Origin of the sequence: Pseudonocardia xishanensis (assembly GCF_039541715.1) — a bacterium.
Lineage (GTDB): Bacteria > Actinomycetota > Actinomycetes > Mycobacteriales > Pseudonocardiaceae > Pseudonocardia > Pseudonocardia xishanensis.
Map to the genome: position 1 here is coordinate 89,522 of NZ_BAABGT010000029.1, position 112,500 is coordinate 202,021.

Below are 112,500 nucleotides of genomic sequence, written 5' to 3' on the forward strand. Positions count from 1 at the left end.
ATAGACACCATGCAGCCTTGGCGACTGCGTCATCCGCGAATCTCCCCCTGCCAGATTCTGTCGTTGGCGCCACCTTGACATCTCCGCCTTATCTAACCCGCATTGATTACGGTGTAGCTTACTCGCGCGAGCTTGCCGCCCTTGGAATTGATATCTGGGCTGACAGTATCCGAAAAGACCTTATGGGGACGACGCTTACCCGCGCGGGAAGAGGTAGCGCCCGTAAGCTTGGCACCTTAGCCAAGCTGTTGGTCACCAGCATCTCGGAGCACGAAAGCAAAGCCTCTAGCAACTACTACAGCAATCAAGCGCAGCAGTATCTCAGTGATCTCAGTCTTGGACTAGACGAAATCACGCGGGTATCTCGCGAATCGGCTGATCTAACGCTCGTAGTTCAGGATTCGTACTACAAGGACGTGCATGTTCGCCTTGCCGACATATGCGCTGACGAGCTGATGGCCCGAGGCTGGGAAGTCGTTGAGATCAAGCCATTTGAGGTTAGGCGGTCACTTGTTGACCTCAACACCAATGCTCGCGCGTACGTCAAAGGTACTGTTTCCGAAAGTGTCCTTCAGCTTCGGCTTGCACAGCGACGGGCGCGGGCGGACGGGGACCGGCCGGAGGCCGCATGCCCCGGCCGCCCGGCGCCGGAGGCGCCCCTTGAACAGGTAGAGAAACTCTGAACCCACGCGGCCCGACAGCGGCCCGAGGAAGCGGCTCGAGGTCACGCCATCTTGCGCGCTCACGGTAGGTCCTGGGTCCGAGCACCGTGCGCGTCCCTGTGGATCACGATGCATAGGTGTGAGTGCGTTGATCTTGCTTCTCGTGGTTACTCAGCGTGGACGATCTCGTCCATGGACTTGATCAGGGCGTCGGGCTCGAAGGAGCGTAGGGCGCGGTCCTTGCCGGGCTTGTTGGCGTAGGCAATGGCGGCGGTTCCGGCGGCTCGGGCAGCCTGGATGTCGGTCACGGAGTCGCCGATCAGGACCGCTTCGGTAGGCGCGGCGTCGCGTTCGTCGAGCGCTCGACGGAGCAGGTAGGGCTCCGGCTTGAGGTCCTCCGTCCGCGGCCGGGTCCGGCCGACGACTCCGTCGATCTCGCCGTCGAGCCCGTGCAACTCGACGAAACCCCGGATCGCCGACTCAGAGTTGTTGCTGACGATGGTGATCGTGTGACCGCTCCCCCGCAGCGCCTTGATCGCGTCCAGCGCGCCAGAAGTCGGGGCGGCCCTCAGGACCGTCTTGCGCTCCTCGGCGGCGAAGGCCTGCTCGGCCTTCTCGGCCAGCTCGCGCTCGTGGCGGTCGAAGTGGCGCAGGACGACGAAGGCGTCGTCGGCGTCGTGGACCTCTTGCGGGAGCTGAGCCCAGCGCTTGCCCAACAGTCGACGCATCGCGTCGCCGGACTCCCGTCCCCTGTTGCCGGGGAACACCGCGCAGACGGGACCGTCGAAGTCGAGCAAGATGTGCCTCCGCTCCTCGAGGAGCTGGGCGAGGGTCATCGGGAGAAGGGGCGTGCGACGCTGCCCCACACGCTGTCGAACCACATCTTGGACTGGGCCACGTACTGGGAGGCGAGGGTGTCGGGGTCGCTGTCGGCGCTGTGGTGGAACAGCGTGGCGTCCTTGCCCATGAGGTCCCACATCGGAACCTGGTCGCCGTCGAGCTTCACCGTGTGTTCCTGGACCGGGTAGTAGCCGAAGAACACCTCGGCATCGTTGATCACGTAGAGCTTGAACAGCGGTACCGCGGGCGCGACACGCACCTCCGCGGCGGCGTCGGCCACGAGCCCGAGTTCGCCGAGCTCGTTGACCGCCTCGACGACGGCCTCGGTGTGGCGCCGCATGATCCCGGTCGCCCGCGCCCGGAACGCCGGGCTGTCCGCGAGCCCGTCGACCGTCGCCGGCAGGGTCCACGGCTGCGCCGGGTCCGGGACGAGGATCCGGACCCGGATCGACTCGGGGCGCACCTGCCCGGCGCGGATCTTGTCGAGTGGCTCGGACATCGCACCGTGCAGGGTCTCGCCGGAGAACCCGGCGAAGTCGACCGTGACCTTCTCGGCCTCGAACGCCCGCTCGATGTGCGGTCGGAGCCCGACGGGACGCTCGGTGCGCTCACGCACGAACACGCCACTCCCCTGCCGGGAGACGACCAGACCCTCCTCGCGCAACACGCGGATAGCTTGCTGAGCGGTCATGCGGGCCACGCCGTAGCGCTTGGCCAGCTCGGGGCCGGACGGAAGCTTCTCCCCCGGCTTGAGCGAACGCGTCAGGATCGCTGCACGCAGAGCGCTCGCCACCTGCCGATACGGCGGGCGCGGGTCATCGGGGTCCAAGTCCTGCATGCCGTTCACCCTACGTGCTCCCCAATAGGCTGGCTAGGCCACCTGGGTGGACTATGTCGATACCTGTCCAACATGACTAAGTGGCACAGGCGGCACATGCTACGGTCGAAGCACCCCGAAAGAAGCCGGGAGCCAACTACCAAGGAGCACCAGTGCGAGACATCCCCGTCAATCTCAACGGCTACAAGCTCGTCATCGTGGAGCCCCCGGCCCCGAAGATGCGCGACGACGGCAAGGGCGGCCTCATGCCGGTCACCGACCAGCAGGGCGTCACACAGTTCGTGGTGGCGCTGTTCGCGAAACTGCGCGTCGGACCCGGCGAGCGGGCCCCGAAGGGCGAGGAGATCAAGGTGACCCTCGCGACCGACCCCGGCGACGGGTTCGGAGAGGACGTCCGCGTCGAGCTGCTCGACGCCAAGCTGAACCCGTACCAGATCGACAACGGCCAGGGCAGGGTCAGCTCCGGGATCGCGTTCAAGGCGATGGGTCTCAAGCCGGTCGGCGGACCGGTCCAGCGCGGCGGCGGTGGCGACAAGTGAGCCGTCCCGACTACCTGCCCTCGACCCGCGTCGAGACCCACGCCCACGTCTACGAGACCACCCGCTACAGCCACCGCCTCTACCCCGCCGACGACCGCGCCACGGTCCGCATCGACGGCGACGGTGGCGAGATCACCGTCTACGGACACCTCGCCGACCTGACCCGCCTGCGGGATGCGATCGTCGACGTCGTCGCCGAACTGGCCGCCGCCCGCCAGAACATCGCTCAGCAGGGCACCGCCGCCGAATCCGCGGCCTGATCCATCCCCTTTCCAGAATCGCCGGGAATTCCGGCCTGGCTACCCCTGTGCCCGAAACCGGGCAGGAAGGCACCCCCATGAGCTGCACGGAATGCTCCGGATCAGGCGCTTGCGACGCCTGCGACGGATACGGAACCGAGGCCGTCAACCACTGCACCGCCACCGAGGCCCCGGAATGCGTCGTCTGCTCCGGCGACGGGATCTGCGTCGCCTGCCGCGATGCCCGGGTGCAGGTGGGTGCGTGATGAGCCGAGTCGTCAACGGTCGGGTCCGCCAGACCTCCGGCGTGGGTCGGCTGGTCCGGCGCCTCGATCGCGAGCGTCGGAAGTGGACCCGGGTCGAGGCCGTCGAGATCCCCACCGAGCAGGCGTGGCGGGCCGGGGTCGCCGAGGGCCTCCGTCTCGCACAGGCCGCGATCCGCAAGGGCGTCTGACGTGGCCGCCACGCTCAAACCGGTCAACCGCCGCGCGCTGCGTCGATACGGCGAGTTCTGGCGGGCCCTGCAGATGGTCGGCAACGCCCTCATCGAGGCCGAACGCCTCGCCGCGAAGGCCGCCGACGCCACACCCGCCAAGGCCGGTCAGGGCGCCGTCGCCCACTGGTCCACCCCGACTCCGGAGGAGCTGCGGGCCGCTGCCAAGAAGGCCGGCCAGTCGATGCAGGTCATGGCCTCCGGAGCCAAGAAGTGGGAGGCCGAACTGATCTCCCGCGAATGGAGACGCTGACAAGGAGAACCCGTTGAGCCTCAACGTCGACCGCACCATCGAAGACCTCGACCAGTCCATGCGGGAACTGCGCAGCGCCCTGCGCGGCATCCCCTTCCGAGCAGGTGGGTTCAAGAACACCCACGACAAGCTCACCCGCGCCGTGGCCCATCTCGTCGTCCTCCTCGACGCCTCCCGCGCCACGTTCCGCGAGTAGACGCACCGTCCCGTCACGCCCCGCAGGCCGACAGTCCGATCCGCGCGACCCGGCCTGCGGGGCACCCATCCCCCACACCGTGAGGCCCCATCCCATGCGCTCCGTCACCTTTCACAACCTGACCCCCGTGCACCCTGTCGGCGCCCGTCCCGGCCGCGGCTCGCACCGCTCCACCGGCCGCGAATGGCGCGTGCTGGCGTGGCTGTGCCGCCACCCCCGGTTCCTGCTCGTCCCCGCCACGATCGTCACGGGCCTGGTCCTGCTCGGGCCGATCGTCACCGGCTCGATCGTCGGCGGCCTGGTCCTCGCCGTCGTGAGCTGGCGGCGTGGTCACCCGCCCTCGTTCGACCGGTTCCTCGCCCCACGGCTGCGCTCGACCCGGCGCCGCTGGACCGCCTACGCCGGTGGGCGCTGGGCAGGCGTGCTCGCCGAGTGCGACCTCGTCCGAGAGAACCGCCGCACCGGACAGGTCACCGTCCCCCGCGTGCTGCGGGTCCGCTCGTCCACGCCCTCGATCGACACGGTGTACGTCCGCATGGCCCGCGGACAGGACCTGCGCACCTGGACCGAACGCGCCGAGGCCCTTGCCGACGCGCTGCTCGCGCATCGGGTCGCCATCACGCGGATCAGGCCCGCCGTTCTCGCGGTAGTCGTCGAGCGGGTCATGCCGTTCGACCGCGTCATCCCGGCCCCGGAGATCCCCGCCGAGACGGCCGACGTCGACCTCGACGCCCTCGATGTCGGGGAGAATGAGTACGGCGACCCATTCACGATCAGGCTGCCAGGCAAGCACTTCCTGACCGCGGGCGCGTCCGGCTCAGGCAAGGGCTCGCTGATCTGGAGCCCGCTGTGTGCGCTCGGGCCCGCCATCCGCGACGGCCTCGTGCGCGTCCACATGATCGACCTCAAGGGCGGCGTCGAGACCCGGCGGGGGGCGCGGCTGTTCCACCGCTACGCCACCACAGCCCGCGAGGCCATCGACCTCCTCACCGACGCTCGCGACGAGATGAAGGCTCGCCAGGCCGCCATGGACGGCGATCGGGCCCTCACGGTCAGCCAGGAGACGCCGCTGAACGTGATCATGATCGACGAGATGGCGATGCTCACCGCCCACGGCGAACGCGGTGACGTCCGCGAGGCCCTGCGCCTGCTCGCCGAGATCCTCACCCAGGCACGGGCCACCCTGACCACCGTCATGGGCTACGTCCAGGAACCCACCAAGGACGTCGTCGACGTCCGCGAGCTGTTCACCACCCGCATCTGCCTCGGCGTCACCTCCGCCGCCCACGTCGACATGGTCCTCGGCGACGGAGCCCGCGAACGAGGAGCACTCGCCGACCAGATCCCCGGCGACCCCGCGCACGCGGGAATCGGGTTCGTCATCGACACCGGCTCGCGACTGCCCGTCCGCTTCCGCGCCGCGTACGTCGACGACCACGAGATCGACGAGCTCGTCGAGCGCTGCGCCATCCACCCGCCCGTCCGCGCCCTGCCCGAGAACGGGGCGGCGTGATGTGGGCCGTCACAGGGTGGGCAGTCGCTACCTGGCTCAAGCTCACCGCGCTCCTCGCCATCGCCGTCGGCGTCGTCTGGCTCGTCTACGGCACCGGCTCCGGCTGGTTCTGGACCGCCTGCGCAGCCGCCGTCCTCGCCGAGGTCTGGATCGTGCGGGGCCTGAGCGGTGAATGGGCTTACGAAGCCCGCGCGAGCTGGTGGTGGGCCAAGTGAACGCCACCGTCAGTCAGCGACTCCGCTCCTTCGACTACTCCACCTGGCGCGCTCGGGTCGAGGCCACCGGTGGCTGCGCGCACCCGGTCCGGCTGCGCGGTTCGTCCACCATCGCCACTCCCGACGGGACCGTCCTCGCGCAGCGCACCGGGGAGGTCTGGGCGCCATGCGGGAACCGCCGCGACACCGTCTGCCCCGCCTGCTCAGACCGCTACGCCGCCGACGCCTTCCACCTCATCCGCGCCGGACTCGCTGGCAACGAACACCACGTCCCGGCCACCGTCACCGATCGACCCCGGCTGTTCCTCACCCTGACTGCGCCCTCGTTCGGGCACGTCCACACACGACGGCTCACCGCTCGCGGCCGCGTCATCCCGTGCCGGTGCGGAGACCACCACCAAGCGAACGACCCGAACATCGGCGGCGCGATCGACCACGACACCTACGACTACCAAGCCGCCGTGCTCTGGCAGGCCCACGCCGGGAAGCTCTGGCACCGCTTCGCCATCGCGCTCCGGCGCGCCCTGGCTGCCCGCCTCGGCGTCTCCGGTCGCCGCTTCGGCACCGTCGCCCGGCTGTCCTACGCCAAGGTCGCCGAGTACCAACGCCGCGGCCTCGTGCACTTCCACGCCGCCATCCGCCTCGACGGACCCGAGGGACCCGCCGACCCACCACCAGCCGGGATCACTGCCGAGGGTCTGCGCGACGCCATCCACGAAGCCGCCACCGCGACCGCCCTCAACGTCGAGCGGCCCGACGGCACGACGCTGAACCTGCGCTGGGGTGCGCAGCTCGACCTCCGCGAGATCACCCCCACCGCCCACAACGCCGTCACCGACGAAACTGGCGAGATCACCGACACTCGGTTGGCCGGCTACATCGCCAAGTACGCCACGAAGGGCACGGGCAAGAGCGACGGTCATCCCGACCGTCCGATCCGCTCGCTCGCCCACCTCGAGCACATGGCCCTGGCGGACCACCACCGACGGCTGATCGAGACCGCCTGGCACCTCGGCGGCCTGTCCCAGTACGCGGAGCTAAACCTGCGCAAGTGGGCGCACATGCTCGGGTTCCGCGGGCACTTCCTCACCAAGAGCCGCGCCTACTCGACGACGTTCCGGGTCATCCGCGGTGACCGTCGCGCTTGGCGCCTCGCCGAGCAACTCGACCAACTCGGCCACCCCGCCGACGAGCCGGTGATCGTCGTCAACGACTGGCACCTCGTCGGCATCGGCCACCGCGACGAAGCCGACCGCGAACTCGCCATCGCGCACGCCGAACGCATCCGAGAGCAGCGCAGGACCACGAGGGGGACGTCATGAGTCAGCAAAGCGGCCCGGCCATCGCGCGCGTCTTTCTCACCGCCGAGGAGGTCGCCGAGGCCCTGCAGATCGGCCGGACCCGCGTGTTCACGCTGCTCGCGGCACGGGAGATCACCTCCGTGAAGATCGGCAACCTACGCCGCATCCCAGTCGACGCCGTGCACGAGTACGCCATGCGCCTCGTCCAGCTCGAACGAGAGGCGAGCTGATGCCCGCCGGGAAGAAGCGCGCGAATGGCGAAGGCTCGATCTACAAGCGCGCTGACGGTCGCTTCGTCGGGTCGGCGGTCGTGCCGGTCGCGGGTGGTGGTCGGCGCCGCCGCTACGTCTACCGCGATACCCGCGCTGACGCCCGAGAAGCGCTCGACGACCTGCTCCGCGACGCGAAGGCAGGCGTCCGACGTCCGCTCAAGCGGCAGACGCTCGGCGAGTACCTCGACTACTGGCTCGAAGAGGTCGTGAAGCCCGAGCGACGGCCCACCACCTACGCGGGCTACGAGACTATGGTCCGCGTCCACATCAAGCCCGTGCTCGGCAAGAAGAAGCTCGACGAGGTGGGGCCGGCGGAGGTCCGGAAGCTGCTGGCCGTGCTGCGCGACAAGGAGACCACCGGGCGGGGCGGCGGCCCCCGGAAGCTCTCCCACCGCATGGTCCAGTTCGCCCACGCGGTTCTGCGCAACGCGCTCTCCAACGCCGTCCGCGAGGAGCTGGTCAGCCGCAACGCCGCGAAGCTGGTCAAGATGTCGAACCCCGAGTACGACGTCGGCGCCGGGCTCGATCCGATCGCCGCCCGTGCGCTGCTCAAGCACATCGCCGACGACCGCCTGTTCGCGCTCTACCTCTGCGCGATCGTGCTCGGGATGCGGCGGGGCGAGCTGCTTGGGTTGACCTGGGACGCGGTCGACCTCGATGGCCACCGGCTCGTGGTTCGGCAGTCGCTCAGCTGGGTCCAGGGTCGTGCGGTTCTGCTGCCGCCGAAGACCCGCGCCTCGCGCCGGGTTATCCCGCTGCCCGAGGTGGTCGTAACCGCGCTACGCGATCACGCGAAGAAGCAGGAGGACGAGAAGCTCGCGGCTGGGGAGACGTGGGAGGAGACCGGCTCTGTCTTCACCACCCGTCGTGGCGCCGCCATGTCGCCCTACACTCTCGGGAAGAACTGGCGGGATCTCCGGGACGCCGCGGGCCTGGGGACGCTGCGCTTCCACGACCTCAGACACACCGCCGTCTCGCTGCTGCTCGCGCTCGGCGTGCCCCCGCACGTCGTCCGGGAGATCGCGGGACACAGCGACATCAAGGTCACGATGACGGTCTACGCTCACGGCAACCTGACCGAGAAGGCGGCCGCCCTGACACAACTCGGAGCAGCCCTATCGACCAAGGCCGTCCCATCCACGGACCGCGATGAGTAGTCATGCCCGGTCGCGGTCGGAGAGTCGACCCCCGTGCTGGGCTCACACAGTCCGGCGAGCCTTTACGAGGTGACCGGGCCCTCCCTCCTCCGCGCCGGTATCCCACCACTCCTCGATGTTGGCCCGAACCGTCAGACCCGCTGACTCGAGCGGAAGCCCACGGACGTCCGCCCACATCGACCGAAAGCTCAGCCGCCATCGCTGAACGCTTGTGCCCGCGCCGGGGACGACCTCAACGTCGATAATGAGGCTGTCATCGGGACCCGGCGCCATGCCAGTGACATCGATCCTTCGGTCGTCGGCCGTTGGAGCCGGGCTCTCAAGCGGCTTCCGCACCTCTCGGTGTAGCTCCTCGCTAGTCCATTGCATCGGACGGGCCGTCCTTCCAGCTAACAGGTTCTAGGGCTCGGCGACAGGCTCATATATCAAGCAGTCAGTTCGCTGAGCAGGCACAACTCCCTCGGGGCGCACACTCGCGGTGTTGGGATACGTCACTTCGTAGGCAGTGATGACCCCCTGCGGACGAAACCCCGAGCCGCCGATGGCGCCCTGATTCACCACCACACGGAACGTGTTGACACAGCGGTCTGTCATCTCGCCGTAGATCGTACCGGCGGCGTTGACCGTTCCCCTCGCGATTGTGTTGGCGATTCGAGAATCGAAGGCGTCGTTCCAACGGCCCTTCTGGACGACGTGACGGAAACCGTAGGTGTTCGTTCCACACCGAAGCGGGATGGCGAGGCTGCCCCGGGAGTAGGTGCGGACAACGGTCTCTTCAGACTTCCCGTCGCAGAAGTTCGCCGGGACGGCAGCCGAGGCGGCGGGACTGAACGTCGCCGATAGACATAGTGCCACCGCGCCGACCACCGACACTCGCAGCAAGCGCCTGACCATCGCATTCCCCCCGGATTCTCGAGATGATCTTGCGTGAGCCTGCCCTCAGCGGAGCAGCAGTGGCAAGCACCCTGGCGAGGTACCACCTGAACTACCAGCCGATCACTACAGCTGGTTACCGATCAGACCCCACCGACACCGCCTTGTACCTCACCAGGGTGATCAAGCTCTTCGCGATGGACAGCGCCGCTGGCGCCCAACTGGCACGGCAAACGCGGTCCTCGGTCCGCGCACCGGACGGATAGCTGTTAGTCGCGTTGCTGTCAGCGGTTGCTGTCAACGCCTCGGTGCGGGCGACGTGATGATCAGTGATCATGCTGCTGACCTGGCGGAAGCGGAGGGATTCGAACCCCCGGACCCTTTCGGGACTCTCGCTTTCAAGGCGAGTGCATTCGGCCGCTCTGCCACGCTTCCGGGTGGGAGCCTAGTCGGTGGGGGCGATGGCGCGGAGGCCCTGGACGACGCGCTCGAGGAAGACCGTGGCCTGGGCGCGCTCGGACTCGGTGAGCAGGTCGACGACGTAGCGGCGGACGCCCTCGACGTGGGTCGGGGCGGCCTTCTCGAGCAGGGTCCGCCCCGCGGGGGTGAGGCAGGCGAAGATGCCGCGGCCGTCCGACCGGTCCCCGTCCCGTTGCACGAGGCCCGTCTTCTCCATGCGGGAGACCTGGTGGGAGAGCCGGGACTTCGACATCGCGAGGGTCTCGGCGAGCGCGCTCATCCGCATGCGGTACCCCTCCTGCTCGGACAGCATCACCAGCACGCCGTAGTCGGTGTGCGAGATCCCGTGATGGTCCTGCAGGTCCCGGTTCAGCCGGCCGTCCAGCAGCGTCGAGGCGATGATCCAGGCACGCCAGAACCGCATCTCGCCCGCGTCGAGCCAAAGGGTTTGCGCTGACGTTCCGTCCGACACGGTGCGCAGCGTAATGAAGCGTTGTCGACCTGATCGCGCCGGTGTGGTGGGATCTCGTCGTCGACCCACCGGGGTCCGGTCGGGTGACGGAGGAGGAGCACGATGCGGTTCGACGAGAACGCGGACCTGGACACGTCGAACATCGACGATCTGCGTCGCGGCGGTGGAGGTGGCGGCGTCGGGGGGCGCGTGGCCCTCGGCGGCGGCGGCGTCGGCATCGTGGGGCTCCTGCTGTTCTTCCTGATCTCCGCGCTCGGCGGCGGCAACAGCGGCACCGGCGGGGGCGGGTTCGCCCTCCCGAGTGGACTGTCCGGTCTGGAGCAGGGGCAGTCGGCGGACAACACCACCATCGCCCAGGCCTGCCGCACCGGCGCGGACGCGAACAGCAACCTCGACTGCGAGGTGACCGCGGTGGTCAACTCGCTCGACGGCTACTGGTCGGACGCGTTCGCCCGCGCGGGCCAGACCTACCAGCCGCCGCGCACCAACTTCTTCAGTGGCTCGGTGAACACCGGCGGATGTGGCAGCGCGACCTCGGACGTCGGCCCGTTCTACTGCCCGGCGGACAACGAGGTCTACATCGATCTCACCTTCTTCCAGGAGCTCGAGACGCGGTTCGGCGCCGAGGGCGGGCCCTTCGCCCGTGCGTACGTCATCGCCCACGAGTACGGCCACCACATCCAGAACCTGCTGGGCACCAACCGGCAGGTCCGGGCGGGCGACAGCGGCCCCACCTCCGGCTCGGTCCGACTGGAGCTGCAGGCGGACTGCTACGCAGGCGTGTGGGGCAACCACGCCACGACCACGCCGACCGCCTCCGGCCGCCCGCTGGTCCAGGACGTGAACCAGGCGGACGTCGCGGCTGCGCTGGACACCGCCTCGCGCATCGGCGACGACTACATCCAGAGCAACCTCGGCGGCGGCCGGGTGGACCAGAGCCAGTTCACCCACGGCAGCTCCCAGCAGCGCGAGCGCTGGTTCACCACCGGGTTCCGGAGCGGCGACCCGGCCCGCTGCGACACGTTCACCACGAACAACCTCGGCTGAGCACCTCCCAGGCCTCGCAGTCGCAGTCCGCCCCGAGGGCGCGCAACCCGCGGGCGAGCGGGTCCCACGGAACCTGCCGGGCAGCGGCCCACCGGGCGGCCTCGCGGAGCCGCCCGCTGCACGCCCGGGCGGCCAGGGCGCCCGCGAGATGGAGCCGCAGCTCGCGCCGCTGCGCGGAGTCGACGGTCAGCGCGACGGTGAGCAGGTCCGGCCAGCCGGTGACGGGCGGACGGTCGGGGGTATCGGTCACGCCCCGAGGCTCGGTCGACGGACCGACGTTTCCGGGGCGCGTCGAGCGCAGACGGCCTAGTTGTCCACAGCTCCGGTCGACGGCCTCGGTTCACATGATCGGCGTTTCCGTGCGCTCAGGGCTGTCCGCACCGCGCTCCGAGCACGTGATCAGCGATCATGCAGCGCTGGGAGCACGAAACGTGCCGGCAGCGCTGGGAGCAGCGCTGGGAGCACGAAACGTGCCGGCAGCGCTGAGAGCACGAAACGTGCTCAGGCGCCGAGCAGGCCCGCGAGATCGGCGGTGTGGCCCTCGACGTGCAGCTCCCAGTCCGGGCGGCGGAAGGTCTCCGGGGTGAGGCGCAGGCGGATGTTGTGCACCGGGGCCCCGCGCGGGGAGAGGATCTCGAAGCCGTCCTCGACGTACCCCAGCTTGGCCGACACCCGGTGCGAGGCGACGTTGTCCGAGAAGGCCTCCGACCGCGCGTGCGCCGCGCCGAGCACGTCGAACGCGTAGGCCAGGATCGCCGCGCGCATCTCGGTCCCGAGGCCCCGCCCCTGCGCGGACATGCCCAGCCACGACCCGGACCCGACCTCGCGCCGCACGGCGAACTCCTCCGCCCGCAGGGTCTGGACCCCGATCACGCGGCCCTCGTGGCGCACCAGGAAGTGCAGCGCCCACGAACCGGGGGCGAACCGGGCCCGCTCGCCCCAGAAGTGCTGCAGCGCGCCGCGCCCCAGGTAGCGCGGGTCGGCGTCCGTCCACGGGATCATGAACGGCATCCGGTCCGGCGGATGGACCCCCCGGTAGGCGACGTCGACGAGCTCGGCGAGACCCTCGTCGTCGTCCGGGCGGAGCTCCAGACGCGGGGTGCGCAGGACGAGCGCCGACTGTGGCCAGTGCATGGCGACGACCCTGCCCCACTGCGCCGGACCGCACGAGCGAATAGCGTCCGTGCCATGCACGCGATCACGGTGAGTGAGCCCGGTGGGCCCGAGAACATGCGGTGGACCGAGGTCGAGGACCCGAAGGCGGGCCCGGGCGAGGTCCTCCTGGACGTCGTGGCCTCGGCGGTCAACCGGGCGGACCTGCTGCAGCGGCAGGGGAACTACCCGCCGCCGCCCGGGGCGTCGGAGATCATCGGCCTGGAGTGCTCCGGCCGGATCGCCGAGGTGGGTCCCGGGGTCGAGGGCTGGGCGAGAGGCGACGAGGTCTGCGCCCTGCTCGCGGGCGGCGGCTACGCGACCAGGGTCGCCGTGCCCGCGGCCCAGTTGCTGCCGGTCCCCGAAGGAGTGGATCTCACCGTCGCCGGGTCGCTGCCCGAGGTGGCGTGCACCGTCTACTCGAACGTCGTGATGAAGGGCGCGCTGGCCGAGGGCGAGACCTTCCTCGTGCACGGCGGCAGCAGCGGTATCGGCACGCACGCCATCCAGGTCGCCAAGGCCCTCGGCGCCCGGGTCGTCGCGACCGCCAACCCCGCCCGGTTCGACGTCTGTCGCGCGTTCGGCGCCGACATCGTCATCGACTACGACGCCGACGTCCCCGCCGAGCTGAAGGAGGCCACCGACGGGCACGGGGCGGACGTCATCCTGGACAGCATGGGGGCCAAGGGGCTCAAGGCGAACATCGCGTCGCTGGCGAGCGACGGCAGGCTGTTGATCATCGGCATGCAGGGCGGGGTGAAGGCCGACCTGAACATCGGCGCCCTGCTCGCCAAGCGCGGGAGCCTCACGGCGATGAGCCTGCGCAGCCGACCGGTGGACGGCCCGCACGGCAAGGGCGCCGTGGTCGCGGGGGTGCGCGCGAAGACCTGGCCGCTGGTCGCCGCCGGCCGCGTGAAGCCCGTCGTGCACGCCGAGTTCCCGATGGCGGAGGCCGCCGAGGCGCACCGGACGCTGGAGGCGGGGGGCGTCGTCGGCAAGTTGCTGCTCGTGGCGCCATGATGGGGGCATGACCTCACCACAGGACAGCGCCGACAACGACGGGCAGCATCAGGTCATGGTCGTCGGACCGGACGGGCGCCCGGTCGGCATGGCCGCCGTGCCGCAGAGTGACGACGAGCAGGGGGACGGCATCGGCGGGATGGTCGAGCAGCCCGCGAAGGTCATGCGGATCGGCACGATGATCAAGCAGCTGCTCGAGGAGGTCCGCGCCGCGCCGCTCGACGAGGCCTCCCGCGCCCGGCTCCGCGAGATCCACCAGAACTCCATCAAGGAGCTGGAGGACGGACTGGCCCCCGAGCTGCGCGACGAGCTGGAGCGCCTCTCCCTGCCCTTCACCGACGACTCCGTCCCCAGCGAAGGTGAGCTGCGCATCGCGCAGGCCCAGCTCGTGGGCTGGTTGGAGGGCCTGTTCCATGGCATCCAGACCGCGCTGTTCGCCCAGCAGATGGCCGCTCGCGCGCAGTTGGAGCAGATGCGGCGCGGCCTGCCGCCCGGCATCGGCGGCGCGCAGGTGCCCGGACAGATGCCGGAGGGCGGCGGACGGGGCACCGGGCAGTACCTCTGACGGTGCCGTCGGTACCCTCCTCGGGTGGCCGTGACCGTGGACGACAGCACCGCCGGGCGTGAGCGCCCGGTGATCGCCGACGCGCCCGGCTCGCGGAGCTGGGCGCGCGCGTTCGGCGACCTCTCGGCGGGCTGGAAGCAGCGTGCGCTGTGGGGCCACCTCGGTTGGCAGGACATCAAGCAGCGGTACCGGCGGTCCGTCCTCGGTCCACTGTGGATCAGCATCAGCATGGGCGTCATCGCCCTGGGCCTCGGCATCCTCTACTCGCTGCTGTTCCAGACGCCGATCGAGACGTTCCTGCCGCACGTGGCCGTCGGCCTGCTGATCTGGAACTTCATCTCCGGCTGTGTGCTCGAGGGCAGCGAGGTCTTCATCGCCAACGAGGGCCTGATCAAGTTCCTCCCGGCCCCGCTGTCGCTGCACGTCTACCGCCTGGTGTGGCGGCAGTCGCTGTTCTTCCTGCACAACCTGGTGATCTGGGCGGTCTTGATGATCGTCTTCCCACACCCGCTGGGCTGGTCGCTGCTGCTGGCGATCCCCGCGTTCGCGCTGCTGGCGATCAACGGCGGCTGGATCGCGATCCTGTCCGGCATCCTCGCCACCCGCTTCCGGGACATCCCGCCGATCATCGCCAGCGTCGTCCAGCTGGTCTTCTACATGACGCCGATCGTCTGGTCCGTCGACATCCTGGGCGACAACCCGGCGGTGCAGGAGCGGGCCCGGCTCGTCGAGCTCAACCCGGTCTTCCACTTCCTCGAGATCCTGCGTCGGCCGCTGCTCGGCCAGGAGACCGTGTGGCGGTACTGGTACGTCGTCCTGGCGATCACGGTCGTCGGGTGGGGTGCCGGCCTGGTCTGCATGCGCAACTACCGCGCCCGCGTGGCGTACTGGGTGTGACACCGATGAACGAGCCGAGCATCGACCTCGCCGACGCCTGCGTCGACTTCCCGATCTTCGACGCGAAGACGCGCTCGCTCAAGAAGTCCGTGCTGGGCAAGGCGGGCGGACGGATCGGCACCGAGTCCAAGGTGCCGATCATCGAGGCGCTGCGCGACATCAACCTGGCCCTGCGCAAGGGGGACCGGGTCGCACTCGTCGGCCACAACGGCGCGGGCAAGACCACGATCCTGCGGCTCATGGCAGGCATCTACGAGCCCACCCGGGGGCGCGCCGCCGTGCGCGGCAAGGTCGCGCCGATCTTCGACCTCGCCGTCGGGATGGACCCGGAGATCTCGGGCCTGGAGAACATCATCATCCGCGGGCTGTTCCTCGGCATGACCCGCAAGGAGATGGAGTCCCGGGTGGACGACATCGCCGCGTTCACCGAGCTCGGCGACTACCTCGAGATGCCGCTGCGCACCTACTCCACCGGGATGCGGGTGCGGCTCGCGCTCGGGGTCGTGACCAGCATCGATCCCGAGATCCTGCTGCTGGACGAGGGCATCGGCGCGGTGGACGCCGAGTTCCTCGCCAAGGCCCGCGGCCGGCTGAACGAGCTGGTCGAGCGCTCCGGGATCCTGGTCTTCGCCTCGCACAGCGACGAGTTCCTCGCCGACCTGTGCGACAGCGCGATCTGGATGGAGCACGGCACCATCAAGGAGTTCGGCCCGCTGCGCGAGGTCCTGCACCACTACAAGGGCCGGGACGTGCTGGCGGATCGTTCGTGAGGCTGCCGGCAGGTTCCGTCGTCGCGGTCGTCGTCACGCGGCACCGGACCGAGCTGCTCGTCGACTCGCTCGCCGCGATCGCGAAGCAGACGCACCCGGTCGCGCACCTGATCGTCGTCGACAACGGGCCGGACCAGCCCGCGCGCGAGGTCGTCGAGGCCTGCGGGGTGCAGGCGACCTGGCTGCCGTCCTGGCACAACCTGGGTGGCGCGGGCGGGTTCGCCCTCGGGATCCTGCAGGCACTGGCGATGGGCGCGGACTGGATCTGGCTCGGGGACGACGACGGGCACGCCGGTTCCGACAGCGCGCTGGCCTCCCTGCTGGAGATCGCCGAGCGGCGGGAGCTGGCCGCCGTCTCGCCGGTCGTGGCGGACAAGGCGGACCCGGACCGCCTGGCGTTCCCCCTGCGCCGGGGCCTGGTGTGGCACCGCACGCGGACCGCGCTGCTCGAGGCGGACGGCGAGGGGGACGCGGAGCTGCTGCCCGGCATCGCGTCGTTCTTCAACGGAGCCCTGCTGCGGGCCTCGACGCTGGACGTCATCGGGGTGCCGGACCTGCGGCTGTTCGTCCGCGGGGACGAGGTGGAGTTCCACCGGCGGCTCGTGCGCTCCGGGCTGCCGTTCGGCACCGCCCTGCAGGCCACGTACCTGCACCCGCAGGGCGGCGAGGAGTTCAAGCCGATGCTCGGCGGGCGGCTGCACGCGCAGGACCCCGAGGACCCCACCAAGCGGTACTACACCTACCGCAACCGCGGGTACCTGATGAGCCAGCCGGGCATGCGCCGGATCGGTCTGCTGGAGGTGCCGCGGTTCGCCTGGTACTTCCTGGTCACCAAGCGGAGCCCGCGGGAGTTCCTGGGGTGGCTCGCGCTGCTCAACCGGGGGCGCGCCGAGCAGTTCCACCGCGCCCCGTGAGCCGGCCGCTCCGGGCCCTCGCTACCCTCGCTCCGTGACCGCGACCCCGGCCTCGACCCAGCCCTCGCAGGGGCTGGTCGGCCAGCTGCTGCGGTTCGCGGCGGTCGGCGGGGTCTCCGCGCTCGTCGACTTCGGGATCTACCACCTGATCCTCGCCCTCGACGCGCCGACCTGGCTGGCCCGCGCGATCTCCTTCATCTGCGGCACCACCACGGCCTACTTCCTCAACAAGCGCTTCACCTTCGGTGAGGCCGCGGGTGGGCGGGGCAGGCTCGCCGGGTTCGTACTGCTCTACGCCACGACCTTCGGCATCGCCGTCGGCGTGAACGCGCTGGCGCTGTACCTGTTGCCGGACATCGCCTTCAAGGCCTCGATCGCCTGGGTGATCTCGCAGGGCACCGCCACCGCGATCAACTTCGTCATGCTCCGCACGGTGGTCTTCCGCTCCCGCTGACCCCCCGGGTGGGACTCGGCCCTTCCCTCGGGCCTCAACTTTGCGGTACAAAGTAGCCGTCATCGCAGACTACCTGGGGGAACCGTGAACGAGGTCGACGATCGGGAGCCCGCGGACGCCGCCGCCGCGCTGCGCATCATCCAGGCGCAGCAGGCCGACACCGCGGCGCGGATCGGGCCGCGGGTCGGTTGGTTCTTCCTCATCTGGGGCGCGGTGTGGCTGGTCAACGGCCTGCTGTACTTCCTCGCCCCCGGTCCCGTCGCGACGTGGGGGGCCGTTGCGGCGGTGGTCGCGGGCGTGGCGAGCAGCGCGACGCTGGGTGCGCGCAGCGGGCGCGGGATCGCGGGCGGATCGCAGAGGCAGGGTCTGCTCTACGGACTGACCTGGCCCGCCGTGATGCTCGGGCTCGGGGTGCTGGTCGGCGGGATGGCGGGCCCGCTAGGGCTCACCGGCGCCCAGCTCGGGGTGCTGATCCCGGCCCTGTTCGCGTTCGTCGCGGGGGCGCTGTACGCCGTCAGCGGGGCGGTCTGGACCTACGTCGCCAACTTCGTGACCGGCCTCTGGATCATGGCCGTCGGGATCGCGTCGGTGTTCGTGGGGCTCCCCGGGAACGCGCTGGTCCTGGGCGTCGGGGTCGGGGGCGCGCTGCTGGCCGTCGGGGTATGGGAGCTGCGGAGGTGACCGGGGTCCCCCAGCTGGACCCGGTCATCCACGCCCAGGCCCGCCTGCGGGTGACCGCCACCCTCGCGACCCTCGCCGAGGGCGACCGGATCACCTTCCCCCGCCTGCAGGAGCTGCTCGACATGACCGCCGGGAACCTGTCCACCCATCTGCGCAAGCTCGAGGAGGCCGAGTACGTGCTGATCACGAAGGCGCACGAACGGCGCACGCCGGTCACCTACGTGGAGCTCACGCGCCGCGGGCGGCGGGCGTTCGAGGAGTACACCGACGCGCTCCGCTCGCTGCTCGGGGGGCAGGCGTGATCGCCACCGCGCACGGCGTCGTCAAGACCTAGGGAGACACCCCCGCGCTCGACGGGGTGGACCTCGCGGTCGGCCCGGGCGAGCTGGTGGGCATGCTCGGGCCGAACGGCGCGGGCAAATCCACGCTGATCAGCCTGCTGGTCGGCCTGCGCAAACCGGACGCGGGCCGGGTCACCCTGTTCGGCGGCGACCCGCGGGTCGCCGCGAACCGCCGACTGCTGGGCACGCCGCCAGACCGGCGGGCTGTCGGGCGGGCAGAAGCGCAGGCTCGCGGTGGCGCCGGCGTTCGTCGGCAGGCCGCGGTTCGTGGCCCGGCGCGGGGTGCGCGGGAGCTGGTGGTGTGGGCGGTGCTGGGCACCCCGCCGGACGTCGTCGCGCTGGTCGTGCTCGCAGGCTGGACGGTGCTGACGGCGGGCCTCGCCGTCTGGGCCCAGCGCCGCGACGAGGGCCGCCGGTTCCGCTGACGGAGACTGACGGAGCCCGGCACTCCCGCTCGAGAGCCCTGAGCGGGAGTGCCGGGTGGTCACTGGTGGACGTGCTGGTCGACGGGCGTCGGCGCCTGCGGGGGTGGCGTCGCCCGGGCGGCCCGGCGCGCGGCGATCTGGCGGAACACCACGTCGACCAGCAGGAACGCGACGAGGGAGACGCCCAGGACCGGTGCCGCCAGCCCCAGCAGGATCGTGACGGCCGCGACCAGCGCGAGCCGCGGGGCTCCGAGCCCACGCCAGACCGTGGGCGGAGCGCTGCTCAGCGGGTTGCTGTACGGGCTGCGCCGCCACCATATCCGGTACCCGGTCAGCACCAGCGCCAACAGGCCGACGACTAATACCCCCAGCACGATCTGGTTGGCCAGGCCGAACAGCTGGCCCGTGTGGAACTGCCGCGCCGCCCAGGCGAACTTGGCCCCCGGCGAGTAGTCGTCCCACCCGACCCTGGCGAGCGTCTGCCCCGTGTACGGGTCGACGGCGACCGACCCCTGGTGCACGGGCACGCCCTCGGATCGCTCCGCGACCAGGATCGGCGCCGACGGCCGCTCCGCGGGCCGCACCTCCAGGGTGCCCTGCAGCCCGGCGATCCGGGCGGCGTCGAGGGCCCGGCTCAGTCCGATCGGGAGCGCGCCCGGCGGGGCCTGCACCGGGGCCACGACGAGCTGGGGCGGGCTCGTGTCGAACAGCGGGGCCGCCCATCGGCTGATCACCGTGCCGGACACCCCGACCGCCAGCAGACCGACGACCAGCCACAGTCCCAGGCTGCCGTGCATCGCCCGCCACCGTGCCGCAGGCGGCATCCTGCGTACCGACGGGGCCAACAGCGTCCGGGCCGTGCGCGGGCGTCTGCCCTGCTTGGCGACCCAGAGGGCGAGCCCGCCGATGAGGATCACCGGCAGCCAGGCCGCGGCGGTCGCGGTGTAGAGCGCCCCGACCGGACCGAGGAACAGATCGGCGTGGAACTCGCGGAGCCAGACGTTGGCGGGCAGCCTGCCGCCGTTCGTCGTCAGCTCGCCGCAGATGTAGTTGGTGTACGGGTCCACGAACACGGTCCGGACCTCGCCGTCCCCCAGGCCGGGGGTCACCAGGTTCACCCAGGTCGTGCGGTCGCCCTGGGCGGGGCGGACCACCGAGTCCAGGTGCGCCTCGGGGTGCCCGACCAGCGCGGCGGTGACCTGCTCGTCGAGCGGCCGGATCGGCCAGTTCTCGCGGTCCGCACCCAGCTGGTGGGCGTAGAGGCCCTGGTGGATCTGCGGGCTGATGACGTAGATCAGCCCGGTCAGGCAGGCCAGCACCAGGAAGGGCGCGACGAGGACACCCGCCAGGAAGTGCACCCGCCGTGCGAGGGGGCGCAGGACCGGCTTGCGGCGGGCTCGCTGGGTCGTCGACACACTTGCCTCCCGTCAGCCGACCACGAGCAGTGCGGGCCCGGCGGGGAGCAGACCGACGGCGACGACCGCGGCGACCGTGGCGGTCGCGACCACCAGCCGCAGGACCATGGACGCCGGTGCGCGGGCCGCGAGCAGCCCGCCGAGTGCGACGACCACGCCCGCGACCGCGAGGACGGCCGCCTGGGTCAGGCCGCCGGTGAGCCCGCTCGCCACCAGCACCAGCGCGGCGGGCAGCAGCAGCCCGGTCCGCGGCTCGGTGGCGAACAGCGTCCCGACGACCACGCCGGCCGCGAGCAGCATCGCGGCGCCCGCGACCAGCGCGAGCGGCGCCGGGCCGCCGGGCTCGTGCGGGGACGCCACGACGAACGTCACCGCCAGGGCGGCACCGGCGAGGAGCACGGCCACCGCGCGTGGCGCACTCCCGGAACCCGCCCGCGCCAGGAACCGGAGCCCGATCGCGGCGATCACCAGGCCGCCGAGCCGAGCCAGCAGCGCGGTCCCGACCTCCGAGGCCGCCGTCGCCGGGACCAGCGCGGGATCGAGCGCGCCCCACAGGCCGGTCCGGGCGGCGTACCCGCCGAACAGGAGGAAGGTCGCCGCGGTGGCCGCGGCCGTCGTCCACCAGGTGCGGGCGAAGGACCGGTGCAGGTCACCCACCCCGTGCGCGGCGGCGCGGAACGCCGTGGCCAGCAGCAGCACGAAGCCGACCAGCCCGATCCCGCGGGCGATCCCGAGCGCGACGGCGAGCACCGGGTGCGGATCCGTGCGCAGCTCGGGCAGGGCGATGTCCGCGGTCGGCGCGTAGATGCTGAACTCGAAGCGGCCCTGGGCCGTCTCCCAGTTCGCGGTGGGGACCGACCAGCTCACCCAGTAGGTGCCCTCGTAGCGGGTCTCGGGCATGGCGACGGCGATCGTGTCGTCGCCCGCGTCGGCAGGTCGGTAGGGCCGTCCGGAGACGACCTGGTCTCCGGTGGCGGAGGTGATGCCGATCGTCGCCAGTGCGGCGGGGACCGGCCGGTCGAAGGTCAGCCGCACCTCGTCCGGGGACTGCACGAGCTCGTGCATCTCGGGCGTGCTCGACACGAGCAGCGGGTCGGCGGACGGGGTGGGCAGTGCGGCGAGGACCACGCCCCACACGGCCGCGACCAGCAGCACCAGCGCGAGCAGGGGACGCAGGACCCGGCGGCGCGGCGGGTCGACGACCGGCCGCTCGGCGACGGCGGTCACCGGGTCACCCGCACGAGGGGCCGGGTCTCGTCGGGCAGGGGTGCGACCGGGCGACGGCGGGCGCCGACCAGCGGCAGCACCTCCGTCACGTCGTGGTCCGACAACGGGGTCGGCAGGAGAGTCATGGTCTCGCTCTCGGAGGTCTGGTGGTGTCGGCCGGGGGCGGGCCGGGCGTGCCGGGCGACGTGCGCGGCGGACAGGGCGTGCCTGCCGGAGGGTCGGGCCTCGGTGGGCCGGGCCTCGGTGGGCGGAACCCGGGTGAGCCGGGGTTCGGCGGACCGGGGCTCGGCGGACCGGGGCTCGGCGGGACGGGGTGCGGACGCGACCTCGGCGAAGGCCCGCTCGAACAGAGCCATGTCGGAGTGCAGGACGCCGGCCGCGTCGTCGGAGGCGGTGTCGGTGTCGGTGTCGCTGGCGGCCTGCGCTGCGGAGACGGTCGACGGGGCGGCCTCGGCGGGGTCGACGTCCCGCGCCGCGCCGGACCGGCGGCGGCGCAGGCCCGCGACCAGCGCGGCCCCGCCCACCAGCGGGATCAGGCCCAGCAGCGCGGGCGGCCAGCCCGCCGACTCGTCGTCGCCCGCCGGGGCCGAGGGGTCGGTACGGGTCACGACCACACCCGGGCCGGGGGTCGGGACGGGTTGCGCCGGGGCGGCGACCGGGGCCGGGGTGCCGATCGTGACGGCGGGGCCGTCGACGGCGGCCTCCCAGCGATCGACCGATCCGTCGGCGTAGGTCTGTACGGCGGTGAACGCCAGCCTGCCGCGCTCCGGGAGCGGGCTCAGCGTGAGCAGGAACTGCTCGAAGGTGCCGGGCGCGATCCGCCCGCCGGACCAGGTCACGGAGCGGACCATGCGGTCGGCGTCGACGTCCGCGGTCCAGCCCTGCACCGCTGCCGCGCGGGCCGCGTCCAGCGGGATGTCGCTCGGGAACTCGAGTTCCAGCGAGGTCGTCGGCACGCCCGGCTTCTGCGAGGCGACGCGGACGGCGAGGGTCTCCGCGCCGCCGCCCGCCACCTTGCCGGGCACGATCGTGACCTGGGCCGAGGCGGACGGCGCGAGAGCGGTGAGCGCGACGGTCGGGAACAGCACGGACGCGGCGAGGATCCTGCGGTGCAGGGACATGGCAGCTCCTTGGGTGCGGCCGGGGCGCGGGCGGTGCCCACGCCCCGGCCGGGTCCTTCGGGGGGCGGACCCGGGGCCGGCCGTCCTGTGGGGCCGGCCGGCCCCGGGTCACGGGGTTCCGATCAGTTCTTGCCGATCGGGTCGAGCTGCTTCGGGGTCAGCTTCTCCCGGTAGGCCTCCGGGTTCTGCTGGACCCAGCCGTTGTAGACCAGCGGGATCGCGAGGACACCCTGGCCACCCACACCGGGGTGCGCCACGATCTGGTCGTCGACCTTGGTGGTCGGGACCGCGCCCAGGACGATCTGGCCCGCGACGGCGGCGTCGGAGAGGTCACCGTCGTTGTTCGGGTCGGGGTCGATGACCTGCATGGCGTTCGAGAACTTGTTCGAGACGTAGGCGTAGTAGCCGCCGCCCTTCTTGGCCCCGAAGTTGGCGCCGTGGCACCCGGGGTTGCACGGCAGGTCCTTGATGTACTTGTTGGTCTTCGGGTCGATGACCGAGACCGTCTGGGACAGCGTGTTCTCGGCCAGCATGGCCTTGCCGTCCGGGCTCACCGGGGTCTGGATGGTGAGGCCGCCCCAGGGCTTGCCCGCCTCGGGACCGGTCTGCGGGTTGTAGTTCTGCCACAGGTCGATCGTCGAGAGCTTCGCCGTGCCGCCGTTCGGGGTGGCACAGGCGTCCTCCTTCAGGGAGACACAGGTGATGCTGCCGCCCAGGAAGTTGGACAGGTAGGCCTTCTTGTCGTCCGGCGTCATCGACGTGGCGATCGGGAAGGCACCCACCGGCTCGTGGCGAACGGTGCCCGAGTCGAGGTCGGCGATGACGGCCGAGTTGGTCATCGTCTCCGGGGCGACGACGGTCGAGCCGTCGGCGCTGGTCCAGTGAGCGTGCGGGTGCGGCGTGACCCCGCTCTGCGGGTTCACCGGGATGCGCTTGGTGATCTTCTCGCCGCCCGGCGAGGCCAGGACGATGTCCTTGCCTGCGTTGATGCCGATCGTGAGCTCATCGTTGCCCGGACGGGTCATGACGTGCGCCGGGTTCGGGCCGACCTCGAGGCTACGGATCCACTTGCCGGTGGCCCGGTCGAACACGTCGGTCTTGTTCGAGAACCACTCGTTGCCGTAGATGTACTTGTAGTCCTTGTCGGTCCACATGTTGTGGACGTTGTTCATCTCGATCCCGGGCGCCGCGATCTTCTGCGCGACGGTCCAGTTCTCGACGTCGACCTTGGTCAGGGAGCCCTCCTTGACCTTGCCGGCGTAGTCCTCCATCTGGGTCGCCATCCAGACCTCGCCGACGCCCGGGGTCTTCGGGGCGGTCAGCTTGGGCAGGGTTCGCGGGAACTGGAACTTCTTGTCGAAGTACGCGTCCAGGTTCGGGATGAGGACCGGGTTGCCCGCAGGGTCGTACTGCAGGATCGGGGCCGGCGGCTGGATGGGGTTCCAGGAGACGTCCTCGGTCGCGCTGTACTGCTGCCAGTTGTTCGGGTTGGTGGCGGTGAAGAAGGTGTTGACCAGGCGCTGGATCAGGTCGGAGTTCGACGCGACCGGCTTCTCCTGGCCGTTGACCATCAGCTTCTCGCCGAAGTCGAGGCCGAGGGTCAGCGGGTCGTCGACCACGACGGCGCCGAGCATGTACGGCGCGATCGAGTCGGTGAACGCGTACAGGCCGGGCTTGTCGAGCTGGATGGTCTTCTTGCCGTAGAAGGCCCCCTTCGCCTCCTCGTACGGGAAGGCCTGGGCCCCCTCGGGCGCGATCAGACCGATCGGGTTGCGGATGCTCCCGGACTTGGCGGGGTCGACGTTGAACGTCACCGTCACCGGGGGCCCGGCGACGGCGAACTCGGCGAGCGAGTTCAGCACGCCCTGCAGGTCGACACCGACCGGCAGGTCGAGCAGGTTGACCGGCTCGTTCGCGGGGAGCTTGCCGACGGCGTCGGCCAGCTGTCCGAGCAGGTCCTCGGCGCGCAGGGCGAGGCCCTTCGCGGCGGGGTCGGCGGCGCCGATGCCGCGCACCGTCTCCAGGGTCTTGTCCAGGCCCAGCCCGGGGAGGCCGAGTCCGGTGTCGCCGAGCGCGCCCTTGGTCAGGGGGCCGGTCAGGCCGCTCAGCGGGTCCTCGAGGAGGGGACCGCCGATGCTCGGCACGGCGACGGTGGTGCCGAGGCGGGGAAGCTCGGCGACCGCCAGCGACTTGCTGCCGAACAGGTTGAGCCCGGAGTCGAACCACCCACCGTTCTCGTCGGTGATGTCGAAGTTGATGGGGAGCGGGCCGACGCCCACCGGCTGCTGCGCACCCGCGGGGGCGATGGCGGAGACGACGGTCGCCGTGAGCGCCGACGCCGCGAGCACCCCGACGGCCGCGAGGCCGGCGCGACGCCTGCCCTTCGGCTTGCCGGGGGGACTGCTCCGTGGAGGCTCGGGGGGAGCGGATACGGACATGGTGTTCCTCTCGTGAACGCGAATGGTTCAACTGCTTCGAGCCGACCTCTCGGTGGCGAAGCGCGATCAGCTAAACCCAGAGGCGTTAACGAATTCTGTGCATCCGTTTCGCGGGCGTTAAACAGAACCGATTTCTCGGGCCGGTTCGAGGTGAGAAGGAGTGCATTCACACTTGCGTGGGGAGGTGCCACTGAAATGGTTCCACCCAGCGTCTACGCTGCGCACTCTAAAGCTTCCACTGCATGACCGCACAATCAGCGCCGACGGCTCTCCGGGCGTGTAATCCTGAAGGAACCCGTTGGTAACGTGGCGAAACTTTGCTGGTCGCTGCATGTTTCCTGCCTGCAACCGCAATCGGGTGATCGTGCGTCTCACCGCCGCCTTGACGCGCAAATGAGCCCTGTTTTACCTCCGCTTCACGGATCCGGAACCGTTTTGACACGCATCGCCGATGTATTTGCCGGGCGCCGCCGAAGCGCCCGACGTACACCCGATGGGAGGTGGTCGACCACGTCTGCGCACTGAATTCCCGTGCTCCCGGCCGGAGAAACATCGGGCCGGACGAATAGAGCGGTTCCGCACGAACAAGAAGGTCAAGAGCAGGCATGCAGGACAAAGAGGTCGGCCGACTGCCCGATGCTCGTGGGCTGTCGCCGAAGGACCTGGAGGACCTCCGCAGGCGCGCCGTCGGGGCGGTCGAGGCCGGAGTTCCACAGATTCAGGTCGCGCTCGAGCTCGGGGTGTCCCGCCGGGCCGTCGGACAATGGGTGCGTGCGTTCCGGGAGAACGGCGAGGCGTCGTTCCGCCCCGGCAGGCGCGGACGACGGCCGGGCGAGCGGCTGAGCCTCGCGCCCTGGCAGCAGGACCGGGTCGTGGCGGCGCTCGCCACCGGCCCGCCCGACGCACTCGGACTGCCGTGGCTGCTCTGGACCCGACGCTCGGTCGCCGAGCTCATCCGCCGCGACCTGGCGATCACGCTCAGCACCGTGACGGTGGCGAGATATCTGACGCGCTGGGGGATTCTGGGACCCCGGCCGGCTGCGCCGCCGCCCGGTCCCTCCGGGGAGACGGGGGACCGGGCGGCGGTGCAGGTCGCCCTGACGTGGTCCGCGGTCCGCATACCGCCCTGCTCCCGGCCCGGACACGCCCTGGTCGCCGTGTCCGACCAGGAGGTCCTCTACTTCCTGCTCTCGCCCGATCCGTTCGACCACTCCGGTCTGGACGACCTCGAGCGTCGGCTGCGCATGCAGGCCGGCCGGGACGTCCGGATCTCGGTCGCGTCCTGCCCGCGGCGGCAGGCCGATCTCGTCACGGGCTGGCTCGACGCCCGCCGCTGACCGCCGGGGCTCCCCTCCCGCCGATCGATCCGCACCACCTCAGGAGATCTTGTGCCCACCGTGACCTACGTCCTCCCGGACGGTTCGAACCAGACGATCACGACCGCCAGCGCGACCAGTGTGATGCAGGCGGCCGTCGCCCACCAGGTGCCCGGCATCATCGGGGAGTGCGGCGGCGCCGCGACCTGCGGCACCTGTCACGTCTACCTGGACCGCAGCACCGAGACCTTCCTCCCCCCTGGCGACGACGAGGAGGCGATGCTCGAGTGGACCGCCTCCCCCCGGGCGGACAACAGCAGGCTCGCCTGCCAGCTGCGACCGTCGAACGACGCGGCCCAGCTCGTCGTCCGGGTGCCGGCGGAGCAGCAGTGAGGGACGGGATCGTCGTCGTCGGTGCGGGACACGCGGGGGTCCAGGCCGCCGACGCGCTGCGCGAGCGCGGCTACTCGGGCCCGGTCACGCTGGTCTCCGGGGAGCCCGAGCTGCCCTACACCCGTCCGCCGGTGTCCAAGGACCTGCTCTACGGCGACGCCGAGCCCGAGCCGCTGCGGCCCGCGTCGTTCTACCGGGAGCGCCGCATCTCGCTGGTGCCCGCCGCCGCCCGCGGGATCGACCGGGACGCCCGGCTCGTGCACGTCAGCGGGGGTATCGTGGCCCGCTACGACCACCTGGTCCTCGCGACCGGCGCCCGGGCGCGCAGGCCGGACCAGCCCGGCTCCGACCTGCGGGGCGTGCTCACCCTGCGCACCGCGGCGGACGCCCGCATGCTGCGCGGGTACCTGCGACCCGGCGCCCGCGTCGTCGTCCTGGGCGGGGGGTTCATCGGTCTGGAGGTGGCCGCCGCCGCCCGTGCCCAGGGCGCGGAGGTCACGCTGATCGAGCGCGGCGACCGGGTGCTGGGGCGCGGGGTCAGCGCGACGACCGCCGCGATGGTCACCGAGCACCACCGCGAGGCGGGCGTCCGGCTGGTCCTCGGCGAGCAGGTCGCGTGCTTCGTGTCCGAGGGCGGCGGCGTCACCGGCGTCCGGACCGGAGCGGGCGGGCTCGTGGCGGCGGACGTCGTCGTCGCCGGGATCGGTGCGGTCCCCGACGACGGGCTGGCCCGCGCCGCGCGGTTGCCCGTCCGGAACGGGATCGTGGTCGACCAGTGGCTGACCACCGCCGATCCGCGGATCAGCGCGATCGGGGACTGCGCGGCGGTGCGCGAACCGCTCACCGGGGCGATCACCCGTCTGGAGTCGGTGCAGAACGCCTCCGACCAGGCCCGCTACATCGCCGACCTGCTGACCGGCGGGACCTCGCGGCCCTACCGGGCGCTGCCGTGGTTCTGGAGCGACCAGGGGTCGCTGCGCCTGCAGATGGTGCTGCGCTCGCCCGCACACGACCGCACCGTGTCGGTGCGCAACGGTGCGCGCACGTCCGTCCTGCGCTTCGACGGCGGTCTCCTGACCGGGGTCGAATCGATCAACGACCCGTCGACGCACCAGGCCGCGCGGCGGCTGCTCGACCGGGCCGCCCCGACCGAGGCCGAGCTGGCCGAGGTGGACCACGACGTGCGGGCCCTCGCCCGTCAGGTCCGCCAGGAGAAGGTGGGGGCCTAGCGTTCGGAGCGGGACGCTAGATCACCATGCCCGCGACGCGGTAGCGACGGCGCACCACGACCGAGCCGAGGCCCGCACGGCCGTAGATGCGGAAATGCGGGCCCTCCCCCGGGATGCAGGACACCCGGTTGCGGATCATGCCCACCCCGGCGGCGAGGCCCTCGACGTCCGCGGTCGCGCCCTCCGGGATCATGATCCGCGCCGGGCCCGCGCCCAGCTCCAGCTCGATCTCGACCACGGGATGGGTCAGCTCGGCCTCGGTGAAGTCCAGCAGGACCGGGCCCATCGTGCTCTGCACCCGCAGCCGGGCGGGCGCGCGCCACGGCCCCACCCGGCGCAGCGCGCCCATGCCCGTGCGCAGCACCGTCGGCGGTCCGACCGGGGTCGTCAGCGGGACCTCGGCCAGCACGTCCCGCGGGTCGCCGGGCAGGTCCTCGAACGGCGGCAGGAGATCGGCGGCGAACCGCGCGGCGTAGACGACCGCGAGCCGCTCCTCGAGCTCGACCATGGTGATCCGACCCTCGCTCATCGCCCGCCGCAGCCGCGCGGCGGCACGCTCCCGGTCGGCGTCGGAGATACGGATCTCCGGACGGGGTGGAACGCTCATCTCTGCAGCGTAGCGGGCACACGAAAGGTCCACGCCCCGTCTCGCCACTCCCCCGCGGACCCGGTCACCCGGGCGGTCCAGTCGAGGACCGCCGGGCTCGCGGGCCCGGTCACCAGGACGACCGTCACCCCGCGGGCGCGCAGGTCCGCCGCGGCTCCGTCGGGATCGGCGGGCGGTGCCGGCGCGGGCCAGAGATCGACCCACGCCGCACCCAGCTGGTACGGGTTCCAGGCCGACTCGGTCAGCACGGGGTTCCCCGGGTCCGAGCCGAGGAAGTAGCCCCCGGAGAGGCGGTATCCGAAGTCCGACGCGATCTGGTCCCGCAGCGCGTCCGGCCCGCCGTACCAGCGGCTGGTGATCCGCGGCCAGACCTCCACGACCTCCCCGGCCAGCGCGGGCCGGGCCCGGGCGGTCGCGGGCGTGACGCGCTGGGCGTCGGCGGGGAGCCAGGTGAGGAGGACGAGCGCGCCGCCGAGGACCCCCACGTATCCGCGGACGGTCCCGCGCCGCCCGGGGAGACGCGACCGGACCGTTCCGCTGTCCCTCGAGCGGACCGGCGCGCCGTCCTCGGGTCGCTCTCGCGGATGGTCGAGCGCGAGGCCCACCAGGACCGCCGCGGCCAGGACGACGACCACCTGCAGCCTGACGGGCTCGATCTCGGCCACCAGGGGCACGTGCAGCAGGGCCTGCCACGGGAGGTCGACGCCGACCGGTTCGGTGCCCACGTACAGCCGCGGGCCGAGAGCGAGGACCCAGGCGAGCGCGCCCACGGCGACCGCGACCCGGGCCCGCGCCCCACCGACGACGAGGGCCACGACCGCGAGCAGCAGCGCCGCGAACCCCAGGTAGCCGCCCTGCTCTCCGAGGTTGCCCTGCATGGCCGGGGTGACGCCGTGGAGGAGGGTGACCCAGGTGGGGGTCAGCGTGTTCGCGAGGTCGGCGCTGCCGTAGTCCGGCGACCGCAGCGGGCCCTGCGGGCGGGCGGGCCCGGCGACCACGAGGTACAGCGGATAGCCCGCGACCAGCGCGACCGTCCCGAGGCAGGCGAGTCCCGCCCTCAGCAGACCCGGAAGCCGGGCCGCCGCCCGGCGCGGATGGGCGACGGCGAGGACCAGCGCCAGGAGGAGCAGCGCCAGCACCCCCACCGCGAGGGTCTGGGTGTAGAGCCAGGCCTGCAGGGCGAGCGCGAGACCGGTCAGGGCGCCGAGGACCCAGGGCCGGGTGAGGTCGCGGACGAACAGTCGGTGGGCCAGTCCGAGCAGCACCGGCGGTAGCACGGCCCAGACGAGGTTGAGGTGGCCGGCCTGCAGGTGGGCCAGCATGAACGGCGAGAAGGCGTACAGCCCGCCCGCCACGGCGCGCGCGAGACGCGACCGCACGATCCCGCCGAGCGCCCAGGCCGCCGCGGTCCCCGACACGACCGGGCCGAGGATCATCCCGACGTCGAACGCCGCCGTCGCGCCTGCCGTCCAGGTGATCGGCGCGAGGACGACACCGAGCAGCGGGACCGCGGTGTTCCAGAGCGCGTTGATCCCGGTCGGGTGGTTCTGGAGGTCGGTGACCAGCGAGAACTCGTGGGCGGTGTGCGCGAGCCACCAGGTGAAGCCGGTCGCGTCCGCCGACACGCGCCCGATCGCGCTGCCGGTGAGGTCGCCGAGCACCCGCCGCTGCAGGAGCACCGAGACCGCGAGGTAGCTCGCGATCGTCAGCAGTCGGGCGGGCACCCGGCGCAGGGTGTCACAGCCCGCGAGTCGCACACCCCCCAGAGGGCGGCTCTCGGGCTGTGGTGTCGGATTCGCGGGCGGTGGAGTCCCACTCGCGGGCGGTGGTGTCCTACCCGCGGGTCAGCCGGCCAGGACCTCCTCGAGGCGGGCGGCGAACTCCTCGGGCTTGCCGGGCATGCCGAACTCGGGGCCGAGGAAGCCGCCGTGGTTGCTCGGGAAGACGGTCGCCTCCCGGCCCAGGGCCGCGGCCGTGGCCTCGGAGGTGCGGGCGGTGAAGGTACCGGCGGACTCCTCGCCCACGGCGATCACCACGCGCGTCGACGCGGCCTTCAGCGCCTCGACGTCCGGGATGTAGTCACTGACGGCCCACGCCCGGTCGGAGAGCAGCGGGTCGTCGCGGCGCCCGTCGTCCTCGGAGGGCATGCCGAACTGGGCCGGGTCCGGGGCAGGCTGGGCGAAGTACGCGTCCGTGTACTCGCCCTGCCAGCTCGTCATCGCGATGAACTGCGCCATCCCCGCCCCCCACCCCTTGGCCCAGTAGGCGTCGAAGAAGCCCTGGCGGGCTCGGTTCGCGGCCGGCGCGTCCGGGAGCACCGCGCACAGTGGCGGCTCGTGCGCGACCAGGGTCACGACGTCCTCGGGGTGCGCGGCGACCAGCGCCAGCCCGACCACGGCCCCGCCGCTGGAGCCGAAGACCTCGACCGGCCCGCCGACCTCCGCGATCAGCCGGTGCAGGTCCCCGGCCTGGACGACCGGGTCCATGTCCGTCCGGCCGTCCCGGCGGACGGAGCTCCGACCCAGGCCGCGGGGGTCGTAGGTGATCAGCGTGCGGTCGGGGAGGTAGCCGGCGAGGGTGAAGAAGCCGCCTGCCTCCATGGGCTGGCCGATCAGCAGCAGCGGCGGGCGGCCGTCCGCCGTCGGGAGCGGGCCGTGGACGTCGTAGACCAGGTCGACCTCGTCGGTCGCGAGCGTGTGGGTCTCCATGCGGCATGAGACCGCACCCTCGCCGCGAACTCATCGGCCGCTCGCCGATACCCTCGTCCGCGATGAGCACAGCAGGCGAGACCCGCACCCTGCACGGCTGGGGGCGCACCGCGCCCACGATCGCCACCGTGGTCACGCCGCGGTCCCCGGAGGAGGTCGGCGCCGCGATCACCGCCGCGGGCCGCCGCGGGATCATCGCCCGCGGCCTCGGCCGCTCCTACGGCGACCCGGCGCAGAACGCGGGCGGCACCGTCCTGGACATGACCGGCCTGGGCACGATCCACTCGATCGACGTCGACTCCCACCTCGTCGACGTCGACGCCGGCGTCTCGCTGGACACCCTGATGCGGCGGGCGCTGCCCTTCGGGCTGTGGATCCCGGTGCTGCCCGGCACCCGCCAGGTCACGATCGGCGGCGCGATCGGCGCGGACATCCACGGCAAGGCGCACCACGTCGTCGGTAGCTTCGGCAACCACGTCGTCTCGATGACGGTCGTGCTGGCCGACGGGTCGGTCCGCGAGCTCACGCCGGACGGTCCCGAGTCCGAGCTGTTCTGGGCGACCGTCGGCGGGATGGGGCTGACCGGGGTCGTCGTGCGGGCGCGGCTGAAGCTGCACCCGGTGGAGACGGCCTACTTCAAGGTCGACACCGAGCAGATCGACAACCTCGCCGACCTGATGCGCAGGCAGACCGAGGACGACGAGCGCTACGCCGAGTCGGTCTCCTGGTTCGACGCCGTCACGACCGGGGAGCACTTCGGCCGCGGCCTGCTGACCAGGGCGAACCACGCGACGCTGGCGGACCTGTCCCCCAAGCAGCGGCGCGACCCGCTGAAGTTCGACGCGCCGCAGCTGCTGACCGTTCCGGACATCTTCCCGCCGGGCATGCTGAACAGGATCACGGGCAAGCTGTTCTCCGAGGTCTGGTACCGCAAGTCGCCCACGAAGCTGGGCGCGATCCAGAACATCACCCAGTTCCTGCACCCGCTGGACATCGCGGGCGAGTGGAACCGCGGCTACGGCCCGCGCGGGTTCCTGCAGTACCAGTTCGTGGTGCCGGAGGACCGGGGAGACGTGATCCGCACCGTGCTGTCGCTGGTCACCGAGGCCGGGCAGGTGTCCGCGCTCAACGTGCTCAAGCGGTTCGGCGAGGGCAACCGCGCACCGCTGTCCTTCCCCAAGCCGGGCTGGACGCTGTGCCTCGACATCCCGATCGGCCCCGGCCTCGGCGAGCTGTGCGACGAGCTGGACCGCGTGGTGCTCGACGCAGGAGGCAGGCACTACCTGGCCAAGGAGTCCCGGACCACGCCGGAGGCGATCCGGCGCGGCTACCCGCGGCTCGACGAGTGGCGCAAGATCCGCGCCACGGTGGACCCCGAGGGCGTGTTCGCGTCCGACATGGCACGACGACTGGAGCTGGTCTGAGCATGATGGATGGCCGAAACGAGCGGAGCGAGTCGTGATGGACGCCGTCGGGAACCCGCAGAGCATTCTCCTGCTGGGCGGCACCTCGGAGATCGGGCTGGCGACCGTCGAGGCGTTCGCGGGCGACCGTCCGCTGCGCGTCGTGCTGGCAGGCCGCGCGTCTTCTCGTCTCGACGACGCGAAGACCCGGCTCGAGGGCAGGGGCTGTGCGGTCGAGCTGGTCGACTTCGACGCGCAGGCCTTCGACACCCACGCCGCCGTCGTCGACAAGGCGTTCGCTGCGGGGGACGTCGACGTGGCGATCGTGGCGTTCGGGCTGCTCGGGGACAACGAGGAGGCCTGGACGGACGCGGCGAAGGCCGTCGAGCTGGCGCAGGTCAACTACACCGCGGCCGTGTCGGTCGGGGTGGCGCTGGGAGACCGGCTGAAGGAGCAGGGCCACGGCTCCCTGGTGGCATTGTCGTCGGTCGCGGGCGAGCGCGCGCGGCGGTCGAACTTCGTCTACGGCTCCACGAAGGCCGGGCTGGACGCGTTCTACACCGGGCTCACCGAGGCCCTGCGTCCGTCCGGGGTGACGGTGACGGTGGTGCGGCCCGGGTTCGTGCACACCAAGATGACCGAGGGCCTCAAGCCCGCGCCGCTGTCCACCACACCGGAGGCGGTCGCCGAGGTGATCGTGCACGCCGTGCGCACGAAGACGGAGCTCGTGTGGGCGCCTGCACCGCTGCGGTTCGTGATGTCCGCGCTGCGGCACGTCCCGCGACCGATCTTCCGCCGGCTGCCCGTCTGATGCAGGTGCTCTAGTGTCGGCGCCATGGCAGAGCTGCTCCCGCTGGACCCCGACCAACTGCTGACGTCGACCCGCTCGGTGCGCAAGCGCCTCGACCTGGAGCGGCCGGTGCCGCTCGACGTGGTGCGCGAGGCCCTCGAGGTGGCGCTGCAGGCGCCGAGCGGCAGCAACACCCAGGGCTGGCACTGGATCGTGCTGACCGACCCGGACAAGCGGAAGGCCGTCGCGGACCTGTACGCGACGTCCTTCGCGGCCTACCGCGCCGCAGGCAGGAAGGAGTGGGCGGACCAGGATCGGCAGGCCACGCAGGAGCGGGTGCAGTCCAGTGCGGACTTCCTCGCCGAGCACATGGCCGAGGTCCCGGTGCTGGTCATCGGGGCGATCTTCACCGGCGGTGAGCTGCCCGCAGGGAACCAGGCGGGACTCTGGGGCTCGCTGCTCCCCGCCGCATGGAGCCTGCAGCTCGCGCTGCGCGCGCGGGGGCTGGGCAGCGCGTGGACCACGCTGCACCTGGCCTACGAGAAGGAGATCGCCGCGCTGCTCGGGATCCCGGACACGGTCCGACAGGGCGTGCTCCTCCCGGTCGCGTACACGAAGGGCACCGACTTCAAGCCCGCCCCGCGCGCTCCCCTGGACGAGGTGCTGCACGTCGACGGCTGGTGAGCTCGGGGATCCCCGAGCGTCGCTCAGTGGCGCTCGGGGACCCCGAGAGTCACGGGGTCGGCTTCTCCAGGACGAACACCGCGTTCTCGCCCTCGCCGGGGTTGAGGAACAGGGTGCCGATGCCGTGCTGCGTGCGGGCCGGCGCGGTCCGCGGGTCGAGCAGGGTCGGGATTCTGCCGTAGGGGCCGCGGGTGAGGCCGTCCGAGCCCTCGCGGTGGACCGTCAGGCCCGCCTTGGTGAACAGGGTCCGCCACTCGTCGTGGGTGCGGTTGCCCGCCCGGTCGCCCGCCCAGTCTCCGCGGGTCAGCGCGCGGCCGCGGCCCGCCGGATCGGGGACCAGGACGATCGCCCGGCCACCCGGGACGAGGATCCGGGCCCAGTGCGCGACGGTGGTGTCGTCGTCCCCGCCGCGGGCGAGGACGTCGAACGCCGCGATGCCCTGGAACGAGTCCGACGAGACCGCGCCCGGCCCGAGGTGGACGGGGCAGCCGGGCGCCCGGCTGCGCATCCGCTCGGCGCCCGCCGGGTCCGCGGCGACCCCGGAGGCGGGGCCGTGGTCGGCCAGCCTGCGCAGCAGCACACCGTCCTCCGCCACCAGGAACGGCCCGCGCCCCACGTAGTGCAGGACGAGCCGCAGGTACCAGGCCAGCGGGCCGGACGGGCCGGGATCGGGGCGACCGGAGTGCACGGCCGCATCGTCGCAAGCCCCGCCGGGGCTACGCGGACCGGCCCCGGCGGTCCGGGCCGCGCTGGCCCGCGATGTGCGGCGCCGCGTGCGGGCGGACGTTGCGGACCCGGTGCCTGCCCTTGGCCAACGCGGACCCGACGAGCTGCTCGGCGAGCTCCGGGTGCGGCGAGCGGAGCTCCGCGTTCCGGGCCGCGAGGACGCGCTCCACGGGCCGCTGCTCCGGCAGGGGTGCCACGACCGGGACGCTCGGCGCACCGACCGGCACGTCCGCGATCGGGGCGGGCCCGACCGGCCGGATGTCGGCGGCCACGGGCCGCCACCCGGCGGGCACGAGCTCCGCGGGTCCGGGCGTGAAGGGACGGGTCACCGTCGGGCGCGGATCGGGACGACCGGGGCCGGACGGCACCGGGCCGGGGCGACCGGACCCGGGCAGCGCGGGCTGCGCCGCGCTCCCGACGGACACCAGGACCTCCGGCAGGGCGCGGGTCGCGGGGTCGCGACGGGCGACCTCGTTCGGGATCGGGTCGCTCCGCCGTGCCACCGCGGGCACCCGGACCTCGCGCCGCGGCCGGGGCTCCGGCCAGTCCACACCCCGCAGGCCGACGGCCTTCTCCGCCGCCGCCACCGGCAGCACGACCGGGATCTCGCTGGTCGCCGGGTCGCGACGGGCCACGTCGGTGTCCAACGGGATCCCCGCCATCGGCACGACGACCTCCGGGACGACCGGCAGCGGCCGGGTGCGGGGTACGGCCTGGGCCGGAACACCGTGCACGGGACGGGTGCCCTCGACGCGGTCCTGGCCGGGCACGGCGTGGCGCGGGGTGGACACCCGCGGCATCGGCCCGGTCTGGGCGCGGGCCGTGACGGCGGGGTCGTCCGCGCCGTGCAGCAGGCCCGGCAGCTTCTTCATCGCCGTCCGCGCAGGCTCCTCGACCCAGCGGTAGAGCAGGTGGGCGGCGGGGAGGGTGGCGAGCAGGACGGCGAGGCCGACGACGTGGGCGGTCAGGCCGTCGGCGACCAACAGCGTGCTGCCGCCGAAGCCGCCGAACCGGCGCAGGGCCAGCCAGAAGATCTCGAACATCGGGATGTGGATCAGGTAGAGCGCGTAGGAGATGCGCCCGCCGTGCACCATCGCCGGGGTGGAGAGCCAGCGCGCCAGACCCCGGTCGGCCAGCGCCAGCGATCCCACCAGGACCGGGAAGAGCACGATGACCGCGCCGCCCCGGCCGGGACCGACCAGCTCGCCCGCGACCAGCCCCAGCACGATCGCGACCGGCGTGGCGGAGGCGACCATCGACGCGGACCGGCGCACCCGCCCGTCGTGCGAGCGCAGCCTGCGCACCGCCAGGTAGGTCATGATCCCGCCGCCGAAGCCGCAGAGGATCCGGACCACCCAGCTCCAGGGGTAGTACGGGCTGCCCGTCTGGAGGTAGGCCAGCGCGATCGGGGCCATCAGCGCGACCGCTCCGCCCGCGAGGACCACGAACGGCAGGTTCCGCATCCGGTGGAACACCACCGCGACCAGCGGGAACAGCAGGTAGGCCAGCCACTCGGCGCTGATCGACCAGGTCGAGCCGACCCAGGACGCGCCATCGAAGAAGGGCTGGTCCCACAGCTGCACCATCAGCAGCTGCTGGACCCACTCGCCGACCGACAACGTGGGCTGCGTGGCCTGGAAGGCGATGTCCGGGTCCGTTCCGTAGACCGCCCGCGCGACCAGCCAGATCCCGAACATGTGGAAGACCAGCGCGTAGGCGGGCCAGATGCGGCACGCCCGCGCCCAGACGAACCGCCCGGTCGCCCGCACGGTCATCCGCGGGCCGAGCTTCTCCAGGTACGTGTAGGCGATCACGAACCCGGAGAGGACGAAGAACAGGTCGACGCCGAGCGCCCCCGCCGTCACCACCGGCCCCAGCGCAGCGACGACGAGCGCGACGCCCGGCAGCGCGGTGAAGTGGAAGTGGAAGACCACCACCCACGCGGCGGCGACGATGCGCAGACCGGTCAGTGCCCGCAGCTCGGCGGCCGGGGTTCCGGGGGCGGGGCCCGTGGCGGGCACCCTGGCGTGCTCGGCTGTGGTCGTCACATCGACCACAACGGTGCCGCCGGGTGGCCGTCACGGGTGTCCCCTACATAGCGCCCAAATGGCCTAGCGCGTTACTCAGGGTGCGGGAACTACAAGGATGTCATTCTGTATCCCCGAACCGGATGAACGACCTGTGACCACCCCGACGCCCCAGGGTCGGCGGCCCGAACCACGGACAGCTACCGTCAGTCGGCGTGCTGACCACCGACACGGTGGCCGAGGCTCCCCAGGCCTCCGCTCCCCCTCAGCAGACCACGAGGCTGCGCGCGCTCGCGGCGGCCCTCGGGCTGCTCTCCGCCGCCCTGTCGCTGGCGATCCCGTTCCTGCCCGTCACGCAGAACACGGCCGACCTGAGCTGGCCGACCGCCGCGGGCGGCACCGCGCCCGTCGTGGCGCCACTCGTCGCCCTGCGTCCCGAGTCGTTCGACGCGACCGTCGGCTGCGCCGCGATCCGCAGCCTCGACGCCCGCTCCCCCGCGGACGGCACCGTCCTGACCACCACCGCACCCGGTGCGCCCGACGGCGCCGCGGTGGGCCTGCGCGTGGGCGTCGACCGGGGCAGGCTCGTCGTCGACGACCGGGGCAGGCGGCTGGCCGACACCGTGCTGCCCGCGGCGGAGTGCGGGCTGGAGATCCGGTCGGACGCGACCCGGACGACCGTCACGCTGGGGGGCGCCGAGCTGGCGGCCGCGGACGGCGACCAGCGACCGCAGGTCGCCGGGGTCTGGTCCGATCTGGACTCCACACTGGACCCGATGGCGGGCACCGCGGTCCGGTTCGCCGCGGACAACCGGTTCGACAGCGCGCCGACCGCGGCGAAGGTCGTCGCCGGGGTGCTGGCCGTCCTGGCGCTGGTCGGCTGCCTGCTCGTGCTGCGCCGGCTGGACGACCGGGACGGCAGGCGATCGGCAGGCACCCGTCGGCTCGCCCTGCGGCTGCGTGGCCGGGACTGGTGGCGGGACGGCTGCGTCGTCGGCCTGTTGGCGGGCGCCACCGTGTTCGGCAGCATGACCCCGGACGACGGCTACATCCTCGCCATCGCCCGCGGCGACCTGACCTCGGGCTACGTCGGCAACTACTACCGCTGGTTCGACGTACCGGAAGCGCCGTTCGGCTGGTTCTACGAGCTCTACTCGCGCTGGATCCAGGTCAGCGAGGCGGTGCTGTGGCTGCGCCTGCCCGCGTTCGCGATGGGCGTCGCGTCCTGGTTCCTGATCAGCCGCGCCCTGCTGCCCCGGATCGGCAGCCGCGTGCGGCGCAGCCGGTCGGTGGGCTGGGCCGCGGCGGGGGTGTTCCTCTGCTTCTGGATCCCGTTCAACAACGGGCTGCGGCCCGAGCCGGTCGTGGTGATCGCGGCGCTGGTGTCGCTGGTGCTGCTCGAGCGCGCGCTGGTGCTCCAGCGCCTGCTCCCCGTCGCCGGGGCGCTGGTCTCCGGGGCCTTCGCGGTGGCGGCCACGCCCACCGGGCTGATCGCGTTCGCCCCGCTGCTCGCCGCGGCCCGTCCGCTGCTGCGGCTGCTGTCGCGCCGGGCCCGGGCGGCGGGCCGGCTCGCAGTGCTCGCCCCGCTGGTCGCGGCGGGGGTCGTCGTCCTGGTGGCGGTGTTCGCCGACCAGACCTGGCAGACCATCGCCGAGGCGACCCGGGTACGCACCGAGATCGGCCCCAACCAGCCCTGGTACCAGGAGCTCTACCGCTACCAGCTGCTGTTCTCGAACACCAGGGACGGCTCGCTCATGCGCCGGTTCCCGGTGCTGCTGCTCGTCTTCAGCCTCGGGGTGAGCATCGCGGTGCTGCTGCGTCGCGGCCGCATCCCCGGGGCCGCGCTGGGGGTCTCCCGGCGGCTCATCGGCTCGGGTCTGCTCGCCTTCGTGGTGCTGGCGCTGACGCCGACGAAGTGGACCCACCACTTCGGCGCCTTCGCCGCGATCGGCGCCGGGATGGCGGCGGTGGCCGCGCTCGCGACCGCGACGAGCGTGCTGCGGTCGCGGCGCAACCAGGCACTGCTGGTCGCCGGGCTGCTCGTGGTGACCGCGCTGGCCTTCGCGGGCCCCAACACCTGGTGGTACGTCTCGAACTGGGGCGTCCCGTGGTTCGACAAGCCGCCGTCGATCGGTGGGGTCTCGGCGACCTCGCTGCTGCTGCTCGCCGCGGCGGCCACGCTGGTGTACGCCGTGTTCGAGCACCTGCGCGGGCCCGCGGTCCCGCGCCCGCTCGACGCCCGGGCCCGGCGGATCGGCACGGCCCCGATCGCGGTGGTGTGCGCGCTGCTCGTCCTCTTCCAGATCACGACGTTGGCCAAGGGCGTGCAGAAGCAGTGGGGCAGCTTCTCGCTGGCGGCGGACGTCGTCGCGGACCCGGGCGGGTCCCGGTGCGGGCTGGCGGGCCGGATCCTCGTCGAGACGAACCCCGAGGCGGGCACCCTGCGCCCGGTCGACCCCGCAGGCCCCACCTCCGCCGCGGGCTTCGTCCCCGAGGGGGTGCCCCCGACCGGGCCCGGCTCGCGGCGGGACACCGACGGCCAGGGCAACCACGATCCCGGCATCACGGGCACCGGGCCGCACGGCGGCCGGGTGCTGGGCAGCTGGAGCCCCGACCCGCAGCACACCGGGGAGCTGCAGACGACGTGGTACGCGCTGCCCGCCGCCGCCCGGGACGGCTCGGCCCCGCTGGTGCTCGGCGTGGCCGGACAGGTCGGGTCGGGGACCTCGCTCGCGCTGGAGTTCGGTCGGGGCGGAGCCGTCGTCGACACCATCGAGGCGGGCGGTTCGTCGGGCACGGTCACCGCGACCGCCGACCCGCTGGGGACGGCGGCGTCCGGGGCGGGTTGGCGGGACGTCCGGCTCGACCTCGTCGGGCGGCCCGCCGCGACCGCCGACGAGGTGCGGGTGGTGGCGAAGGACGAGGCCCTCGGTGACAACGGCTGGATGGCGGTGGCGGAGCCGCGCGTGCCGGTGCTGACCCCGCTGCCGGACGTGGTGGCGGGCACGGTCGGCTACCTCGACTGGCCGACGCCCTTCCCCAGCCCGTGCCTGCGGCCCTTCGGGATCGAGCGCGGCGTCGCCGAGCTGCCCGCCTACCGGATCCTCGCCGACACCCAGCAGCGCGAGGTCGGCGACAACTGGGGCTTCCCGTCGACGGGCGGGCCGCAGGGCTGGATCAGCCAGGTCGCCGAGCAGCGGCTGCTGCCGACCTACCTGCAGGGTGCGTGGGACTTCGACTGGGGCCAGCTGCGCATGCTGGACCCGTACGTCCCCGCGGGCGCCCCTGACGTCGCCCGGGACACCCGGACGATGTGGGGCTGGCAGCAGGTGGGCACGATCGGGGAGGCCCCCGCCGACCCCCCGCTGGACCGGCCCTAGGCAGGCGGCCGGGGAGACACGGCCCTAGCAGCGGGCCGCGTCCACCGCCTGGCGCGGGTAGCGGTAGGACGTGCGGTCGACCGAGCCGGTGAGGTTTCGCTGGAAGCGGTCGAGGGTGAGCGGGGCGCGATAGGAGTCGATCATCTCGACCGTCCGCGGGCAGAGCAGCGCCGCGCGGGCGGCCTCGACGTACTGCGGCCCGACGAACCCGGTGTCCCCCTCGACCCCGGCGTCCGCCAGGAACCACTCCGGCGTGAGGTCCTTGTCGTGGCCGATCCGGCCCCCGGGGACACCTGTGGCGTGGCCGGCGACCGGGTTGACCAGGCCGACGCCGTCGAGCACCCGGGTGTCCAGCGGAGCCAGTTCACCGGCGACGCCGAGGTTGAGCCACACCAGTGTGTCCCGGTCCATCGTGGACGGGTACACGTACCAGTCCCCGCCGCCGACGATCGCCAGCGACGGGTCACCGGAGCGCTGCAGCCGCGCGACGCCGTCGGCGACCATGGGGTGCGAGGCGTAGTCCTCGGCGGTGACCGGGTTGGGCTCGCCGAGCAGCAGGACGTAGTAGAGCCGCTCGTTGGCGATCCAGTTCGGGCCGAGCGTGGCGCCGTAGGCCGGGCGCAGTGAGGTCAGGCAGAACCCGGCCCACACCGCCACGGCCAGCACCGGGACGATCGTGAACCGGCTCAGTGGGACCACCATCACCGGCAGGAGCAGGCAGAACAGCGCGGGCAGCAGCATCCGGCCGTGCATGAAGTCGCCGCCGACGCGGGTGACGTAGAGGCCGAGCAGCAGCGCGGAGACCACCGGGACGGCGGCGACCACCGCCGTGGGCGCCTTCCGCGGCGCGGGCGGTCCGCCGCGGCGCACCGCGCTCCGCAGCCCCAGCGCGAGGACGGTGAGCAGCAGACCCGCGCCCGCCCACCGGAGCTCGTAGGTGCCCAGCAGGTCGTCGAGGTAGAAGCCGCCCTGCTCCCAGCGCGTCACCCCGGCCTCCTTGGCCAGCGCGGTCGACGGCACGAGCAGGCCGTAGTAGCCCATGCGGAAGATCTCGTACGCCGCGGGCAGCGCCAGCGCCGCCGCGGCCAGGCCGAGGATCCGTCGCCAGCCCGAGCGCCACTCGAGCACCAGCAGCGCGACGCCGACGGGGAGCCAGAGCAGGGCCAGGTCCGGCCGGACGAGCGGGGCCAGCCCCAGCACGACGGCCAGCGGCCAGGCCCCGCGACCGGACCGCAGCAGGCGCACCAGCAGCCACCAGGTCAGGCCCAGCCAGGCGGTGATCAGCCCCGTCTCCAGGCCCGACGTGCCGAAGTCCCAGAAGGGCGGCAGCACCAGCACCACGAGCGCGCCCGCGGGCAGGATCGCGCCGGCGCGCCAGAGCCTCCGCGCCGCGTCGGCGGCGAGGACGAGCCCCGCGACCGACAGCACGAGGCCGAGCACGACCGCGCTCCAGTTCGGCGACCAGACCAGGCTGGGCAGCGCGAGGAGGTAGGTCCAGAGGGTGGAGGTGTTCGCCTCGACCCGCTCGCCCGCGTTGAACACCGGGCCCGCGCCCGCCAGCAGGTTCCGGACGGTGCGCAGGACGATCAGCCCGTCGTCGCTGACCCAGCGCCGGTTCCAGACCAGGGCCGCGAAGGCCGCGCCGAGTAGCACCAGGACCGCGGCGTTCCACGTCCGGCGCGCGGGGGGCACCCGCTGGACCCCGGTCTCGGGGGCCACCACGGTGTCCATCCTCAGCTCCTCGCGACGTCGGATCACGGACTCCTCCTCTTCCCAGACGAGCCCGAACCCCGACGGTTGCCCCATCCTGACCGAAAGACGCACGATCGTGACCGCGACGGGGCCGCGGGTCGTGCGGCGTGTCGCGGCCGGCAGCCTGTCCCCGTGGTCTCCCCCGTCCGCCCCGCCCCCGACACGCTCCGGGAGGACCCCCCGCCGTCCTCCGCCCGGCGTCCGGGGCTCCTCGCCGTCGTGCTCGGCCTCGTCGTGCTCGTCTGTGCCGCCGCGTTCCCGCTCGCGCCGGTCGTGCAGCCGCGCGCCGAGTACGCCTGGGGCGGCCCCGGCGCCGTGCCGACCGCGCTGCCGCTGATGCCGTACCAGCCGACCGAGCTCACGGCGACGGTCGGCTGCACCCGGGTGCCCGGGACCCTGGTCACCACGGTCCCCGCGAACGCGGACCCCACCGCCGCCCCGCTCGACGGCCTGACGGTCGCGGTGGTCGACGACACCGTCCGGGTCACGAGCGCGGGCGTCGAGCTGGCCGCCGTGCCGGTGCCCGCCGGGGACTGCACGGTCGCGGTCCACTCCGACACCGCCGCCACCTCCGTGCTGCTCGACGGCGCCCCGGTCGTCACGCGGACCGGGGACCTGCGCCCCGCCGTCGCCGCACTGCAGTCGGACCGGCCCGAGCTGGTGGCCGTGCAGCTCACCGCCGACACCCGCTTCCAGACCACGATCACCCCGCTCAAGGCGGCGATCGCGGTCGTCGGGGTGCTCGCGCTGCTGGCGATGGTCGTCCTGCTCGAGGCGCGCGGCCGGATCCGGTGGCTGCCGCGCCGCTGGTGGCGGCCCCGGCTCTCCGACCTGGGCGTGACCGCGGTGCTCGGCGTCTGGTGGGTGGTCGGCCCGATCACGGTGGACGACGGGTACATCGCCGGCATCGTCCGCGACCGCGCGAGCAGCGGGTTCGTCGGCAACGTCTACCGCTGGCTGAACGCCCCGGAGGCCCCGTTCAGCTGGTTCTACGACCTGTACTGGCTGTGGGCGCAGATCTCGCCGTCCACGGTGTGGATGCGACTGCCGTCCATCCTCATCGGCCTCGTGACCTGGGGTCTGCTCACGCGGCTGCTGCTGCCGCGGCTGCTCCCGCGGGCCGCGGGTCGGTTGCGGTGGCTCGCCGCGCTCTGCTTCCTGCTGTGGTGGCTGCCGCTCACGCTCGGGCTGCGCCCGGAGCCGTGGGTGGCGCTCGGGATGCTGGGGGCGGTGCTGCTCGTGGAGCGGGCCGTCGCCCTGCGCCGGGTGACCCCGCTGGTGCTCGCGCTGGTGGTGGCGGGGGCGACCACCGCCGTCACGCCGGGCGGGCTGATGGCCTTCGCGCCGCTGGTGCCCGCCGCCGTGCCGCTGCTGCGGATCGTGCGGCGCTCCGGCTGGCGGATCGTGCCGGTGCTGCTCGCGGCGCCCGCCGCGGCGGTGTTCCTGATGGTGTCCGACCAGAGCCTCGCCGGGCTCCTGGAGGCCACCCGGGTCCGGACGGTGATCGGCGGCGGCGAGCACTGGTACGACGAGTACCACCGCTACGCGCTGCTGCTGTCCACCGACCTGCAGGGCTCGCTGGCCAAGCGGGCGCCGGTGCTGCTGACGGTGGTCGCCGCCGTCGCGGTGCTGTGGTCGACGGTGTGGTCGCGGCGGAACACGCCCGCGGTGCGGCTCGCCGTCACCTTCCTCCTCGGGCTCGCCTCCATGACCACCAACCCGACCAAGTGGACCCAGCACTTCGGCGACCTCGCAGGAGTCGGTGCGGGCGTGCTGGTGGTCGGCGTCGTCGTCTGCGGACGCCGGGCGCTCGCAGGCCGGGTCGCGCCCTGGCTCGCGGGGCTCGCGGCCCTGACCGTGGTCGGCTCGCTGATCTGGGCCGGGCAGAACGTGTGGCCGTTCGTGTCGAACTGGTGGGGGCTGACCTGGAGCACGGTCACCCCGCTGCTGGCGGGCACCGCGGTGGCCACGCTCTGGCTCGGCCTCGGGGTGCTGGTGGTCGGGGCGTTGCTGCTCGTCGTGGCGTGGCGGCGGTCCGGCGGGCGGCCGGTGCGCCCGGCCCGGTGGTGGCCCAGCCCGGCGCTGGTGGCGGTCGCGCTGGTGGCCGCGGTCGTCGGGCTGCAGGTCCTGACCTTCGCGCGGACGAGCTGGACGCACCGAGACGACTACACCCTCGCCTCGGACGCGGTGTCCACGCTGCGCGGACAGCCGTGCGGGCTGCAGGAGCGGATGTCGGTGGAGACCGATCCGGCGGCGGGGCTCCTCCCCGTCGCGGCGGGCTCGGGCGGATCGGTCCCCGGGCGGGCGGGCCCGGCCGAGGCGCCCGCCGCGGCGCGGGGCGGCGGCCTCCCGGTCGTCCCGACGGACGCGGGCGGCGTCGAGGTCCCCGGGGTCCGGGCCGCCGGTGTCGGGTCCACCGAGTGGTTCGCGCTGGACCGCACGTCCGCGCTGCCGGTCGTCGTGACCGTGTCGGGGACGCTGCGACCCGGGGACACGCTGGCGGTCGAGTTCGCCGGTCCGTCGGACGAGGTGCTCGCCCGGTCGGGCCTGTCCCCGAGCGACGACACCCCCCGCGACCAGCGGCTCGTTCCGCCGGACGGAGCGACGCGGGTGCGCCTGGCCGTCGACGCACCCGCGGGCTCGGACGCGGCCGCCACCCTGCCCCGGATCCCCGTGCTGACCCGGATGGACCAGCTGCTCCCGGTGCGCACCGAGGCGATCCTGGACTGGCCGGTCGCCTTCGTGTTCCCCTGCCTCACCCCGGCCCCGCTGCCCCTCGGCACCACGGTGCTTCCGGAGTGGCGGGTCGCGCCCCCGCAGTCCGACGGTGCCGCGGGGATCACCTACGCCCCCGGCTTCGGGGGACCGTTCGCCGCAGCCAGGCTACTCGTGACGGAGCGCCGCATGGCGGGCTACCTGGACGGTGATCCACTGCGCGATCCGGCCCAGCTCTACCGTTGGGAACCCGTCGCCTCCTTCGCGACGGCTCAGCCGCAGGTCGCGGATGTGACGGTGAGTGGCCTGGCGGGCACGGGGCGTACCCGCGTCCCGGGTCTCGATCCCATCGGCTGACCCCGCGCCGGCGTGGGCTGATCCGGTGCGACCGGCGTCATACCCCACAATGGGACATCCGACAGCCCCCCGCACCCGGAGGACGATCCATCGTCATGCTGCGTACCGCCGAGACCCCGGACTCGCCCGTGGCCACCCCGGGGAGGCAGTCCGACCGGACGGGGGGCCCGGTCCGGCTGACCGCGCAGCGGGGCCTGTTCTTCGGCCCGACGGCGCTGGCACCCGAGGACCTCTACTCGGTCGTCGAGCGGGGCGCGGCGCGCCGGGAGCGGACCACGGTCACCCTCGCGCCGGGGTCGAAGGTCGGCACCAACACCTACTTCGGCCGGTTCTCCGCGACCTACTGGCAGCGCTGGACGGGCGTCGAGCAGGTCGAGGTCACCGCCGTCGCCTCCGGTGAGGGCCGGATCCGGCTGCTCGCGTCGGACACGAACAAGGTCTCCCGGATCGTCGCCTCGGCCGACGTCGGCACGGCCGTGGGCGCCGAGACCCGCGAGATCCGGCTGACCGGCCCGGTCGACCGCTTCCTCGACGGCGGCGGCATGTGGCTGGAGATCACCACGGAGCTGGGGTCGCTGGTCGTCTCCGACGTGCGCTGGTCGGTGCTCGCGCCGCGTCGCGTCCCGCTCACGGACGTGGTGATCTGCACGTACAACCGCGTGAACGAGTGCCTGGACACCCTGCAGGCGCTGGCGGACGACCCCGAGGCGCTCGCCGTCGTCGGGCTGGTGCGGGTGGTGGACCAGGGCAGCGACCCGCTGGAGTCCCGCGAGCGGTTCGAGGCCGTGTCGGAGGCGTTGGGGGACAAGCTCGTCTACCTGCGCCAGCGGAACCTGGGCGGGGCGGGCGGGTTCACCCGCGGGCTGTTCGAGGCCACCGCGGGGGCGCCGGAGGAGCATCGGGACGTCCTGTTCATGGACGACGACGTGATGCTCGAGCCGGAGATCCTCTTCCGCCTCACCACGTTCGGGGCGTGCACCGCGGTGCCCACGATCGTCGGCGGGCAGATGCTGAACCTGCTCCACCCCGGACACCTGCACATCTCCGCCGAGTACGCGGACCCGGAGAACCTCGAGGTCGGGCTGCCGGTGCCGGGCGCGCTGCAGGAGGCCTACCTGCTCGGGCTGGACGAGCGGCTGCTGCCGATCAACCAGGAGCGCCGCGCGGACACCGAGTACAACGGCTGGTGGTCCTGCCTGATCCCGGCCGAGATCGTCCGGGCGATCGGCTACCCGCTGCCGCTGTTCTTCCAGTGGGACGACATCGAGTTCGGCTACCGGGCGCGGCACGCCGGCTTCCCCACCGTCTCGCTGCCCGGTGCGGGCGTGTGGCACGGGGACTTCGGGTGGAAGGACTGGGACGAGTGGCACCGGTACTTCAACCTGCGCAACGGGTTGATCACCGCGGCGCTGCGCACCCCGTTCTCCACCAAGAAGATCACCGGCCGGATCCGGCACCTGCTGTCGATCTACCTCATCGGGATGCACTACGGGCTCGCGGCCACCCTGCTGCAGGCCGTCGAGGACTTCCTGAAGGGCCCGGAGATCCTTGCGGACGGCTCCGCCGAGGCCGCCGCGATGATCCGCCGGGTGCGGGCGGACTACCCGGAGACCACGGTCGTGAAGATGGCCGACCTGGGCGAGGACTTCCGGGAGCTGCCGGTGATCCGCTCGGCGAGCGAGCCGTCGTCCGAGGCCCTGACCTGGGCCAAGCGGGCCGCCTACCAGGCGTTGGGCAAGGCGGCGCACCGCACGGGCTTCATCCCGGCCGGGGACGCGCACTGGTGGCACGTCGCGCTGTTCGAGCGGGCGGTCGTCACGGACATGGGTGAGACCGGCGTCCGCATCCGCACCCGGGACAGGGACCGCGCGATCGCCCTGGCCAAGCGCGGCTTCGAGGCGATCCGCAGGCTGCGGGCCGAGGGCCCGGCGGTGGTGGAGCGGTACCGCGCCGCCGCCCCGGAGCTCACCAGCCGCGAGAACTGGGCCCGCCTCTACGACACGGACTCCTGACCCGCGAGTCCTCCGCTTCCGACACGCGAGTCCGACGTCGCCGCGGATCGGCGTCGCGGCCTCACCGCGTGAGCACCCACCGGGGCCCGCGCGCGTTCGTGGGCGCGGAGGTCGCCGTCGGCCCCGAGTGCGCGGCGGAGCAGCCACGCGTCCTCCAGGGCCTGGTCGGCGCCCCGGGCTTGGGAGGGCGGAAGGGCGTGGGCGGCGTCTTCGAGCAGTGTGACCGGGCTACTTCTCGAAGATCTCGGTCCTCCAGGCCTCGCGGCTGGTGAGCCACGGCTGCGCCTCGCGGTAGCGGGACTGGAGGTCCGGCCACTGCTTGGCCACCCGGCGGTGCAGCTCCAGCGACCGGCGCACCATCTGCTTGAACAGCCCCGGGTCGCGGCGGCGGAAGGTGACGCCGCGCCCGTCCGGCGTGGAGACGGTGGCGGAGTCCAGACCCGCCAGCACGAACCACTGCGCCTTCTTCCACGGCACGTTCCGCTGCGGGACGACCGCGTTCGCCGGGTCCGGGGTCTTCAGATTCCGCAGGACGCCGCGGGCCAGCCCGGTGGCGACCTTGACCTTGCCCACCGGGGGCTCCGGGAAGAGCTGGGCGCCCAGCGCGTCCAAGGTGGAGAGCGGGACCTCGGTGGCGGACTGGAGGGGGCGGCCGTCGTCGTACTCGGCGCGCTCGGCGCGGATCTCGCCGAGGACCACGGGGAGCTTGGCGAACAGCGCCTCGGGGCCCGCCAGGAAGTCCGTGAGGCCCTTGATCTGCAGCGCGACGGCCGAGTACTCCATCAGCATCAGGTGCCGCAGCGTGCGCTTGAAGGACTCCTGCAACATCGGCCTGGGCGAGTCCGGTCCGTGCAGCGCCGCCGCGACGAACCGGTTGCGGTAGTGGAAGTACGCCTGCCAGTCCGAGCTGTCGTCCTTCTCGATGAAGGACATGTGCCAGATGGCGATCCCGGGGACGGTGGCCGTGCGGAAGCCGCGGCCGCGGGCGCGCAGGCCGTACTCGGCGTCGTCCCACTTGATGAACAACGGCAGCGGCAGGCCCAGCTCCTCGGCGACCACGCGCGGGATCAGGCACATCCACCAGGCGTTGTAGTCGACGTCCACGCGGCGGTGCAGCCACGGCGTCTCGCGCAGGGTCTGCTCGGCGAGGTCGTGGTGCGGCTCGGTCTCGGGCGCGACCCGCCACATGAACTGGTTGCGGTCGACGACCTCGCCCATGGTCGACAGCTGCGAGCGCGCCTGCAGCGACAGCATCTGCCCGCCGACCAGCATCGGCTCGCGCGACCAGCGGGAGAACGCGACGGCGCGCAGGATCGAGTCCGGCTCGAGCAGGATGTCGTCGTCCATGTAGAGGATCTGCTCGCAGTCCGTGCTGCCGAGCGCTTCGTACATGACGCGCGCGTAGCCGCCGGAGCCGCCGAGGTTGGGCTGGTCGATGATCCGCAGCCGGTCGCCGAGCGCCTCGGCGGCCTTGCCGAAGCCCGCCGCGTCCCGCACCTTCGACGTGCCCTGGTCCGGCAGGACCACCGCGGTGACGGCGGCGAGCACCTCGGGGTCCTCGCCGATCGCGGTGAGGGTGGCGACGCAGTCGGCCGGGCGGTTGAACGTCGGCATGCCGATGGTGACCGCGGCCCGGCCGGGCGCCGCGGTGGAGGCGTGCCAGCCGCCGCCGTGCAGGGTGAGCTCGGAGTCCGCCGAGGTCAGGTCGAACCAGTACCAGCCGCCGTCCTCGAACGGGCGCAGGTCCAGCGCGAGATCGAGGTCCCGCTCGCCGGAGACGACCTCGCCGGTGACGTAGATGTGGGAGCCGTCCGCCTTGGAGCGGTAGACGTCCACCCGGCCCTCGCCCTCGAGCGAGAGCCGCAGCCGGATGTCGGTCAGCGTGGACCAGCGCCGCCAGTACCCCGCCGCGAAACCGTTGAAGTACGCGCCGAAGGACACCTCGCTCTGCGCGGGCAGCACCGCGGAGGTCCGCGAGGTGACGCGCAGCGCGCGGCCCGAGGTCGCCGAGACCGTGAGGGTCATCGGCTTCTCCTGCGTCCCCGCCGTCGGGGTCGTGGGGGTCAGCGTGGTGCCGGTGCGCTCGTCGACGTAGAGCGCGCGGACGCTGAGCGGATCGGCGTGCCGGGGCAGGATGATCCGCTGCAGCAGCGTGTCCAGAGCGGTGGTCGGCTCGGCGGTGGTGGTCACTCAGTCCTCAGCGCTCTCGGTGCCCGACAGGGCCTTGCCCTCGGTGAAGTGCGGGGCGATCCGGTTGTCGAACATGGTCAGCGCGGACCCGATCGCCATGTGCATGTCCAGGTACTTGTACGTGCCCAGGCGGCCGCCGAACAGCACGTTGCGGTTCGCGGTCTCCTTGCGGGCCAGCTCGCGGTAGCGCTCCAGCTTCGCCCGGTCCTCCGGCGTGCCGACGGGGTAGTACGGCTCGTCCCCGGACTCGGCGAAGCGCGAGTACTCGCGCACGATGACCGTCTTGTCCTTCGGGTAGTCCCGCTCGGGGTGGAAGTGCCGGAACTCGTGGATCCGGGTGTAGGGCACCTCCTGGTCGTTGTAGTTCATGACCGGGGTGCCCTGGAAGTCGCCGGTGTCGTGGCGGACCTCGATCTCGAAGTCCAGCGTGCGCCAGGACAGCTCGCCCTCGCTGAAGTCGAAGTAGCGGTCCAGCGGGCCCGTGTAGACCGTGGGGATGTCGGCGAGCTCGTCTCGCACCTCGAAGTAGTCGGTGTCGAGACGGACGGTGATGTTCGGGTGGTCCGCCATCTTCTCCAGCCACGCGGTGTACCCGTCCACGGGCAGACCCTCGTAGGTGTCGTTGAAGTAGCGGTTGTCGAAGGTGTAGCGCACCGGGAGCCGGGTGATGATCGACGCGCCCAGCTGCGTGGGGTCGGTCTGCCACTGCTTCGCGGTGTAGCCCTTGACGAACGCCTCGTACAGCGGGCGCCCGATCAGCGAGATCGCCTTCTGCTCGAGGTTCTCCGCCTCGGCGGTGTCCACCTCGCTCGCCTGCTCCGCGATCAGGGCACGGGCCTCGTCCGGGCTGTGCGACCTGCCGAAGAACTGGTTGATCAGTGCCAGGTTCATCGGGAAGGCGTAGACCTGCTCGCCCACCTTCGCGAACACCCGGTGCTGATAGCCGGTGAACTCGGTGAACCTGTTGCAGTACTCCCACACGCGCTTGTTCGAGGTGTGGAACAGGTGCGCGCCGTACTTGTGGATCTCGATGCCGGTCTCGGGCTCCGGCTCGGAGTAGGCGTTGCCGCCGATGTGGCTGCGACGCTCCAGCACGAGCACCTTCCTGCCGAGCTCGGCGGCGGCGCGTTCGGCGATCGTCAGCCCGAAGAAGCCCGAGCCGACCACGACCAGGTCGAACGCGGAGGCGGAGCGTGCGGAGCCGACCCTCTGCTGTGCGTCAGTCACGGGCACCGAGGGTAGCGGCGGTGACGGGCACCACCTGCACGGGGACGGGGATCGGCGAGGCCGGCACCTCTCCGCAGGGGGTGCCACGGTCACCAGGAGCCGCGGACGGCGCCGTGTCCGCCCGGTTCACCCGTCCGTCGGCGAGGTGGGCGCCGCCGTCCTCGTCGCGGTCAGGCGCTGGGCAGGGCGGTGTCGAGGTCCAGCGCGTAGACGCTGACGGTGCCGCTGCGGAAGCGCAGGTCCAGGCCCGGGAGGCCGTCGAGGTCCGCGAGGCCGGGGGCCAGCGAGAAGCCCGCGCTGCCCGCCCAGCCCTCCGGCGATCCGTTCGAGCCGATGCCGGGGGCGCTCTCGTCCACGTAGACCCAGCGGACGTTCAGCACCTGCAGCTGCCTGCGCACCCCGGGGTCGGTGGGATAGGAGTGGAAGTCCTCCAGCAGCTCGTAGCTGTAGGGCACGCCGGGCAGGCCCAGGGTGTAGACGTTGACGACCGGGACGCCGCGTTCGACGTAGAGGTAGGTGGAGCCGTCGTTCGGGGAGTTGAACACGCGCTCACCGGGCTCGACCCGGTCGGCGAGCCAGGCGATCGCGGCCTGGTCGTCCGGGCCGACCCGCACGAAGTCCGGGGAGGAGTACCGCGTGGCGACGGCCTCCTCGTTCAGCTGGGCGTACGAGCTCGCCGGGACGGCCGCGTAGTAGGCGAAGACCGCGGCCACGACGGCCGTCGCGGCCAGGACCGCCGGGAGCCGGACCCGACGGCGGACGAGCACCCCGATCAGGTCGGCGGTGAGGACCACGCCCAGCCCGGCCAGCACCGGGACCAGCATCGAGGTGTGTGACCAGGTGCGGAGCATGGCGTTGTAGAAGAAGCCGGTGACCAGGGCGTCGTACCCGGTCCCGGGGCTCAGCCAGGCCCCGATCAGGATCACGGCCCAGAACAGCCACGCCGTGACCGGGCCCAGCCCGCGACGGCGCAGCACCAGGGCCACCACGCCGAGCGCGGCGAGGATCGCGGCGGAGCGCTGCCAGTACAGGTCGTCCGGGTCCAGCCAGCCCGTGTACGGCAGGCCGACCACGCGCTCGAGCGCCGCGCCGAAGTCCACGGGCCCGCTGTCCGGGGGGAACGCGCCCGTGCGGCCCGTGGCGCCGAGACCCGGTCCGACCGCCGGGACGAGCAGCACCACCGCGGTGCCGACCGCGGCCGCCAGCGGCTTCACCAGCCCCCGCAGCCGGCGCCTGCTGTGCCTGGTCGCCAGCTCGCCGAGCGCCCAGAACGCCGTGGTCAGCCCGATCGACACCGCCACCGAGGGGTGCACCCAGACGGCACCGGCGGTCGCCGCTCCGGCGGCCACCCCGACGCCCACGCGACGGCCGGGCAGGGCCAGCAGAACCGCCACGACCCCCGGGACCATGGCGAACGCCGCGGCCTGGCCGAGGATGCCGCCGTCGTGCGTGAGCTGGTAGATCGGCCGGTACATGCCCGCCATGACCAGCGCGGCGACGCCCGCCGCGAGCAGCGCCGAACCCCGGGACAGCGCGAGCCGCCGGGCCGCGACCGCGGCCAGCGCGGCGACCCCGGTGATCATCGCGCCGACCAGGATCACCACGGTCATGGCGTTCATCGCCGCGACGACCTCGAACCCGTCCAGCTGGGCGGTGAGTCCGGCGAGCAGGTGGAAGCCGGAGGGGTAGAAGGAGACGGGCCCACCGGTCAGGACGTCCGCGGGGACCAGCTCCCAGGGCGCCGCCCGGCCGGAGCGCGCGATGTAGGCGGTCTGCATCGCGTGGATGATCATGTCGTGCTCCTGCGGCACGGTCGCGAGCCCGCCGAGCCCGCGCAGCCAGCACCACAGCCCGTAGGCGAGCGCGACGACGATCATCGCGAGCCCGACCGCCGCGGGCACCGGAGCGGTCCGCGCCCGGCTCCGACCCCGCTCCGCCGGGGCGTGCTTCCAGGTGCGCGCGGCCCGGCGTCGTCGGGCGGCGCGGGTGGCCCGCCACCCGGCCACCGCCAGCAGCATCGCCACGACCACCGCGACCGGCACCGGCCCGTAGGAGAACCCGCCCAGTGCCGCGAGGACCGCGACCAGCCCGCACACCGCCACGCTCAGCGGCGGGGCCACCGCGACCAGCAGGACCGGGGACTGCACCCGCAGCGCAGCGGCCACCGCGAGCCCGGGGAGATATCCGACCAGCGCGGCGACGAGGAGCAGGACCGCGTCGGGCACGGGTGCGAGGCTACTGAACGCCGACCGGCACCCGTCCACGCCGTTCCCAGGGTGTCGGTAGTCTCCCGACATGCCCGACCTCAAGATCGGCCCCGCGATCCGAACCCGCCTCGGGCGCTACGAGATCCCAGCCGCAGACGCCTACAGGTCGTTGTTCATCAACCTCGCCGACTGCGCCGAGGTCCTGGCGAGCGTGTTTCCGGCGAAACGCATCCTTGAGGTCGGCTGCGGAGACGGGAGCTTCGCGCAGCGTCTCCTGGAGCGATATCAGGACGCCGAATACGTCGGGATCGACGTGTCGGATCAGCCGGGGCGGCTGTTCCGCGGAGACTCCGCCCGGGCGAGTTTTCTAAGTATCGACTCAAGTTCGTTCCGTGCGACCGACCCGGGGACGTTCGACCTGGTCGTCGTGGTGGACGTGATCCATCACGTGCCGCACCACCTGCGCGAGTCGCTGCTGCGCGATGTCCGGGATCTCACGACGCCTGGTGGGCACTATGCGATCAAGGAATGGGAGCCGAAACCGGGCCCCGCACACTTCGCTTGTTGGGCCGCGGACCGCTTCATCACGGGGGACCGCATCTCACACGTCCCGAGCGCTGCTATGAGAGACCGTCTTGAGGGTCTGTTCGGCGACGAGCTGGTTCTGGAGGCCCGGATCCCCCCGCACCGCCACAACTACCTGCTGGGCTACCGGCGCTAGTCCTCGCCGATCCTGGTGAGGCTCAGGGTGAAGCTGACGATGATCAGCTGGAAGCCCGTCACGCACAGCACCATGCCCACGATCGGGACGCGCATCGACTGCACCACATCGAGGGCGCCGAAGCCGTTCGCCCCCCACGAGCTGACCGCCGCGATGAAGGCCGCGATCCCGAGGAGCATGGCGAGCCCCCCGATGACCAGGCCCTTCTCCAGGGAGAGCCGGGTGAAGATCCGTTCGAACTTCTCCGACGGCGGCGGCAGCAGCTTGAGGTGGGCCGCGTAGGACCGTGCGACCACCGCCAGACCGACCCCCTGGGTGCCGACGACGAACATCGTGGCGAACGCCAGCATGGAGTGGATGCCGAGGCCGACGTCGCCGACCATCCGGGTGGCCGGGCCGACGGCCAGCCACACCATCCCGAGCAGCCCGACGGCCATCATCGCCAGCGACGGGTAGTACAGCAGCCAGCGCGGCGAGAAGGCGAGCAGGAAGCGCAGGTGCCGCCAGCCGTCCCGCCAGGTGCGCAGGTGTGGGGCGCGGGTGCGGCCGTCCGGGCGCAGCGTGGTGGGGACCTCGGTGATCCGGTAGTGCGACAGCGACGCCCGCACCACCATCTCCGACGCGAACTCCATGCCCGAGGTGCGCAGGCCCAGCTCCAGCAGCCGGTCCCGACGGAAGGCGCGCATGCCGCAGTGGAAGTCGCCGACCGGGATCCGGAAGAACAGCCGCCCGAGCATCGACAGCACCGGGTTGCCCAGGTACTTGTGCAGGAACGGCATGGCGCCGGGCTCGATGCCGCCCTGGAAACGGTTGCCCATCACGAGGTCGGAACCGGCGCGCAGGCCATCCAGGAAGCCGCCGAGGCTGTCCAGGGCGTAGCTGTCGTCCGCGTCCGCCATCAGCACGTACTCGCCGCGCGAGGCCTCGATCCCGGCCATCAGCGCGGCGCCGTACCCGCGGCGGGGGACGTCGACCACGCGGGCGCCGAGGTCTCGCGCGATGTCCTGGGAACCGTCGGTGGAGCCGTTGTCCGCGACCACGACCTCCCCGGCCACCCCGAGCTCGGCGAGCGAGGTCTGGGCCTTGCGGATGCAGGTCTCCAGCGTCTCGGCCTCGTTGAGGCAGGGCAGCACCACGGAGAGCTCGATGGCCTGGGGGTCGGCCTCGCGGGCGGCCTCGACGGTCGACGAGGTCGTCATGTCAGCGTGCTCCTCTGAACGTGCCGTTCTGCGGATCCGGTCGACAGGGCGAGGCGCAGGACCTCTCGCGCCACCGGCAACTCTCCCGTACGCAGCAGACCCGGAAGTGTCGCCACGCCGTGGGCGCGCGAGGTCCAGTGCCAGCGTGCGGCGCGGGCGGCCCGGGGCCAGCCGCGCGCCGCCAACACGGCGGCGACCTCGGCGAAGTAGGCGGTCTCCTCGGCGAAGCGGGTGCCGTCGACCGCGCCGGCCGACGACAGGCTCGCCGCGTGCCGCCGGTAGTCGATGCCCGGCTCGCCGGACAGGACGCACTCGCCGCCCGCGAGCAGCATCCGCAGGTAGAGGTCCAGGTCGAGGACGATGTCGTAGCCCTCGCGGAAGCCGTGCTCGACGACGAACGCGCGCCGGAAGACGCAGCTGGGGAAATACATCCAGTTGCCGTGCAGCAGGGAGGTGCTGAGCTCCTCGCCGCCCGAGACGCGGGCCGCGCCCGTGACCCGCAGCTTCGTGCGTGCCTTGACCCGGTCGGCGAGCGGTGCCACCGGCCGCCCGGCGCCGTCGATCACGCGGGCGTCCATGTGCAGCCAGGCGGCGGCGGGGTGGGCGGCGGCGAGGTCCAGGACCCGGCCGACGAAGTCCGGGTGCACCCGGTCGTCCGCGCCGAGCAGGACCACCCAGTCCGCGGTGGCCTCCTCGAGGCAGCGCTGGAAGTTGCGGTTGATGCCCAGGCGCGCGGGGTTGGGGAGGTAGCGGACCCGCTCGTCCCCGGCCAGCCACTCGGCCAGGCCCACGGACCGGCCCTGCTCGACGCCGTCGTCGACGACGGTCAACCGCCAGCGCGGGTCCCGCTGGGCGCGCACGCTCTCGACCGCCTCGCGGAGCAGCGCGTCGTCCCCGTAGGCGGGGATCATGACGTCGACGCCCGTCGTCGTGCGGTCCGCGCTCACCCGCAGAGGGTAGCGACCGCCCGACCGGCGTCCGCGGACCCGGCCCCCCGGCTGCCGTACGCTGCGTCCCCATGAGCGGTCGGGCGCGGCTGGCGCGGGTGCAGCTGCACCGGCTGTCCGGCGCCGCGCTGGTCGGCGTGGGCATGGTGGTGCTCGGTGCCGCCGCGTACGTCTTCCTGGCCCTGGCGGGGCACGCCCTCGCCCCGGAGGGCTACACCGCCGTCGCGTCCGTCTACTTCGTCGTGGCGATCGTGGGGCCCGGGCTCTTCGTGGCCGTCGAGCAGGCCGCGAACCGGGAGGTCAGCGCCCGGGCCGCGGCGGGGCAGGGCATCGGGCCCGTCGCCCGGTCGGCCTCGCTGGTCGCCGGGGGCCTGGCGCTCGTGGTCAGCGCGGCACTGCTGGCGCTGTCGCCGGTGCTGGTGGACCGGGTGCTCGCGGGCTCGTGGGCGCTGCTCGTGGCGGTCGTGGTCTCGGTGCTCGGCGCGGCGGCGGTCTACACGCTGCGCGGGCTCTACGCCGGGGCGCGCCGCTTCGGCTGGTACTCCGCGACCCTGGGGGCCGAGGGCCTCGGCAGGCTGTTGCCCTGCGCCGCGCTCGTGCTCGTCGGGTCCGCGGTCCCCGAGCTGTTCGGGTTCGCGTTCGTGGTCGGGGCCGGGTTCGCGGCCCTGCTCACGGTCGTCGGGATGCGCGGGCGGACCGGCGCTCACCTGCCGTCGCCGCCGGTCGACCGGGTCCGGATGGGGCGCGAGGTCGGGATGCTGGCCGCCGCCTCGGGGCTGACGCTGCTCGTGGCGAACCTGGCCCCCGTCGTCGTCACCTCGCGGCTGGTCACGGACGCGGCCACCGCGGCCGCCTTCGCCTCCCTGTTCGTGCTGGCCCGCACCCCGCTGTTCCTCTTCGGGCCGGTGCAGGCCCTGCTCATCCCGGGCCTGTCCGCGGCCGCCGAGCGGGGCGACCGCGCCACCCTGCGCAGGCTGACCGGCCTGGCCCTGGGCCTGGTCGCGGCCGTGGGCGCGGTCGGCACGCTGCTCGCCTGGCTCGCGGGCTCGTGGGCGGCCCGGACCTTCTTCGACGCCCCCGTCCCGATGCCCGGCGGGATCGCCGCGGCCCTGTGCCTCGGCACCGTCGGCATGATGGCGGCGCAGATCCTGCAGGCCGTGCTGGTCGCCCTGCGCTCCAGCCGGACGGCGACGATCGCGTGGGCCGTCGGCACCGTCCTCTACGTCCCGATCCTGTTCCTCCCGATCCCCCCGGTCCTCGCCGCCACGATCGCCCAGGTGGTCGCGCCGGTCGTGGTGGTGGGCCTGATGGTGGTCGGGGTGCGGGGCGGGGTGCGGAGGATGGCACCGGCCCTGACGCCGGTCGCCGGGAGGTGAGCCGTGGCCGCCCCGTCCAGCGAGCTCCACCGGCACCGCAGGCCACTGCCGGGCATGTCACCGGTACGCCAGAACCGGGCGATCCCGGCGTCCGCCAGGCCGACCCGCACGAACGCGAGCAGCTCGGGCAGGGGGCGTAGTCCGGGATCCCGGCGAGTGTCCCGTGGTCGAAGAGGCCGACCCACCGGCCCACGACGAGGAGGGCCTGCCAGGCGGGGTTGGAGAAGCCCTTCGCCGGGATCGGCACCCGGCTGGAGCGCCGGGCCCGCGCCCTCGGCGACGGATCTACAGGTAGACCGCCAGGGTCAGCATCGCCACCCACGCCACTGCGAGCACCTGCAGGACGCGGTCGCCGAGGGCGATGTCCTCGGGCTCGCCGCCGTTGCCGTTGTCCACGTCCACGGCGTAGCGCAGGACGGCGACGACGAACGGGACGATGGAGATGACCGACCACACGGAGTTGTGGTGGGCCTCGCGGATCTCGAAGGCCCACAGGCCGTAGTCCATGACCAGCACCGTGGCCGAGAGGCCCCAGACGAACCGCAGGTAGGACGGCGAGTAGGACTCGAGCGACTTGCGGATCTTCGCGCCGGTGCGCTCGGCGAGCATCATCTCGGCGTAGCGCTTGCCCGAGACCATGAACAGCGAGCCGAACCCGGCGGCCAGCAGGAACCACTGCGACAGCGGGATCGCGGCGGCGACGCCACCGGCGATGGCGCGCATCAGGAAGCCCGACGCGACGATGCAGATGTCCAGCACCGGCTGGTGCTTGAGCCAGAAGCAGTACGCCAGCTGCACGACCACGTAGACGACCAGCACGATCAGCAGCTGCACCGAGGCGACCAGCGACAGCGCGATGGCCACCGCGAACGACACCGCGGCCACGACGTAGGCCACCGGGACCGGGACGATGCCTGCCGCGATCGGCCGGTTCCGCTTGGTCGGGTGGGCGCGGTCGGCGAGGACGTCCTTGGCGTCGTTGACCAGGTACACACCCGACGCGGCCAGCGAGAACGCCGCGAAGGCGATCAGCAGCTTGAGCGCCACCGCCCCCTGGAAGAGGTCCCCGGAGGCGAACGGGGCGGCCAGGACCAGGACGTTCTTGACCCACTGCCGCGGGCGCATCGTCTTGAGGACGCCTGCGGCGAGCCCGAGCGGGGTGCGCTGCGGGGTGGGCTCGACCGTGGTCGGCACGTCGGTGCTGGTCATGAACGCTTCTTCCGGATCAGGCGCGGGATCACGCGCCGGGCGGCCAGTGCGACGCCTGCGCCGAGCCCGGCGCCGGTCGCCACGTCGGTCGGGTAGTGCACGCCCAGGACCAGCCGGGACAGCGCCATCGCGGGGACGACGACGAGCGGGGCGCGGGACCGCAGCAGGCCGCCGTAGAGCACGGCGGCGGCCGTGGTCGAGGTGGCGTGCGAGGAGGGGAAGGAGAGCTTGCTGGGGGTGCCGACCCCGACCCGGACCTGGGGGTGGTCCGGCCGCGGCCTGCGCACCACGCGCTTGACCCCGATCGAGGCCCCGTGCGCGAACGCCACGGCGGCCGCGGACCAGAGCCACTCGGCGCGCCGGGGCCGGTCGACGGCGGCACCGACCGCGCCGAGCGCGAGCCAGCCCAGCGCGTGCTCACCGAAGTGCGACATCCCGCGCGCGACGGCGAGGGTCTGCGGGCCACCGACGGCGTCCTGTACGGCCGCGAGGACCCGCACCTCGACGGGCGCCGGGGCGGGGACGACGGGGGCGACAGGCACGTCGAGCGACCGGTCGGTCACGACAGGGGCCTCCTCGCGCACGCGGTGCGCGCGCCGGTCCGGGGGTGATACGGCCCGTCATGCTACGCGGGGCCGCCCGGGCGGCCGGGGCCGACATCCCCGCGACACGCCCCCGCCCAGGTCAGAACCAGCGCTCGAGGACCAGCGCGACGCCCTCGTCCCCGTGCGAGGCGGTGACCTCGTCCGCCGCCGCGGCGACCTCGGGATGGGCGTTGCCCATGGCGACGCCGTGCCCGGCCCAGCGCAGCATGGCGAGGTCGTTCGGCATGTCCCCGAACGCCACCGTCTGCTCGGCGGTGATCCCGTAGAACCCGGCGACCTCGGCCAGCCCCGTCGCCTTCGTGACACCCGCGGGGGCGACCTCGAGGAGCCCCCCGGGATGGGAGAACGTCAGGTCCACACTGTCCCCGACGAGCGGGGCGAGCGTGTCCAGCATCGCCCCGGACGCCCGCTCGTGGCTCCGGACCAGCAGCTTCACCGCGGGCCGGGACAGCAGCCGGTCCCGGTCCTCGGTCGGCGGGAGCGCACCGGGCCAGGCGTGCCGGTAGTCCGGCTCGGCCACGAACTGGGCCGCCTGGTCGACGAACGCGCTGTCCCCCACCCGCTCGACGCCGAGCCGCGCCTCGGGCAGCACCTGCGCGACGGCCGCGGCCAGCAGGCCGAGGTCTCCCGGGCTGAAGGTGTGGGCGGAGACCACGCGGTCCGCCTCGACGTCGTAGAGCACCGCGCCGTTGGCGCACACGGCGTACCGGACGACACCGAGCTGCGTCGCCACCGGCGGGATCCACCGCGGCGGCCGCCCGGTGACCAGTACGAACGGCACGCCGGCCGCCACCGCACGGCCGATGACGGCCGCGGTGCGCGGGCTGACGGCATGGTCGGGGCCGAGCAACGTCCCGTCGACGTCACTCGCGACCAGTCTCGGCGCCTCCACACCGGTAGCGTACGGACCATGCGCGTGCTCGTGGTCTCGGCGCCGCTCACCGGGCACCTGATGCCGATGCTGCCGCTCGCGGAGGCGCTCTGGGAGGCGGGGCACGACGTGCTCGTCGCGACCGGGGGCGACGCGATGGGGGCGGACACCGGCGAGCTGCCGGTGATCGACGTCGCGCGGGAACTGTCCTTCACCCGGATCGCCGCGCGGTGCATGGCCGCCCATCCGCTGGACGCCCGCGCCGAGCTCGCCGGGACCGCGGGCACCCGGATGGTCGCGCGGATGTTCGGGGCGGTGAACGAGGAGCTGACGGACGCGCTGGTGACCGTGGTCGACCAGTGGCGCCCGGACGTCGTCGTGCACGAGCCGTTGGCCGTCGCCGGGGCCGCGGCGGCCGCCCGGCACGACCTGCCGACGGTCCTGCTGGAGAACTCGCTGTTCGACGGGCCGTCGCTGGTCCGGGTCACCGCGGGCTCCAAGATGATGCAGCGCGCCCTGCGCAGGCACGGCCTCGAGCAGCTGCCGGCACCCGAGGTGCTGCTCACGACCGGCCCGCGCAGCGTCGTCGGCGACCGCGCCGGGCAGCCGATGCGACCGGTGCAGCGCGGCGGCGGCGAGATCCCGGCGTGGCTGCGGGTGCCCGCCGGGTCGGGGGACCTGCTGGACCGGCCCCGCATCCTGGTCTCCCGCAGTACCGTGCCGGGCCCGGGGGCCGACCCGATGCCTGCCGCGCTGGCCGTCGCCGCCGAGGTGGACGCCGAGATCGTGCTGGTCCGCCCGGACTCGCGCACCGCGCGACGGGCCCAGGCCGCGCCGAACGTGCGGACGGTCGGCTGGGTGCCGCTGACCGACGTGATGCCGCTCTGCGCGGCGATCGTGCACCACGGCGGCGCGGGGACCTCGATCGGCGCGCTCGCCGCGGGCATCCCCCAGCTCGCCGTCCCGGGCCCCGGGGACCGCAGGCACAACGCCGAGCTCATCGCCCGGCGCGGCGCCGGGATCGCGGGCAGGGTCACCGCGGAGGCGCTGCACCGCCTGGTCGTCGACGGCGAGCTCGCCGCCAACGCCCGCCAGGTGCGCGCGGAGCTCGAGGCCATGCCCCCGCCCGAGGCGTACGTCCCGGCGATCGCCGCGCTGGACTAGCTACTCCCACGCCTCCAGTGCGGTGCGGAGGAGGCCTGCCAGCACCCGGCGCTGGTCCGGGGTGAGCGCCTCCAGCAGCTGCGCCTCGGCGGCGAGCTGGCGCGGGAGGAGCTCGTCCACCAGCGCCTCCCCCGCGGGCGTGAGCGCCACCCGGGCGGCGCGCGCGTCCGCGGGGTCCGGCTCCCGGGTGACCAGCCCGGCGCCGACCAGCTTGTGCAGGCGTTTCGTGGTCGCCGCCGGGGAGCCGACCACCCCGGCGGTCAGCTCGCCCGGGCGCAGCGGGACGTCGCTGCGGCGCAGCTGGGACAGGACGTCGAACTCGGTCCGGGTCACCCCGGCGTCGGACAGCCACGCGTCCGCCGTCTCCTGGAGGAACCGTGCCGCCCGCAGGATCCGCCCGACGACGGCGATGGGCTCGGTGTCCAGCTCCGGCCTGCGCTGCGCCCAGACCGCCCGGATGGCGTCGACCGCGTCACCCACGGGTTCCCCTTTCCTACACCAGTGAACTACATTTGTTCACTGGTGAAAGGAGTATGTCGTGACGCTCGTCCGGGAGCTGGTGTGGGTCGGACCGCACGCGGGGGCCCACCGACCCGCGCTCCGCTGCGGGATCTCGGTCGGCCTGCCCATGGTCGCCCTGCTCGCGGCGGGCCGGGTGGACCTGCTCGGGGCCGCGGCCTTCGGCGCGTTCACCGCGATCTACGCCCGCGGCCTCACCGTGCCCGCGCGCACGGCACAGCAGGCGGTCGTCGGCGCCGGGCTCACGGCGAGCGTCGTGGTCGGCCTGCTCGCCGCCCACCTGCCCGCCTGGCAGGGCCTGATCATGCTGGTCGGGGTCGCGGTGGCGGCCACCGTCGCGGGCCAGGTCGTGGACTGGAAGCCGGGCGGCCCGCTGTTCTTCGTGTTCGCGGCGGGCGCCTTCGCGGGTGCCCCGGCCTTCGGGTTCGCGGCGGCGCTGCAGGTCGTCGCGGTCACCGCGGGCACGGCGGCGTTCGCGGTGCTCGTCGGCAGCGCGGGCGCGGTGCGCCCCACCCACGTGCGGGCGGCCGCACCGCTGGTGGCCGTGCCGTTGCGGGCCGCGGTCCGTCGCGAGATCGTGCTCGAGGTACTGCTCGCGTGCGCGGTGACCGCGCCGCTGGCCGTGCTGCTGGGGGTCGAGCACGTCTACTGGGCGCTGATCGCGGCGGTCGTGCCGCTGTCGGTGGCGGCGGGCCGCGTGGCCCGCGGCCTGCACCGCGTCGCGGGCACCCTGCTGGGGCTCGTGGTCGCGGTGCCGCTGCTCGCCGCCCACCCGCCCGGCTGGGCGATCGTCCTGGTCGCGGTGGTCCTGCAGGTCGGGGCGGAGCTGTTCGTGCTTCGCAACTACGGCCTCGCGCTGGTGTTCATCACGCCGCTCGCGCTGGTCGTGGGGTCGACCATGCACCCCGCGCCGATCGGCGACCTGCTCGCGGACCGGCTGCTGGCGACGGTGGCGGGGGTGGCCGTCGCCCTGCTCGTCGTGAGCGGTGGGTGGTGCCTGCGCACCACCCACCGCGCACGGACTAGATGATCGCGACCGCGATGATCAGGCCGAGCGCGATGTGCGTCGCCGCGACGACCCAGGCCTCGGCGTTCAGCTCCTCCGCCGCGAGCACCGGGCCGATCTTGATCCCGCTGACCCACTCGAGCAGCCGCACCGCCGCGACCTGGGCGATGATCCCGACCAGGCCGAAGACCAGCGAGGCGAGCAGCCCCTCGGTCAGCAGGCCGGAGGCCGTGAAGATCGCGACGACCACGATGAAGGCCATCGAGACCATGCCCGCGGAGGTGACCACGACGGCGCCGGGCTTGCCCTCGCGGACCAGCTGGACCAGCTTGCCGGGGGTGGTGATGTCGATGGCCCAGAAGCCGATCAGCATCAACAGGGCGCCGACCAGGGCGTAGAGCAGGATCGCGCCGACCCCGCGGCCGAGTCCGGCGAAGTAGGCGGCGTCCAGGGCGAGTGTCATGTTTTCCTCACGATGGGCTTGACGAGGGGGGAGCTACTCGGGGATGCGGTGCGGGACGAAGGCCGCGCCGTCGTCCGTGACCAGGCCCGCGGTCTCGCGGATGCCCAGCCCGGCCGAGCCGTCGCCGACGATCCACGCGCCCAGGGCGGGCCGGAAGCCGTCGAACTCGGGCAGGGGGTCGAACAGTTGGTAGACGTAGCCCTCCGAGCCGTACACGCCGCCGGTGGAGACCTGCGAGCCCGGCGCGACGATGTCGACGTTCGCGCCCTCGCGGCCCAGCAGCGGCTTGCGGACGTACTCGGTGAGCAGCCCGGGATCGTTCAGGTACGCGGGCAGCAGGTTGGGGTGGCCGGGGTAGAGCTCCCAGAGCACCGCGAGGATCGCCTTGTTCGACAGCACGGACTTCCACAGCGGCTCGAGCCACAGCGTGTCCGGCAGGCTCCGCGCGACGTGCTTGCCGAAGTCCTCGGTGAGGATCCACTCCCAGGGGTACAGCTTGAAGACGGAGTGGATGGGAGCCTCGGCGAGGTCGACGAAGCGGTCGAGGTCGACGTCCCAGCCGATGTCCTCGATCCGCAGCCCGACGGTGTCCAGCCCGGCCTCCGCCGCCGTCTCCTGCAGGTACCCCACCGTCACGTGGTCCTCGCCGGTGGAGTCCCCGCCGGACCAGGTGAAGTGGACCTCGTTGGTGGGCAGCAGGGCCTTGACCTCACCGAACCGCTCGACCAGGCGCTCGTGCAGCGAGTTCCACTGGTCGTCTCCCGGATGGGTGTCCTTGAGCCAGTACCACTGCAGGATCGACGCCTCGAGCAGCGTGGTCGGGGTGTCCGCGTTGTACTCGAGCAGCTTGGCCGGGCCGGAGCCGTCGTAGCGCAGGTCGAAGCGGCCGTAGACGTGCGGGTCGTGCCGCTTCCAGGACTCGGCCACCTTCTCCCAGCACCACTCGGGCAGCGCGAAGTCCGCGAACCGTTCGGTGGTGACGACGTGGTCCACCGCCTCGAGGCACATCGAGTGCAGCAGCTCGACATCCGCCTCCAGGGAGAGGATCTCGTCCATCTCGAAGACGTAGTGGACCGACTCGTCCCAGTACGGGCGGGCCCCGCCGGTCGCGTCCCGCCCGGGGGCGTCGTAGACGAGCCCCTGCTCGCGGACGGTCTGCTGCCAGCCGGGGCGCGCGGCCCCGCGTTCACGACGCACCGCTCAGCTCCCGCTGCTTCCCTTGGAGCCGCCCGACGACGAGCTCGACGAGCCCGACCCGGCCGACGAGCCGGAGCTCGACCCGCTCGAGGACGAGCCGCTGCTCACCCCGAGTCCGCCGCGGGAGATGGACTTCCCGGACGGCGTGCGGACGCTCCCGCTGCTCGGCACGCTGGTGGTGCCGCCGCTGACCCGCTGGCCGACGGTCCCGCTGCCGCCGTAGTTGTAGTGGTACTGGCCGCCGCCACCGCCGATGAAGATCGGGTAGAAGCCGCCGCCGCCGTAGTAGGTGTTGCCGGTGTTCGAGGCGGGGGTGACGCAGTTGCTGTCGTCCACGACCACGTCGTTGGCGTCCACGCAGCGGGCCTCGATCTCCTCGTCGTCCGAGGAGACGGCGTACCCCACCGCGATCAGCGCGACGACGCCGACGACCACACCGGAGCCGATGAGGATCCGCTTGCGCTTCTTCTTGCGCCCGGCCTCCTCCTCGGCGAGCCGGGCCTCCTCCGCGCGGCGCCGGGCGCCCTGCTCGCGGGCCCGCTTCTCGGCGAGGGTGGGCTCGCGCGGCGCCGTGGTGTCGTCCTGCTGCGACATGCGGCCGCGCGTGGCACCCACGGACTCCAGCGGACCGGTGTCGTCATCCGGTCGGCCGTCGTTCTCGCTCATCACTTCACCCCCGTGTGGAGCCGAACCTATCTCGACGGACACGAACGGCGGAACCGGGCCGATAACGGGTCCGCAACGAAGGACGGTCGACGGCGCGGGACCACCGCACGCAGCACGCCCACGACCGATGACCGCGCCACACCCCCACCGGTTCGGGGTCCCTCGGACGGGGCAGGCAAGATGGGCGCCGACATGGACGAGCTCCCCACCCCGTCCGGCGACCGCTCCCCCCGTGGTGTCGCCGTCGCGGAGAAACCGGTCCGCTCCCCACGGACGACCTCGCCGCCGCAGCCCTCCGGCCTGCGGCTGCCGGGTCGCCGTCAGGCGCGGCGGATCGTCGCGGCCGTACTCGTCGGCGCGGGCGTGATGCTGGGCGTCGCCACGCTGGACACGGTCGCGGGCGCCACGGTCCCGGTGCTCGGCACGATCGCCGCGCTGCCCTCGCCGCACGGCACCTCCGCGGACATCGAGGACATCCCGCCGCCCCCCACCACGCCGGGCACGTGCCTGAACTGGTCGCGGGCGGACGCGGCGGACACCGCCGTCGTCGACTGCGCGCAGCCGCACCTGTTCGAGCAGGCGGGCACCGTGCAGCTGGTGGACCAGCAGGTCCTGCCGGACGACCCGACCATGCGCAGGCTCGTCAACGAGCGGTGCTCGCCCGTGGTGCTGCAGTACCTGGGCGGCAAGTACGACCCGAACGGCCGGTTCCGTGTCGGGGCGCTGAAGCCGTCGCAGAAGAAGTGGGACGAGGGCGACCGCGAGCTGCGCTGCGGCGTGCAGAGCGCCTCGCGCTCCGGCGCGCTCTACCCGCTGACCGGCAAGGCCGCGGACCAGGACCAGTCCGGCGTGTACGAGCCGGGCACCTGCCTGGCGATCGACGAGCGCCGGGTCGGCGATCCCGTCGACTGCGCCGGACCGCACGCGGTCGAGGCCGTGGGCATCGTCGACCTGACCCAGAAGTTCCCCGACGCCTTCCCGGCCGTCGCGGACCAGGACGGGTTCCTGCAGCCCGAGTGCAGCCGGATCGCGGCGGACTACGCGGGCGGCGCCCAGGCCATCGCGGACAAGAAGCTCACCGTGTACTGGGACAACGTCACCGAGGACTCGTGGAACGCGGGCACCCGACGGGTGAACTGCAACCTGGCGGCGCTGCTGCCGGACCGCAGCGGGTTCGCCCCGGTGACCGGCCCGGCGAAGGGCTCGGTGTCGGTGAGCGACCAGGCCGCGCCGCCCGCCACCGCCACGCCCGCCCCGGGCGTCCCCGCCCCGCCGACGTCCTCGGTCGTGCCGACCACGGACCCGGCGGCCACCACCGCCCCGTCGGACACCACGGCGCCGCCGGTCGAGCAGACACCGGCCCCCGACCCAGGCGTGCCCGTGGTCCCTGCGCCGCCGGTGGTGCCCCGGATCCCGGTCCCGCCGGGCACGTGATCACCCCGCAGCGCTTCGAGGAACTCGTCTCGGACGCGCTGGACGAGATCCCGCCGCGGCTCACCGCCGCGATGGACAACGTCGTGGTGCTGGTGGAGGACCGCGACCCGGCGGACCCGTCGCTGCTGGGTCTGTACGAGGGCGTGGCGCTGACCGAGCGGACCAGCGACTACGGCGGCGTCCTGCCGGACCGGATCACGATCTACCGCGAGGCGATCCTCGACATCTGCGACACCGAGGAGCAGGTGGTGGAGGAGGTCGCGATCACCGTGGTGCACGAGATCGCCCACCACTTCGGCATCGACGAGGCCACCCTCCACGACCTCGGCTGGGGCTAGCGCCCGCTGTAGTGCCCCGGCACCATCCGTGTGGTCACGGCGAAGCGGTTCCAGGCGTTGATCGCGGTGATCGCCGCGACGAGCTGGGCCAGCTCGGTGTCGTCGAAGACCTCGGCGGCCTCGGACCAGACGTCGTCGGGGACGAACCCGTCGGTCATCACGGTGACGGCCTCGGTCAGCGCGAGGGCCGCGACCTCGCGCGCGGTGTAGAAGTGCCGCGACTCCTCCCACGCCGACAGCTGGACGATCCGGTCGACGCTCTCGCCCCGGGCCAGCGCGTCCTTCGAGTGCATGTCGAGGCAGAACGCGCAGTGGTTGAGCTGCGAGGCGCGGATCCTGACCAGCTCCAGCAGCGCGGGCTCGAGGCCGGCACCCGCGGCGGCCGAGAAGCGGGCCATGGCCTTGTAGACGTCCGGGGCGAGCTCGGCCAGGGCCAGCCGCGGGGTGTGCTCCTGCAGACGTGTCTCCGTCGTGGTCATGGCACCGACGCTAGGCGCACAGTGGCACCCGTGTGTGGTCCACTTCGAGCATGGTTTCGCGGGCCACTCTGGATCTCCACCTGGACCTGCGCCCCGGCGACCGCGGGGTCCGGTCGGCCCTGACGGCGGCGTTGCGGGACGCCGTCGACGACGGCCGGCTCGCGCCGGGAGCGCGGCTGCCGTCCTCCCGGTCACTGGCGGCGGACCTGGGGCTGGCCCGCAACACGGTGGCCGACGCCTACGCGGACCTGGTCGCCGAGGGCAGGCTCGCGGCCCGGCGGGGCTCGGGCACCATGGTCGCCGAGCGGGTCGGAGCGCCGGTCCCCCCGCAGGCCGCGAGCGAGCCGACTCCGTCGAACCCGCGGCACGACCTGCGCCCGGGCCGGCCGGACGTCGCGTCCTTCCCGCGGTCCGGCTGGCTCCGCTCGACCCGACGGGTGCTGGCCACCGCCCCGCACGCGGCGTTCGGCTACGGAACCCGGCGTGGCGCGCCGGAGCTGCGGGCGGCCCTGGTCGAGCACCTCGCCCGGGCCCGCGGGGTGCGGGCGGACGCGGGCCGGATCGTCGTCACGGCGGGGGCCGCGCACGGGCTGGAGCTGCTGGCCGACCTGCTCCGCGCCCGGGGCGGGCGGACCGTGGCGGTCGAGGCGCACTCGCTGCACCTGCACCGCGCGCTGCTGGAGCACCGCGGCCTGCGGACCGTGCCGATCCCCGTGGACGACGACGGGGCCCGCCCCGAGGACGTCGAGGCCGACGCCGTCCTGCTCACACCCGCCCACCAGTTCCCGACCGGGGTGGCGCTGACGCCGCGGCGGCGGGCCGCGCTGGTCGACCGGGCGCGGACCACCGGCCTGCTCGTGATCGAGGACGACTACGACGGCGAGTTCCGCTACGACCGCAGGCCCGTCGGCGTGCTGCAGGGCCTCGACCCCGAGCAGGTCTGCTACCTCGGGACCGCGAGCAAGGCGCTGGCTCCGGGCCTGCGGCTCGGATGGCTGGTGGCGCCTGCCGCGCTGCTCGACCCGCTCGCGGCCGTCGGGAACCCGGCGGGGCACCCGGTCGGCGCCCTGGACCAGCTGGTGCTGGCCGACCTCCTCGCGACGGGCGCCTACGACCGACACGTGCGGGAGCGTCGACTGGCGTACCGACGGCGCCGCGACGAGCTGGCCGCGGCACTCGCCCCGCGGGTGCGGGGGCTCGACGCCGGCCTGCACGCCCTCGTCGCGCTGCCGCCGGGCACCGAGGCGGAGACGCTGCGCGCCGCGGCATGGCACGGTGTGGCGGTCGAGGGCCTGGACGCGTTCCGCCACCCCGCCGCGGAACCGCGAGGGGATGCGCTGGTGGTCGGGTACGCCACTCCGTCACCCAGCGCCTGGCCCGCCGCGCTGGAGGCACTCCGCCGGGTCCTCGCCTGCTGACACGTGTGCGGCCCCAGCGTCACTGCTCGGGGCGTAGGCGCGGAGGAAGCGTCCACGCCGTCGCGCGCGATCCGCGTCGGACTCGCGGGGTGTCGGGCTCGCGTTGGCGGACTTCCGAGGGTGGGTCAGTGGGCCTCGGGGGCGGCGCCTGCGGTGACGTCGCCTTCGAGGGACGGGCCGGAGTCCCAGAGGTCCAGGGCCCAGCCGGTCTCGATCGAGCGGTCCCGGCGCAGCACCACCCGGCCCGTGTTGGGGACGTAGCGGGTCTCGGCGGTGTCCCCGATCAGGGCCGCGGCGGCCAGGCGGATCGCGGCGCCGTGGCTGACCAGCACCACGGCCCCACCCGGTCCGTGGGCGCGCTCGGCCTGGGCCACGATCCGCTCGACGGCCGGGAGGTAGCGGGCGCGGAGGTCCAGCGCCGACTCCCCGCCCGGCAGCGCGCGGGCCAGGTCGCCGCCCCACCAGGCGTCGTACACGTCGTCGAACTCGCGGCGGGCGGGCTTGTCCGAGCGGCCCTCCAGCTCGCCGACGAAGATCTCGTGCACGCCGTCGACGACGGTCACGGCGAGCCCGTGCATCTTGGCGACCGGCTCGGCGGTCTGCCGGGCCCGGATCGCGCGCGAGGCGTGCACCGCGCGGACCGGCCAGTCCGCGAGCAGCTCGGCGACCGCGACCGCCTGGCCGCGACCGATCTCGTTCAGCGGCGACCCCGGCGGGACGGTGTCGAGCGCCTTCGCGACGTTGGCGTCCGTCTGCCCGTGCCGCAGCAGGACCAGCCGCAGCTCGTCCTGCTCGGGCTCCTCCGGGGTCATGTGCGCGCTCCGTTCCGCAGTCCGGCCAACCAGTCCTCGGCGGCCCGGTAGGCCGCCGCGTCCGCCCCGTGCAGCGGGACGGCAGGCGCCCCCACCCCGCTCACCGGTTCCGCCGCCCCGGCCGTGCGGGGGAAGGAGCCGAGGAAGCGGACCCGGTCGCTGCGGCGGTGGAGCGCGGCCAGCGCCTCGCCCATCGCCGGGTCCGCGACGTGCCCGCTGCAGTCGAGGTGGAACCAGTAGTCCGAGGGCCGGTCCTTGATCGGACGGGACTCGATCCGGGTCAGGTCGATGCCGCGCACGGCGAGCTCGGTGAGCAGCCCGAGCAGCGAGCCCGGCCGGTTCTCGGTGGTCAACGCGAGCGTGGTCCGGTCCCGCCCGGTCGGTGCGGGCGGCGGTCCGGGCGGGGTGACCAGCACGAACCGGGTGACGGCGCCCGCGTTGTCCGCGATGTCGTCCGCGAGGACCTCGAGCCCGTGCTGCTCGGCGGCGAGCGGCGAGCAGGCCGCGGCGTCCATCTCCCCGCGGGCGACCTGGGCGGCGGCCTCGGAGGTCGACGTCGAGACGACCATCTCGGCCTGCGGCAGGTGCGCGGAGATCCAGCCGCGGGTCTGCGCGATCCCGTGCCCGTGCGACGCGACGGTCCGGATGTCGGCCTGCGCCGTACCCGCCCGCCCCACCAGCACGAACCGCACGGCGACCACCGCCTCGCGCACGATCACCAGCGGCGGGTCGGCCACCAGCCCGTCGAGCACCGGCGGCACGGCCCCCTCGACGCTGTTCTCGATCGGGACGCAGCCCGCATCCACCTCGCCGGCCCGGACGGCCGCGAGCACGGCCGGGTTGCCCGGCAGCGGCACGAGCTCCGCGGACGCCGACTCGGGCATCGACAGCAGGGCCTGCTCGGTGAACGTGGCGTGCGGACCCAGGAAACCGATCCGCTCCATCACAACAGGCCGAGCGTCGCGAACTCGTTGACCGACATCGGGTCGGGGTCCAGCCCGCAGCAGGTGAAGAGGCCCCGGACGCCGTCCACCGTGCGGTCCGACAGCGCCTCGACGTCCGCGACGAGCCTGCGTGCATCGGTCTCGTGCAGCGCGTCCGCCACGGTGCCCTCGCCGCCCGCCACCATCCGGGAGACGGCGACGAGCAGGTTCAGCACGCCGTGGCGCCCGCGGTCCCCGGCGGTCTCCGGCGACGGCCGGACGGCCTCGCGCAGTCCGATCGCGGTGAACCCGCGCCCGGCACCCACGGTGACCTCGAGGAAGCGCTCGACCTGCTCGACCGTCGGGACGTCCGACGGGCGCTGGCCCCCGCACCGCAGCTTCGGCGTGCAGCCGTGCTCGGCGACCTTGGTCACCGCGTCCAGCCAGGCCTCGACGCCCTCGGCGCCCGCGTCCAGCGGGCGCCGCGGCTCGACGACCGCGGTGACCTCCTCCGGCACGAACTCCGAGACCCGCTCCAGCCAGACGGCGTCCACGTCCGGCGGCGCGGCGGTCTCGACCGTGCGCGGGGTGAGCAGGCTCGACCGGGAGAAGACGGTGGACAGCGCCTTGGGCACCGCGCCGAGCCCGGTGTCCACGACCAGCGCCAGGTCGACCGGACGGGTGGGCGCCGAGCGGGCCAGCTCCGTGACCAGCTGCGGCAGCCGCGAGACGGGACAGACCAGGTGGCCGAGCATCGCCCCGTAGCCACCGTCTCGGGCGGAGAGGTAGCGGGCCACCACCGCGTCGATGCTCGGGGCGGTCAGCCGCGGCTGGACGAGGCTCGCGTCGTCCACCAGGCCTGCGAGCAGGGGACGGATCGGCCACGGATCTGCGGAGGATCCCGAGGGCACGGTCGTCACGGTGGAGACGCTAACCCGCCGTTCACACGCGAAAGGCGCCGGGGTCTCTGGACAGGCCGCCTTAGTGCGAGCTAACTTAGGTTCACCTAACCAGGAGGTGCCCAGTGGGACAGACCCGGCTCCGGCGTCCGCCGGCCCCGTCCGACGCGGAACGCGCACGCAGCGTGGCCACCCGCGGCGGGGAGGCGGCACTCGTCGGGACCGGTGCGCCCGAGCCCGTCGTGCCCCTGGTGCACCACCTGCACGCGGACGGGTCGGCCGTCCTCCTGCTGCCGGACGACTCCCCCGTGCTGACCGCGATCCGCGAGTCCGAGCGCGGCGAGCTGCCGGTCATGCTGGAGGTCTCCGACCGCGCCCCGGTGGCACTGCGCGAGCCGATCCGGGCGCTGCTGTGGATCAGCGGCTGGCTGCGCGTCCCGGACCCCGGGAGCGCCAAGCGGGCCGCCCTGCAGGTCGCCGACGCCGCCCCGCACCCCGCCCTGCTCGACCTCGGCCACGGCGCCACGCTCGTCAAGCTCTCACCGAGCTCGGCCGTCCTGGCGGACGCCGAGGGCACCGCCGCGCTCGCGCCCGTCGACCTGGCCGCCGCACGGCCCGACCCGTTCTGCCGCATCGAGGACCACTGGCTCTCGCACCTCGAGGACAGCCACCCCGAGGTGTTCGACGCCCTCGCCCGGCACCTGCCCGCCGCGCTGCGCCAGACCCTCGGCGCACGCGTGCGGCCGCTGGGCGTGGACCGCTTCGGCCTGCGGCTTCGGGTCGAGACCGCCGAGGGCGACCACGACGTACGGCTGGCCTGGCAGGCGGAGGCCGCCACGGCGGACGAGCTGCGGGTCCAGCTGGGCCTGCTGGTCGGCTGCCCGTTCCGGCAGGTCGCCGAGGCGGGCTCCGAGTCCGGGGTCACCGACGCCGTCGACTGACCCCGCGCCCCGTCATTCCGCGAGCGCGGCCTCGCGCTCCTGCACCAGCCGGGTGACCTTCCGCTCGGCCACGAAGGACGCGATCGGGATCGTGCCCGCCAGCAGCACGAGCAGCGCGAACACCGGGGTGAACCGGGCGCGCTCGGCCAGGACCAGCGTGGCCACGATGTAGGCCATGTAGAGGAAGCCGTGCAGCATGCCGATCACGGCGACCGGCCCCGGGGTGTCCCAGAAGTACTTCAGCGGCATCGCGACGAAGACCAGCAGGATCAGCCCGACGCCGGTGATCCAGGCGAGAGCACGGTAGAGCGGCAGCCGGAACCCGGCGGGTCGCGGGGCGGCCGAGGACCTGGAGGGGCTGCTCACGGGGGAAATTCTACCGCTTGTCGACGTCGTCCCGGGCGGCCAGGGCGGCCAGCATCCGGTTGTACTCGCTCAAGGCCGGGGCCTCGGCGTCGGTGACCGGCGGCGGGGCGGGCACGGGGGCGCGGGTGAAGGGGTTGTCCCAGGGCGCGAGATCGTCGGTCGAGTCCTCGGTCGGCTCCGCGGCGGGGGCCGCAGGCTCGGCGGCCGAGGCGATCTCCCGCAGCTCCCGGTGCTCCCTCAGGTCCATCCGCAGGAACCGCCACCACATGTAGGCGAAGAACACCGCGAAGATCGGCCACTGGATGCCGTAGCCCACGTTGAGCGCCGAGCCCAGCGCGGAGCCGGCGCGGCCCCACTGCCAGATCGCCGCCAGGACGCACGTCGACACGGCGAGGATCGCCAGCAGGTGCCAGACGATCCACTTCGGGGACAGGACCACGCGCCACACGCCGTCCAGGGTACGTTCTCCGGCCGTGCGACTCCCCTCCTGGCTCGCGGCGCCGCCGTCCGGGGTCGGGGACGTCTCCGAGGTCCGCGATCCCGCCGCGCGGCGGCTGATCGTGCTCGAGATCGCCGTGATGCTCACCGTCACGATCGGGCTCTCCGCGCTGCGCAGCGCCCTGTCGCTGGTGGACTCGCTGCTCTCCCCCGTCCCGCTGGCCGAGCAGCAGGTGGCGCTCAACGCCCCCGCCGCGCAGGCCGGACTCGTCGACCTGGCCCTGCAGCTGGTCCGCGTCCTGCAGCTCGCGGGCTGGGGCGCGCTCGGGGCGTACCTGCTGCTGCGCGCCGGGTTCCCCCTGGTCAAGGTGGGTCTGGACGGGAGCCGCAGACTGCGCGACCTTCGCGACTCGGTCGGCCTGGCCGCGCTGATCGGCCTCCCCGGTCTGGGCCTCTACCTGATCGCCAGGGCGATCGGCGTCAGCCTCGAGGTCGCCCCCACCACGCTCGACGACGTCTGGTGGCGCACCCCGGTCCTCGTCCTGTCGGCCTGCGCGAACGCCTGGGCCGAGGAGCTCGTGATGATCGGGTACCTGCTCACGCGGCTGCGGCAGCTGGGCTGGTCCGCGGACCGCGCGGTGGCCGCTTCGGCCGTGCTGCGCGGGTGCTACCACCTCTACCAGGGGCTCGGCGGGTTCGTCGGGAACATCGTGATGGGCCTGGTGTTCGGCAGGGTCTGGCAGCGGACGGGGCGGCTCTGGCCGCTGGTCGGCGCGCACGCGCTGATCGACGTCGTCGCGTTCGTGGGGTACGCCCTGCTCCCGGCCGGACTGCGGCCCTGAGCAGGGGCCGTACCATGGTCGGAGTGTCGGACTCCAAGTTCCTCGCCCTACTCCGCGACCAGATCCGCAGCGAGTACACCGCCTCGCAGCAGTACACGGCCGTCGCGGTGTGGCTGGACGACCAGGACCTCCCCCAGCTGGCCGCGCACTTCTACGCGCAGGCGCTGGAGGAGCGGAACCACGCGATGAGCATGGTCCAGTACCTGCTGGACACGGACGTCAAGCCGGTCATCCCGGGGATCGACGACGTGGTGAACGAGTTCGAGACCGTCGAGGACGTCGTGCGGCTCGCGCTGCGCCAGGAGAAGGCCGTCACCGAGCAGATCACGGCCCTCGCCCGCACCGCGCGGGACGAGGGCGACTACCTCGGCGAGCAGTTCATGCAGTGGTTCCTCAAGGAGCAGGTCGAGGAGGTCGCCTCGATGTCCACGCTGCTCACGGTGGTGCACCGGGCGGGCGACAACCTCTTCCACATCGAGGACTTCGTCAACCGCGAGCTCACGAGGACCGCCGCGGCGGACCCGGCCGCCCCGCCGGTGGCCGGGGGCCGCATCTAGCTGTGGTGACCCGGGACGTTGTTGACGGCGTCTCAGGCGTGTCGGGTTGATCTGAGGGAGGACCTCCGGGCGAAGTGGGTGTGTCTGACGCACTCACCGCGAACACCGGAGGTCCTCGGTGGCACACCGTAATGCCCGCACCACTGTCTACGCCCGCCGCCTGATCGTGCGACGCTGGCAGGCCGGTTGGCCCGCCGCGCGGATCGCCGAGCAGCTCGGGGTCTCCCGGGCCACGGTCCACAAGTGGATCCGCCGCTACCGGGCCGAGGGATGGGCCGGGCTGGCCGACCGATCCTCACGCCCGCACCACAGCCCCACCCGCACCGCCGTCGAGGTCGAGGACCGGGTCCTGGCCCTGCGCGCCGCGGCCCGGCGGGGTCCGGTGTTCCTGGCCCGCGAACTCGGCCTGGTCGCCTCCACCGTCGGGCGGATCCTGCGCCGCCGCCAGGTGATGCCGCTACGGGCGCTCGACCCGATCACCGGTATCCCGGTCCGTCGACAGCACTCCGGGCGCCGCTATGAACACCCTCGCCCCGGCGACCTGGTCCACATCGACGTCAAGAAGCTCGGACGGGTCCCCGACACGGCGGTGGCCGGCGCCTGCACGGGCGCAGCGAAGAGGTCCGCAGCCGGGGCATCGGCTACGAACTTCCTCCACGTCGCCGTCGACGACCACTCCCGGCTGGCCTACGTCGAAGCACTGCCCGACGAACGCGACCTGACCAGTGCCGGGTTCCTGCGCCGCGCCACCGCCTGGTTCGCCGGCCACGGGGTGAGCGTCGAACGGGTCCTCACCGACAACGCCAAGGTCTACCGGATCGGCCGGAACTGGGCCCAGACCTGTGTCGAGCTCGGGATCCGACGGCGGTTCACCCGGCCGCGCTGCCCGTGGACGAACGGGAAGGCGGAGCGGCTCAACCGGACCCTGCAAGACGAGTTCGCCTACGCCCAGCCCTGGCTGTCCAACACCGACCGCCTCGCCGCGCTCGACAGCTGGGTCCACGCCTACAACACTCGACGAGCCCACTCCGCCCTCGGTGGCCACCCACCCATCACCCGACTCGCCAGCTAAGCCGAGTCAACAACCTGATGGGTCACCACATCTAGCGGAGGGTGACCTGCTTGCCCGCCAGGGCGTCCCTCGCGGAACGCTCGGCGGTGCTCAGGTCCCCGGTCCGGGCGAGGGCCTGGTCGAGGCGCGTCGCGAAGGCCTGGGCGGGGGCCGCCCACTCCTTGGCGTGCATCTCCCGGTCCAGGTCCCACACCGGGACGAGCAGGCCGTGCGCGCGGAAGGCGCCCGCGTACCGGGTGCCCTCGCCGAGCTCCAGCTCACCGGCCGCGTGCAGCCGGGCCAGCGCCGCCATCAGCGCGTCCTCGGACTCGGGGCGGACCCAGCGCAGGTGCGCCTTGCTGCCGGTGTCCACCCAGTAGGCGGCGCGGACCCCGTCCACGGCCTCGGTCGGCATGATCACCGAGTTGGCCCGCTCGAGGGTCGCGGTGACCTCCGCGGAGTCCTCCGCGTCCTCCGGGATCCACCAGCCGAAGTCCTGGTGCAGCGTGAGGTCCAGCGGGGCCGCCGCGTCCAGCACGTCCTGCAGCCGGGTCACCTCGCCCGCCAGCCCCGGCCCGACGACCGGCAGCGCCGATCCGGGCTCGGCCGTCTGCGCCCAGCGCAGCGCCTTGGCCAGGTCGGCGGACAGGTCGCCCGAGCGGGTCTGCACCTGCATGCCGAGCAGGATCGAGCCGTCCTGGCGGACCATCGCCGCCGACGCCCCGGGCAGCACCGTCGCGACGGTGACCGGCACCTCCAGCGGCGCGGCCAGCGGCAGCGGGGCCAGCGCCGACGGCAGGAACTCGCGCATCGCGACGAGGTCCGGCTCGGCCGCGAGGCCCGCGAACGGGCGCGTGACGATCACGTCGTCCCCCGCGCCGTGGCAGGCCTTGTAGCGCTTCCCGGAGCCACAGGGACAGGGCCGGCGCGGGTTCTCGCCCGCGGGCTTCTCGCGATTCTTCTTGGCAGCCATGAGGCCACCTACGGTAGCGCCACCAGGATCTCCCGCCGCACCGCCCGGGTCGGCTCGACGAGCGCCTCCAGGTACCGCACGACCCGCACCGTGAGCACGGCGGTGACCGCGCAGACCAGGTCCAGCAGCGCGTGCAGCAGCACCCCGTCCGCCAGCGCCTGCACACCGCCGCGGAAGGACCAGGCGAACACCAGGACGCCGAGGACCACCGACAGGCCCCACGCGATCCACCACACCAGCAGCAGCCGACCCGGCCGCGGCCGCTCGCCGGGCACCCGGTCCAGGCCGAGGTGCTCGACCTCCGCCAGCACCCCGCCCGGCACCGCCAGGTTCAGCCCGGGAACCACCCACCCCAGGACGACGGCCCGGGCCGAGCGGGCGGGCACCGTGTCCGACCGCAGGGCCGCGGCCTCGCGGATCCGCAGCGTCCACAGGATCATCAGCACCCCGCAGCCCGCCGCCCCGGCCAGCGAAGCCCAGCCGCCGAAGGCGACCGCGGCGTCGGAGAAGGACACCAGCCCACCGGGCAGCGCGTCCTCCCGGCTGAGCACGAGCAGGACGTAGCGCAGCGTCTCCGCCAGGAACCCGACGAACGCCACCGCCGCCAGCACCCACAGCAACGGCAGGAGCACCTGGGCGAGCGCGCGGGCCCGCTCGAGCGACGACGGCGAGTCGTCCGACTCGACGGGCCACGGTCCGACCGGGAAGCCCCAACGGGGGATCTCGCGGTACCGGGGCGGGCCCAGGTACCGGAACCGCGGCCGGACGGGCAGCGGCGGGCGCGGGTCCGGCGGCGGCTCGGCGACCCAGGCCAGCGGGGCCAGGTAGCGCCCGCAGTAGGGGCAGAACGGACCGGCCCCCGCGGGCGCGAACCGCCCGCACCGCGAGCACTGCGGGGACCCGGACATCAGATGATCTCGGGCGTCCGGTCCGGGTCGGCGACGATCTCGCGGCCGGTCGCGGCCCAGGCCTGCATGCCGCCGTCGACGTTCACCGCGGGGTAGCCCTGCTGGGTCAGGAAGGCGACGACCCGCGCCGACCGCCCGCCGGAGCGGCAGACCACGTAGAGCGGGTCGTCCGCGGGGATCTCGGAGATGCGCTCGGTGAGCTGGGACATCGGCACGTGCCGCGAGCTCGGCGCGCGGCCCGCGGCCCATTCGTCCGCCTCGCGGACGTCCAGCATCGGGGCGGAGGCGGGCAGGTCGGCGACGGACACAGACGGAACGGTCACGGTGCCATCCTGCCATTGCTCCCCGTCAACGCCCCGTGAACGCACGAACGGCACTCTTGTGCGTACCTACCGCACAAGAGTGCCGTTCGTGCCCAAAGTCGAGCGCAGAGGAAGGGGGGCCCTAGTGCGCCACGGTCGCCTTCTCGGCGCCCGCGCCCGTCAGGGAGCGGACCTCCATCTCGGCGTACTTCTCCGCGTTGAACGGCTCGCGACGGCCCACGTAGGTGCCGACCACGCCCAGCAGGAACGACACCGGGATGGAGACGATGCCGGGGTTGGACAGCGGGAAGAACGCGAAGTCCGCGCTCGGGATCATCGCCGTCTTCGACCCGGACACCGCGGGCGAGAACACGATCAGCAGCAGGCAGACCGCCAGCCCGCCGTAGATGCTCCACAGCGCGCCCGCGGTGTTGAACCGCTTCCAGAACAGCGAGTACAGGATCGTCGGCAGGTTCGCCGACGCCGCCACCGCGAAGGCCAGCGCCACCAGGAACGCCACGTTCTGTCCGTTGGCCAGGATCCCGCCGCCGATCGCGACGACGCCGATGACCAGCGCCGTCGTCCGGGCGACCCGGACCTCGCCGCCCGGGGTGGCTTTGCCCCGCTTGAGGACGTTCGCGTAGACGTCGTGCGCGAAGGACGCCGACGCCGTGATCGTCAGCCCCGCGACGACGGCGAGGATGGTGGCGAACGCGATCGCCGAGATCAGCCCGAGCAGGACCTCCCCGCCGAGCTCGAAGGCCAGCAGCGGCGCCGCCGAGTTGGCCCCGCCGGGGGCCGCGGCGATCGCCTCCGGCCCGACGAGCGCGGCCGCGCCGTAGCCCAGGACCAGCGTGAACAGGTAGAAGACCCCGATCAGCCAGATCGCCCAGACCACGGACTTGCGGGCCTCCTTGGCCGTCGGGACCGTGTAGAAGCGCATCAGGATGTGCGGCAGGCCCGCGGTGCCGAGCACCAGCGCCAGGCCCAGCGAGATGAAGTCGACCTTGTTCGCGTACTGCAGGCCGGGGGCCAGCAGGGCCTCCCCCTTCGGCGACGCCGCCACCGCCGAGCCCAGCAGCGCCGAGAAGTTCAGCCCGTACTTGCCGAGCACCCAGAACGTCATCACGAAGGCGCCCGCGATCAGCAGCGCCGCCTTGATGATCTGCACGTAGGTGGTGCCCTTCATGCCGCCGACCAGCACGTACACCACCATCACGAGGCCGACGACGCCGATCACGACCGACTGCCCGAGCCGGTTCGAGTTCGGGATCTGCAGCAGCAGCGCGATCAGCCCGCCCGCGCCCGCCATCTGCGCGATCAGGTAGAAGAACGAGACGACCAGCGTCGAGGTGGCCGCGGCGGCGCGGACCGGGCGCTGCTTCATCCGGAAGCTCAGGACGTCGCCCATGGTGAACTTGCCGGTGTTGCGCAGCAGCTCGGCGACCAGCAGCAACGCCACCAGCCAGGCCACGAGGAAGCCGATCGAGTAGAGGAAGCCGTCGTAGCCGTTGACCGCGATGGCCCCGGCGATGCCCAGGAAGCTCGCGGCCGAGAGGTAGTCCCCGGAGATCGCGATGCCGTTCTGCGAGCCGGTGAAGGAGCGGCCTGCGGCGTAGTAGTCCGAGGCCGTGCGGTTGCTGCGGCTCGCCCGGTACACCACGACCAGCGTGGCCAGCACGAAGGCGGCGAAGATTCCGATGTTCAGTCCGACGTTCCCGACGTTCATGCGGGCCCCTCCACGCCGTGGCGGATCCGCTCCGCCGCCGGGTCGATCTCCCGGTTGGCGAAGCGGACGTAGACGGTCGTGATCACGAAGGTGGACACGAACTGCAGCAGCCCGATCACCAGTCCGATGTTCACGTTGCCCGCCACCTTGGTCGCCATGAACTCCGGCGCGTAGGAGGCCAGCAGGACGTAGACCAGGTACCAGACCAGGAACACGGCGCTCATCGGGAACACGAAGCGGCGCAGCCTGTGGCGCAGCTGCGCGAACTCCGGACTCGCCTGTGCCTGCTGGTAGACGGTATGGCGCTCACCGAGCGTGCTCAACGGGGGCTCCTCTCCAGTGGCCCCGCGCCCCCTGACAGCGCCGGGCCCACGAAAGGGGAACGACTCCGGTTCCGCCGGGAAACGGTCAGCTCGGACGGTCGACGGGCTCGTCGTCCCGCTCGACCCGGTCCCGGAACAGCCCCAGCCGCTCGGGGGCGTGCAGCCGCAGCAGCAGCGCGTCGGTGTTCGCGGGGCGGGTCCGCCTGGTCACCAGGCTGACGACGATCATCGTCAGGAATGCCGCGGGCACGCTGACGATCGCGGGCCTGGCCAGCAGCACCCCGACGACGCCGTCCGGGGCGACGCCCGCGAGGCTCGCCGACACCGCCCCGACGGACAGCGCGCCGCCTGCCACCATCCCCCAGATCGCGCCCTTCGCGGTGAGCCCCCGCCACCAGACGCCCAGCACCAGCAGCGGGCAGAAGGTCGACGCGGCCACCGCGAACGCCAGCGCGACGGTCTCGGCGAAGTCCAGCTGCGTGACGAACGTGGCCAGCGCGACCGGCACGATCCCGGCCAGCACGGTGGCACTCTTCAACGCCCTGACCCGCATGTCCGCGACCGCGCGCCCGGGCAGGATGTCCGAGGAGAGCACGCCCGCCAGGCTGACCAGCAGCCCCGAGGACGTCGCCAGGAACGCCGCCCACGCCCCGGCGGCCACGATCCCGCCCAGCACCGCGCCCGCCGCCCCGCTGCCGAGCACGGCGGTGGGCAGCAGCAGCACCGCCGCGTCCGTCTGGCCGGAGACCAGCAGCTGGGGGGTGTAGAAGCGCGACAGCGCGCCGAGGAGCGTGACCAGCAGGTAGAACACGCCCAGCAGGGCCAGCACGACGACGGCGCTGCGGCGCGCCGCCCGCCCGTCCGGGTTCGAGTAGAAGCGGCCCAGCACGTGCGGCAGGCCCATCGTGCCCAGCAGCGTGGCCAGCAGCAGCGAGTAGGTGGCGAGCAGCTGGTGGTCGCCGTCTCCGGCCATCGGGGTGAGCCAGCGGTCGTCCAGGGCGGGCCTGCCGACCGGGACGGGGACGTCCGCGCCCGCCTCGAAGACCAGTTCGCCGCCCGTCGCCACGCGGTGGACGCTGCCCGCCGGCCAGGTCTGCGCGGTGCCGGGGGCGACCGGGACGCCGTCCACGACCGCGCCCGCCGGTCCGACCGTGACGGCCGTGTCCGTGCGGCCCGTCAGCTCGACGTCCGTGCCGACGTCCACGGTCGTCCGGTCGGCGAACTGCGGCGGGGCGGGCCGGTCGAAGGTGTGTCCGCTGCCGAAGAAGAAGATCACCGCGACGATCGCGGGCAGGGCCAGCGCGGTGAGCTTGAGCCAGTACTGGAAGGCCTGCACGATCGTGACCGAGCGCATCCCGCCGAAGGCCACGGTGGCGATCACGATCACCCCGGCCGCCAGCGAGCCGATCCACGGGTCCAGCCCGGTCACGACCGCCACGGTCAGCCCGGCACCCTGCAGCTGCGGGAGCAGGTAGAACCAGCCGATGACCAGCACGAACACGCTGCACAGCAGGCGCAGTCCGCGCGAGCGCAGCCGCAGCTCGGCGAAGTCCGGGACGGTGTAGGCCCCGGAGCGGCGCAGCGGAGCGGCGATGAACAGCAGCAGGGAGAGGTACCCGGCGGTGTAGCCGACGGGGTACCAGAGGGCGTCCACGCCGTCTCGCAGGACGAGGCCCGCCACCCCGAGGAAGGACGCGGCGGAGAGGTACTCCCCGGAGATCGCGCCACCGTTGGTCAGCGGCCCGACGCTCCGGGACGCGACCAGGAAGTCCGAGGTCCGACGGGCGCGGTGGCCGACCGCGCCGATCACGGTGGAGGCCACCGCGACCAGCAGGATGGCGGTCACCGCGGCGACGGCGGTGGTGCTCACGACCCGTCCAACCGGTCCCGCGACAGGCCCAGTCGCTCCGGGGCGTGGAGCTGGAGCAGGGTGCGGTCGACGTCCAGCGGGACCTCGGCCCGGGTGACCCGGCTGACCAGCACCATCGTGAGGAACGCGGCGGGCACCGCCACGGCGGCGGGCCGCAGCAGCAGCACCCCGAGTGACCCCTCCGGCACCTGCCCGACCAGGGTGAACCCGACACCCACGCAGGACAGCACCGCGCCCACGAGCAGCCCCGCCGACGCACCGGCGGGGGTCAGCCCGCGCCACCACACGCCGAGCACGAGCAACGGGCAGAAGGTCGCGGCGGCCACCGCGAACACCAGCGGGACGGTGAGCGCGAGGTCGAGACGGGTGACGGCCAGCGCCGGGGCGATCGGCACGACCGCGGACACCAGCGCGGCCAGCCGGAAGTCTCGCAGCCGTCCTCTCAACACGTCGGTGAACAGTACGCCGGCGAGGCTCACCACGAGCCCCGACGACGTCGAGAGGAACGCCGCGGCCGCTCCGGCGGAGACGAGGCCGCCGAGCAGCCAGCCCGCCCACCCGTCGCCCAGGACCGCGGTCGGGACGAGCAGGACGGCGCCGTCCGTGCGGCCGTCGACCAGCAGCTCCGGGGTGAACGCCCGGCTCAGCAGCCCGAGCAGGGCCACCAGCACGAACACCGCGCCGATCATCGCCAGGACGACGACGGTGGTCCGGCGGGCTGCCCGCCCGTCCGGGTTGGTGTAGAAGCGGACCAGCACGTGCGGCAGGCCCATGGTGCCCGCGATGCCGGCGACCAGGATCGAGTAGATCTCCAACAGCTGCGCACCGCCGGTGTGCGGCTCCAGCCACTCCCGGTCGGTGGGCGGGCTGCCCGCGGGGACGGGCACGCCGCTGCCCGCCTCGAAGCGCAGCTCGGCCCCGGCCTCGACCTCGTGGACGCCGGGTGCCCAGGTCAGCGGGCCGTCGACGATTCGCCCGTCGACGGTGCCCCGGGCGGTGAGCGCGGTGTCGGCGGCGACCTCGAGCCGCACGGGGGTCTCGACGGAGATCGTCGTGGCCTCGGCGAACGTCGGGGCGGACGGTCGGTCGAGCTCCCGGTCCGAGCCCAGGAACAGGGCCCCGGCGATCAGCGCGGGGACGGTCAGCGCGGTGAGCTTGAGCCAGTACTGGAAGGCCTGCACGAAGGTGATCGACCGCATGCCGCCCGCGACGACGGACAACACCACCAGCACACCCGCGCCCACGATCCCGACCCAGCTCGGCAGCCGGGTGAGCGTGGTCAGCGCCAGGCCCGCGCCCTGCAGCTGCGGGAGCAGGTAGAGCCAGCCGATCAGCAACACCAGCGCCGTGCAGAGCCTGCGCAGCCGCGGCGAGTGCAGCCGGGCCTCGGCGAAGTCCGGGATCGTGTAGGCGCCCGAGCGCCGCAGCGGCGCCGCGACCAGCACCAACAGCGCCAGGTACCCCGCACAGAAGGCGATCGGGTACCAGAGGGCGTCCGCCCCCTCGCGCAGCACGATCCCGGCCACCCCGAGGAAGGTCGCCGCGGACAGGTACTCGCCGGAGATGGCCGCGGCGTTGGGCACCGCACCGACGGTGCGGGAGGCGACCAGGAAGTCCGACGTGCTGCGGGCCACCCGCACCCCGAGCGACCCGATGACGACCGACGCGAGGCCGACGAGGGCGATCGCGACCAGCGCGATGAGGGCGGGTGTCGACACCGGGGTCAGTCTTGGACGTGGTCGGCGAAGTTCTGCTCGACCTTCTCCGCCGCCTTGGTGTGCCACCAGCCCAGGCCGAGCAGGAACGGGTAGACCAGCACGCCGAGCAGCAGCCACGGCAGCCGCAGGCCCAGCACCTCCATCCGGCCGACCTCCGGGTAGAAGGCGAACAGCATCGGCATCAGGCCCAGGACCAGCAGCGCCACCACACCGACGCGCAACGCCACCGCGAGCTGGCCGCGGATGAGGTTGGCCCGCAGCAGCTCGCCGACGGCCGTGCCCTCCTGCACGTCCACCACGGTGCGGACGGTCCGCGCCACGCCCTTGCGCTCGGACAGCACGACCCGGACCCGGCGGGGCGCCTCGGTGCTCTCCTCGGCGTCCAGGATGCGGTCGAACCGGGCCCCGACCGGCCTGCCCAGCTCGGGCTGGTCGACCGGTGCCTCGGTCGTGGGCGCGACGGTCGGCGCGGGCGCGGCCGCCGTGCGGGCGGAGAGCGGGAGCCGGGTCGCGGGATCGTCCTGGACGGGGGCCAGCACGCCGATGTCCGTGCGCTCGGGATCGTCCGCCCCGGGCCCGCCCTCCGGCGCGTGCTCCGGCCAGGACGACGGGCCGGGCACGCCGGTGGGGGTGGTCGGGACGACCGTGCTGTCCGCGTCCGGTCCGCGCAGGGGGCCGCCGAGGGTGTCCGGGGCGGGGGCGCGCCTGCCCGCGCGCTCCATCGGGCCGCCGAGCTGCCGCATCCCGCCGGGTCCCGGCTGCGGGCCCCCGTCGCGCGAGCCGACGTACGCCTCGGGCGCGGGCAGGCGCAGCGGCACGCTCGCAGGCCCCAGTACCCGCTCGAACGGGGCCGGGTCGCCGTCGTCGACGACGGTCGCGTCGTCCTCGTCCTCGTCGTAGTCGTCGTAGTCGTCGTCGTAGTCGTCGTAGTCCAGGTAGTCCTGGGGCGGCCCGGACTCGGGGTGGGTGGCGGCGGGGTCGACGTCCGGCACCGCGGGGGTGCCGGCGAGGGGTCCGGCGGCCGGGGCGTCGGGGCCGTACGGCCGGGGGCGCGCCGGGCCCTCCTGGGGGGCGAAGTCCTGGTAGGTGGGCGCGCCCAGCGTCTGGACCCGGGCCTGCGCGAGATCGACCTGCGGGGCGGGACCGCTGTAGGGCGGGGCCTGCGCCTGGTGCTGGGACTGGACCGGGCTCTGCGGCTGGACCGGGCTCTGCAGCTGGACCGGGCTCTGTGGCTGGACCGGGCTCTGGGCGTGGACCGGCGCCTCGACGGGGGGCTGGGCCCGGCCCGGGCTCTGCGCCTGGACGGGGGACCATCCCGGGCCGGGACCCTGCGCGGCGCCGGGCGGAACCCCCGGGCCGGACGGGACGGCCGGGGGAACGGACGGGGTGAGGCCGGGCCGCGGCGGGCCGGGGGGCTGTGCCGACCGGGGGCCGCCCGACCGCAGCCGGGCGGTGAGGGCGTCCACGCCGAACTGCTCGGTGTCCGCCTCGTCCCGCGCGTGTCTGCCCCGAGGGTTGCGGGCGCGGTCCTCCATCCGCCGCCGCATCTCCTCCTGCAGCCACAGCGGACCCGAGTCCTCGTTCCCGGGCGCGCGACGCCGCCGCGGGCCGCCGGGGGGATCCGTGCGGTCCGCGTCTCCGGGGTCGCCCGGGTCGGCCGAGGGAGGGGAACCGTCGAGCGAGGTGCTCACCGCACCTGCTCCGGGCGCGCCCTGGGCGCCGCGGAACCCCGATCCCTGGTCGTCACCTCTGGCTCCACGCCTGCTTGGTCGCCCGGACCAGGCGGTCCTTCAGCTCGCGGGTGTGCCGCCGCGAGACCGGCAGCTCGGCCGTGTCCGGCCCGGACCCGACCCGCACGACGTACCCCGACCCGGACAGCCGCAGCTCCGTGACCAGCGGCAGCGCCACCAGGAACGAGCGGTGGATGCGCACGAAGCCCGCGTCTCGCCAGCGGTCCTCGAGCACCGACAGCGGGATCCGGACGAGGTGGCTGCCGTCCGTGGTGTGCAGCCGGGCGTAGTCGCCCTGGGCCTCGACGTAGCGCACCGCCGACCGCGGGACCAGCTTCGTGGTGCCCGCGAGCTCGACGGGGATGACCTCGTCCTCGTCCCGCTCCGGCGCCGCGGCCTCGACCGGGGCCGCGGTGGCGCGGTTGGAGATGATCCGGTCCAGCGCCGCCGCCAGCCGCTCCTCGCGCAGCGGCTTGAGCAGGTAGTCCTTGGCGCCGACCTCGTAGGCGTCCACCGCGCGGTCGTCGTGCGCGGTGACGAACACGACCTCCGGCGGCTGGAGCATCGACCCGAACACCCGGGCGAGCTCGAGCCCGTCCAGCCCGGGCATGCGGATGTCGAGGAACACCACGTCGATGTCCGTGCGGTCCGCCAGCCGCGCCGGTGAGGGCGTGGGCAGCGGCTGCCCGGCCGCGCGCGCGGCACTCATCGACGCGTGCGAGTGCTCCCGGGTGCTGCGCGCGCTGAGCTGCCGCAACGCCTCGGTCGCGTCGGAGGCCTTGAGGACCTCCGCGACCCGCGGGTCCTCGTTCAGCAGGAACGCCAGTTCTTCGAGGGCCGGCTGCTCGTCGTCCACAGCCAGGACGACCAGACCTCCGGAGCTGTCGGTGCTGTCCACGATCTCCTCATCCTGCGTACCCGGTGCCCGGACCGGATCCGCCGCCTCCGCGCCGCCATCCGTGTCCGTGAGGACCATGGTGACGGTGATCGGTGCCGGATGCCAGGGCATCTCACCAATCTGCGACCGATCGGCTACACATCGAACGGGTGACGCGGGCCCCGCGTCCTGGTTCGCCCGCCGCGGCGACGCTACAGACCGTAGCGCGCCCAGCTCGCTCTGATGTCCGCCGCCTGGGCCAGTCCGAGCGCGACGTCGGCCGCGGTGACCTGCGCCCAACCGGCCGTCGAGGCGGCCGCGGGGGCGCCCAGACCGAGCCGGGCGAGCAGCGGCCTGCGTCCCTCGACCGGGGTCAGCCGCGCCTGCGGGAAACGCTCGGTCAGAATCCCCCGAGGGGTGCCCAGCCCATCGACCAGCCCGAGCTCCGCGGCCCTGGCGCCGGTCCACACCTCGCCGGTGAACAGATCGGCCCCCTGGGCCAGGCGCTCGCCGCGCCTGCCGGTGACCCACTCCTTGAACATGTCGTGCAGCTCGCCCTGGATGCCGGTGAGCCAGGCGACGTCCTCCTCCTTCTCCGGGAGGAACGGGTCCAGCCGCGCCTTCGAGGTTCCCGCGGTGTGCAGCCTGCGCTCGATGCCGAAGCGCTCGATGAAGCCCTCCAGCCCGAACCCCGAGCTGACGACGCCGATCGAGCCGACCACCGACGTCGGGTGGGCGTAGATCTCGTCCGCGGCACAGGCCAGCCAGTAGCCGCCGGAGGCCGCCACGTCCTCGCAGAACGCCAGTACGGGCAGATCGTGCTCCTCGGCCAGCCCCCGGATCCGCTCGCCGACGAGCGCGGACTGGGTGGGCGAGCCGCCGGGCGAGTTGATCAGCAGCGCCACCGCGACGGCGTGCTCGGTGGTGAACGCGCGCTCGAGCACCTTCTCGGTGGACACCGAGTTGATCACCGAGCGCGGCACCGGCCCGCCCGTCTGCGGCGTGATCACCCCGTGCAGCCGCACCATCGGGACGACGGGTTCCTCCGCCTTGTCCCCACCCAACCGGCCGGGCAGGCGGGAGCTCAGACGATCGGGGATACGCAGGGCGTCCATGTCGCCACATTACGCATCAGGCGCGGATGCCCGCCCGGAACTTGGGAACGCGCAGGGTGATCTTCATGCCCGCGCCCACGGCCGTGTCGACGACGAGGCCGAAGTCGTCCCCGAAGGCGCTGCGCATGCGGTCGTCCACGTTGCCCAGGCCGACGTGGGCCCCGGAGAGGTGGGCGTCGTCCAGGTCCTCGGTGAGACGGGCGGGGTCCATGCCCACGCCGTCGTCCTCCACGATGATCACGCACTCGGCGCCCGCGTTCTCCGCGGTGATCGTGATCGTGCCGCCGTTGGGCTTGCTGGCCAGCCCGTGCCGCACCGCGTTCTCCACCAGCGGCTGCAGCGCCAGGAAGGGGAGCACGACGTTGAGCACCTCGGGGGCGATCTGCAGCTTGATGTTGAGCCGGTTGCCGAAGCGGGCCTTCTCCAGCGCGATGTAGCGCTCGATGTTGGTCAGCTCGTCCGACAGCGTCGTGTACTCGCCCGCGGACCGGAACGAGTAGCGGGTGAAGTCCGCGAACTCGATCAGCAGGTCCCGCGCGCGCACCGGGTCCGTGCGGATGAAGCTCGCGATCGTGGTCAGCGCGTTGTAGACGAAGTGCGGCGAGATCTGCGCCCGCAGTGCCCGGACCTCGGCCCGGTTGAGCCGGGCGCGGGACTCGTCCAGCTCCGCGAGCTCCAGCTGGCTCGACACGTACCGCGCGACCTCCGCGGTGGCCCGCAGCAGCACCGGGCCCGCCGTGGCGTTGGTCAGCGCGGCGAGGGTGCCGATGATCGTCCCGTCGCTCTCCAGCGGCACCGCGACGATCCCGCGGATGTCGCAGTTCGGGTAGTGGCACGCGATCGAGCCGTGCGAGAGCACCTGCTGGCGGCCGGTGGTGATCACCTGGTCGGCCAGCGCGACGACGTCCGGCTTGTGCTGGTCCGCCTCGCCGTCCCAGGCCAGGACCTCGCCCCGGGCGTCCGTCATGGTCAGCGCGCTCGTGTCCAGCAGCGTGCGGAGGTAGGGCAGCGCGTAGTTGGCCGAGTTGGGGTTCAGCCCGTCCCGCAGCGCGGGGGCCGCGAGCGCGACCGTGTGCAGCGTGGAGAAGGTGGCGCGTTCCAGCGGGCTGGCGAAGGTGTGCCGCCGCGAGCGGCGCACCAGCAGCACCGCGATCACGATCACCAGCGCGACGATCACCGCCGCCAGAACCAGGACCAACGGCGATGCGAGCACCTCCGCCACCGCCGTCACCTCACCAGCCTGCTCAGCCGCCGGTCGGCCAGGGGTTTGCCGCCGGTCTGGCAGGTCGGACAGTACTGGAACGACCTGTCCGCGAAGGACACCTCCCGCACGGTGTCGCCGCAGACCGGGCAGGGCAGCCCGGTGCGCGCGTGGACCCGCAGCCCCGAGCGCTTCTCGCCCTTGAGCGAGGCCGCACCCTGCCCGACGGAGCGCGCCACGGCGTCCTCGAGGACGGAGCGCAGGGCCGCGTACAGCACGTCGACCTTCTCCTCGGTGAGCCGCCCGGACACGGCGTACGGCGACAGCCGGGCGGTGTGCAGGATCTCGTCCGAGTACGCGTTGCCGACGCCGGCGAGCACCTTCTGGTCGACGATCAGGGTCTTGATCCGCTCCGACCGCCCCGCCAGCAGCTCCCCGAACGAGGCGCGATCGAGGTCCAGTGCGTCCGGCCCCAGCCGCGCGACGCCGGGGATCTCCTGCACGTCTCGCACGAGGTAGACCGCCAGCCGCTTCTGCGTGCCCGCCTCGGTCAGGTCGAAGCCGGGCCCGCCCACGGCGTCCAGGTGCACCCGCAGCGCCAGCGGCCCGCGCCCGGTCGGCTTGGGCGGCGCGGTCGAGGCCTGTTCGTGCCAGCGCAGCCACCCGGCCCGCGAGAGGTGCGTGACCAGGTGCAGCGGCCCGGCGTCCGGCCGGTCCTCGAAGTCCACCGAGAGGAACTTGCCGAACCGCGATGCCCCGGTGACCACCCGCCCGACCAGCGCGGACACCGGTGGGTCGAAGGTCTTGAGCACGCTCATGCTCGCCACGTCCACCCGCGCGACGGGACGGTAGAGCGCGTGGTCGCGCAGGTGCTGGGCGAGGGCTTCCACCTCGGGCAGCTCGGGCACGACTAGCTCACCGGTTGCAGGGGGCTGTCGGCGTGCCCGGGGGTGCCGCGCTGGCGCAGCGAGAGCAGGACGACCCGCATCTCCTCCTGCGCCCGGCTGATCCCGCGGACCTTCCCGACCCAGTGCTCGCGGCCCGCGTCGGTGTTGTAGTGCCCGTCCGTCTCCGCGACGATCTTCCACGGCCTGCGCAGGTACCAGCGCACCGGGAAGAACCCCAGGATGAGCAGCGCGAGGAACCAGTATCCGAGCGGGACGTGCAGCCGGGACTGGGAGAGCAACGGCCAGGCGACGATCACCACCCCGAACACGATCAGGGCACAGACGACCATCACGACGGCCCCGCGGCCTCCGTCCACATCGTGCTCGAACTCGTCCCCCACCGCCGGGGGCGACCAGTCGATCTGCCGGGTGACCTGCCAGGTCCGCCCGTCGCCCGCGGTGACGGTCTTGCGCACCATGCGCGCCGATCTCCCCTCCCGCCGCCCCGCGCGGCAGGACTCCACCATCCCACACGCGCGCGGCACGTAGCGGGGATCACGACGAACCGGTTTGCGCGCCGTCCGCAGCAGGCACATAGTTGCAGCGGACAACTCCTTGCGTGATACATGCAAAGAGAGGGTAAAGGATGCTCCAGCGCCATACCGACGCCGCCGATCGCATGATCGGCGACATCGTGCTGCTGGTGCGGCTGCTCAAGCGCGCGGGACCCGCCCTGCACGGGCACGACTCGGCCGGCTTCCCGGTGCTCACCCGGCTCGCCTACGAGGGCCCGCGGCGCTCGGGTGAGCTCGCAGCCGCGATGTGCAGCGACCCGTCCACCGTCAGCAGGCAGGTGGCCGCGCTCGTCAAGGCCGGACTCGTGGAGCGTCGGGCCGATCCCGAGGACGCCCGCGCCAGCCTGGTCGCGGTCACCGCGGAGGGCGAACAGGTCCTCGACGCCGAGCGCCGCACCCGCGCGGCCCGGCTGACCGAGGCCCTGCGCGACTGGACCCCCGAGGCCCGCGAGGACTTCGCCGACCTGTTCCACCGCTTCGTCGCCGACCTGCAGCGCCAGCACGACCGACAGCACGACCCATCGCACCACGAGGACACCCGATGACCAGCACCACCGCCGTGCAGGCCCCCGTCGACCGGGGCGGTGAGCTCAGCCACAGGCAGATCGTCACGATCCTGGTCGGCCTCGCGCTCGGCATGTTCCTGGCCGCGCTCGACCAGACCGTCGTCGCGACGGCCATCCGCACGATCGCGGACGACCTGGGCGGGCTCTCCCAGCAGGCCTGGGCCACCACGGCCTTCCTCATCACCGGCACGATCACCACGCCGCTCTACGGCAAGCTGTCGGACATCTACGGCCGCAAGCCGTTGTTCCTCACCGCGATCTCCATCTTCATCGTGGGCTCGGTGCTCTGCACGTTCGCCACGTCGATGTACATGCTCGCGGGCTTCCGCGCGGTGCAGGGCCTCGGCGCGGGCGGGCTGTTCTCGCTGGCCCTGACGATCCTCGGCGACATCGTCCCGCCGCGGGAGCGGGCCCGCTACCAGGGCTACATCCTCGCCGTGTTCGGCACGTCCAGCGTGCTGGGGCCGGTCATCGGCGGCGTGCTCTCCGGAGTGGACTCCCTCGCCGGGATCGACGGCTGGCGCTGGATCTTCCTGGTCAACGTGCCGATCGGGCTGGTCGCGCTGGCCGTGGTGGCCAAGGTGCTCAACGTCCCGCACGTCAAGCGGCCCCACAAGATCGACTGGCCCGGCGCGCTCACCCTGGCGATCTTCCTGGTCCCACTGCTGATCGTGGCGGAGCAGGGCCGCGAGTGGGGCTGGGGCTCGGACCGGGCGCTGGGTTGCTACATCGTCGGCGCGATCGGCCTGGTGCTGTTCCTGCTCTGCGAGCGCGGCATCGGCGACGACGCCCTGATCCCGTTGCGGCTGTTCCGCAACGGAGTGTTCAGCCTGACCAGCGTCGCCGGGATCATCCTCGGGATGGGGATGTTCGGCGGCATCGCGCTGCTGCCCCAGTTCCTGCAGATCGTCCACGGCGCCTCGCCCACCGAGTCCGGCTTCCTCATGCTGCCGCTGGTCGGCGGGATCATGGTGGCGTCGATCGTCTCCGGTCAGGTCACCTCGCGCACCGGCCGCTACAAGATCTTCCCGGTGATCGGCACCGCCCTGCTGACCGGCGCGCTGCTGCTCATGCACTTCCTGGTCACCTGGGACATCCCGCTGTGGGAGCTCGACCTGCTCATGGCGATGTTCGGGCTCGGCCTGGGCTGCTGCATGCAGACCCTGGTGCTGGCCGTGCAGAACGCCGTGCCCGCGCGGGACATGGGCGTGGCCACCGCCTCGTCCACGTTCTTCCGTCAGATGGGCGGCACGCTCGGCACCGCCATCTTCCTGTCCATCCTGTTCTCCACGGTGGGCGACAAGATCACCGCTGCGTTCCAGGGGGACGCGGGCCAGGTCTTCCGGGCCGCCGCCGCCAACCCGTCCGTGATCGCGGACCCCGCCAACACCCAGATCCTGCAGGGCGCGCAGTCCGGCGACCTCTCGACCGCGTCGGGTGTGCTCAACGACTCCGCCTTCCTGCAGCAGATCGACCCCGGTCTCGCCCGGCCGTTCCTGGTCGGGTTCACCGACTCGATGACGCTCACCTTCCTGATCGCGTCCTTCGTGACGTTCGGGGCGTTCGTCCTCGTGTTGTTCGTCAAGGAGCTGCCGTTGCGCACCATGTCCGGCGCCCAGGCCCGGCTCGCGGAGGAGGCGGCCGCGATGCCCGCCGCCGAGTCCGCCGAAGCCGCCCAGACCACGCAGTCGACAGTGGCGGCGCAGGAGAGCCCCGCCCCGTCGCCGCTGCCCCGACCCGAGCCCGTCGACCCGTTCGCGACACCCGCGCCGGTGAGCCACAACGGTTCGGTCAACGGGAACGGCTCCGCCGACGGGAGCGGCACGGCCAACGGCCGCGGCAGACACGCCCTCGGCGGCGGGCTGCCCGCCGCGGTGGCCCAGCCCTCGCTCGACGGCGGCAGCGGGCCCGAGGTGAACGGCATCGTGCACCGCGCGGACGGCTCCGGGCTGGCCGAGGCCGTCGTCACCCTGACCGACCCCGCGGGCCGCCAGGAGGGCCGGACGGTGACCGGCCCCGACGGCGGGTTCCGCATCCCGCTCGCCCACGGCGGGACCTACCTGATCGTCGCCACCAGCGGGGCCTACCAGCCCTACGCCGCGATGGTCGCGGTGGCGGACCGGCCGGTGCGCCACGACGTCCCGCTCGCAGGCACCTGCTCGCTGCGCGGCACCGTCTACGGCGGGGACGGCGGCCCGGTCGCGGACGCCGCGCTCACCCTGATCGACGCCCGCGGGGACGTCGCCGCCACCGGTCGTCCGGACGAGACCGGCCGCTACCGGCTCGAGGGCGTACCGGAGGGCCGGTACACGCTGACCGCGACGGGGCCGTCGTTCGCGCCGGTCGCCGCGGCCGTCGAGCTGCGGAGCGGGAGCACCACCGACCACGACGTCCAGCTCCCGCAGCGGGCCCGGCTCACCGGGACCGTGGTCGCGGCCAGCGACGGGCACGGGATCGGCGAGGCCCTGGCCACCCTGATCGACGGCGAGGGCGCGGTCGTCGCCACCGCCGTGACCGGGCCGGACGGGTCGTTCGTGTTCGAGGACCTGCCCGGCGGCACCTACACGCTGACGGCGAGCGGGTACGCGCCCGTCGCCACCGTCGTCCAGGTCGGGGCGGGCGGGGTGACCACCGCCGACGTCGCGTTCCCGGCCCCGTCCGCGGTGGAGGAGCTGCGATGACCGACGTCACCGGCAGGTTGATGACCCCCGACGGCTGGCCGGTCACCGGCGGCACCCTCACCGCGGTCGACGCGACCGGGGTGCAGCGCGGCCGGGCCACCAGCCGCGAGGACGGCGGGTTCGTCCTCGAGGGGCTGTCCGACGGGCCGCACACCGTGATCGCCGCGGCCGCCGGGCACGAGCCCGCGGCGCGGACGGTGCAGGTCGCGGGCTCCCGGGCCACGCTCGGCGTGCTGGAGCTGGCCCGGGTCGGCGGGGACGTGCTCCCCGCCCCCGGCACGTGGACGATCGACCCGCACCACTCGTCGATCCAGGCCACCGCCCTGCACCTGGGGATGAGCCGGATCCACGGGCGGCTGCGCAGCTTCTCCGGGCACGTCCAGGTGGCGGACCCGCTGGAGAACAGCTCGGTCGAGGTCGTCATCGACCCGACGGCCGTGGACTCGGACGACACCGACCGGGACGCGCACCTGCGCTCCCCGGACTTCCTCGACGTCGACTCCTACCCGGACATCACCTTCAAGTCGGACGGGCTGACCCGCCTCTCCGGGCGGAACTGGCGGGTCGACGGCGTGCTCACGCTCAAGGGTGTGAGCGCCCCGGTCGCGCTGGACGTGCAGTACCGCGGCACCGGCCCGGACCTCTGGGGCGGCACCCGGGCGGCGTTCTCGGCCACCACCGAGATCAGCCGGGACGACTTCGCGATCAGCTGGAACCAGAGCGTCCTGGCGGGGATCCTGGCGGTCGGCCGCACCCTGCGGATCGACATCGACATCCAGGCCGTGAAGTCCTAGGACCAGGCCCTGAAGTCCTAGAACAGAGTGGGGGCGAGCACGCCCTCGTGGGCGAGCAGCCACTCCTTCATGGCGCGGCCGCCGCCGAACCCGCCGAGGCCGTCGGCGGCCATGACCCGGTGGCAGGGCACCACGACCGGGATCGGGTTGGAGCCCATGATCGAGCCGACCCCGCGCGCCGCCGTGAAGCCGTGGCCCTCGTAGGCCCCGCTCGCGGCGGCGAGCTCGGCGTAGGTCGTGGTGGCCCCGAAGCGCACCTCGCGGAACAGTGTCTGCAGCACGGTCCGCTGGGTGCCGTGGGTGAGCCGCCAGTCCAGCGGCAGGTCGAAGACCCGCCGCGCCCCGGCGAGGTACTCCGCGACCTGCTCGACGGCCGGGCCCGGCTCCTCGACCGGCTCCAACCCGAGCCGGTCGGCGGCCTGCTCGGCGCGCTCCGGATGCGCACCGAACGCGACCAGGCACAGCCCGACCTCGGTACTCCCGAGCGTGAGCGCGCCCACCGGTCCCGGCGCGGGCACCACCGCCCAGCCGAGCCTCACAGCTCGGCCGCCAGGGGGACCTCGAGGATCGCGGGGCCGGTCATCCACTCCCGCAACGCCTTCGTGGCCAGCACATCGTCCGTGTTGTAGCCGAGCAGGCGCTCGCGCTGAGCGGTGTCCGGCGGGGCACCGTCCATACCCACCGCGTCCCGGTACCAGCGCATCGAGTTCTCGCCGCCTGCCTCCGGGTCCCGCCAGGTGAACCCCGCGACGGGCGCGATCTTCTTGAGCCCCTTGCCCTGGGCGCACAGGAACCACTCGTTGACCACGGCGAACAGGTCCACCCAGGAGTCCGCCGCGATGAACTCCCGCACCTCCGAGATCGGCGGCACGCCCGGCATCCCGGCGAAGCGCACCGCCGACGACAGCAGCCACCGGTTCTCGGCCTGCTCGTTGTAGCAGTAGGCGGCGAAGCTGCGGCCGGACTCCGCGGCGGCGGCCCGGATCCCGGACAGCCACGTCCAGAACTCGCCGAAGGACCTGCCCTCGTCCTCGGTGGGCACCGGCTCCCAGGTCGCGAACGCGCGATAGCCCTCCGGCTGGTCCCCCGGCCGCGCGCCGCCCGGGTAGCTCAGCTGGGCCCCCCACAGGTACGCCCCGGACTCACCGAAGCTCTCCATGTCGACGTCCACCTCGACGTCCGCCCGGACGACGGGCACCGAGGGCACCCGCCGCGCCACCGCCAGGCCCCGCCGCCAGCCGCGGGCCAGCGCCACCGCGTCCGCGAAGGGCATCCCCGGCATGGGGATCGGTTCGTGGGCCGGATCGAGCGCGGCCAGTGCGTCCACCGTGTCGACGCCGATCTCCCGCAGGGCGGCCGCGGTGTCTCCCCTCACGACGAGGCTCACGTCCCGTCGCGCAGCCAGCGCGGCCTCGCAGGTCGGCCACCACGGGCACCGCCTGCACTCCAGGATCCGGGACGGCTGCGCCAGCGGCTCGGCGCCGGTGGCCGCGGCCCGCGCGACCGCGATCCGGTCGGCGAACCGCTCGTCGTACTCCGCGAGGGTGCTGCGCTCCCCAGGCCAGTGCTCCGCGCGCAGGTCGTGCCACACCACCACGTCCGCATCCAGCCCGACGACCCCGCCGAGCGCCGCGTCCCGGGGCGCCCAGCCCGCGGCCTGCGCCATCCGCAGCAGGTGGGCCAGCCGCAGCAGGTCCCGCGGCTGGGAGCGGACCTTGCGCTCCTCGTCCGGCCGGGCGAGCTCGGGGAACGGGGTGCCCAACGGCACGGTGAGCGCACCGCTGCCCGGATCGGTGATGCGGTGCCGCACCACGATCACGGGCAGGTACCCGCCGGGCCCCCGGACCAGCAGTTCCGCGGCACCGCGACGGCCGGCCGGGTCCAGCGGCAGGACCGCGCCGCCGATCACGGCCACGCCCGCGGCCACCAGCTCACCGGTCAGCCGCGCCCGCTCCCGCGCCGTGCCCTCCGCGGGCACCGCCCGCCACGCCTCGCCCTGCGCCGCGGCCAGGGTCTCCGCGATGTGGGCGCGGTGCTCCCGCGCGTCCGCCCGGCGCTGCTCGATCGCGGGGTCCGGCAGCGCGCGCGGCAGTTCGTCCGCGGTCGGGTCGTGGTCCAGGTGCACCCGGCGGCGGCAGCGGGTGGTCGCCGCGGCGTCCAGCGCCGGGAGGGGCACGGGCGCATTCGGGCCCGCACGCCCGTCCGAGCCGCTGATCGTCGCCGTCACAGGCCCGAGGGTAGAGACCGGCACCGACAACTCCGCGCCTGCCACGGCGGAGCAGGCCCGTCCGCCCCGTCCGGAGGGCGTCCCGACCGGGCGCACCGGCGCGTTCGACGCCTGCTCGGCGCGGTCGCGCAGTAGTGTCCCGGGTCCGGACACTAGGCTGCGCTGGACGGTCGGCGACACGCAGGAGGCACGGGACAGATGGCGCGGCGACGGGGCACCTCCGGGGCCCCCGCGAAGGCCCTGGCGAAGGCCGAGCGGAAGGCCGACAGGTCGGCTCGCAAGGTCGCGGCTCGGACCGCGAAGACGGCGAGGAAGGCCGAGGCGAAGGCGCGCAGGGCCGCCGAGCAGGCAGGAGACCGCGTGAGCCGGGCCGCGGGTACCGCACTGGCCGCCGTCGAGGCCGTGACCTCGGACAAGCCGGGTCGCCGGGCCGTGAAGAAGGCGCGCAAGTCCGCGGGCAAGGCACAGAAGGCGCTGTCCAAGGAGGCCGGGACCGCCGCGCCGAAGGACCTCACGCCCGCGCAGACCCGCCGGTTCCTCGCCGTCGGGAAGGCCGTGGCGCCCCTGCTGCTGCCCTACGGCATCGCCGCGGCGGGCGTCGCCCGCGCCCGCTGGGACGACCACCGCGCCAGGCAGCTCGGCGTGCCCGCCGACCAGCTCGGCCGGTTCACCGGACGGGGTGGCGCGCTGCACGCCCGGATCTCCCGCGCGGGTGAGGCGCTGACCGAGGTCGAGGCCGCGGGCACCCCCGAGGGGCGCGCGTTCGCGAAGGAGACGCGGCCGCGGCTGGCCGACCTCGCCGTCGCGGTGCGGGCGGCCGAGCAGATGCCGACCCCCCGCCGTCGCACGGCCTTCCGCGCGGTGGCGGGCGAGCTGGACCGGGTGGAGGACGCCCTCCTGGAGCACCTGGGCCTGGGTAGCCGACCCCACACCTGATCGTCGGGGGCACCGGCTACCGTCTGTGCCTGTGTCGTCCCGGATCCGCCCCTCCGGGGTCGTCCGGAACGCCCGGTCGGTCCCCGGGAGCGTGCTGCGCGCAGCCGTCCTGGCCTGCCTGGCGACCCTGCTCACCGCCCTGGGTCATCTCGCGGGTGGCGGCACCCTGCCGGACCTGGCCCTGCTGGTGGTGCTGTTCCCACTGCTCGCGGTCGTGGTCACGGCGCTCGCCGAGCGGGTCCGTGGCCGGCTCGGCGTGCTGGCAGTGCTCGGCGGCGGCCAGCTCGTGCTGCACGAGCTCCTGGTGCTGCTGGGCCACGACCACGGCGGCTCGGTCGGCGGGCCGCGGATGCTGCTGATGCACGCCGCGGCCACGCTGTGCGCGGGACTGCTGCTCCAGCACGTCGACCGGCTCCTGGCCGCTCTCGGTCGGGCGCTGGCGCGGGTGGTCCCCCGGCGGATCCCTCCGCCGCGCGTCGAGATGCCGCTGCCGGTGCGGGCCGTGCCCGCGACGGGTGTGCGGCGACGGGCCGCGGTGGGCACCCCGCGGCGTCGAGGTCCTCCGGTTCCGGTCGCTCTCCGACCCTGAACCGCACCCCACCGCGGCCGCGCCGCGGTGGCTCGACCCGAGGACACCCATGTTCACCCTTCGTCGATCGGCCGCCGTCGCGGCCGTCGCGGCCGGTCTGCTGCTCGCAGGCGCCGCCCCCGCCTTCGCCCACGTGACCGCCCAGCCCGGCACCGCCGAGCAGGGCGGCTACACCGTGGTCAACTTCCGTGTACCGAACGAGTCCGCCACTGCGGGGACCGTGAAGCTGCAGGTCAACCTGCCCGTCGACCACCCGATCACCTCCGCGCGGACCACGCCGCAGCCCGGCTGGACCGCCGAGGTCGTCAAGGGCACGCTGCCCGCGCCCGTCGAGGTGAACGGCGCACAGGTGACCGAGGCCGTCACCGCGGTCACCTGGACGGCACAGCCGGGGACCCGGATCGGGCCCGGCCAGTTCATCGACTTCCCGCTGTCCGTCGGCCCGCTGCCGACCGACACCGACCAGCTGGTCCTGCCCACCGTCCAGACCTACGACGACGGCCGCGTCGTCGCCTGGGACCAGCCGACCGTCGCCGGGGCGGAGGAGCCGGAGCACCCGGCGCCGACCGTCACCCTGACCGCCGCGGCAGGGGGCGCGCACGGGCACGACGCCGCGGCCGCCACCTCGGGCGGGTCCACGGAGGGCGGCGCCACGGACACCACCGCCCGCTGGCTCGGCGGGACCGGGCTGCTGCTCGGCGCGCTGGGCCTCGGGCTCGGCGGCGGCGCGCTGCTGCGCAGTCGTCGGTCGACCGCGAAGGAGAAGGTGGACGCATGAGCAGGCTCGTCCGGCTCGGCGGCGGCGCGCTGATCGCGATGGTCGCGCTGCTGGTCGGCGCCTCGCCCGCGTTCGCCCACGCCCAGTTCGAGGGCAGTGACCCGGCGGACGGCGCCAGCCTCGCGACCGCGCCGCAGACGGTCACGCTGACCTTCAGCGACACCATGCGCCAGGGCTTCAACACCGTCACCGTGACCGGGCCGGACGGCGTGCAGTACCAGGCGGGTGAGCCCACCGCACAGGACACCACCGTGAGCGTGGCGCTCAACCCGCTCGGGCCCGCCGGGGTCTACCAGATCGGCTACCGGGTGCTGTCGGACGACGGCCACCCGATCACCGGCCGGCTGGGCTTCACCCTGACCCAGCCGGGCACCGCGGCCCCCGCGACCGGGTCCGCAGCGCCGGTCGCCCCGACCACGGCACCCCCCGTCGAGGCGGCCCCGGCCCCCGCGGCGCAGACCGAGGAGTCCGGCGGAATGCCCGTCTGGCCGTGGATCGTCGGTGCCGTGGTGCTGGTCGGCGCGGGTGTGGCCGTCGCGATGCGGCTGGGCCGCTCGTGACCGGGACCGGGCACTGATGGGAGCGCCGACCGCGGCCCGCGGCACGGCCGAGCGGCTCGCGCCGCTGGTGTGGCCGCTGATCGCGGTCGGCGCCGCCCTCGTCGCCGGGGTACTGGTCGCGGCGGTCGGGGTCACCCTCGCCGCGACCGCCGTCCGGGGCCTGGCGGACGCGGCCGCCGTGGCGTGCGTCGGGCTCGGCCTGGTCACCGTCCTCGTTCCGACCAGCGCGCGGGACGCGACCGGCACCGCCGTCATCCGGCGGGGCGACCGGGCCACCGTCGTCGCGGCGGGCGGCTGGCTGGTCACCGTGCTCGTCTCGCTGGTGCTGCGGACCGCGGAGGCGGTCGGGAGGTCGGCCGGGTCGGTGACCGCGGCGGATCTCGGCGCGTTCGTCACGCGGATCGCCGCGGGACGAGGCCTGCTGCTCACCGCGCTCTGCGCACTGGTCGTGCTGGGGTGTGCGGTGGCGCGGCTGCGCACGCCCGAGTCCGTGCCCGGCCGGGTGGTGCTCGTGGCGGCGCTGCTCGGCGCGCTGACCCCGGCCGTCACCGGACACACCGGCTCGTCGCCGGACCACCAGCTCGCGGTGGTGACGGTCGCGCTGCACGTCGGCGCGGCCGCGCTGTGGGTCGGTGGGCTGGGTGTGCTGCTGGTGCTCGTCGCTCCGCACCGCAGGCAGCGCGAGAAGGCGTTGCCCCGGTTCTCCCGGATCGCCACGGTCTGCGTCGTCGGCACCGGGATCACCGGCCTGGCCAACGCGGCGCTGCGCCTCCCGCGCCTCACCGACCTCCTCACCACCGGCTACGGCGCTCTGCTGCTGGTCAAGACCGGCCTGATCGTCGTCCTCGCCCTGCTCGGCGCCCTGTCCAGGCGACGGCTGCAGCGCGGCACCCTCCCCGTCCTGCGGTGGGCGGGGATCGAGGTGACCGTGATGGCCGTGACGATCGGTGTCGCGGCAGCGCTGAGCCAGACCGCGCCCTGAGCGACGCCCCTGATCCCCGACCGGGAAGCTGCACGGTCGGCCGCCTGACACACATGATCCACGAACGGGGAGCCACACGGTCGAATCCCGACCGCCCCACTCCCGACGAGTGGATCAAGCCGACACCGGAGCTCAGGGCCGACGGCGGCGCCGCGGCCGACGACCGTCCCCCGCGGGAGGGAAGAGCCAGTGGGCGGGAGCCGCGGTCCCCTCGGGGAGCCGGGTCGTGGTGTCCCCGCGGGCCGCGGTGAGCTGCGCCGGGACCAGGAAGATCACCTCGCGGAGGTCCGCGCCCTCCAGCCGGGCCCCGCGCAGGTCGGCCCCGGTGAGGTCGGCGCCCCGCAGGTCCGCGCCGCGCAGGTCGGCTCCGATCAGCAGCGCCCCACGCAGGGACGCCCGGCGCAGATCCGTCCGCCGCAGCGACGCCCCGACCAGGTGCGCGCCCCGCCGATCCGGCCCGTCGCCGCGGACGAGCCCACTGGCCTCCACGAGCAGCGGATTCACCGAGGCGCGATGGGCGTCGACGTCGACTGCGCGCAGCTGCGCGGGCTCCCCACCCGCCACCTCCTCGAGTGTCGCGATCACCGCGCCGAGCCGCGCGAGCAGATCGTCGGCGGAGCCGGACCGCACCCCCGAACCCCCCTCTGCCCCGCCCGCCGCGACGCGGGCGATCAGCCCCTGCGCCTCCACCGCCAGGTTCAAGAGCTCATGCAGGCCCCTGAGCTGGGCGAACGCCTCGAAAGCCAGGTCGGCGTCCCCCTCACGCCAGTCGATCCGCGCAGACAGCGCCTGGCCCGCGCCGAGGCAGTCGAAGACCGTGCAGCCGACCATCCCGCGCTCCCGCAGGTCGGCGTGGACCGTGCAGCGGGCGTCCGCGGCGAGGTGGCGGCAGGGCGTGCCCGCCGACTTGGTGAAGGCGAAGTCCGACGACTTCGCGAACGCGGGGGCCACACAGCACAGCCCGGTGCACCGCGAGCAGTCCGCGCGCAGGTCCTCGATCGCGATCACGCCCGCCGACGCTACGCCCGGCCGGCCACGCGACCGTCGCTGGACGGCGAACCGGATCCGTCCCACTCGCAGACGATCACCACACCGGCGCGGCTCAGGAGCGGTAGGCCTCCAGGAGTCGCAGCCACACCTCACTGATCGTCGGGAAGGACGGGACCGCGTGCCAGAGGCGCGCGAGCGGCACCTCGCCCACCACCGCCACCGTGGCCGAGTGCAGCAGCTCCGCCACGTCCTGCCCCACGAAGGTGACCCCGACCAGCACCTCCCGCGCGGTGTCGACGACCATGACCGCCTTGCCGCTGTAGCCGTCGGCCTGCAGCGAGGACCCGGCGACGGCGATGTCCAGCGACACCTCGCGCACCGACAGCCCGGCCTCGCGCGCCTGGGCCGCGGTCCGGCCGACGTGCGCGACCTCGGGATCGGTGAACACGACCTGCGGCACCGCGACGTGGTCCGCGGTCGCGGCGTGCTCGCCCCACGGCGAGCTGTCCACCGGGTGCCCCGCGACCCGGGCCGCGATGGCCGCACCGGCGATCCGCGCCTGGTACTTGCCCATGTGGGTGAGCGGTGCGCGGCCCGTCACGTCCCCGACCGCGTACAGCCAGTCGCCGAGCGCCAGACCGCTGTCGTCGATCTCGACCGCCGAGCCCGGGGAGAGCCCGACCGTGTCCAGGCCGATGTCGGCGCTGTTCGGCTTCCGCCCGGTGGCGAGGAGCAACTCGTCGACCTCGATCGTCTCGTCCCCGACGGTCAGGGCGATGGCGTCCCCGGCGGGCGCGACGGCGTCCAGCCCGGTCCCGAGCCGGACGTCCACCCCCTCCGCGCGCAGCGCCTCGGCGACCCGCTCCCCGCCGACCGGCTCGACCGACGGCAGCAGGGTGGCGCGGACCAGCATCGTCACCTGCGACCCGAGCCGCGCGTAGGCCTGCGCCATCTCGCACCCGACGACCCCGCCGCCGAGCACGCCCAGCCGCGGCGGTGCCGCCTCGGCGGAGGTCGCCTCGCGCGAGCCCCACGTCCGGACCTGGTCCACACCGGGTATCGGCGGCCGCACCGGCACGCTCCCGGTCGCCAGGACGACCGCGTGCCGGGCCCGCAGAACCTCGTCGCCGACCTGGACCGTCCGCTCCCCGATCAGCCGCCCCCAGCCCCTGACCAGGGTGATCCCGGTGGAGGAGACCCACTCGGCCTGCGACGAGTCGTCCCCGCGGGAGGTGAAGTAGTCCCGCCGGGCGAAGACCTCCTTCGGGTCGAACTCGGCGGTCACGCCGGGCAGCCTGCGCGCCTCGGCCACCGCCTTCGGCGTCCGCAGCAGGGCCTTCGACGGGATGCACGCCCAGTAGGAGCACTCACCGCCGACCCGCTCCGCCTCCACGAGCGCGACCGACAGGCCGGCCCGGTGGGCGTAGTCCGCGGCGTTCTCCCCCACCGGCCCCGCACCGATCACGACGACGTCGTAGTCACTCAACGGGTCCTCCTCTCCACGCTCGCGGACATCATCGCGTGCCCCCTCCTCGCACGGACGCGACGGCGCCGACGATGTCGTCGTCCCCACCCATCAGCTCGAGGGTGAGGCCCGCCGTCCCCGGCGCCTCCAGCAGCGCGGCGAGCACGGCCGCCGTGTCGTCCCGCGTGACGTCCACCCGCGGGATCGCCGAGGTGGACAGCGCGACCTTGCCGACGCCCGGGTCGTCGGTCAGGGTGCCGGGCCGCAGGATCGTCAGGTCGAGATCGGCCCGACCGCGCAGCGCGTCCTCCGCGGCCTTCTTCGCCGCCACGTAGGCGACCCAGATCTCGCCGCGGCTCGCGTCCGGCTCGGCGTCGACGCCGGTCGCCGAGACGAGCAGGTAGCGCCGCACCCCGGCAAGCGCGGCCGCATCGGCCAGCAGGACGGCGGCGGCCCGGTCCACCGTGTACTTGCGCTCTGCCGTACTCCCCGGGCCCGCGCCCGCCGCGAAGACGACGGCGTCGGCGTCCTTCAGCGCGGGCGCCAGATCGGCTGCGGCGGACTTCTCCAGATCCAGGACCACGGCCTTCGCCCCGGTCTGTTCGACGTCCGCGACGTGGTCCGGGTTGCGCACCACCCCGACCACCTCGTGGCCCTGGTTCGCCAGCAGCGTGGCCAGCCTGAGCGCGATCTTGCCGTGTCCCCCGGCGATGACGGTTCGCATGGGCGCGACGCTAGACCCGCCCCGCAGCCCGCGCGCGGCGTGCGTTCCACGTGGAACACCCCCTCCCGACGGACGGGTTGTCGCAGGATGAGACAGGTCGCCGACTCGATCAGCGGCGACCGTCCCATGCAGCGTCGTCGCAGCTCAGAGCACATATCTGCGCACAACGAAGATCTCCTTCACCGAGCCTTGTCGATCTTGGTGCGCCCGATTAGTCCGTTTTACCAGGGAGCGGAATCCATCACCTTGTGACACCGCGCACCCGGGTTGACGGTGATCGGGACCACATCGACTCGCGAGGAGGTGACGGCGTGAAGGCCGTCCGGGTGCACGAGTACCACTCCGATCCCACGATCGACGACATCCCCGAGCCGACCCTGCAGGGCCCGCTGGACGTCATCATCAAGATCGGCGGGGCGGGCGTCTGCCGCACCGACCTGCACATCATCAACGGTGACTGGGCCGAGGCCCAGAACCCGTCCCTGCCGTACGTGATCGGCCACGAGAACGCGGGCTGGGTCGAGGCGATCGGCGACGGCGTCACGAACGTCGCCGTGGGTGACACCGTCATCCTGCATCCGCAGCCGAGCTGCGGACTCTGCCTGGCCTGCCGACGCGGCCGGGACATGCAGTGCGAGAACGCGTTCTTCCCCGGCCTGAGCAACAACGACGGCGGGATGGCCGAGTACCTGCGCACCACGGCGCGAGCCTGCATCAAGCTCGACCCGAGCACCAACCCCGCGGACGTCGCCGCGCTGGCCGACGCGGGCATCACGGCCTACCACGCGGTGCGCAAGGCGGTCCCGGACCTGTTCCCGGGCACGACCGCCGTCGTGCAGGGCGTGGGCGGCCTCGGCCACATCGCGGTCCAGGCGCTCGCGGCGATCACCGGCACGCGCATCGTCGTGGTCGACCGCAACCCCGACGCGCTGGCCCTGGCCAAGCAGATCGGCGCGGACGAGACGGTCCTGGCCGACGGCACCCACATCGAGGCCGTCAAGGACCTCACGAACGGACGCGGCGGCGACGTCGTCTTCGACTTCGTGGCCGAGCAGGGCGCCGAACTCGACGCCTGGCAGATGACCGCCCCCGCCGGGTCCCAGTACATCCTCGGCTACGGCGGCGAGTTCAAGGCTCCGACGCTCGACTTCGTCGGCGGCGAGAAGAACGTGATCGGCAACATCGTCGGCACCTACGCCGACCTCACCGAGCTCATGGTCCTGGCCCAGGCCGGGAAGGTCACGTTGCACACCAAGCAGTACCCGCTGGAAGCGGCACTGGACGCCCTTCACGATCTCGACGCCGGCCGGGTCCGGGGTCGGGCGATCTTGGTCCCGTAAGAACTGACGGAAGGACCCCACCACATGTACGAGAAAGACGGCGAGAAGTACTTCGTGGTCGACAGCCACAGTCACTTCTGGGACGCGTCCAAGGAGAACTGGGTCGAGGGCAAGGAGCAGTTCGCCAAGGGCTGGATCGACTGCTTCTACGGCTACCACCAGCTCGGTCCGCCCGAGACCCACTGGGACTGGGACCACTACCTCAAGCCCTCGCCCGAGGACTTCGAGCGCGACATGTTCGTCGAGGGCCACGTCGACTACGCGATCTTCCAGTCGACGTATCTGAAGGAGTGGTACAAGGACGGCTTCAACACCGTCGACCAGAACGCGGCCCTGCTGGAGAAGTGGGGCGACAGGCTGATCGTCAACGGCCGCTTCGACCCGCGTGAGGGCGACGCGGGCCTCAAGCAGCTCGAGGCGGACGTCAAGAAGTACAAGCACAAGGGCGTGAAGCTCTACACCGCGGAGTGGAACGGCGCCTCGCGCGGCTACAAGCTGACCGACCCGGAGTGCTACGAGTTCCTCGCCGCGGCGCAGGAGCTGGGCATCAAGAACATCCACGTCCACAAGGGCCCGACCATCTGGCCGCTGGACAAGGACGCGTTCGACGTCGCGGACGTCGACCACGCCGCCACGGACTTCCAGGGCCTGAACTTCATCGTCGAGCACGTGGGCCTGCCGCGCATCGAGGACTTCTGCTTCATGGCGGTCCAGGAGCCGAACGTCTACGCCGGGCTGTCCGTCGTGGTCGGTGGCCTGATGCACGCCCGCCCGAAGTTCTTCGCCAAGGTGATGGGCGAGCTGTTGTTCTGGGTCGGCGAGGACAAGATGCTCTTCGGCGGCGACTACAACATCTGGGTGCCGAAGTGGCAGGTCGAGGGCCTGGTCGACTGGCAGATGCCGGACGACGACCAGTTCGCCGACTACCCGCGCCTCACCACCGCGTCCAAGAAGAAGATCCTCGGGCTCAACGCGGCCAAGCTCTACGACATCCCGGTGCCGTCCGAGCTGCAGCTGCCGACCGCCGCGGACGAGGCCTCCGCGCCGGGTGAGGAGCTCGTCGAGGACCGGGCGGGTGCCCAGGCATGAGTGACCTGCCCGCCGAGGTCTGGCGGGCGCTGGGGACGGTGCTCGACCCGGAGCTGGACGAGCCCATCACGGACCTCGACTTCGTCGAGTCGTGCACCGTCTCCCCCTCGGGGGAGGTCTCCGTGGGTCTGCGCCTGCCGACCTTCTTCTGCGCACCCAACTTCTCGTTCCTCATGGTGGCCGACGCCTACGACGCGGTCTCCGCGGTCCCCGGCGTCACGCGCGCGCTGGTCACGCTCGCCGACCACCACGCGTCGGACGAGATCAACGGCGGCGTCGCGGCCCACTCCGGGTTCGTGGGGTCGTTCGCGGGTGAGGCCACCGCCGAGCTCGACGACCTGCGCCGCACCTTCCTGTCGAAGGCGGCGTTGGCAGGGCAGGACCGGCTCGCCCGGCCCTTCGTCGAGGAGGGCCTCGGCCCGGACGACCTGGCGGACCTGACCCTGGCCGAGGTGCCGGACTCGATGGAGCTCCGCAGGCTCCGCGACCGGCGCGCCGCGATCGGCCTGCCCTACACCGACGAGGCGCCGCTGCTCATCCACGGCGACGGCTCACGGGTCACGGCCGCGCAGGTGCCGCTGCACCTGCGTCGGGCGAGGCTGCAGCGGGTGGGGATCGAGACCAACGGCGAGTACTGCAAGAGCCTGCTGAAGGTCCGGTACTCCGAGGAGGCCAGGGCCCGAGTCTGACCTGCGCGGACAGCACCCCCGTCGTCGGCGGGGGTGCTGTTCGTGTGCGTCGCCGGGCGGCGGGACGAGTCGGCTCGGATCACGGACGGACGCGCGTGGCACCGTCGATGATCCACACTTCGGGAGCGACGGGGTCGAGGAACGACCGCTCCGCTCCCGAGGGGTGGATCACGGACGGGTGAGCGCCACGGCGGGCTCCACCGCCGGGGCGACCGGGCGGGGGCGCAGCAGGAAGGCCGCGGCCACCGCGCCGACCAGCGCGACCACCGCCGAGACCTCCAGGGCCAGCCGCACGCCCGCGGTCTGCGACACCGCGTAGGCCGCCTGCACCACATCGGGCGCGGTCACCGCCGCGGCTCCGCGCAGGTCGCCCGCGGCGAGCAGGTCCGCCGCGACCGGGAGCTTGCCTCGCGCCGAGACCAGCGCACCGGCGTGGATGATCGCGCCGAGCACCGCGATGCCGAGCGCGTTGCCGAGCTGGCGGGCGGTGTTCGCCGCGCCCGCCGCCACCCCGCTGCGCTCGGGCGGCACCCCGACGACCGCCGCGGCGCCGAGCGCCGGGTTGGCCAGCCCCATGCCCAACCCGCAGGCCAGGAAGCCGGGCAACAGCAGGGCGAAGGTCCAGTCCGGCCGGACGAACGCGAGCGCGGCCAGACCGACCGCCGACAACCCGAGCCCCGACGCGAGCCGGGCCCGCAGCGAGAACCGCGCGCCGATCCGGGCGCCGAACAGCGCGACGAGCGTGGACAGCAGGGTCGCGGGCAGGAACCAGAGCCCCGCCTGCAGCGGGCTGAGGCCGAACACGATCTGCAGGAACGGGCCGAGCAGCACCAGCATCGACAGCAGCGACAACGCCAGGGCCAGGCCCGCGACCAGACCGCCCGCGTAGCTCGGGATCCGCAGCAACGCGACGTCGAACAGCGGGACCGGGCGTCGGCGCTGCTGCAGCACGAAGGTCGGCAGGAGCAGCACCGCGATCCCGAAGGCGATCCACACCCGCGGCGCGAGACCGCCTCCGACCCAGCTGATCCCGAGGATGAGCCCGCCGAGCCCGACGCTGAGCAGCAGCGTCCCGACCAGGTCGAACCGGCCCATCGCCGCGCCGCGGCGCGCGGGCAGTGCGATCACTCCGAGCAGTGCGGCCACGGCGGCGACCGCGGCCAGGACCGCGAGCGCGGGCCGCCAGCGACCGAACTCCAGGGCGATCCCGGCGCCGACCGGCCCGGTCGACAGCCCCGCGCCGATCGCGGCGCCCCAGAGGGCCATCGCCCGAGCCCGACGCTGCGGCTCGACCGCCTGGACCACCAGGCTCAACGACGACGCCAACAGCGCCGCCCCCGCCGCCCCCGCGGCGATCCGCGCGCCGACCAGGAGCGGCACGCTCGTCGCGACCGCGCAGGCCGCCGACAGGAGGGCGAACGCGGCCATCGCACCGATCCACACCCGCCCGGCGCCGTAGCGGTCGGCGAGAGCGCCCCCGGTGAGCAGCAACGCCCCGATCCCCAGGGCATAGCCGCTGACCAGCAGGTTCAGCTCCGCGATCCCGACGCCCAGGTCCTCCCCGATCGCCGGCAGCGCGACGATCGGCAGGGGGAAGGCGGCGAACACCACGAAGGGGGCGAGCGCGACCGCAGCGATCGTGACCCCCTGGGTTTTCTTCACGAACTCAAGCTACGGAGCGACCGACGCCTCGTCAACGCCCCTGCCCGCCCCGTCACACCCCACCGCGACCACGAGGAGGACCTGCACGAAGGCGTGATGATCACCGCCAGGGGCGGGTGCGGCGTCAGGCGGTCGGGCGGGCGTCGAGGACGCGGAAGAGGTTCTGCAGGTGGAAGCCCTCGCCGTGCCGTCGGGGGGCGAAGGTCTGCAGGACCGCCTCCCGCACCGCCGACGGCCCGACCCGGTTCGCCGCGTACCGGCCGATGTCCGACTGGAGCAGCGGCCCGACCAGGGAGTCCTCGTCCGGGTAGTCGAAGGGGCTCGTGACCTCGTCCAATGCGACGACCTGCAGGCCCGCCAGTCCCGCGACCTTCCGGAACCGCTCGGGATCGGTCAGCGGGGGCGGGCCCGCGGGGGTGCGGCGCTGTGCCCGGGGCGGCAGGAACGGTTCGAGCGCCTCGCCGAAGAGCCGGACGTCCGACTCCTCCTCGCGGCCCCAGACCGTCGCGCGGACCACGCCGCCGACGCGACCGGCCTCCCGCAGGACCTTCACCGGGTTCGTCACGTGTGCGAGCACCTGCACCAGCGCGACGACGTCGTACTCACCGGCCAGCTGGTGGGCGTCGCCGACCACGAACCGGGCGGCGGGCGCGGTCTTCTCGGCCCGCGCGAGTGCGGAGCGGTCGGCGTCCAGACCCGTCACCCGCAGGCCCCTGGCCAGCGCGAACGCGGCGAACACCCCGGGTCCGCATCCGACGTCGAGCACCGTGGAGCCCTCCGGGACACCCCGCAGGACGCGGTCGTACAGCGGCTCGCCCCAGCCCTCCGGGGAGCTCATTTCGACGGGAGGGTGCGCACGAACCCGACGCCCTCGGCGACCCAGTCGGACAGATCGGGCACGTCGTCGACCTCGGGTGAGCCGAGGACGCGGAGCCAGCCGTCCATCTCGCGGCCCCCCATCACCATGCGTTCCACGCCGGCCCGCTCCAGCAGTTCCGGCGCCCGCGCGGGGTCGACCCGGACCATCAGCCCGCCCCGGCCGGAGGCCGCGAGCGCCATGTGCCCGCCGACCAGGAACGCCAGGCCGCCGAACATCCGCTTCTCGGCCGCATCCGGCACCAGCTCCCGGATGCGCGCGGCGAGCCCCTCGTCGAAGGCCATGCGACGAGTATCCGGTGCCCGGCGACCGATCGACAGACCCCGCTCAGCCCCAGACGTCCTCGGCGACCTGGACGATGAGCCGCAGTTTGGCCCGCTCCTCCTCCACGGTCAGCGCGTTGCCCTCCACGGTGGAGGAGAAGCCGCACTGCGGGGAGAGGCAGAGCTGGTCCAGCGGGACGTACTGCGCGGCCTCGTCGATCCGGCGCTTGAGGGTGTCCGGGTCCTCCAGGCGGCCGTTCTTGGTGGTGACCAGCCCGAGTACCACCTGCTTGCCCGGCGGGACGAAACGCAGGGGGGCGAAGCCGCCGGAGCGCTCGTCGTCGAACTCGCAGAAGAAGCCGTCGACGGCGAGCTCGCCGAACAGGGCCTCGGCGACGAAGTCGTACCCGCCGGACGCCGCCCACGAGGAGCGGTAGTTGCCCCGGCACATGTGCGTGGTGACGTGCATGTCGGCGGGGCGGTCGGCGATGGCGGCGTTGATCTGGCGGATGTAGCGCAGGTGGTCGGCGTCGGAGTGCGCGGCGCGCTCGGCCGGGTCGTTGAGGTAGGCGAGGCTGGTGTCGTCCAGCTGGAGGTAGCGGCAGCCGACGTCGTACAACGCCGAGACCTCCGCGGCGTAGGCGGCCGAGAGGTCGTCCCAGAACTCCTCGACGGACGGGTACACGCTCCGGTCGATCGCGGCGGTGCCGCCGCGGTAGTGGACCATGCTCGGGCTGGGGATCGTCAGCTTCGGCGTCGCGGACGTCGTGCACGAGGCGAGGAACTCGAAGGCGTCGGCGAAGATCGGCTCGCGGAGCTCCACCTTGCCGGTGATCGCCAGGCCCGCGCTGGTGAACGCGCTCTCGCCCTCGGCGTTGATCATCCGGACGCGGATCTGCTCGTCCGTCTTCGTGATGCCGCCGAGGCCGTAGATGAAGTCCATGTGCCACGAGGTGCGGCGGAACTCGCCGTCCGTCGCGGACCGCAGGCCCAGCTCCTCCTGCATCCGGACGACGTCCCGGATCGCCTCGTCCTCGATCTCCCGCAGGTTCGGCGCGCCCGCGGCCCGGGCGGCGAGCAGCTCCTTCGGGCGGAGCAGGGAGCCGACGTGGTCGGCGCGGAAGGGGGGTTCGGTGCGAGGCGCCATAGCGCGACGGTAGTGGCGCGCGGCGATGATCACCTGTCGGGTGCGCTCACGGTGGTGTGGACCGCTCTGAGCGCACGAGACCGGTGATCATGCAGCGCTGTGCGCACGAAACGTGCGATCGCGGCTCCTCGGCACGATCCGGCCCACCGTTTGGCAGAGTCCGCGGCATGGACTTCGGCGTCTGCACCTTCCTCACCGACTACGGCATCGATGCGGTCACCCTCGCCAGGGCGGTCGAGGAGCGGGGGTTCGGCTCGCTGTTCCTCGCCGAGCACACCCACATCCCGGTCGGCCGCGAGTCACCGTGGCCGGGTGGGCCCGAGCTGCCGACCAAGTACGCGCACACCTTCGACCCCTTCGTCGCGCTCGGCGCCATGGCCGCGGTGACCGAGCGGATCGCGCTGGGCACGGGGGTGTCGCTGGTCAACCAACACCACCCGTTGAACCTGGCCAAGGAGGTCGCGAGCGTCGACCGGCTGTCGAACGGGCGGTTCGAGCTGGGCGTCGGGGTGGGGTGGAACGTCGAGGAGATGGCCCACCACGGGGTGGACCCGAAGCGCCGCACCGCCGCGATGCTGGAGCGCATCGAGGCCTGCCGGGCGGTCTGGACGCAGGACGAGGCCGAGTACCACGGCGAGTTCGTGGACTTCGCCCCCGTGTGGTCGTGGCCGAAGCCGGTCCGGGTGCCGCCGGTGCTGATCGGCGGGGGCGGGCCCCGCGTGCTGGACCGGGTGGTCGCCCACGGCGACGGCTGGATCCCGCTGCGGATCAGCCGCACCGAGCTGGACACCTTCGCCACCCGGGTGGACGAGCTGCAGCGCAAGGCCGCCGACGCGGGCCGCGGCAGGCTGCCGGTGACGGTCTACGGCGCCTCCCCGATGGCCGTGGCCGCCTACGCCGATGCGGGCGCCGACCGGCTTCTGTTCGCCCTCGTCGACACCGACGATCCCGCCGAGTCCCTCGCCGAGCTCGACGCCCTGGCCGAGCTCACGCGCTGAGCTCCTCCGCGATCCGGTCCGCCCCCTCGCGGACGGCCCGCTCCAGCTCGGTCCGCCGGGCGGTGAAGTCCGCCCGGCGCACGGCCACACCCACCGCCGCCGACCCGCGGCCGACGGCGATCTCCGCCACCCCGGTGTGCAGCTCCTCGACGGCGATCGCCGCCCCGGAGCTGCGCACCCGGTGCAGCTCCCGGTCCAGCCCGGACCGGTGCGCGACCGTCCGCGGGGTGAACGCGGGCAGCCCGCCCCGCCCCACGATCCCGGTGAGCGCCGCCGGGTCCATGCCTGCGAGCAGGGCCCGGCCCAGCGCCGTCGCGTGCGGCGGTGCGGGTTCGCCGACGCGCAGCCCGAGCCGGCCGGGATGGTCGGCGCAGAGGTCCACGTGCGCGACGACCACGACCTCGTCCCGCAGCACGGCCAGGTAGGCCGCCGCGCCCGCGGCGGAGTGCACCTCGTGCAGCAGCCCCCGCACGGCCGCGCTCGGCCGCACCTGTGCGACGAGTCCGCGGTGCAGCTCCGCGACCTTGTACCCCAGCCCGTACCCCCGTACCGCGTGCAGCCGCACGAGATAGCCCTGCTCGACGAGGGTGCCGAGGGTCCGGTAGACGGTGGGCAGGGGGCAGCCGAGCCTGCGCGCGACCGCCTTGGCGGTGACCCCGTCTCCGAGCACGGAGACGGCCTCGAGCACCTGCAGTGCCCGAACCAGTGAGCCGCTCTGCTCCACATGATTAGTCTCAGGGCCGACAGCCCCGGCGAGCAAGGAGGACCACATGGCGGACGAGGAGCTCCGGCACCGGATCACGGAGCTCGTCGAGGAGGAGCACCGACTGGAGCGCGCGCACGTCGGCAAGGCCCTCTCGGACGAGGAGAAGGCCGCGTTGGACCGGATCAACGTCGACCTGGACCGCTGCTGGGACCTGCTGCGCCAGCGGGACGCCCGCCGCGCCGCGGGCCAGGACCCTGACGAGGCCGCCACCCGCGACGCGTCGACCGTGGAGAACTACCGGCAGTGAGCTTCCGCCCCGTCACCCGGGAGGCCCTCGCCCACGAGCTGGCCGCCCGGGTCGACAAGCTGTCCGGACGGGTCCGGTTCCTGCTGGACGGCCCGCCCCCCGCGGATCCCGACGGGCTGGCTGCGGCCGTGGCCGAGGAGCTGCGGCTGCGCGGCCGGTCGGCGCTGGCGGTGCGGGCCGCGGACTTCCTGCGCCCGGCGTCGCTGCGGCTGGAGTACGGCCACCACGACGAGGACATGTTCCTGGACGGCTGGCTGGACGTCGGCGCGCTGCACCGCGAGGTGCTCGCCGACGGGCCCGTGCTCCCACGGCTGTGGGACGCCGAGCGCGACCGCGCCTTCCGGGACGAGTACGTCGAGCTCGGCGAGCAGGGCGTGGTCGTGCTCTCCGGCGCGCTGCTGCTCGGCCGCGGCCTGCCCGCCGAGCTCGTGGCGCACCTGCACATGAGCCGCGCCGCGCTGGGCCGCCACACCCCCGAGGACGACCGGTGGACCCTGCCCGTGTTCGAGCGCTACGAGCGCGAGCGGGACCCCTCCGGAGAGGCCGACGTCCTCGTCATGGCCGACCATCCGGACCGTCCCGCGATGCGCGGCTGACCATTCGGCGCAGTGGGGGGTCTTCTGAACGACCGAAGGCCCGCGCGACGGCGGGCCTTCCGGGGATCTTTGTGGGCGAGGAGGGAGTTGAACCCTCACGTCCTTTCGGACACACGGACCTGAACCGTGCGCGTCTGCCATTCCGCCACTCGCCCGAGCGACGGGAGGAAAACTAGCACGACCACCGGATGCCCCCGTGCAGGGGGGTCCCCCGGGTGATCGTCCAGCGCGCGCGGGCGGACGGTCACCGCACCACCGGGTCGGGTGTCACCGGTCGTGGACCTACCACGGATACGATCGAGCCAGCCGGTAACACGCCGAGCGGAAGGAAGGGATGATCGAGTGGGCCGTGTCGATCGCTTCGAACGCCGTC

114 protein-coding genes and 2 tRNA genes (2 of these 116 only partly in view) are annotated in these 112,500 nt (G+C 73.2%); 56 read left to right on the top strand and 60 right to left on the bottom strand.

Features of this window, described 5'->3' with window-relative positions:
- Positions 1–683, top strand: partial view of a DNA methyltransferase gene (locus ABD993_RS11290; protein WP_345415644.1) — the 3' portion only. 682 nt of this gene lie to the left of the window's left edge; only the last 683 of its 1,365 coding nucleotides appear in the window; the start codon falls outside the window, past its left edge; it ends in the stop codon at positions 681–683.
- A gap of 146 nt (positions 684–829) precedes the next feature.
- Here the strand turns inward: ABD993_RS11290 and ABD993_RS11295 are convergent, their stop codons facing one another.
- Together ABD993_RS11295 and ABD993_RS11300 are read right to left on the bottom strand one after the other, a co-directional pair.
- The gene (locus tag ABD993_RS11295) at positions 830–1,498 is read right to left on the bottom strand and encodes an HAD family hydrolase (RefSeq protein ID WP_345415647.1); all 669 of its coding nucleotides are present in this window, start codon (positions 1,496–1,498) and stop codon (positions 830–832) included.
- On the bottom strand, positions 1,495–2,340 hold the full coding sequence (locus ABD993_RS11300) for a GntR family transcriptional regulator (RefSeq protein ID WP_345415650.1): 846 nt from the start codon (positions 2,338–2,340) through the stop codon (positions 1,495–1,497). Before ABD993_RS11300 ends, ABD993_RS11295 begins: the two co-directional genes overlap by 4 nt.
- A gap of 152 nt (positions 2,341–2,492) precedes the next feature.
- Between ABD993_RS11300 and ABD993_RS11305 the strand changes: the two genes are divergently transcribed.
- From ABD993_RS11305 to ABD993_RS11350, 10 genes are all read left to right on the top strand, one after another.
- Complete coding sequence (locus ABD993_RS11305; protein WP_345415653.1) at positions 2,493–2,879, top strand: hypothetical protein; 387 nt, start codon at positions 2,493–2,495, stop codon at positions 2,877–2,879.
- Positions 2,876–3,139, top strand: coding sequence for a hypothetical protein (locus ABD993_RS11310; RefSeq protein ID WP_345415656.1), 264 nt, complete (start codon positions 2,876–2,878; stop codon positions 3,137–3,139). Before ABD993_RS11305 ends, ABD993_RS11310 begins: the two co-directional genes overlap by 4 nt.
- Positions 3,140–3,383: 244 nt before the next feature.
- Positions 3,384–3,572, top strand: coding sequence for a hypothetical protein (locus ABD993_RS11315; RefSeq protein ID WP_345415659.1), 189 nt, complete (start codon positions 3,384–3,386; stop codon positions 3,570–3,572).
- A gap of 1 nt (position 3,573) precedes the next feature.
- Positions 3,574–3,864: a hypothetical protein gene (locus tag ABD993_RS11320; protein ID WP_345415662.1), complete on the top strand. Its 291-nt coding sequence runs from the start codon at positions 3,574–3,576 to the stop codon at positions 3,862–3,864.
- A 13-nt stretch (positions 3,865–3,877) separates the two neighbouring features.
- The gene (locus tag ABD993_RS11325; protein ID WP_181778887.1) at positions 3,878–4,060 is read left to right on the top strand and encodes a hypothetical protein; all 183 of its coding nucleotides are present in this window, start codon (positions 3,878–3,880) and stop codon (positions 4,058–4,060) included.
- 94 nt (positions 4,061–4,154) lie between these two features.
- A complete protein-coding gene (locus ABD993_RS11330) occupies positions 4,155–5,573 on the top strand; it encodes an FtsK/SpoIIIE domain-containing protein (RefSeq protein WP_345415668.1) in 1,419 nt (472 codons plus the stop codon).
- Positions 5,573–5,788, top strand: coding sequence for a hypothetical protein (locus tag ABD993_RS11335; protein ID WP_345415671.1), 216 nt, complete (start codon positions 5,573–5,575; stop codon positions 5,786–5,788). The genes ABD993_RS11330 and ABD993_RS11335 overlap by 1 nt, the downstream gene beginning before the upstream one ends.
- Complete coding sequence (locus tag ABD993_RS11340) at positions 5,746–7,110, top strand: replication initiator (protein ID WP_425568951.1); 1,365 nt, start codon at positions 5,746–5,748, stop codon at positions 7,108–7,110. Before ABD993_RS11335 ends, ABD993_RS11340 begins: the two co-directional genes overlap by 43 nt.
- Positions 7,107–7,319, top strand: coding sequence for an excisionase family DNA-binding protein (locus ABD993_RS11345; RefSeq protein WP_345415676.1), 213 nt, complete (start codon positions 7,107–7,109; stop codon positions 7,317–7,319). Before ABD993_RS11340 ends, ABD993_RS11345 begins: the two co-directional genes overlap by 4 nt.
- The gene (locus ABD993_RS11350; protein WP_345415679.1) at positions 7,319–8,518 is read left to right on the top strand and encodes a tyrosine-type recombinase/integrase; all 1,200 of its coding nucleotides are present in this window, start codon (positions 7,319–7,321) and stop codon (positions 8,516–8,518) included. Before ABD993_RS11345 ends, ABD993_RS11350 begins: the two co-directional genes overlap by 1 nt.
- A 42-nt stretch (positions 8,519–8,560) precedes the next feature.
- Here ABD993_RS11350 and ABD993_RS11355 read toward each other — a convergent pair whose 3' ends face one another.
- The 4 genes from ABD993_RS11355 to ABD993_RS11370 form a co-directional block, all read right to left on the bottom strand.
- Positions 8,561–8,854 carry a hypothetical protein gene (locus ABD993_RS11355; protein WP_345415682.1) on the bottom strand — a complete coding sequence of 98 codons (294 nt, stop codon included), beginning with the start codon at positions 8,852–8,854 and terminating at the stop codon, positions 8,561–8,563.
- A gap of 63 nt (positions 8,855–8,917) precedes the next feature.
- A complete protein-coding gene (locus ABD993_RS11360; protein ID WP_345415685.1) occupies positions 8,918–9,400 on the bottom strand; it encodes a hypothetical protein in 483 nt (160 codons plus the stop codon).
- Between the two features lie 338 nt (positions 9,401–9,738).
- A tRNA-Ser gene (locus ABD993_RS11365) sits at positions 9,739–9,826 on the bottom strand.
- Positions 9,827–9,836: 10 nt separating this feature from the next.
- Positions 9,837–10,274, bottom strand: coding sequence for a MarR family winged helix-turn-helix transcriptional regulator (locus ABD993_RS11370; protein WP_345415688.1), 438 nt, complete (start codon positions 10,272–10,274; stop codon positions 9,837–9,839).
- A gap of 150 nt (positions 10,275–10,424) precedes the next feature.
- Between ABD993_RS11370 and ypfJ the strand changes: the two genes are divergently transcribed.
- Entirely contained in the window at positions 10,425–11,369 is a 945-nt protein-coding gene (gene ypfJ, locus ABD993_RS11375) for a KPN_02809 family neutral zinc metallopeptidase (protein WP_345415690.1), read from the top strand.
- Here ypfJ and ABD993_RS11380 read toward each other — a convergent pair.
- Both ABD993_RS11380 and ABD993_RS11385 read right to left on the bottom strand, forming a co-directional pair.
- Positions 11,347–11,619: a DUF2695 domain-containing protein gene (locus ABD993_RS11380; RefSeq protein WP_345415693.1), complete on the bottom strand. Its 273-nt coding sequence runs from the start codon at positions 11,617–11,619 to the stop codon at positions 11,347–11,349. The genes ypfJ and ABD993_RS11380 overlap by 23 nt on opposite strands.
- Positions 11,620–11,870: 251 nt before the next feature.
- Complete coding sequence (locus ABD993_RS11385; protein ID WP_345415696.1) at positions 11,871–12,503, bottom strand: GNAT family N-acetyltransferase; 633 nt, start codon at positions 12,501–12,503, stop codon at positions 11,871–11,873.
- 54 nt (positions 12,504–12,557) lie between these two features.
- On the opposite strand from ABD993_RS11385, the gene ABD993_RS11390 reads away from it, so the two are divergent.
- The 9 genes from ABD993_RS11390 (at position 12,558) to ABD993_RS11430 (ending at position 18,588) form a co-directional block, all read left to right on the top strand.
- The gene (locus tag ABD993_RS11390) at positions 12,558–13,541 is read left to right on the top strand and encodes an NAD(P)H-quinone oxidoreductase (protein ID WP_345415699.1); all 984 of its coding nucleotides are present in this window, start codon (positions 12,558–12,560) and stop codon (positions 13,539–13,541) included.
- 7 nt (positions 13,542–13,548) lie between these two features.
- Entirely contained in the window at positions 13,549–14,106 is a 558-nt protein-coding gene (locus ABD993_RS11395) for a bacterial proteasome activator family protein (protein ID WP_345415702.1), read from the top strand.
- 24 nt (positions 14,107–14,130) lie between these two features.
- Positions 14,131–15,003: a galactan export ABC transporter permease subunit Wzm/RfbD gene (gene wzm, locus ABD993_RS11400; protein ID WP_425568952.1), complete on the top strand. Its 873-nt coding sequence runs from the start codon at positions 14,131–14,133 to the stop codon at positions 15,001–15,003.
- Positions 15,004–15,008: 5 nt separating this feature from the next.
- A complete protein-coding gene (gene wzt, locus ABD993_RS11405) occupies positions 15,009–15,773 on the top strand; it encodes a galactan export ABC transporter ATP-binding subunit Wzt/RfbE (RefSeq protein WP_345415704.1) in 765 nt (254 codons plus the stop codon).
- Between the two features lie 2 nt (positions 15,774–15,775).
- On the top strand, positions 15,776–16,687 hold the full coding sequence (gene glfT1 / locus ABD993_RS11410) for a galactofuranosyltransferase GlfT1 (RefSeq protein WP_345416121.1): 912 nt from the start codon (positions 15,776–15,778) through the stop codon (positions 16,685–16,687).
- Positions 16,688–16,721: 34 nt separating this feature from the next.
- Complete coding sequence (locus ABD993_RS11415; RefSeq protein WP_345415707.1) at positions 16,722–17,141, top strand: GtrA family protein; 420 nt, start codon at positions 16,722–16,724, stop codon at positions 17,139–17,141.
- Between the two features lie 84 nt (positions 17,142–17,225).
- Complete coding sequence (locus ABD993_RS11420) at positions 17,226–17,822, top strand: hypothetical protein (protein WP_345415709.1); 597 nt, start codon at positions 17,226–17,228, stop codon at positions 17,820–17,822.
- Entirely contained in the window at positions 17,819–18,124 is a 306-nt protein-coding gene (locus tag ABD993_RS11425; RefSeq protein WP_345415712.1) for a transcriptional regulator, read from the top strand. Before ABD993_RS11420 ends, ABD993_RS11425 begins: the two co-directional genes overlap by 4 nt.
- A gap of 56 nt (positions 18,125–18,180) precedes the next feature.
- Entirely contained in the window at positions 18,181–18,588 is a 408-nt protein-coding gene (locus ABD993_RS11430) for an ATP-binding cassette domain-containing protein (RefSeq protein WP_345415715.1), read from the top strand.
- A gap of 59 nt (positions 18,589–18,647) precedes the next feature.
- On the opposite strand, the gene ABD993_RS11435 is transcribed toward ABD993_RS11430, so the two are convergent.
- The 4 genes from ABD993_RS11435 to ABD993_RS11450 form a co-directional block, all read right to left on the bottom strand.
- Entirely contained in the window at positions 18,648–20,003 is a 1,356-nt protein-coding gene (locus tag ABD993_RS11435; protein WP_345415718.1) for a PepSY-associated TM helix domain-containing protein, read from the bottom strand.
- Between the two features lie 12 nt (positions 20,004–20,015).
- A complete protein-coding gene (locus tag ABD993_RS11440) occupies positions 20,016–21,230 on the bottom strand; it encodes a copper resistance CopC family protein (RefSeq protein ID WP_345415721.1) in 1,215 nt (404 codons plus the stop codon).
- Positions 21,227–22,351 carry a DUF1775 domain-containing protein gene (locus ABD993_RS11445; protein WP_345415724.1) on the bottom strand — a complete coding sequence of 375 codons (1,125 nt, stop codon included), beginning with the start codon at positions 22,349–22,351 and terminating at the stop codon, positions 21,227–21,229. The genes ABD993_RS11440 and ABD993_RS11445 overlap by 4 nt, the downstream gene beginning before the upstream one ends.
- A gap of 122 nt (positions 22,352–22,473) precedes the next feature.
- A complete protein-coding gene (locus tag ABD993_RS11450; RefSeq protein WP_345415727.1) occupies positions 22,474–24,789 on the bottom strand; it encodes a copper oxidase in 2,316 nt (771 codons plus the stop codon).
- Between the two features lie 605 nt (positions 24,790–25,394).
- On the opposite strand from ABD993_RS11450, the gene ABD993_RS11455 reads away from it, so the two are divergent.
- Genes ABD993_RS11455 through ABD993_RS11465 form a run of 3 tightly spaced genes read left to right on the top strand, consistent with a single transcriptional unit; the run spans position 25,395 to position 27,727 of the window.
- Complete coding sequence (locus ABD993_RS11455; RefSeq protein ID WP_345415730.1) at positions 25,395–26,126, top strand: helix-turn-helix domain-containing protein; 732 nt, start codon at positions 25,395–25,397, stop codon at positions 26,124–26,126.
- Positions 26,127–26,177: 51 nt separating this feature from the next.
- Complete coding sequence (locus ABD993_RS11460; RefSeq protein ID WP_345415733.1) at positions 26,178–26,498, top strand: 2Fe-2S iron-sulfur cluster-binding protein; 321 nt, start codon at positions 26,178–26,180, stop codon at positions 26,496–26,498.
- Positions 26,495–27,727: an NAD(P)/FAD-dependent oxidoreductase gene (locus ABD993_RS11465; RefSeq protein ID WP_345415736.1), complete on the top strand. Its 1,233-nt coding sequence runs from the start codon at positions 26,495–26,497 to the stop codon at positions 27,725–27,727. Before ABD993_RS11460 ends, ABD993_RS11465 begins: the two co-directional genes overlap by 4 nt.
- A gap of 16 nt (positions 27,728–27,743) precedes the next feature.
- On the opposite strand, the gene ABD993_RS11470 is transcribed toward ABD993_RS11465, so the two are convergent.
- The 3 genes from ABD993_RS11470 to ABD993_RS11480 form a co-directional block, all read right to left on the bottom strand.
- Positions 27,744–28,334: a DUF1707 SHOCT-like domain-containing protein gene (locus ABD993_RS11470; protein WP_345415739.1), complete on the bottom strand. Its 591-nt coding sequence runs from the start codon at positions 28,332–28,334 to the stop codon at positions 27,744–27,746.
- Positions 28,331–30,058, bottom strand: a complete 1,728-nt coding sequence (locus ABD993_RS11475) for a hypothetical protein (protein WP_345415742.1) — start codon at positions 30,056–30,058, stop codon at positions 28,331–28,333. The genes ABD993_RS11470 and ABD993_RS11475 overlap by 4 nt, the downstream gene beginning before the upstream one ends.
- A gap of 120 nt (positions 30,059–30,178) precedes the next feature.
- Entirely contained in the window at positions 30,179–31,042 is an 864-nt protein-coding gene (locus ABD993_RS11480; RefSeq protein WP_345415744.1) for an alpha/beta fold hydrolase, read from the bottom strand.
- Between the two features lie 62 nt (positions 31,043–31,104).
- On the opposite strand from ABD993_RS11480, the gene dprE1 reads away from it, so the two are divergent.
- From dprE1 to ABD993_RS11495, 3 genes are read left to right on the top strand one after another with little or no spacing between them, the layout of a single operon-like run.
- Complete coding sequence (gene dprE1, locus ABD993_RS11485; RefSeq protein WP_345415746.1) at positions 31,105–32,466, top strand: decaprenylphosphoryl-beta-D-ribose oxidase; 1,362 nt, start codon at positions 31,105–31,107, stop codon at positions 32,464–32,466.
- Positions 32,467–32,500: 34 nt separating this feature from the next.
- On the top strand, positions 32,501–33,256 hold the full coding sequence (gene dprE2 / locus ABD993_RS11490) for a decaprenylphospho-beta-D-erythro-pentofuranosid-2-ulose 2-reductase (RefSeq protein ID WP_345415749.1): 756 nt from the start codon (positions 32,501–32,503) through the stop codon (positions 33,254–33,256).
- A gap of 24 nt (positions 33,257–33,280) precedes the next feature.
- The gene (locus ABD993_RS11495) at positions 33,281–33,919 is read left to right on the top strand and encodes a nitroreductase family protein (RefSeq protein ID WP_345415752.1); all 639 of its coding nucleotides are present in this window, start codon (positions 33,281–33,283) and stop codon (positions 33,917–33,919) included.
- Between the two features lie 49 nt (positions 33,920–33,968).
- Here ABD993_RS11495 and ABD993_RS11500 read toward each other — a convergent pair whose 3' ends face one another.
- Together ABD993_RS11500 and ABD993_RS11505 are read right to left on the bottom strand one after the other, a co-directional pair.
- A complete protein-coding gene (locus ABD993_RS11500) occupies positions 33,969–34,607 on the bottom strand; it encodes a class I SAM-dependent methyltransferase (protein WP_345415755.1) in 639 nt (212 codons plus the stop codon).
- A 28-nt stretch (positions 34,608–34,635) separates the two neighbouring features.
- Entirely contained in the window at positions 34,636–36,693 is a 2,058-nt protein-coding gene (locus ABD993_RS11505; protein WP_345415758.1) for an acyltransferase family protein, read from the bottom strand.
- A 194-nt stretch (positions 36,694–36,887) separates the two neighbouring features.
- Between ABD993_RS11505 and ABD993_RS11510 the strand changes: the two genes are divergently transcribed.
- Positions 36,888–40,052, top strand: a complete 3,165-nt coding sequence (locus ABD993_RS11510) for an arabinosyltransferase domain-containing protein (RefSeq protein WP_345415761.1) — start codon at positions 36,888–36,890, stop codon at positions 40,050–40,052.
- 24 nt (positions 40,053–40,076) lie between these two features.
- Here the strand turns inward: ABD993_RS11510 and ABD993_RS11515 are convergent, their stop codons facing one another.
- The gene (locus ABD993_RS11515) at positions 40,077–41,783 is read right to left on the bottom strand and encodes an arabinofuranosyltransferase AftB family protein (protein ID WP_345415764.1); all 1,707 of its coding nucleotides are present in this window, start codon (positions 41,781–41,783) and stop codon (positions 40,077–40,079) included.
- Positions 41,784–41,936: 153 nt separating this feature from the next.
- Here ABD993_RS11515 and ABD993_RS11520 point away from each other — a divergent pair, with 153 nt between their 5' ends.
- On the top strand, positions 41,937–44,876 hold the full coding sequence (locus tag ABD993_RS11520; protein WP_345415766.1) for an arabinosyltransferase domain-containing protein: 2,940 nt from the start codon (positions 41,937–41,939) through the stop codon (positions 44,874–44,876).
- 95 nt (positions 44,877–44,971) lie between these two features.
- Complete coding sequence (locus ABD993_RS11525) at positions 44,972–46,888, top strand: glycosyltransferase (protein ID WP_345415769.1); 1,917 nt, start codon at positions 44,972–44,974, stop codon at positions 46,886–46,888.
- Positions 46,889–47,116: 228 nt separating this feature from the next.
- Here the strand turns inward: ABD993_RS11525 and ABD993_RS11530 are convergent, their stop codons facing one another.
- The 3 genes from ABD993_RS11530 to ABD993_RS11540 form a co-directional block, all read right to left on the bottom strand.
- Positions 47,117–49,078 carry a glycosyltransferase gene (locus tag ABD993_RS11530; protein WP_345415772.1) on the bottom strand — a complete coding sequence of 654 codons (1,962 nt, stop codon included), beginning with the start codon at positions 49,076–49,078 and terminating at the stop codon, positions 47,117–47,119.
- A complete protein-coding gene (gene glf / locus ABD993_RS11535; protein ID WP_345415775.1) occupies positions 49,079–50,305 on the bottom strand; it encodes a UDP-galactopyranose mutase in 1,227 nt (408 codons plus the stop codon).
- Between the two features lie 170 nt (positions 50,306–50,475).
- On the bottom strand, positions 50,476–52,530 hold the full coding sequence (locus ABD993_RS11540; protein WP_345415778.1) for a DUF6541 family protein: 2,055 nt from the start codon (positions 52,528–52,530) through the stop codon (positions 50,476–50,478).
- A gap of 70 nt (positions 52,531–52,600) precedes the next feature.
- Between ABD993_RS11540 and ABD993_RS11545 the strand changes: the two genes are divergently transcribed.
- Positions 52,601–53,233 (top strand): class I SAM-dependent methyltransferase, encoded by a 633-nt coding sequence (locus ABD993_RS11545; protein ID WP_345415780.1) that lies wholly within the window; start codon positions 52,601–52,603, stop codon positions 53,231–53,233.
- Here ABD993_RS11545 and ABD993_RS11550 read toward each other — a convergent pair.
- The gene (locus tag ABD993_RS11550) at positions 53,230–54,432 is read right to left on the bottom strand and encodes a glycosyltransferase family 2 protein (RefSeq protein ID WP_345415783.1); all 1,203 of its coding nucleotides are present in this window, start codon (positions 54,430–54,432) and stop codon (positions 53,230–53,232) included. The two genes, ABD993_RS11545 and ABD993_RS11550, sit on opposite strands and share 4 nt — an antisense overlap.
- Complete coding sequence (locus ABD993_RS11555; protein ID WP_345415786.1) at positions 54,429–55,379, bottom strand: glycosyltransferase family 2 protein; 951 nt, start codon at positions 55,377–55,379, stop codon at positions 54,429–54,431. Before ABD993_RS11555 ends, ABD993_RS11550 begins: the two co-directional genes overlap by 4 nt.
- Positions 55,380–55,450: 71 nt before the next feature.
- Here ABD993_RS11555 and ABD993_RS11560 point away from each other — a divergent pair, with 71 nt between their 5' ends.
- Positions 55,451–56,755 (top strand): lipopolysaccharide biosynthesis protein, encoded by a 1,305-nt coding sequence (locus ABD993_RS11560; protein ID WP_345415789.1) that lies wholly within the window; start codon positions 55,451–55,453, stop codon positions 56,753–56,755.
- Between the two features lie 285 nt (positions 56,756–57,040).
- On the opposite strand, the gene ABD993_RS11565 is transcribed toward ABD993_RS11560, so the two are convergent.
- The 3 genes from ABD993_RS11565 to ABD993_RS11575 all read right to left on the bottom strand — a co-directional run bounded on the left by ABD993_RS11565 (position 57,041) and on the right by ABD993_RS11575 (position 59,461).
- Complete coding sequence (locus ABD993_RS11565) at positions 57,041–57,964, bottom strand: decaprenyl-phosphate phosphoribosyltransferase (RefSeq protein ID WP_345415792.1); 924 nt, start codon at positions 57,962–57,964, stop codon at positions 57,041–57,043.
- Positions 57,961–58,527 (bottom strand): phosphatase PAP2 family protein, encoded by a 567-nt coding sequence (locus ABD993_RS11570; protein ID WP_345415795.1) that lies wholly within the window; start codon positions 58,525–58,527, stop codon positions 57,961–57,963. Before ABD993_RS11570 ends, ABD993_RS11565 begins: the two co-directional genes overlap by 4 nt.
- 121 nt (positions 58,528–58,648) lie before the next feature.
- Positions 58,649–59,461: an HAD family hydrolase gene (locus ABD993_RS11575; protein WP_345415798.1), complete on the bottom strand. Its 813-nt coding sequence runs from the start codon at positions 59,459–59,461 to the stop codon at positions 58,649–58,651.
- A gap of 18 nt (positions 59,462–59,479) precedes the next feature.
- On the opposite strand from ABD993_RS11575, the gene ABD993_RS11580 reads away from it, so the two are divergent.
- The gene (locus tag ABD993_RS11580) at positions 59,480–60,604 is read left to right on the top strand and encodes a glycosyltransferase (protein ID WP_345415801.1); all 1,125 of its coding nucleotides are present in this window, start codon (positions 59,480–59,482) and stop codon (positions 60,602–60,604) included.
- Here the strand turns inward: ABD993_RS11580 and ABD993_RS11585 are convergent, their stop codons facing one another.
- On the bottom strand, positions 60,605–61,084 hold the full coding sequence (locus tag ABD993_RS11585) for a MarR family winged helix-turn-helix transcriptional regulator (RefSeq protein ID WP_345415804.1): 480 nt from the start codon (positions 61,082–61,084) through the stop codon (positions 60,605–60,607).
- A 58-nt stretch (positions 61,085–61,142) separates the two neighbouring features.
- Here ABD993_RS11585 and ABD993_RS11590 point away from each other — a divergent pair, with 58 nt between their 5' ends.
- Positions 61,143–62,153 (top strand): FUSC family protein, encoded by a 1,011-nt coding sequence (locus tag ABD993_RS11590; protein WP_345415807.1) that lies wholly within the window; start codon positions 61,143–61,145, stop codon positions 62,151–62,153.
- Here ABD993_RS11590 and ABD993_RS11595 read toward each other — a convergent pair.
- Genes ABD993_RS11595 through ABD993_RS11605 form a run of 3 tightly spaced genes read right to left on the bottom strand, consistent with a single transcriptional unit; the run spans position 62,146 to position 64,455 of the window.
- Positions 62,146–62,592, bottom strand: a complete 447-nt coding sequence (locus tag ABD993_RS11595; RefSeq protein WP_345415810.1) for a DUF350 domain-containing protein — start codon at positions 62,590–62,592, stop codon at positions 62,146–62,148. The two genes, ABD993_RS11590 and ABD993_RS11595, sit on opposite strands and share 8 nt — an antisense overlap.
- 33 nt (positions 62,593–62,625) lie before the next feature.
- Positions 62,626–63,789, bottom strand: a complete 1,164-nt coding sequence (locus tag ABD993_RS11600) for a glutathionylspermidine synthase family protein (RefSeq protein ID WP_345415813.1) — start codon at positions 63,787–63,789, stop codon at positions 62,626–62,628.
- 3 nt (positions 63,790–63,792) lie between these two features.
- Positions 63,793–64,455 (bottom strand): hypothetical protein, encoded by a 663-nt coding sequence (locus ABD993_RS11605; protein ID WP_345415816.1) that lies wholly within the window; start codon positions 64,453–64,455, stop codon positions 63,793–63,795.
- A 192-nt stretch (positions 64,456–64,647) separates the two neighbouring features.
- Here ABD993_RS11605 and ABD993_RS11610 point away from each other — a divergent pair, with 192 nt between their 5' ends.
- Positions 64,648–65,889, top strand: coding sequence for a septum formation family protein (locus tag ABD993_RS11610; protein ID WP_345415819.1), 1,242 nt, complete (start codon positions 64,648–64,650; stop codon positions 65,887–65,889).
- Positions 65,889–66,227, top strand: a complete 339-nt coding sequence (locus tag ABD993_RS11615) for a metallopeptidase family protein (protein WP_345416123.1) — start codon at positions 65,889–65,891, stop codon at positions 66,225–66,227. Before ABD993_RS11610 ends, ABD993_RS11615 begins: the two co-directional genes overlap by 1 nt.
- On the opposite strand, the gene ABD993_RS11620 is transcribed toward ABD993_RS11615, so the two are convergent.
- Positions 66,224–66,706 carry a carboxymuconolactone decarboxylase family protein gene (locus ABD993_RS11620; RefSeq protein ID WP_345415822.1) on the bottom strand — a complete coding sequence of 161 codons (483 nt, stop codon included), beginning with the start codon at positions 66,704–66,706 and terminating at the stop codon, positions 66,224–66,226. The two genes, ABD993_RS11615 and ABD993_RS11620, sit on opposite strands and share 4 nt — an antisense overlap.
- Before the next feature lie 50 nt (positions 66,707–66,756).
- Between ABD993_RS11620 and pdxR the strand changes: the two genes are divergently transcribed.
- Entirely contained in the window at positions 66,757–68,124 is a 1,368-nt protein-coding gene (pdxR, locus tag ABD993_RS11625) for a MocR-like pyridoxine biosynthesis transcription factor PdxR (RefSeq protein WP_345415825.1), read from the top strand.
- Between the two features lie 125 nt (positions 68,125–68,249).
- Here the strand turns inward: pdxR and ABD993_RS11630 are convergent, their stop codons facing one another.
- The 3 genes from ABD993_RS11630 to ABD993_RS11640 are packed head-to-tail and all read right to left on the bottom strand — an operon-like array spanning position 68,250 to position 70,779.
- The gene (locus ABD993_RS11630; protein WP_345415829.1) at positions 68,250–68,936 is read right to left on the bottom strand and encodes a histidine phosphatase family protein; all 687 of its coding nucleotides are present in this window, start codon (positions 68,934–68,936) and stop codon (positions 68,250–68,252) included.
- Positions 68,933–69,880 carry a prephenate dehydratase gene (pheA, locus tag ABD993_RS11635; protein ID WP_345415831.1) on the bottom strand — a complete coding sequence of 316 codons (948 nt, stop codon included), beginning with the start codon at positions 69,878–69,880 and terminating at the stop codon, positions 68,933–68,935. Before pheA ends, ABD993_RS11630 begins: the two co-directional genes overlap by 4 nt.
- Positions 69,880–70,779: a hypothetical protein gene (locus tag ABD993_RS11640; RefSeq protein WP_345415834.1), complete on the bottom strand. Its 900-nt coding sequence runs from the start codon at positions 70,777–70,779 to the stop codon at positions 69,880–69,882. Before ABD993_RS11640 ends, pheA begins: the two co-directional genes overlap by 1 nt.
- 104 nt (positions 70,780–70,883) lie before the next feature.
- Between ABD993_RS11640 and ABD993_RS11645 the strand changes: the two genes are divergently transcribed.
- Positions 70,884–71,699 carry a DUF2470 domain-containing protein gene (locus tag ABD993_RS11645; protein ID WP_345415837.1) on the top strand — a complete coding sequence of 272 codons (816 nt, stop codon included), beginning with the start codon at positions 70,884–70,886 and terminating at the stop codon, positions 71,697–71,699.
- Positions 71,700–71,711: 12 nt separating this feature from the next.
- Here ABD993_RS11645 and ABD993_RS11650 read toward each other — a convergent pair whose 3' ends face one another.
- Together ABD993_RS11650 and ABD993_RS11655 are read right to left on the bottom strand one after the other, a co-directional pair.
- Positions 71,712–72,065 (bottom strand): DUF3817 domain-containing protein, encoded by a 354-nt coding sequence (locus ABD993_RS11650; RefSeq protein WP_345415840.1) that lies wholly within the window; start codon positions 72,063–72,065, stop codon positions 71,712–71,714.
- Positions 72,066–72,075: 10 nt separating this feature from the next.
- A complete protein-coding gene (locus ABD993_RS11655) occupies positions 72,076–72,513 on the bottom strand; it encodes a hypothetical protein (protein ID WP_345415843.1) in 438 nt (145 codons plus the stop codon).
- A 25-nt stretch (positions 72,514–72,538) separates the two neighbouring features.
- On the opposite strand from ABD993_RS11655, the gene ABD993_RS11660 reads away from it, so the two are divergent.
- The 3 genes from ABD993_RS11660 (at position 72,539) to ABD993_RS11670 (ending at position 74,974) form a co-directional block, all read left to right on the top strand.
- Positions 72,539–73,345: a CPBP family intramembrane glutamic endopeptidase gene (locus ABD993_RS11660; RefSeq protein WP_425568958.1), complete on the top strand. Its 807-nt coding sequence runs from the start codon at positions 72,539–72,541 to the stop codon at positions 73,343–73,345.
- A gap of 14 nt (positions 73,346–73,359) precedes the next feature.
- Positions 73,360–73,902, top strand: coding sequence for a ferritin (locus ABD993_RS11665; protein ID WP_345415846.1), 543 nt, complete (start codon positions 73,360–73,362; stop codon positions 73,900–73,902).
- A gap of 118 nt (positions 73,903–74,020) precedes the next feature.
- A complete protein-coding gene (locus ABD993_RS11670; RefSeq protein WP_345415849.1) occupies positions 74,021–74,974 on the top strand; it encodes an IS481 family transposase in 954 nt (317 codons plus the stop codon).
- 31 nt (positions 74,975–75,005) lie between these two features.
- Here ABD993_RS11670 and ABD993_RS11675 read toward each other — a convergent pair whose 3' ends face one another.
- The 13 genes from ABD993_RS11675 to ABD993_RS11735 all read right to left on the bottom strand — a co-directional run bounded on the left by ABD993_RS11675 (position 75,006) and on the right by ABD993_RS11735 (position 89,065).
- A complete protein-coding gene (locus ABD993_RS11675; protein ID WP_345415852.1) occupies positions 75,006–75,926 on the bottom strand; it encodes a DUF5926 family protein in 921 nt (306 codons plus the stop codon).
- Between the two features lie 8 nt (positions 75,927–75,934).
- Entirely contained in the window at positions 75,935–76,834 is a 900-nt protein-coding gene (locus tag ABD993_RS11680) for a DUF4328 domain-containing protein (RefSeq protein WP_345415855.1), read from the bottom strand.
- A complete protein-coding gene (locus tag ABD993_RS11685; protein WP_345415858.1) occupies positions 76,834–77,157 on the bottom strand; it encodes a rhodanese-like domain-containing protein in 324 nt (107 codons plus the stop codon). The genes ABD993_RS11680 and ABD993_RS11685 overlap by 1 nt, the downstream gene beginning before the upstream one ends.
- 121 nt (positions 77,158–77,278) lie before the next feature.
- Positions 77,279–78,865 (bottom strand): solute symporter family protein, encoded by a 1,587-nt coding sequence (locus ABD993_RS11690; protein ID WP_345415861.1) that lies wholly within the window; start codon positions 78,863–78,865, stop codon positions 77,279–77,281.
- Positions 78,862–79,188, bottom strand: a complete 327-nt coding sequence (locus ABD993_RS11695; RefSeq protein ID WP_345415863.1) for a DUF485 domain-containing protein — start codon at positions 79,186–79,188, stop codon at positions 78,862–78,864. Before ABD993_RS11695 ends, ABD993_RS11690 begins: the two co-directional genes overlap by 4 nt.
- Positions 79,189–79,273: 85 nt before the next feature.
- Positions 79,274–81,058 (bottom strand): sodium/solute symporter, encoded by a 1,785-nt coding sequence (locus ABD993_RS11700; RefSeq protein WP_345415866.1) that lies wholly within the window; start codon positions 81,056–81,058, stop codon positions 79,274–79,276.
- Positions 81,055–82,776: a sodium/solute symporter gene (locus tag ABD993_RS11705; protein ID WP_345415869.1), complete on the bottom strand. Its 1,722-nt coding sequence runs from the start codon at positions 82,774–82,776 to the stop codon at positions 81,055–81,057. Before ABD993_RS11705 ends, ABD993_RS11700 begins: the two co-directional genes overlap by 4 nt.
- A 5-nt stretch (positions 82,777–82,781) precedes the next feature.
- A complete protein-coding gene (locus ABD993_RS11710) occupies positions 82,782–84,467 on the bottom strand; it encodes a hypothetical protein (RefSeq protein WP_345415872.1) in 1,686 nt (561 codons plus the stop codon).
- A 52-nt stretch (positions 84,468–84,519) separates the two neighbouring features.
- A complete protein-coding gene (locus ABD993_RS11715) occupies positions 84,520–85,404 on the bottom strand; it encodes a LytR/AlgR family response regulator transcription factor (protein ID WP_345415875.1) in 885 nt (294 codons plus the stop codon).
- A 191-nt stretch (positions 85,405–85,595) separates the two neighbouring features.
- Positions 85,596–86,489 carry a S49 family peptidase gene (locus tag ABD993_RS11720; RefSeq protein WP_345416129.1) on the bottom strand — a complete coding sequence of 298 codons (894 nt, stop codon included), beginning with the start codon at positions 86,487–86,489 and terminating at the stop codon, positions 85,596–85,598.
- 25 nt (positions 86,490–86,514) lie between these two features.
- The gene (locus ABD993_RS11725) at positions 86,515–87,720 is read right to left on the bottom strand and encodes a sensor histidine kinase (RefSeq protein ID WP_345415878.1); all 1,206 of its coding nucleotides are present in this window, start codon (positions 87,718–87,720) and stop codon (positions 86,515–86,517) included.
- 5 nt (positions 87,721–87,725) lie between these two features.
- A complete protein-coding gene (locus tag ABD993_RS11730) occupies positions 87,726–88,607 on the bottom strand; it encodes an Fpg/Nei family DNA glycosylase (protein WP_345415881.1) in 882 nt (293 codons plus the stop codon).
- 2 nt (positions 88,608–88,609) lie between these two features.
- Positions 88,610–89,065 carry a hypothetical protein gene (locus tag ABD993_RS11735; protein ID WP_345415884.1) on the bottom strand — a complete coding sequence of 152 codons (456 nt, stop codon included), beginning with the start codon at positions 89,063–89,065 and terminating at the stop codon, positions 88,610–88,612.
- 167 nt (positions 89,066–89,232) lie between these two features.
- Between ABD993_RS11735 and ABD993_RS11740 the strand changes: the two genes are divergently transcribed.
- From ABD993_RS11740 to ABD993_RS11750, 3 genes are read left to right on the top strand one after another with little or no spacing between them, the layout of a single operon-like run.
- On the top strand, positions 89,233–89,706 hold the full coding sequence (locus ABD993_RS11740) for a MarR family winged helix-turn-helix transcriptional regulator (RefSeq protein WP_345415886.1): 474 nt from the start codon (positions 89,233–89,235) through the stop codon (positions 89,704–89,706).
- On the top strand, positions 89,703–92,408 hold the full coding sequence (locus ABD993_RS11745) for an MFS transporter (protein ID WP_345415889.1): 2,706 nt from the start codon (positions 89,703–89,705) through the stop codon (positions 92,406–92,408). Before ABD993_RS11740 ends, ABD993_RS11745 begins: the two co-directional genes overlap by 4 nt.
- Positions 92,405–93,202, top strand: a complete 798-nt coding sequence (locus tag ABD993_RS11750) for a YceI family protein (protein WP_345415892.1) — start codon at positions 92,405–92,407, stop codon at positions 93,200–93,202. Before ABD993_RS11745 ends, ABD993_RS11750 begins: the two co-directional genes overlap by 4 nt.
- Positions 93,203–93,219: 17 nt before the next feature.
- Here ABD993_RS11750 and ABD993_RS11755 read toward each other — a convergent pair whose 3' ends face one another.
- Positions 93,220–93,741, bottom strand: a complete 522-nt coding sequence (locus ABD993_RS11755; protein WP_345415895.1) for a methylated-DNA--[protein]-cysteine S-methyltransferase — start codon at positions 93,739–93,741, stop codon at positions 93,220–93,222.
- Entirely contained in the window at positions 93,738–95,378 is a 1,641-nt protein-coding gene (locus tag ABD993_RS11760; protein WP_345416131.1) for a TM0106 family RecB-like putative nuclease, read from the bottom strand. Before ABD993_RS11760 ends, ABD993_RS11755 begins: the two co-directional genes overlap by 4 nt.
- Positions 95,379–95,627: 249 nt before the next feature.
- Between ABD993_RS11760 and ABD993_RS11765 the strand changes: the two genes are divergently transcribed.
- The 5 genes from ABD993_RS11765 to ABD993_RS11785 are packed head-to-tail and all read left to right on the top strand — an operon-like array spanning position 95,628 to position 99,274.
- Positions 95,628–96,365 carry a DUF6474 family protein gene (locus tag ABD993_RS11765; protein ID WP_345415898.1) on the top strand — a complete coding sequence of 246 codons (738 nt, stop codon included), beginning with the start codon at positions 95,628–95,630 and terminating at the stop codon, positions 96,363–96,365.
- 31 nt (positions 96,366–96,396) lie between these two features.
- A complete protein-coding gene (locus ABD993_RS11770) occupies positions 96,397–96,954 on the top strand; it encodes a hypothetical protein (protein ID WP_345415901.1) in 558 nt (185 codons plus the stop codon).
- A 49-nt stretch (positions 96,955–97,003) separates the two neighbouring features.
- Positions 97,004–97,732, top strand: coding sequence for a YcnI family copper-binding membrane protein (locus ABD993_RS11775; RefSeq protein WP_345415904.1), 729 nt, complete (start codon positions 97,004–97,006; stop codon positions 97,730–97,732).
- A complete protein-coding gene (locus ABD993_RS11780) occupies positions 97,729–98,292 on the top strand; it encodes a copper resistance CopC family protein (RefSeq protein WP_345415906.1) in 564 nt (187 codons plus the stop codon). The genes ABD993_RS11775 and ABD993_RS11780 overlap by 4 nt, the downstream gene beginning before the upstream one ends.
- A gap of 16 nt (positions 98,293–98,308) precedes the next feature.
- Positions 98,309–99,274 (top strand): copper resistance D family protein, encoded by a 966-nt coding sequence (locus ABD993_RS11785; protein WP_345415908.1) that lies wholly within the window; start codon positions 98,309–98,311, stop codon positions 99,272–99,274.
- Between the two features lie 132 nt (positions 99,275–99,406).
- Here ABD993_RS11785 and ABD993_RS11790 read toward each other — a convergent pair whose 3' ends face one another.
- From ABD993_RS11790 to ABD993_RS11800, 3 genes are all read right to left on the bottom strand, one after another.
- Positions 99,407–100,282 (bottom strand): pentapeptide repeat-containing protein, encoded by an 876-nt coding sequence (locus ABD993_RS11790; protein ID WP_345415910.1) that lies wholly within the window; start codon positions 100,280–100,282, stop codon positions 99,407–99,409.
- Between the two features lie 94 nt (positions 100,283–100,376).
- On the bottom strand, positions 100,377–101,750 hold the full coding sequence (locus ABD993_RS11795) for a dihydrolipoyl dehydrogenase family protein (RefSeq protein WP_345415912.1): 1,374 nt from the start codon (positions 101,748–101,750) through the stop codon (positions 100,377–100,379).
- 28 nt (positions 101,751–101,778) lie between these two features.
- The gene (locus ABD993_RS11800; RefSeq protein ID WP_345415914.1) at positions 101,779–102,453 is read right to left on the bottom strand and encodes an NAD(P)H-binding protein; all 675 of its coding nucleotides are present in this window, start codon (positions 102,451–102,453) and stop codon (positions 101,779–101,781) included.
- A gap of 311 nt (positions 102,454–102,764) precedes the next feature.
- On the opposite strand from ABD993_RS11800, the gene ABD993_RS11805 reads away from it, so the two are divergent.
- The 3 genes from ABD993_RS11805 to ABD993_RS11815 are packed head-to-tail and all read left to right on the top strand — an operon-like array spanning position 102,765 to position 105,571.
- A complete protein-coding gene (locus tag ABD993_RS11805) occupies positions 102,765–103,793 on the top strand; it encodes an NAD(P)-dependent alcohol dehydrogenase (RefSeq protein ID WP_345415917.1) in 1,029 nt (342 codons plus the stop codon).
- A 24-nt stretch (positions 103,794–103,817) separates the two neighbouring features.
- Positions 103,818–104,882 (top strand): amidohydrolase family protein, encoded by a 1,065-nt coding sequence (locus ABD993_RS11810; protein ID WP_345415920.1) that lies wholly within the window; start codon positions 103,818–103,820, stop codon positions 104,880–104,882.
- Positions 104,879–105,571: an iron-sulfur cluster assembly protein gene (locus ABD993_RS11815; RefSeq protein ID WP_345415923.1), complete on the top strand. Its 693-nt coding sequence runs from the start codon at positions 104,879–104,881 to the stop codon at positions 105,569–105,571. The genes ABD993_RS11810 and ABD993_RS11815 overlap by 4 nt, the downstream gene beginning before the upstream one ends.
- 168 nt (positions 105,572–105,739) lie before the next feature.
- On the opposite strand, the gene ABD993_RS11820 is transcribed toward ABD993_RS11815, so the two are convergent.
- The 4 genes from ABD993_RS11820 to ABD993_RS11835 form a co-directional block, all read right to left on the bottom strand.
- Positions 105,740–107,233 carry an MFS transporter gene (locus ABD993_RS11820; RefSeq protein ID WP_345415926.1) on the bottom strand — a complete coding sequence of 498 codons (1,494 nt, stop codon included), beginning with the start codon at positions 107,231–107,233 and terminating at the stop codon, positions 105,740–105,742.
- A 124-nt stretch (positions 107,234–107,357) separates the two neighbouring features.
- Positions 107,358–108,071, bottom strand: coding sequence for a class I SAM-dependent methyltransferase (locus tag ABD993_RS11825; protein ID WP_345415929.1), 714 nt, complete (start codon positions 108,069–108,071; stop codon positions 107,358–107,360).
- Positions 108,068–108,394 carry a TfoX/Sxy family protein gene (locus ABD993_RS11830; protein ID WP_345415932.1) on the bottom strand — a complete coding sequence of 109 codons (327 nt, stop codon included), beginning with the start codon at positions 108,392–108,394 and terminating at the stop codon, positions 108,068–108,070. The genes ABD993_RS11825 and ABD993_RS11830 overlap by 4 nt, the downstream gene beginning before the upstream one ends.
- A 43-nt stretch (positions 108,395–108,437) precedes the next feature.
- The gene (locus ABD993_RS11835; RefSeq protein WP_345415935.1) at positions 108,438–109,520 is read right to left on the bottom strand and encodes a 5-methyltetrahydropteroyltriglutamate--homocysteine S-methyltransferase; all 1,083 of its coding nucleotides are present in this window, start codon (positions 109,518–109,520) and stop codon (positions 108,438–108,440) included.
- Between the two features lie 167 nt (positions 109,521–109,687).
- On the opposite strand from ABD993_RS11835, the gene ABD993_RS11840 reads away from it, so the two are divergent.
- Positions 109,688–110,518: an LLM class F420-dependent oxidoreductase gene (locus ABD993_RS11840; protein ID WP_345415938.1), complete on the top strand. Its 831-nt coding sequence runs from the start codon at positions 109,688–109,690 to the stop codon at positions 110,516–110,518.
- Here ABD993_RS11840 and ABD993_RS11845 read toward each other — a convergent pair.
- Positions 110,508–111,242 carry an IclR family transcriptional regulator gene (locus tag ABD993_RS11845; protein ID WP_345415941.1) on the bottom strand — a complete coding sequence of 245 codons (735 nt, stop codon included), beginning with the start codon at positions 111,240–111,242 and terminating at the stop codon, positions 110,508–110,510. The two genes, ABD993_RS11840 and ABD993_RS11845, sit on opposite strands and share 11 nt — an antisense overlap.
- Before the next feature lie 46 nt (positions 111,243–111,288).
- On the opposite strand from ABD993_RS11845, the gene ABD993_RS11850 reads away from it, so the two are divergent.
- Positions 111,289–111,531, top strand: a complete 243-nt coding sequence (locus tag ABD993_RS11850; RefSeq protein ID WP_345415944.1) for a DUF2630 family protein — start codon at positions 111,289–111,291, stop codon at positions 111,529–111,531.
- Positions 111,528–112,127, top strand: a complete 600-nt coding sequence (locus tag ABD993_RS11855; RefSeq protein ID WP_345415947.1) for a nucleoside/nucleotide kinase family protein — start codon at positions 111,528–111,530, stop codon at positions 112,125–112,127. Before ABD993_RS11850 ends, ABD993_RS11855 begins: the two co-directional genes overlap by 4 nt.
- Positions 112,128–112,199: 72 nt before the next feature.
- Here ABD993_RS11855 and ABD993_RS11860 read toward each other — a convergent pair.
- Positions 112,200–112,282 (bottom strand) — tRNA-Leu (locus ABD993_RS11860).
- A 187-nt stretch (positions 112,283–112,469) separates the two neighbouring features.
- Between ABD993_RS11860 and ABD993_RS11865 the strand changes: the two genes are divergently transcribed.
- Positions 112,470–112,500, top strand: partial view of an FHA domain-containing protein gene (locus ABD993_RS11865; RefSeq protein WP_345415949.1) — the start only. It continues 1,250 nt past the right edge of the window; only the first 31 of its 1,281 coding nucleotides appear in the window; it begins with the start codon at positions 112,470–112,472; the stop codon falls past the right edge of the window.

Coding starts and splice junctions, on each gene's coding strand:
- ABD993_RS11295 (WP_345415647.1), bottom strand. CDS start 1,498: ATGACCCTCGCCCAGCTCCTCGAGGAGCGGAGGCACATCTTGCTCGAC.
- ABD993_RS11300 (WP_345415650.1), bottom strand. CDS start 2,340: ATGCAGGACTTGGACCCCGATGACCCGCGCCCGCCGTATCGGCAGGTG.
- ABD993_RS11315 (WP_345415659.1), top strand. CDS start 3,384: ATGAGCCGAGTCGTCAACGGTCGGGTCCGCCAGACCTCCGGCGTGGGT.
- ABD993_RS11330 (WP_345415668.1), top strand. CDS start 4,155: ATGCGCTCCGTCACCTTTCACAACCTGACCCCCGTGCACCCTGTCGGC.
- ABD993_RS11335 (WP_345415671.1), top strand. CDS start 5,573: ATGTGGGCCGTCACAGGGTGGGCAGTCGCTACCTGGCTCAAGCTCACC.
- ABD993_RS11340 (WP_425568951.1), top strand. CDS start 5,746: ATGGGCTTACGAAGCCCGCGCGAGCTGGTGGTGGGCCAAGTGAACGCC.
- ABD993_RS11345 (WP_345415676.1), top strand. CDS start 7,107: ATGAGTCAGCAAAGCGGCCCGGCCATCGCGCGCGTCTTTCTCACCGCC.
- ABD993_RS11350 (WP_345415679.1), top strand. CDS start 7,319: ATGCCCGCCGGGAAGAAGCGCGCGAATGGCGAAGGCTCGATCTACAAG.
- ABD993_RS11370 (WP_345415688.1), bottom strand. CDS start 10,274: ATGCGGTTCTGGCGTGCCTGGATCATCGCCTCGACGCTGCTGGACGGC.
- ypfJ (WP_345415690.1), top strand. CDS start 10,425: ATGCGGTTCGACGAGAACGCGGACCTGGACACGTCGAACATCGACGAT.
- ABD993_RS11385 (WP_345415696.1), bottom strand. CDS start 12,503: ATGCACTGGCCACAGTCGGCGCTCGTCCTGCGCACCCCGCGTCTGGAG.
- ABD993_RS11390 (WP_345415699.1), top strand. CDS start 12,558: ATGCACGCGATCACGGTGAGTGAGCCCGGTGGGCCCGAGAACATGCGG.
- ABD993_RS11395 (WP_345415702.1), top strand. CDS start 13,549: ATGACCTCACCACAGGACAGCGCCGACAACGACGGGCAGCATCAGGTC.
- wzt (WP_345415704.1), top strand. CDS start 15,009: ATGAACGAGCCGAGCATCGACCTCGCCGACGCCTGCGTCGACTTCCCG.
- ABD993_RS11445 (WP_345415724.1), bottom strand. CDS start 22,351: ATGTCCCTGCACCGCAGGATCCTCGCCGCGTCCGTGCTGTTCCCGACC.
- ABD993_RS11450 (WP_345415727.1), bottom strand. CDS start 24,789: ATGTCCGTATCCGCTCCCCCCGAGCCTCCACGGAGCAGTCCCCCCGGC.
- ABD993_RS11455 (WP_345415730.1), top strand. CDS start 25,395: ATGCAGGACAAAGAGGTCGGCCGACTGCCCGATGCTCGTGGGCTGTCG.
- ABD993_RS11470 (WP_345415739.1), bottom strand. CDS start 28,334: ATGAGCGTTCCACCCCGTCCGGAGATCCGTATCTCCGACGCCGACCGG.
- ABD993_RS11480 (WP_345415744.1), bottom strand. CDS start 31,042: ATGGAGACCCACACGCTCGCGACCGACGAGGTCGACCTGGTCTACGAC.
- dprE1 (WP_345415746.1), top strand. CDS start 31,105: ATGAGCACAGCAGGCGAGACCCGCACCCTGCACGGCTGGGGGCGCACC.
- ABD993_RS11495 (WP_345415752.1), top strand. CDS start 33,281: ATGGCAGAGCTGCTCCCGCTGGACCCCGACCAACTGCTGACGTCGACC.
- ABD993_RS11515 (WP_345415764.1), bottom strand. CDS start 41,783: ATGGACACCGTGGTGGCCCCCGAGACCGGGGTCCAGCGGGTGCCCCCC.
- ABD993_RS11525 (WP_345415769.1), top strand. CDS start 44,972: ATGCTGCGTACCGCCGAGACCCCGGACTCGCCCGTGGCCACCCCGGGG.
- ABD993_RS11545 (WP_345415780.1), top strand. CDS start 52,601: ATGCCCGACCTCAAGATCGGCCCCGCGATCCGAACCCGCCTCGGGCGC.
- ABD993_RS11550 (WP_345415783.1), bottom strand. CDS start 54,432: ATGACGACCTCGTCGACCGTCGAGGCCGCCCGCGAGGCCGACCCCCAG.
- ABD993_RS11560 (WP_345415789.1), top strand. CDS start 55,451: ATGAGCGGTCGGGCGCGGCTGGCGCGGGTGCAGCTGCACCGGCTGTCC.
- ABD993_RS11565 (WP_345415792.1), bottom strand. CDS start 57,964: ATGACCAGCACCGACGTGCCGACCACGGTCGAGCCCACCCCGCAGCGC.
- ABD993_RS11580 (WP_345415801.1), top strand. CDS start 59,480: ATGCGCGTGCTCGTGGTCTCGGCGCCGCTCACCGGGCACCTGATGCCG.
- ABD993_RS11595 (WP_345415810.1), bottom strand. CDS start 62,592: ATGACACTCGCCCTGGACGCCGCCTACTTCGCCGGACTCGGCCGCGGG.
- ABD993_RS11605 (WP_345415816.1), bottom strand. CDS start 64,455: ATGAGCGAGAACGACGGCCGACCGGATGACGACACCGGTCCGCTGGAG.
- ABD993_RS11610 (WP_345415819.1), top strand. CDS start 64,648: ATGGACGAGCTCCCCACCCCGTCCGGCGACCGCTCCCCCCGTGGTGTC.
- ABD993_RS11620 (WP_345415822.1), bottom strand. CDS start 66,706: ATGACCACGACGGAGACACGTCTGCAGGAGCACACCCCGCGGCTGGCC.
- pdxR (WP_345415825.1), top strand. CDS start 66,757: ATGGTTTCGCGGGCCACTCTGGATCTCCACCTGGACCTGCGCCCCGGC.
- ABD993_RS11630 (WP_345415829.1), bottom strand. CDS start 68,936: ATGACCCCGGAGGAGCCCGAGCAGGACGAGCTGCGGCTGGTCCTGCTG.
- pheA (WP_345415831.1), bottom strand. CDS start 69,880: ATGGAGCGGATCGGTTTCCTGGGTCCGCACGCCACGTTCACCGAGCAG.
- ABD993_RS11665 (WP_345415846.1), top strand. CDS start 73,360: ATGGTCGGAGTGTCGGACTCCAAGTTCCTCGCCCTACTCCGCGACCAG.
- ABD993_RS11675 (WP_345415852.1), bottom strand. CDS start 75,926: ATGGCTGCCAAGAAGAATCGCGAGAAGCCCGCGGGCGAGAACCCGCGC.
- ABD993_RS11680 (WP_345415855.1), bottom strand. CDS start 76,834: ATGTCCGGGTCCCCGCAGTGCTCGCGGTGCGGGCGGTTCGCGCCCGCG.
- ABD993_RS11690 (WP_345415861.1), bottom strand. CDS start 78,865: ATGAACGTCGGGAACGTCGGACTGAACATCGGAATCTTCGCCGCCTTC.
- ABD993_RS11735 (WP_345415884.1), bottom strand. CDS start 89,065: ATGGTGCGCAAGACCGTCACCGCGGGCGACGGGCGGACCTGGCAGGTC.
- ABD993_RS11740 (WP_345415886.1), top strand. CDS start 89,233: ATGCTCCAGCGCCATACCGACGCCGCCGATCGCATGATCGGCGACATC.
- ABD993_RS11745 (WP_345415889.1), top strand. CDS start 89,703: ATGACCAGCACCACCGCCGTGCAGGCCCCCGTCGACCGGGGCGGTGAG.
- ABD993_RS11750 (WP_345415892.1), top strand. CDS start 92,405: ATGACCGACGTCACCGGCAGGTTGATGACCCCCGACGGCTGGCCGGTC.
- ABD993_RS11765 (WP_345415898.1), top strand. CDS start 95,628: ATGGCGCGGCGACGGGGCACCTCCGGGGCCCCCGCGAAGGCCCTGGCG.
- ABD993_RS11775 (WP_345415904.1), top strand. CDS start 97,004: ATGTTCACCCTTCGTCGATCGGCCGCCGTCGCGGCCGTCGCGGCCGGT.
- ABD993_RS11780 (WP_345415906.1), top strand. CDS start 97,729: ATGAGCAGGCTCGTCCGGCTCGGCGGCGGCGCGCTGATCGCGATGGTC.
- ABD993_RS11785 (WP_345415908.1), top strand. CDS start 98,309: ATGGGAGCGCCGACCGCGGCCCGCGGCACGGCCGAGCGGCTCGCGCCG.
- ABD993_RS11800 (WP_345415914.1), bottom strand. CDS start 102,453: ATGCGAACCGTCATCGCCGGGGGACACGGCAAGATCGCGCTCAGGCTG.
- ABD993_RS11810 (WP_345415920.1), top strand. CDS start 103,818: ATGTACGAGAAAGACGGCGAGAAGTACTTCGTGGTCGACAGCCACAGT.
- ABD993_RS11815 (WP_345415923.1), top strand. CDS start 104,879: ATGAGTGACCTGCCCGCCGAGGTCTGGCGGGCGCTGGGGACGGTGCTC.
- ABD993_RS11825 (WP_345415929.1), bottom strand. CDS start 108,071: ATGAGCTCCCCGGAGGGCTGGGGCGAGCCGCTGTACGACCGCGTCCTG.
- ABD993_RS11830 (WP_345415932.1), bottom strand. CDS start 108,394: ATGGCCTTCGACGAGGGGCTCGCCGCGCGCATCCGGGAGCTGGTGCCG.
- ABD993_RS11835 (WP_345415935.1), bottom strand. CDS start 109,520: ATGGCGCCTCGCACCGAACCCCCCTTCCGCGCCGACCACGTCGGCTCC.
- ABD993_RS11840 (WP_345415938.1), top strand. CDS start 109,688: ATGGACTTCGGCGTCTGCACCTTCCTCACCGACTACGGCATCGATGCG.
- ABD993_RS11850 (WP_345415944.1), top strand. CDS start 111,289: ATGGCGGACGAGGAGCTCCGGCACCGGATCACGGAGCTCGTCGAGGAG.